Consider the following 114210-nt stretch of genomic DNA (forward strand, 5'->3'; position numbering starts at 1 on the left):
CAGCAGTTCTGGACCGCCAGTCTTAGAACTGGTTCGCCATGCTGAAGCGGAACTCCTGCACTTCGTCGAAGTCTTCCTTGGCAACCGGAACCGCGTAGTCGAGGCGCAGGGCACCGAAAGGCGAATTCCACAGGATACCCGCACCGACCGACGCACGGATCGTCAGATCCGTACCGACGACACCTGCACTGTTCGAGACGTCGTTACCGTAAAGGGTACCGGCATCTGCGAAGACTGCGCCGCGGAAGTTGAGATCCTGCGGGATGAGAGGCATCGGGAAGGTCGCTTCGGCGGATGCAGCGAAGTAAGTCGTGCCACCGATCGAGTCGCCACCGATGCGCGGACCGATACCATCGTTTTCGAAGCCACGGATTTCCTTGCCGCCGATCTTGAACTGATCGAAGACATTCAGATCGCCGTTGGTCGGCATGACGTGACCAGCAGATGCTGCGATCGAACCGACCAAGTCGTATTCATCCGACAGCGTGTGGTACATGCGGGCGCGGCCATAGAGCTTGTAGAAGTCGGAATCACCGCCCAGGCCTGCATATTCCTGCGTGACGCTGACAAAGAGGCCATCATGCGGGTTCTGCCTGTCGTCCACGGTGTTGTAGACGAACGTGTTGCCGAGGATCGACTGCTTCCACGGGCTGCCATCGATCAGATCGATATAAGGCGCAGCAAGCTGGTCATCGCCACCACCGGAGACACCATCGGCACCGTAAGCGCCATCATTGATGTACTCAAGCTCCTTGTAGGTGTAGCGGATCGTGGTCGCCAGATCTTCGGTGATCGGCGCGGTCACACGGATCGTGCCACCCTGCTCTTCGTAGTCGTAGTAGGAATTGCTGCTGGTCGAGCTCTTGAAGAGGTCGAAGCCGGCGGCAAGACGGTAACCGAGGAAATAAGGCTCGGTGAACGAGAAGTTGTAGGTCTGCGTATCGTCGAAGCCGCCACCGGCAGCCACGCGGATGAACTGGCCACGACCAAGGAAGTTCTTTTCTTCCACCGATGCTTCCAGAACCAGTCCACCATCGCCGACGGAATAACCGGCGCCAACACCGAACGAACCGGTCGGCTGATCCTGAACGTCGACAATCACGATGACGCGGTCAGATGCACTGCCGGCCTGGGTCGAGATGTTGACGGACGAGAAGAAACCGAGGGCTTCAAGACGACGCTTGGCACGCGAAATGGTTTCCTGGTTGAAGGCGTCGCCTTCGGAAATATCGAATTCGCGGCGAATGACGAAGTCACGGGTACGGGTGTTGCCACGAACCTCGATGCGCTCGACATAGGCGCGTTCACCCTGATCGACCAGATAGGTGACGCCGATGGTGTTGGTTTCAAAATTGCGGTCACCACGCGGAACAACGCGGGCGAACGGATAACCGGCAGCCGAGACACGGCGCGAGATGGCTTCCATCGACTTCTGTACGTCGCGAGCGCTGTAGGTGCTGCCCGGATTGGTTTCCAGCAGACCTTCAAGCTCCTTGCCATCGATGCCGTCAACGGTGGATTCCACCGCGACATTGCCGAACTTGTAGCGGGCACCTTCATCAACAGTGATATTGATGACATATTCGTTGCCAGCTTCATTCAGCGTCGCCTCAGACGAGATCACGCGGAAGTCGGCATAACCGTGGTTGTAGTAGAACTGGCGCAATACTTCTTCGTCCGCGCGCAGCTTGTCCTCGTTATAGACGTCTTTGCGAGTCAGGAAGGACAGCATGCCCGATTCCTTGGTGTTCAGCACGGAAGCCAGACGACCATCGGAATAGGCGTTGTTGCCAACAAAATTGATTTGGCTGATCTTGGTGCGCTCACCTTCGTTGATGACGAAAGCAAGATTGACGCGACCTTCAGTGACCGGGACCACCTGCGTGGTCACATCGACGTCACTGCGACCGATCGCAGCATAAGCTTCCTTGATGCGCTGAATGTCAGCCGCAATCAGGCTGTCGCTATACGGACCCATCGGCTGCGTCTGAACCAGACCGACCAGCTTGTCGTCCTTGATCTTGCGGTTACCGTTGAACACCACCTGATTGATCAGCTGATTTTCCACGACCGTCACGACGAGCGTGCCGCCGGACACTGAAATGCGCACATCCGAGAAAAAGCCGGTGGCATAAAGCTGCTTGACCGATTCATCGATGTCGGCGTTCGAGAAGCTCTCGCCCGTCTTGATCGACAGGTTGGAGCGAACAGCCTCGGCGCCAACTCGCTGGGCGCCACGCACATCGATACTGCGAACCACTGCGGCCTCGGCTGCTACAGCCGATACAAGTACGGCAACACCCGCTCCCGAAGACACGATACCAGCAGACAGCGCGACCGCCGATACTGCGTTCAAAAATCTTGAACCAGCCTTCATGTGTATACTTTACCTTCTTCAATTGTCCCGCAGCCGTACCCCGACTCCGGCCCGTGTGTGGTTTTAACGGGTTTTACCCTACAAGCAAGTGCGGACGTTAATTTCTGTTTACTTCATTTCAATCAGTGGCCTAATCGCCACTACGAGTTTGAAACAGCGTAAACAAATCCTTTCGCGCAATACAAGTCAGGCCCTATCCGATCAACCGGCTAATGTCATTCCAGGTCGCAAAAACCATCAGCGACAGGATCATTGCCAGTCCAATACGAAAGGCGATTTCCTGCGCACCGGGACCGACTGGTCTGCCTCGCACAGCTTCAATCGCGTAGAGAACCAGATGCCCGCCGTCAAGGACCGGAACTGGCATCAAATTCAAAAGCCCCAGGGAAACCGAAAGAACAGCAGCTAGATTTAACAGAGCGATAACGCCCAGCGTCGCCATTTCACCCGAGGCTTGAACGACGCGTACCGGACCGCCCAACTGGTCAGCATTCATACGGCCGGCAATCATGTTGCCGATGTAATCGAACGTGCCCGTGATGATGTGACCGGTCTGGCGAAAGCCCTCCCAGACGGCCTGGAGTGGCGACAGTTCGACGACGCGGAAGTTGCCGGAACTTTGATTGGTGATAATGCCGATCTGGCCAACTTCCATCTCGTTGCCGAAGCTGTCGGCGATCACCGCACGCCGGGGCACCATGTCGAAGTCGAGTTCGCTTTCGGCACGCCGGACGGTTACCTTGACCGGAAGCTCCGGACGCATGCTGATATAGCGCACGACCTCATCGAAGGTTTCAATGCGCCTTCCATCCAGGGCGACCAGAATATCGCCGGGCTTGATGCCGACCGCTTCCGCCACGCTGCCGGGCTTCAATTCGGCAACGACAGGATCTGCAACCGATTTCCCCATCGTCGCAAACATGACGGCGAAGATGAAGATCGCGAGGACGAAATTGGCGATCGGTCCTGCGGCAACAGTAACTGCACGCTTCCACAGCGCGGCACCGCCAAGCGTCTGCGCCTTCTCTTCATCGGTCAGTTGCGCCAGTTCCTCGCTGTCCGGCCGGCTTGCAGCATCTGCATCGCCGAAAAATCGAACATAGCCGCCAAGCGGAATAGCTGAGATTTTCCAGCGTGTTCCGTGCTTGTCGGTAAAGCCGACCAGTTCCGGACCGAAGCCGACGGAAAACGCCAGAACCCGAATGCCCGACCACCGACCCGCCAGATAGTGCCCAAGCTCGTGGATGAAGACGAGCAGCGACAGGATGACGATGTAGGGAAGAATGTAGCCGCCGAGAAAGCCGAAGACTGAGGTGATGTGATCCATGTTCCGTTTCCAAACGGCCTATGGCCGCGAAAGGTTAAACGTCAGCCCTGCCCCGATCAGCCATATTCAAAGGCCGAACAGGAAGGCTCCCAGAGAGACTACCGAGCCGCCGCCGCCTGCGGAGAAACCTATGGCAAGAAAGAATGCTGCAAAACAGGCAAATACAAGGCCGTCGACACGATCCATGACGCCGCCGTGCCCAGGAATCAGCTTGCTGGAGTCCTTCACACCAAATCGGCGCTTGATAAAGGATTCGAACAGGTCGCCAATCTGGCTCGAAACAGACAGCGCCAGAGCGACCGCCGGTATCCAGACACCCACATCCTGAAAATGCATCAGCGCGACGCCGATGCCGCCAGCTACACCAGCAACGGTCCCGCCAATCGCGCCGGACCATGTCTTGCCGGGCGAGATGCGGGGCGCAAGCTTCGGGCCGCCGATCGCGCGCCCGACGAAATAGGCGAGAATGTCGGTCGACCAGACGATGATGAACACGAACAGCATCGCGACCAGGCCGAGCGTATCTTCCCCGCGGATCGCGGACAAAGAAATCGCGCTCAAGCCGGAATAGAAAATGCCGCCGGCCTGCCACCAGCTCCAGCGTCCGAAGAGAGAAGGCAGCGCTGCGGTGACCACTAGCCCGGCAAACAGCGGCACATTGAGGTCCGCCGCGCCGAAAACAAGGTTCAGAGCAATCAGCACCATCGAAAACCAGCCGAACGCATGTCCGCGCATGTTGTGCTCGGCAAGGCGTGTCATTTTGGACCACTCGTAGTAGACGAGCAGGCCTATGACAGCCGCCAGGATGCGGAAGGCGACGCCGCCGAACCAGGTTGCAACCAGCACAACCAGGATCATGACGATGGCGGAATAGATGCGGAGCGTCAGTTCTCGGGACATCCTGGCCATCACGAGCCGGTCGCCATGGCGGGCGCAATGCCCCCGAAACGCCGGTCGCGTGCGGCATAACGTTCCAAAGCCGCATAGAAGATTTCCGGCGTGAAATCCGGCCAGTATTCCGGCACGAACATCAGTTCGGCATAGGCCGCCTGCCAGAGGAGGAAATTCGACAGCCTCTCCTCGCCACTGGTGCGGATGATCAGGTCCGGATCGGGAATGCCCGCCGTATCGAGACTGTCGTTCAGCTTCTGCGCATCAATTTCATCTGCTTTGAGCCGGCCGGCCTGGACTTCTGCAGCAAGGTGCGCCGCTGCGCGTGCAATCTCGTCCCGCGCGCCATAGTTGAATGCGATGACCAGTGTGAGGCCTGTGTTGGCGGTGGTGGCTTGTTCCGCTTCCAGCAGCAGGTCACGAATGTCGTCGCGCAGACGCACGCGATCACCGATGATGCGGATGCGAACATTGCCGCGGTTCAAATCCGCAAGGTCCCGACGGATGAAGGTCTTCAGCAGGCCGAAAAGTTCGTTGACCTCCGCTTCCGGCCGACGCCAGTTCTCGGAAGAAAAGGCAAACAATGTCAAGAAGCCGATGCCTGCCTCGCGTGCCGCGCGCACCGTCTCGCGCACCGCTTCGACGCCCTTGCGATGGCCAAGGGCCCTGGGCAGGCCACGGGCATTGGCCCAGCGGCCGTTGCCATCCATGATGATCGCAACATGCTCCGGAGCGGCGCGATTTTGTGCTGTCGACATGTGGTTCAGGTCCAAGCGGCAATACAGGTCCAGATGCGCAAATGCATCCTATACCTGCATGATTTCCTTTTCCTTGTCGGCGAGCAAGCGATCGACGTCAACAATCGTGTCGTCGGTCATCTTTTGCACCTTCTCGGACTTCGAACGGCTTTCGTCCTGGCCGATCGTGCCATCCTTCTCGGCCTTCTTCAGGCCTTCCATGCCGTCACGACGGACGTGGCGGATCGCAACCTTGGCCTTTTCGGCATAGTCATGCGCAACCTTGACAAGCGACTTGCGGCGCTCTTCGTTCAGTTCCGGCAAGGGAATGCGCAGGTTCTGGCCGTCCATGATCGGGTTCAGGCCGAGATTGGCTTCGCGGATCGCACGGTCGACGGCGCTGACCATCGACTTGTCCCAGACGGAGATGCCAAGCATGCGCGGCTCGGGAACGGTGACGTTGGCCACCTGGTTCAACGGTACGCGCGAACCGTAGGCGTCGACGGTGACCGGATCGAGAATATTGGCCGAGGCACGGCCGGTGCGCAGCGACGCGATATCGTGCTTGAAGGCATTGATGGCGCCGTCCATGCGACGCTTCAGATCGTTGAGATCAACCCCTGCAGTCATAATGGCTCTCCCATTGGTCTTGCGGCCGGCGGCTCCTCAGAGCGCGCCCTGGCCATTTCAATTGTCGGTGACGATGGTCATCAGACCACGACCCGAAAGGATCTCGCCGAAACCGCCCTTTTCATGGATGGAAAAGACGATAATCGGAATATGATTTTCGCGGGCCAGCGCAACCGCAGCCACATCCATGACGGCAAGCCCCTTCTGCAGGACTTCATCATGGGTCAGGCGATCGAAGCGGGTGGCCGCCGGGTCCTTCTTCGGATCGGCGGAATAGATGCCGTCGACCTGGGTGCCCTTGAAAATGGCCTGCGCACCCATTTCGGCAGCGCGCAGGGCGGCAGCGGAATCGGTGGTAAAGAACGGATTGCCGGTGCCGCCGGCGAAGATCACCACCCTGCCCTGGGACAGATGGTGGATCGCGACGCGCTGGGAAAAGCTCTCACAGATCTCCGGCATGGCAATCGCCGACAGGACGACCGTGTCGATGTCGAGCTTGCGCAGAGACGTCGCCAGCGCCAGCGCGTTGATGACCGTCGCCAGCATGCCCATGTGGTCGCCGGTGACCCGGTCGCCGCCCTTGGAGGCAACAGCCACGCCACGGAAAATGTTGCCGCCGCCGACAACGATACCCACTTCGACGCCCATGTTGCGGGCTTCGGCAATATCACCCGCGATGCGGTCGGCGACCGCAACATCGATCCCGAATCCCTGGCTGCCCATCAGGGCTTCGCCGGAGCACTTCAGGAGAACGCGTTTGAACAGTGGTTTGGCAGTCATGTAAGCTCCCGAATTCAACTCTCAGCCGGATACACGAAGGGCACCGCGTTGTCACGCGATGCCCGATGTTTTCCCTAAAGAAGGAGCGTGTTTGCAATCAGCCCTTGGCGACAGCGGCCACTTCGGCAGCGAAGTCGCTTTCTTCCTTCTCGACGCCTTCGCCGAGGAGAAGACGTGCCATGCCGGTGACTTCGATCGATGCGCCGGCTTCCTTTTCGGCAGCCTTGATCGCATCGCCGACCGTCAGGTCGGGGTTGATCACGAAAGCCTGCGACAGAAGGGCTACTTCTTCGAAGAACTTGCGCATGCGGCCTTCGACCATCTTTTCGATGATCGCTTCCGGCTTGCCGGATTCGCGTGCCTGCTCGATGAAGACGTTGCGTTCGCGCTCGGCGACAGTCGCATCAACTTCCTCGGCGCGGATGGCGAGCGGGTTGGTCGCCGCGATGTGCATGGCAACCTGGCGGCCGATGGAGGTCAGGACAGCCTTGTCGCCTTCCGACTTCAGGGCAACCAGAACGCCGAGCTTGCCGATGCCGTCGCCGGCAGCGTTGTGGATGTAGGTCGCAACGACGCCGTGCTCGACTTCGAGCTTGGCTGCACGACGCAGCGTCATGTTCTCGCCGATGGTCGCGATCGCGTCCTTGATGGTATCGACAACCGGCTTGCCGGAAGCCGGATAGGTTGCGGCCGAAATGGCTTCAACCGAACCGTCGGTGGACAGGGCAACATTGGCAATGCCGCGGACGAGTTCCTGGAAGGCATCGTTACGGGCAACGAAGTCGGTTTCCGAATTCAGCTCGACGATGACGGCCTTGTGACCGGCGCCGGCAATGGCGACCAGGCCTTCAGCGGCGGTGCGGCCAGACTTCTTGTCGGCCTTGGAGATGCCCTTGGCGCGCAGCCAGTCGATCGAGGCTTCGACGTCGCCGTTGTTCTCGATCAGAGCCTTCTTGCAATCCATCATGCCTGCGCCGGACTTTTCGCGCAGTTCCTTTACCAGTGCTGCAGTGATTTCAGCCATTGTGTGCCTCTTGTCTGTTCAGGCGGTGCACCAATCATCCGCGGGGATCATGGACTGCACCCTGTTTGGGGGACGAAATGTACCCGGAAGTGTGACAACGTGATGAAGCGGGTCACCACGGAAAAAATCAGCCGTCTTCGATGGCCTGCTCTCACGCAGAAAGCAAATGCCGGAAGAACGGAAGCCGCCCGTTGCTCAAGCGAGCTTGCGGGCGGCAGTTCCCTGTTCGGGAAGTCGCGGCGGACGCAAATCCGCCGCGTGAAGCATCAAGCTTCGGATTCAGCTTCCAGAGCCGGCTCGATCGGCGTTTCGGCAGATGCGCCGATATCACGACCGGAAGCGCCCTGCTGGCGAGCGATGCCGTCGATGGCAGCGCGTGCGATCAGGTCGCAGTACAGAGCGATGGCGCGCGAAGCGTCGTCGTTGCCCGGGATCGCGTAATCGATCAGGTCCGGATCGCAGTTCGAGTCGATGACGGCAACAACCGGGATGCCGAGGCGCTTGGCTTCGTCGATCGCGATCTTTTCCTTGTTGGTGTCAATGATGAACATCAGGTCCGGCGTGCCGCCCATGTCCTTGATACCGCCGAGGGCCTTGTCGAGCTTTTCGCGTTCGCGCTCGAGGTTCAGGCGTTCCTTCTTGGAATAGCCGGAAGCGTCCGAAGCGAGAATTTCGTCGAGCTTGCGCAGGCGAGCGATCGAGTTCGAAATGGTCTTCCAGTTGGTCATCATGCCGCCGAGCCAGCGGGAGTTGACGTAGTACTGGGCCGAACGCTTGGCGCTGTCAGCGATGATTTCCGACGCCTGGCGCTTGGTGCCGACGAACAGAACGCGACCGCCGCGAGCAACGGTGTCGGACACGACCTGCAGGGCGCGCGACAGCATCGGTACGGTCTGAGCCAGGTCGATGATGTGAATGTTGTTACGATCGCCGAAGATGTACGGCTTCATCTTCGGGTTCCAGCGGTGAGTCTGGTGGCCGAAGTGAATGCCAGCTTCGAGAAGCTGGCGCATAGAGAAATCGGGCAATGCCATGCCTAGTTATCCTTTTCCGGTTGAACCTCCGCAAGGCGAACAGCATCCTCTTCGAAGATGCCACCGGGCGGAACCATCCGGATTTCTCCCGGACAATCCCAAGCCTTACGTGTGGAATGAAGCCGCCCATACAGGGGCAGGCGGTGAAAATCAAGCACTATCGGCGGAAAACCTCAACAGCAACCCGGTTTCGCAACCTATTTGCAGTCGCCATCCGTCTTGCCGAGCAGTTCCAGCTTGGTCAGCTTTCCCGACAGAATGAAGTCGCCATAGTCCAGGGTCAGATCACGGGTGACGCCATTGTCGTAAAGCTTGAAGGACTGGCTGTAGATCGGCAACTGATCGCCCTTCGCCTTTTCGTCGAAATAGGCAATCGAGACCGGCCAGTAGTCGGCACCGGCCAAGGGCGCGACGGCCTTGACCTCGGGATCGGCACCGGTCGCCTTTTGCGCTGCGCCAACGACGGTGGTGGTCAGGAATGTCTGGTCGCCGTCTTCCGAACCATCGAAGATGCGCGATTCGAACACACGCTGGCCCTTGCGCGCCAGGGCGATCACTTCCAGCATATGTTCGGCGGGAAACCGGCTGTCTGCCAGTTCGACGGCACGCTTGTCGGGACCGGTCAGTTCGATCTTGACCTTGCCGTCGGTATCGGAAGCCGCACCGGTGACATCCTTGTCCAGCTGATCGTCGGTGAAGGACTTGTTGTCGAAACGGAACTTGCCGCCGGCGACATCCTCGAAGGTCGAGCTTCGCTGATCGGTCACCCGGACGCCGTCGCCGACATCGATGCGGGTGACGAAACGAAACTGGGTATTGTAGCCCTTGCAGGTCGAGCCGTTGAACTCGTAGACCATGCGACCGCGCACGCTTTCAATGCCGGAGCGGTCGGAGGCTTCCTTGAGAACGACGTCGTAGATGGCACGATGAGGTGCCAAACCGATCACGCCCGCAGCTTGCACGGGACCAAGCCCCATGCTTGACGCAAGGGTGGCTGTGGCGACAAGGGCCATGCGGGAACGAAACATCGATCACCTCCTGTTGGACTCGCCATCGATGTTATAAGAACACATTCGGCAAAAGCGAGACATGCTTTTGTCCGCGTTCTCTTTCGCACTGTTTATCAACAAGACCGGGAAATTCACATGTCCGATACCATCGACAGCCGCCTCCAGGCATTGGGAATCACCCTACCCGAAGCAGCAGCGCCAGCGGCCAACTATGTGCCTTATGTGATCAGCGGCAATCTGCTTTATCTGTCGGGCCAACTACCCATCGAAGGCGGCAAAATTGCGGTCACCGGCATTGTCGGTGCCGATGTCATGCTGGCCGATGCCCAGCGCGCGGCCGAACTCTGCGCCATCAACATCCTGGCCCAGGCAAGCGCTGCGCTTGCCGGAGACCTGTCGCGCATCACCCGTGTCATCAAGCTGAATGGCTTCGTCGCCTCGGCTCCGAGCTTTGTCGAACAGCATCTGGTGATCAACGGCGCATCCAACCTGATCGCCAAGGTTCTCGGCGAAGCCGGCAAACATGCGCGCGCCGCAGTCGGCATGGCCTCGCTGCCGCTCAATGCTGCCGTCGAGATCGACGCCATCCTGGAGATCAAGCTGTGAGCAGCACCGACTGGATCAAAAACGTTCCGGTCGCCCATCGCGGTTTCCACGACATGAACAAGGCCGTCTGGGAAAATACGCTTTCGGCGTTTTCACGGGCGATCGAGGCCGGCTTTGCCATCGAATGCGACATCCAGCTGTCGTCCGACAGCGTGCCGGTCGTGTTTCACGACCATGACCTGCAACGGCTGTGCAGCCTTGCGGGCGAGGTTCGCGAGCGTACCGCGGTAGAACTGGGCATGATGTCGATCGGCGGCACATCCGACCGGATCCCGACATTGAAGAAGATGCTGAACCTTGTGAACGGCCGCGTACCGCTGGTCATCGAACTCAAGGGCATCGACGCCGAGCAGGACGATGGCTTCGTTGAAAGCGTCCTTGAGGTCCTGGAGGGTTATCAGGGCAAGGTGGCGCTGATGAGCTTCGACTATCACCTGTTGCGTGCGTTGAAGGCCGTGGACTGCCCCTACCCGGTCGGTCTTACGGCCGAAGGGGCGCGGCCAGAGCAGTTCGAGGCGCATGAAGAGGCGATGGCGCTCGGGCTCGATTTTGTCTCCTACGCGGTCGCGCATCTGCCCAATAGCTTTATCACCGCCTTGCGTGAAAAAGGCACACCGGTCATTACCTGGACCGTCAGGGATGAAATCATGCGGGCGCAGACCTATACATATGCTGATCAGATGACATTCGAAGGCTTCGACCCGCGGACCTCGCCGGCGATTGCCTGACGGGAGATCCATGGCAGACGAGGTAACGATCCGCATAGTCCGTTCCTTTTCGGAAATCGATCCGGCGAAATGGGCCAGATTGTCCGGAGCTTCACGCTCCGGACCAAGCTACAATCCCTTCAGCTCGCATGCCTTCCTGTCGTCGCTGGAGGAGTCCGGCTCAGCCGTGGCGGAGACCGGCTGGCTTGGCCATCACCTGCTGCTCGAGGATGACGGCGAACTGATCGGGGCGATCCCCTGTTATCTGAAGAGCCACAGCCAGGGGGAATATGTCTTCGACCACAGCTGGGCCGATGCCTTCCAGCGCGCCGGGGGCAAATACTACCCCAAGCTACAGGCGTGCACGCCTTTTACACCTGCCACCGGCCCGCGACTTCTGGTGCGCGAGGGGGAGGAAATCGGCCGTGTCTCCAGCTTGCTGGCACAGGGGCTGCGCCAGGTGACGGCCGAGCTTGGACTGTCCTCGGCGCATGTGACTTTCATTCCGCAAGGCGAGCTTTCTTCCCTTACGGAATCCGGATTTCTGCATCGCATGGATCAGCAGTTCCACTTCCTCAACAAGGGTTACGCTGACCACGAGGCCTTCCTGGCCGAGCTATCGTCCTCCAAGCGCAAGAACCTGCGCAAGGAGCGTCGCAATGCGCTGGAGAACGGCATCACGATCGACTGGCTGACAGGCAAGGACCTGACCGAGGAGATCTGGGATCAGTTCTTCGCCTTCTACATGGATACCGGCAGCCGCAAATGGGGGCGCCCTTACCTCACCCGCGACTTCTACTCGCTGATCGGCGAACGCATGGCCGACGACGTGTTGCTGGTGATGGCCAGGCGCAATGGCCGTTATATCGCCGGCGCGATCAACTTCATCGGTTCAGATGCGCTTTACGGCCGGCACTGGGGCTGTATCGAAGACCATGCCTATCTGCATTTCGAGGTCTGCTATCATCAGGCGATCGATTTCGCCCTCGCCAAGGGCCTGGCGCGCGTCGAGGCCGGGGCGCAGGGAGAGCACAAGCTGGCGCGCGGCTACCAGCCGGTCGTCACCCATTCGGCCCATTTCATTGCCCATGCCGGCCTGAGGCGCGCCGTGGGCGACTATCTCGAACACGAGCGACGCGAGGTGGAACAGATGGGCGATTATCTCGACGAGCATACGCCATTTCGCAAGGGCGAACGGCAGGCCCGCGACGGGGAAGAATTTGACGTCTAGGCAAGTGTCGCCCGGCTTGATCCGGGGCACGGCTTGCCTTTAATGGCCTTCACAATCGAGGAGACAGACGATGAGCATTTCCGCCTACGACCCGAACAACATCTTCGCCAAGATCCTGAAAGGCGACATCCCTTCGGTGAAGCTTTACGAGGACGAAGACACACTTGCCTTCATGGATGTCATGCCGCAGGCGCCGGGGCATCTTCTGGTCATCCCGAAACAGGGTTCACGCAATCTTCTAGACGCCGATCCGGCCGTTCTGGTCACGCTGATGCCTGTGGTACAGAAACTTGCAAGCGCCGCCAAGGAAGCGTTTGACGCAGACGGAGTCTATGTCGCGCAGTTCAACGAGCCTGCCGCCGGCCAGACCGTCTTCCACCTGCATTTCCATGTCATTCCGCGCCATGACGGCCTGCCGTTGAAGCCGCATACCGGCGGCATGGAGGATATCGAGGTGCTGAAGGCGAATGCCGAGAAGATCAAGGCGGCTCTCTAGCCCATCCGGCCAGGACGGTACCGGAATGCCCGCGTCACCGGGGGCACTCCGTTTCTCGGATCCGATCGGGCGATGGCTACAGCCAGAGCAGCCCGGCCGCCAGGATTGCGAGCGGCACGAGCACACCGACGATGACGCGTTGGCCAAACAGCAGGAACGCTGCAAATCCGAGACCGGCTGCGGTCAGCCGCAGCCATAGGGGCGAGCTTTCAAGCGTTCCGGCCGGAAAGACGATCAGCTTGGCCGTGACCGCCATGACCAGTGCGGTTGCCACCGCCCTCACCCAAGCCAGCGCTTCCGACCCCTCCTGCAACCGATTGCCGGCGATCACGCCGAGCCAGCGCCACATGTCGGTCGCGAGCCACCCGGCAACGATGATCACAAGATACAAACCGTAATCCGCCATCATAGCACCTCATCCGTCTCGACAGCTGGCATCGGTTCGGGCTGCGCGCCGCGCACCAGATAGCGGTCGATCAGATAGGCCACCGTGCCGCCACCCAGCCCGGCGATCAGAATATCGAAGCCGGGCACCGCCAGCGCCAGCACAGGCCCGGAGACGACGCCGATGACGAAGGCAATCTTGACGACGGACTGATGGCCCGTCGCCCAGATCGACGCGATGAAATAGACGGGCGTCAGGAAAAACAGCACGGCTGCGACCACAGGCGGAAAGGCTGCGACCAGGCCATAGCAGACGCCAACGAGAGCTGTGTTGACGGTTACCAGCGTGATGCCGAAACCGGCAAAGAAGGCCACCCGCCCCTCACGCGGCACGTCCTTGAAACGGCCCATGGCAAAGACCCAGGCAGTAATCGCAACGAAATGCGACAGCAGCAGCAAGAGCCAGGTCGGCGTGCGCGAGGTTCGCATCTCCGGCACCAGCGAAGCGACCATCGGCATGAGACGGATCGAGGATAGCGAGACCGCAAGAAACACGGCCAGAAGATTGGCGCCACCGGTCATCGTGCCGATCAGGATCATCTTGGCCGGCAGCGCCCAGACCATCGCCGTCATGAACATCGCCTCGGAACGGCTGATGCCGGATTCGAGGGCGAAGGCGGAAAAGCCGACGAAGGAGACCATCAGGATGATGGCGGGGAGGCTGAAAAGACCGCGCATTCCGGCAAAAAACCAGCGGGTCTGGGATAGGTCAGAGGAAACCGAAGACATGCACTGTTCCGATGCGGCAAAAAGAAGTGCCGGGCATTGCCCGGCACCGGTTCGTCCAGCGTAGCGTGACGCTTATTTCTTCTTCGGCACCTTCGGCACGGCGCTGCGCTTGGCCGGCTTCGGTGCCTCGATCACGGCGGTATCCCCGTGATCCTCAGCAACGGCCGCCTTGGTAGCCGGCTTTTTCCTGCCCTTGGCCGACTTTTCAGCCACGACTTCGGCTTCCGGCTTCGGCTTGACAGGCGCCACTTCGGAAATGGCCTCCAGGTCGAGCATGTCCTCACCGGCGGGATCGGCCTTGACACCAACCTTGACCAGACCGCCCTTCTTCAGCTTGCCGAAGAGGATCTCGTTGGCCAGCGGCTTCTTGATATGCTCCTGGATGACACGACCGAGCGGACGGGCCCCCATCTTTTCATCATAGCCGCGCGTTGCCAGCCAGGCGATGGCGGCCTCGGACAGGTCGAAGGTCACGCCGCGCTCCGACAGCTGCGCTTCCAACTGCATGACGAACTTCTGCACGACCTTGTGAATGACCTCGCTCGGCAGCGACGCGAACGGGATGATCGCATCGAGACGGTTGCGGAACTCCGGCGTGAACAGGCGGTTGATCGCCTCTTCATCCTCGCCGGTGCGCTTGGACGAGCCAAAGCCGATGGCCGACTTCGCCATTTCGGACGCGCCGGCATTGGTCGTCATGATCAGGATGACGTTGCGGAAGTCGATCTTCTTGCCGTTGTGGTCAGTCAGCGAGCCATGGTCCATGACCTGCAGCAGGATATTGTAGATATCCGGATGCGCCTTCTCGATCTCGTCGAGCAGAACCACGCTGTGCGGATGCTGGTCGACGCCATCGGTCAGAAGACCGCCCTGGTCGAATCCGACATAGCCGGGAGGGGCACCGAGCAGGCGCGAAACCGTGTGCCGCTCCATGTATTCCGACATGTCGAAGCGCAACATCTCGACGCCGAGCGAGGCGGCCAGTTGCTTGGCGACTTCCGTCTTGCCGACGCCCGTCGGGCCGGAGAAGACATAGGAGCCGATCGGCTTGTTCGGTTCGCGCAGGCCGGCACGGGCCAGCTTGATCGCGGTCGACAGCGCCTCGATCGCGATATCCTGACCGTAGACGACGGAACGCAGTTCCTTCTCCAGATTGGCGAGAACCATCTCGTCATCCTTGGAGACCGTCTTCGGCGGAATGCGGGCCATCGTCGCGATGGTGACCTCGATTTCCTTCTCGGTGATCAGCTTGCGGCGCTTGGAGGCCGGCAGCAGCATCTGGGCCGCACCGGTCTCGTCGATCACGTCGATCGCCTTGTCCGGCAGCTTGCGGTCGGAAATGTAGCGGGCCGACAGTTCGACAGCCGACTTGATCGCCTCGTTGGTGTAACGCAGCTTGTGATAGTCCTCGAAATAGGGCTTGAGGCCCTTCATGATCTCGATCGCGTCGTCTATCGACGGCTCATTGACGTCGATCTTCTGGAAACGGCGCACCAGTGCCCGGTCCTTTTCGAAGAATTGGCGATATTCCTTGTAGGTGGTCGACCCGATGCAGCGGATCGCGCCCGACGACAGAGCCGGCTTCAACAGGTTCGAGGCATCCATCGCACCGCCCGACGTAGCACCGGCACCGATGACGGTGTGGATCTCGTCGATGAACAGCACGGCACCCGGATAATCCTCAAGTTCCTTGACGACCTGCTTCAAACGCTCCTCGAAGTCACCGCGATAGCGGGTACCGGCGAGCAAGGTGCCCATATCGAGCGAGAAGATCGTCGCGTCCGCCAACGCTTCCGGCACTTTGCCCTCGACGATACGCTTGGCAAGGCCTTCGGCGATCGCCGTCTTGCCGACGCCGGGATCACCGACATAAAGCGGATTGTTCTTCGAACGGCGGCAGAGCACCTGGATCGTCCGGTTGACCTCGGAATGGCGGCCGATCAGCGGATCGATCTTGCCGGTCTTGGCTTTTTCGTTGAGGTTGACGCAATAGGCTTTCAGGGCCTCCTGCTTGCCCTTGGCGGCGCCCTCTTCCTGCTCGCGACCGGGCTTGGCCTCGGCCTCGCCTTCTTCTGCGCCACGCGGGCTGCGAACCTGGGAAGCGCCCGGGCGCTTGCCTATGCCGTGGGAGATATAGTTGACGGCGTCATAGCGGGTCATTTCCTGTTCCTGCAGGAAATAGGCGGCGTGGCTCTCGCGCTCGGCGAAGATCGCCACGAGCACGTTTGCGCCGGTCACTTCTTCGCGACCTGAGGACTGGACATGGATCACAGCTCGCTGGATGACGCGCTGGAAGCCGGACGTGGGCTTGGAGTCCTCGTCATAGCCGGTGATCAGATTGGACAGATCGTTGTCGACATATTCGGAGACATTCTTGCGCAACGCGTCGAGGTTGACGTTGCACGCCCCCATCACCGCCGCTGCATCGGCATCGTCGATCAACGCCAGCAGCAGATGTTCGAGCGTCGCATATTCATGATGGCGCTCGTTGGCGTAGGTCAGTGCCTGATGCAGCGCTTTTTCGAGGCTGGGAGAAAATGTTGGCACGTCTGGTCCTCACTTTTTTTCCATGACACACTGAAGCGGATGCTCATGCTGCCTTGCGAAATCCATCACTTGGCTCACCTTGGTCTCGGCAACTTCGTAGGTAAAGACACCACACTCGCCCACACCGTGATTGTGGACCTGCAACATGACGCGAGTGGCGGCTTCCCTATCCTTCTGAAAAAAGCGCTCCAAAATATGGATGACAAATTCCATCGGGGTGTAGTCGTCGTTGAGAAGCAGGACGCGGTACAAGTTCGGCTTCTTTGTCTTCGGCTTGGTGCGCGTGATGACCGAGGTGCCGCGGTTGGCATTGTCCCCGTCGCGCTGGCTTTGCATGAAGACCGGCATAGCGATCATTTCAGTTCATTCTCCGTTGTCCGGCCTGTTTGCCGTTACGCAGCAAAGGCGGACGAACATTCAGCACAGTAAGGTAGTTCTTAATTCGGTGATTTTAAGCCCCCCGATCGATGTCGATGACAATTTGTCACGAGGGTCGGAAAGCCCAACAAAATGAAATTACAGGTTATACCAGAGACCACAAATGGCAAGACCGGCCGTGCTGGGCACGACCGGTCTCGCATGCTACGCGCAAGGTTCGATCAAGCGGCGGTGGAGAAAGGCACGATCGATTTACCCAGCGGCGCCTCATAGGGCTTGTAGACCGTCTTTGCGAGTTCGGAATACATCTCGCCCATCTTGGTCGCCTCAGCAATGAAGCCTTCGTAGGAGGATTTCATGAAGGTGGTCTGCAATTCGAAGGCAGCTTCCATGCTCTTCACGCCGGTCAGCGATTCCATGAAAGATGCGACGTCCTGAAACGACTTCTTGGAATAATCGGTCGCCTCGGCAGCGATTGCCTGGAAACCCTTCGTCACTTCCGAATAGTTCTTCAGCATGCCTTCCATGGCTTCCTTGCCCTTTTTGTTGGCGTCATCAAAATTGATCATTTGCGTCCTCCGTCAGCGCTTTATTTCAGAAGTCAGAAACATAGCAGCCGCACAAATGTCGTCAAGTAGAATTGTGCATCGCACAAATATCCATGGTTGTGTTTCGCCATAGAGAAAAGGGCCGCCCTCTTACGAGGCGGCCCCACATCATTGAATGACAAGATATATATTAGCTCGCCTTCAACCTAAGGCTTCAGCCGAAAATCACAGATCGACGTCGAGGATCGCCATCGAGAAATTGTAGGACAGATCGCCGTCTTCCTCGTCCTTGAAGACGACGCCGAGAAACTCGTCGCCGACATAGACCTCGGCCGAGTCATCCTTGCGCGGGCGGGCCTTGACGACCATGGAAGGGTTGAAAGTGCGCTTGAAATAGGCGTCGAGCTTCTTGATTTCGTCAGGTTTCACGCTGTCTCTCCATCGGCTGTCTTTGATTTGCGCCGCTTGTGGCATGGCCTTTCCGCCGATGTAAAGACGCAAAGGCAAGTTTGTCGCATCAATGCGCAATCGTGCACCGATGAGGCGGTCTCGGCTCAGTCGTCCGAAGCGATCATCTGGTCCATAGAGCGCGACGGTTCGGCGCAGCCGGCTTCACCGACGATGCGGGCGGGCACGCCGGCGACGGTGACGGCCGAAGGAACCGGCTTCAAGACGACGGATCCGGCTGCGATGCGCGAGCAGCAGCCGATCTCGATATTGCCGAGCACCTTGGCGCCCGCACCGATCATCACGCCGTCGCCGATCTTCGGATGGCGGTCGGCACCCTCCTTGCCGGTGCCGCCAAGGGTGACACCATGGAGGATGGAAACGTTGTCTCCGATCCGCGCCGTTTCGCCCACGACAAGGCCGGTGGCATGATCGAGGAAGATGCCCTTGCCGATCCGTGCCGCCGGATTGATGTCCGTCTGGAAGATGTTCGAGGACCGGCTCTGCAGATAAAGCGCGAAATCGCGGCGGCCGCGGTTCCACAGCCAATGGGCAAGGCGATGGGTCTGGATCGAATGGAAACCCTTGAAATAGAGAACCGGCTCGATAAAGCGGGTGCAGGCCGGATCGCGGTCGTAGACGGCCTGGATATCGACACGCAGGATCGAACCCCATTCAGGCCAGTCCGCCAGCATCTCATCGAACGCCTGGCGCAGAACGATTGCCGGCAGGTCGCTATGATCGAGGCGTTCACAGATGCGGTAGACGACGCAATCTTCCAGCGAGCGATGGCTCAGCACGGTCGAATGGAAAAAAGCAGCCAGCATGGAATCGCGATCGGCGGCCGTGCGGGCCTCATGCCGAAGGCTGTCCCAGATCGGGTCCATCGACTTGACCACATCCACCTTGAGGGCGTCGTTCTGTGCGACCATTTCCGGTCTCCTCGTTTGTCTCAGAGCGCAGTATATAATCCAACCCGCACCGAACTCAAATGGACTTCTAAAAATGAAACGCATCAGCGAGTTTGCCAATGGTCATATCAAGGCGTCCTGCGAGGGCGGAACCGGTTTCCTGATCCTCGACAATCCTGCCCGCAAGAACGCGATTTCCGAGTCCATGTGGCATGCGATACCAGAGGCTCTGCGCTGGCTGCACGGCAAGGCAGACGCTCGCGTGATCGTCATGCAGGGGGGCGGCAATCAGGATTTCAGCGCCGGTGCGGACATTTCGGAATTCGCCCTGGTTCGCAACGACAGCAAGACGGCGCGGATCTACGAGGCCGCCAACAGCCGCGCCTTTTCGGCAATCCGCGAGGCTCCGGTTCCGGTCATCGCGTCGATCCGTGGCATTTGCTACGGCGGCGGATTCGGGCTTGCTGCCGCCGCCGACCTTCGGCTGGCATCGTCCGATGCAAGCTTTGCCGTGCCGGCCGCCCGGCTTGGGCTCGCCTACCCCGCCGACGCCATCCAGGACTTTGTCCGGGGCCTCGGATCGCAGTTGGCCCGCAAGGCGCTGTTTACCGGAACAGGCTTCAGTGCCACGGACCTGATGCAATGCGGCTTCCTGGCGGAAATCACCGATGCCGACGCGCTCGAAGGCCAAGTCCTGACGCTTGCCCGGACGATCGCGGCCAATGCGCCGCTGTCGGTTCGTGCCTCCAAGCTCGCGCTGCGTGCCGTCGAACAGGCTGACGAGGATCTGCTGCGCGAGGCCGAGATCATCGGTGCACAGACCTTTGAAAGCGCCGACTATGCGGAAGGGCGCGCCGCCTTTGTCGAACGACGCCGGCCGCAGTTCCAGGGGCGATAGTCGGGGCCGAGATCAGAGAACCAGTGCCCGGCAATCAGATCAGGAAAGCGCCGCGTAGAACTCGAGGACGGCTTTCTTGAACACACGGTCGCCGACGGCCAGCATGTGGTCGCGGCCCGGGATATCCAGCGCAGTCGCATGCTGCATCAGTTGGGCCAGTTCCTGGGCAGAGCCCGCAATATCGTCCTTGGTACCGACCCCGATCAAGGTCGGCATGTCGACCTTGGCGATATCTCGGCGGCTGACGAGATCGCGTGATGTCATGATACAGGCGGCCAGCGCCAGCCGGTCGGATTTGGTCTGGTCGGCGAAGGCGCGAAACATGCGACCGCGCTCGTGGGTCACATCGTCCAGCGATGGTGCAAGCAGCGCGTCGGCAATCGGATCCCAATCGCCCACACCATCGCACATGCCGATGCCGAGACCGCCAAAGACCAGGGAGCGGACGCGTTCCGGATGCTCCACGGCGAGGAAAGCGGATATGCGCGCTCCCATGGAGTAGCCGAAGACATGCGCGGTATCGATGCCGAGATGGGTCAGCAGGGCCGCAGCATCCCCCGCCATCAGGCTTGGACGGTAGGCTTCCGGATCGTGCGGCTTGTCGGTCGCACCATGGCCACGATTGTCCAGCGCAATCACACGGTAGCCAGCTTCACCCAGTGTCTTCAGCCAGCCCGGATAAACCCAGTTGACGCTCGCCGACGACGCAAAGCCGTGGATCATCAGCACCGGCGCACCGCTCGGATCTCCCTCATCGAAAAAAGCGAATTCGAGACCGCCATGGCGAAAGCGGGAAAAAGCGGGGGCGTCGAGATTCATGGACAGTCCTTCGGGGATATTGGGGCCTTCGGGGTCTTGGGGCAGGTCGTCAGGCTCGCCACCATATTGATTGACGACCTGACATCAATTGCCGCAGGCCGATTTTCTGTGGGTTTGCACGTGCTTTGGCTCTACACTTTTCAACCGGACGGCGCTAAGGTCCGCGCCAAACAAACAGCATTTTCGGAGACTGACATGGCCGGCCACACGATTCCCCATTTCCAGAACGACGGCGGTCATCGCGTGATTGAAATCGGCGTGAAGGAATTCATGTGCACCGGCGCATCCTCACCGTTCGATCATCCGCATATCTTCATCGATCTCGGCCATGACACCGAGAAGGTCTGCTCCTATTGCTCGACACTCTATCGCTACAATCCGAGCCTGAAGGCCGAACAGACAAACCCGCCCGGCTGCGTCTACCACATCAAGGCGGCGTAAGACGCAGCGTCGCGATTGGCATTGCTCATGTCCATCACGCACGCTGCCATTGTCGGAGCCGGCATAGCCGGCCTTACTGCTGCCCTTTCGCTGGCGCAAAAAGGCATCTCATCCGACATCATCGAACAGGCGCCGCAGCTTGGCGAAGTTGGCGCAGGTCTGCAGCTTTCCCCCAATGCGACATCGGTGCTGGCGTCGCTCGGCGTGCTTGCCGAGATCGAGCGGCACTGGCTTGAGCCAACATCGATCCGGCTGGCATCAGGCAAGAGCCTTAAAGTGCTGGCCGAAGTTCCAGCTGGTGATTTTGCGCGGCGGCGCTGGGGCCAGCCTTACGGCGTTTTGCATCGCTCCACCCTGCAGCAGGCGCTGCTGCATGCGGTCCTATCCGAACCGCTGTGCAAGCTTCATCTCGGACGACGGGTTGCAGGCGTCGGAATTGATAGCCTCGCCTATCTCACCGGCAGCAAGCCGGATTTCGTGGTCGGGGCCGATGGCGTCTGGTCCGTGGCGCGAGAGGCCATACCGGACAGCCCGAGCGTCAGCTTTTCAGGCAACATCGCCTGGCGTTTCACCGTCGATGGCGACACTGCGCCAGGCTTCCTTTCCCGAGATGGCGTCGTCGCGCACCTCGGCAGCCGCAGCCATCTGATTTCCTATCCGCTGAAAGAAACGAACGGCTACAATCTCGTCGCCGTCGCCAGCGGTGCGGACGCTGATGAGCACTGGGCGATTGCGGCCGATGCTGCCCGATGCGCGATGCTGCTGGAACAGTTTTCCGGCTGGCACCTGTCGATCCGGGCGCTGCTCGCCGGGGCAAAAAATGCCAATTTCTGGCCGCTCTACCAGGCATCCGAGGGTCGCTGGCAAAACGGTCGCGACACCGTTCTGATCGGTGATGCGGCCCATGCGATGATGCCGTTTGCGGCACAGGGAGCTGCGATGGCGATCGAGGACGGTTTCGCGCTTGCGCAGTATGTGTCGGCAGCACCGCTGGCCGAGGCGCTTGCCACCTTTGAGACCGAGCGCAAGGCAAGGGCCGCCAAGGTCAAGGCGCGCGGCGATTTCAACCGCTTTGCCTACCATGCGCGCGGACCGGTACGCATTGCCCGGGATCTCGTCCTGTCAATACGGTCGCCGGAAAGCCTCGCCGCCGACCTCGACTGGCTCTATGGCCATCGCGCCGGCGGCTGAGACAGGCGTCGTGGCCGTCAGATTTCCGACGCCGCTTTGAATCCGGCTTCGAGATCGGCCATCAGGTCCTCGACGTTTTCCAGGCCGATCTGCAGGCGGATCAAGGCGCCCTCCTCCGGCGCCTTGCGGATCGTGCGATCATCGAGACTGACCATGATTGCCAGGCTCTCATAGCCGCCCCAGGACCAGCCCAGGCCGAAAATGTTCAGGCTGTCGAGGAAGGCGCGGGCCTTCGGCTTGGCCTTTTCCGGCGACCCCGCGGTCAGCACGAACGAGAAGATGCCGCTGGCGCCCTTGAAGTCGCGTTTCCAGATGTCGTGACCGGGGAAACTCGGCAGAGCCGGATGCAGTACGCGGGCGACATCGTCGCGCCCTTCCAGCCACTGTGCCATGCGCAGCGCGCTGCGGCCGTGATGCTCCAGGCGGATGCCCATCGTGCGCAGGCCGCGCAGGATCTGGTAGCTGTCGTCCGGAGCACCGCAAATGCCGAGCGTGATATTGGCCTCATGCAGCTGCGGCCAGTATTTGGCGTTGGCCGATACCGTGCCCATCAGGATATCGGAGTGACCGGACGGATATTTGGTCGCGGCATGGATGGAAATGTCGACGCCAAAATCCAGCGGCTTGAAATAGAGCGGTGTTGCCCAGGTGTTGTCCATGGTCACGACGCAGCCATGGCGATGGGCGATATCGGAAATGGCACGGATGTCCTGCATCTCGAATGTGTTGGAACCCGGCGCCTCCGTATGAACCAGCTTTGTGTTGGGCTGGATCAAGGCTTCGATCCCGGCACCGATCTCCGGATCATAATATTCGACCGTCACCCCCAGCCGCGCCAGCATCGTGTCGCAGAAATGGCGGCAGGGCGAATAGACCGAATCGACGATCAGCGCGTGATCGCCCGCCGACAGAAATGCCAGGAACGGCACGGTGATGGCGGCCAGCCCGGACGGTACCAGAATGGTTCCGGCAGACCCCTCGAGTTCATCGATCGCAAGGCAAAGCGCATCGGTCGTCGGCGTGCCCCGCGTTCCGTAGGTATAGGTCTGACTGCGTGTCTCCATCGCGCGGGCATTGGGAAACAGCACTGTCGATGCGTGCACCACCGGAGGATTGACGAACCCATGATAGGAACTGGGATCATGGCCGATATGGGCCAGCCGCGTATCTGTGCCGGCCGTGGCCAACCACTCTTTCTTTCCACTCATCAATAGACCTTCCTGCATGCATGAGAGCGCTAGTTCTTGCCGTCATCGGATTGAAGGTCAAGTCGTTGTTGCGCCATCCTCTGAGCGCGGATTGCCATGCACCACACGCAGGAAACACCTGCAAAAAGGCACAAATTTCATCACCAAAGCGCTAAAATCATACATATCTGCCTGTTTATCATGCGAAATGAGCAAAATGCCGCTTTTGTTCGCAAATCACGGCTTAAAGACTTGACCCTGCAGCCATTTCCGACTGTGATAGTCGTGCTTGCTCCGGGAGGCCGCAAGCCGATGAGCGCCGCCGAACTCGTTTGGCCGGGTGCCGTCGATGGGAAAAACAATAGAAATAAAGGTTGGGAAAATGAAAAAGACACTTTTGTCAGCAGCGATTGGCGTCGCAGCCGTTGGCTTTGGCGCGGTCGCCGCTCAGGCTGGCACTCTCGATGACGTCAAGGCCAAGGGCTTCGTTCAGTGCGGCGTCAACGGCTCCAATCTGGCCGGTTTCGGCGCCCAGGATTCGTCCGGCAACTGGACCGGCATCGACGTCGATCTGTGCCGTGCTGTTGCTGCCGCCGTTTTCGGCGACGCAACCAAGGTAAAGTTCACGCCCCTGTCTGCCAAGGACCGTTTCCCGGCCCTTCAGTCGGGTGAAGTCGACATGCTTGCCCGTAACACCACCTGGAGCGCCAGCCGCGATTCGCAGCTCGGCTTCGACTTCCGCGCCGTCAATTATTACGACGGTCAGGGCTTCATGGTCACCAAGGCTCTGAACGTCAAGTCGGCCCTCGAACTGTCTGGCGCTGCCGTCTGCGTCCAGTCGGGCACCACGACCGAACTCAACCTCGCCGACTACTTCAAGGCCAACGGCATGGAATACAAGCCGGTCGTCTTCGAAAAGCAGGAAGAAGTCGACGCCGCCTACCAGTCCGGCCGTTGCGACGTCTACACCACCGACCAGTCGGGCCTGTATTCGATCCGCCTGTCGCTCGCCAACCCGGCCGACCACGTCATCCTGCCGGAAATCATCTCGAAGGAGCCGCTTGGCCCCGCCGTTCGCCAGAACGATTCGAAGTGGTTCGACGTTGTTTCCTTCGCTCACTACGCCATGATCACCGGCGAAGACTTCGGCATCACCCAGGCCAACCTGGATGAGATGACCAAGTCCGAGAACCCGGACATCAAGCGCTTCCTCGGCGAAGAAAAGGACCAGACCATCGGCAAGGACTTCGGTCTCGACGAGAAGTGGGCCTACAACATCATCAAGCAGGTCGGCAATTACGGCGAATCCTTCGAGCGTAACGTCGGCCAGGGCAGCGCCCTGAAGATCGAACGCGGCCTCAATGCTCTGTGGTCAAAGGGCGGTCTGCAGTACGCACCGCCGATCCGCTAAGCCGGATTGCTGCATACGGGAAGGCGCCATGCGCCTTCCCACCCAATACGAATAAAAAACGCAAAGCCAAAAAAACAAGGCTGCGGTACAGGGGACAGATATATGGCAGTTGCAGCTGCAGACAGGGGCGGAGCTATGCGCTCCGGAACCTCGTTGCTTTATAATCCCGCATTACGTCAGTTCGTCTATCAGGCGCTGACAGTGGTCTTCGTTGTCTGGCTGTTCTGGTTTGCCGGGACAAATGCGGCCGACAACCTCGCGCGGGCGAATATGACCGCCGGCTTCGACTTCCTCGGCAGTCGCGCGGGCTTCGACATCGCCCAGACGCCGATCGCCTATACCAGTGATTCCAGCTACATGCGCGCGCTGATGCTTGGCCTGGTCAACACACTGATCGTCGCGTTCACCGGCATCATCACGGCCACCATCATCGGCCTCCTGGTCGGCATCGGCCGTCTTTCCAACAACTGGCTGATCGCGCGCCTTTCGACTGTCTATGTCGAGGTTTTCCGCAACATCCCGCCGCTGCTGGTCATCTTCTTCTGGTACAAGGGCGTGCTGTCGCTGCTGCCCGACGTCAAGCAATCGCTGAACCTGCCGCTGTCGGTTTTCGTCAGCAACCGCGGGATCTACATGCCGGCGCCGGTCTTCGGCGAAGGCATATCGCTTGTCGTGGTAACCTTCGTCGTCGCCGTTATCGGCGCAATCCTCTACAGTCGCTGGGCGACGAAAAAGCAACTCGCGACAGGCAAGCGCCCGCCCGTGCTTTACGTCAACCTGGGGCTGATCATCGGATTGCCGCTTCTCGCCTTCCTGCTGATCGGCGCGCCGGTCACCTTCGACATTCCGGAACTCGGCAAGTTCAACATGCGCGGCGGCACCGTGATCGGACCGGAATTCCTGTCGCTCTACATGGCGCTTTCCTTCTACACGGCCGCCTTCATCGCGGAAATCGTCCGCGCCGGCATCCGTGGCGTGTCGAAGGGCCAGTCGGAAGCGGCCAACGCGCTCGGCATCCGTTCTGGCCTCGCCACGCGCCTGGTGATCCTGCCGCAGGCTCTGCGCATCATCATCCCGCCACTGACGTCGCAGTTTTTGAATTTGACAAAGAACTCGTCGCTTGCTGTGGCCATCGGCTACGCCGATCTGGTCGCTGTCGGCGGCACCATTCTCAACCAGTCCGGTCACTCGATCGAGATCATTGCGATCTGGATGATGATCTATGTCTCGATCAGCCTGATGACATCGCTGTTCATGAACTGGTTCAATGCCAAAATGGCACTGGTGGAGCGCTGAGATGAGCAAAGACCCTTCCTATCTCCGCCAGGAATTCCTGCCCGGTCTGCCTGCGCCGTCATCTGACAAGTCGGTCGCTGGATGGATGCGGAAAAACCTGTTCGCCACACCGCTCGACAGCCTGATGAGCGTCGCCTTCGGCGCGGTGATCATCTGGTTCGTCACCTCTGTGTTCGACTGGCTGTTTATCTCGGCTGTCTGGTCGGGTGACGGCCGTGCGGCCTGCGCTACCCTGGTGCAGGGCGGCACCCAACCGGACGGCTGGAGCGGCGCTTGCTGGGCCTATGTCGGCGACTGGTTCACCCAGTTCATGGTTGGCTCCTACCCGCGCGACCAGCTGTGGCGGCCGATCCTGATCGCTGTGCTGTTCGTTGCGCTTTTGATCCCCTTCCTCATTCCCAAGGCACCGCGCAAGGGCCTCAACGCCCTGCTTCTGCTGATCGTGTTGCCGATCGTCGCCTATGTGCTGCTGCTCGGCGGCTCCTTCGGCCTGACCCATGTCGAGACATCGCAATGGGGCGGCCTGATGGTGACGCTGATCCTGTCGTTCATTGGTATCGTCGTCTCCCTGCCCTTCGGTATTCTGCTGGCCATGGGCCGGCGGTCGCAAATGCCGATCGTCAAGGCAGCCTCGGTCGGCTTCATCGAACTCGTGCGCGGCGTGCCGCTGATCACCGTGCTGTTCATGGCCAGCGTGCTTCTGCCGCTGTTCCTGCCGCCCGGCGACAATATCGACAAGTTCGTGCGTGCGCTGGTCGGCGTTTCGATCTTCGCATCGGCCTATATGGCGGAAGTCATTCGCGGTGGCCTGCAGGCCATTCCGAAGGGACAGTACGAAGGGGCGGATTCGCTCGGCCTGAACTACGGTCAGAAGATGTTCTTCATCGTCATGCCGCAAGCGATCAAGCTCGTCGTCCCCGGCATCGTGAACACGTTTATCGGCATGTTCAAGGACACGTCGCTGGTCTCGATCATCAACATGTACGACCTGCTCGGCATCGTGAAGGCAAGCTTCGGCGACGCCCGTTGGATCACACCCGTAACACCATTGACGGGCCTGATCTTTGCAGGTTTCATCTTCTGGATTTTCTGCTTCGGCATGTCGCGTTATTCGGCCTTCATCGAACGGCATCTCGACACCGGACACAAACGCTAAACAGGAACACTCTCATGGCTGAAGCTCAACTCAAGACCGCCACGGTTTCCGATACCGACGTCGCCGTCGAACTGATCAACATGAACAAGTGGTATGGCGACTTTCACGTTCTGCGCGATATCAACCTGAAGGTGATGAAGGGCGAGCGCATCGTCATCGCCGGTCCGTCTGGCTCGGGAAAGTCGACGATGATCCGTTGCATCAATCGTCTGGAAGAGCACCAGTCGGGCAATATCCTCGTCGACAACATCGAACTGACCAACGACCTGAAGAAGATCGACGAAGTGCGCCGCGAAGTCGGCATGGTGTTCCAGCACTTCAACCTCTTTCCGCACCTGACCATCCTGGAAAACTGCACGCTTGCGCCCATCTGGGTGCGCAAGATGCCGAAGAAGGAAGCGGAAGAAGTGGCGATGCACTTCCTCAAGCGCGTCAAGATCCCGGAACAGGCCCACAAGTATCCGGGCCAGCTTTCGGGTGGCCAGCAACAGCGTGTGGCGATTGCCCGGGCGCTATGCATGAAGCCGAAGATCATGCTGTTTGACGAACCGACCTCGGCGCTCGATCCGGAAATGGTCAAGGAAGTGCTCGACACCATGGTCGGCCTTGCCGAAGAGGGCATGACCATGCTCTGCGTCACCCATGAAATGGGCTTTGCCCGCCAGGTGGCCAACCGGGTCATCTTCATGGACCAGGGCCAGATCGTCGAGCAGAATTCACCTGCCGAATTCTTCGACAATCCGCAGCACGAGCGCACCAAGCTCTTTCTCAGCCAGATCCTGCATTAATCGGCTGAACCATTCGATAGCAGAAATGCCCGCCCGGGAGATGATCCAGAGCGGGCATTTTCATGTCAGCAATACTGTTTCGGCTCTCAGGGGCACCAGGACTGCCGGCGCCCCATGCGCGGCTGCGCCAGTCCTTCGGACACGAGGATGGAGCCCAGCGATCGTCCATTGCGGGTGACGACACGGCTGACCGGTCCGCGGTCCTGCCCGCCCTGCACCTTCAGGATCTCCAGATCGAACTTGCCGTCGTTGAGCAGATCGCGCAGCCGCACCTTTGCGGCAAAACCCCGGTCGCGCTCCTGCCGGCAGGCTGCATCCTCGGTGCCGGGAGCGACAATATCCGAGAGCACGATCTTGGTCTTGCGGTACCAGAATGTGTCACCACTGGCGATGCAGTTGTCCAGACCGGACGTGCCGCAATAGTAGAACTTGCCGGTGAAACTCTGCCCTGCAAGCGGCAGGTTGGCGGCAAGCTCGGTCGGCTTTGCATCCGGCACCGGCAGCTTGGCGACCTGACCGACCGCAACCGGCGGCACTGGCGAGACTGAAGACCGGGCAGGCTCTTGATTCCTGCGCGCGACGTTGGCGCTCTTTTTGTCCGGCCTTTCGGCTCGTGCATTCCCGCCACCGGATACCTGCCGTTCCGAAGGAAGATCTTCCAGATACGGAGAGACCTCTTTCATGATCGTGACGCGATTGTCGTAGGTGGCAATGCCACCGGCAACCACAGCCAGCAGAAGGAGCCACGACGTCAGGCCCTGGCCGGACGAAGCGCGGGTGGATTTGCGGCGCTTGCGCGGCGCGCGGCGATTGGCAGCGGATGTCGACATGGTTAACCTCTCGTGCACGCAGTATGGCGGTCAAGGGTTTCCGAAAGGTTGGCGACGGCAACAGAAAAACGCCATCCACACTTTTTGCTCAAAACAGCATTGGTCGAAATTTGTAGTTATATCTCAAACATTTGGCGACCCCTGCAGGAATCGAACCTGCGACAACCTGCTTAGAAGGCAGGTGCTCTATCCAGCTGAGCTAAGGGGCCGTCAGCCGGCGCGAAGGCCAGGCAAACCGCTTGCAGCCTCGCCGAACTCAGTGAGTCCAAGGCTGAAGGCGGCTGAAACGGAAATTATCAGTATAGGAAACAACCTGCCGCTTGGCTTCCTTCGGCAGGACCACACGGTATTCGATGCCTTCGCGCTGCGCATAGGCTTCGGCCTGATCAAGCGTCTCAAAAGTCAGCTTGACCTGCTGGCGGGTGTCTGCGGATGTTGTGTAACCCATGACAGGATCGATCTTGCGCGGGCTGGCCTGGTCGAATTCAAGAACCCAGAACTGGGTCTTTGCCTTGCCGGACTGCATGGCCGTCTTTGCCGGGCGGTAGATCTTCGCAGACATGGTCGCATCCATCTCCAGGACATATGCGGCGAGCCGTCCCGCCGCCTCGATCCAGCCGACCATCGATGATCGGCTTGTTATTGCTTGGTCGGAGTGGAGAGATTCGAACTCCCGACCCTCTGGTCCCAAACCAGATGCGCTACCAGGCTGCGCTACACTCCGTTCCAGCAATGTTTGCCGGAATACACGGTTCACCTGTGCGCCGCAACAGTAAAAAAGCGGTTTCCCAGCAGGTATTTGCACAAAATGAAAAACCTTACGGCTGCGGCTCGTTCGGAACCGCCAGCGGCAGGCTCAAACGGCCACCGGCGGTGATCCCGAGTTCGCCTGCCCGGCCGCCGCGAATCTCCAGGACATAACGCACCGCTTCGCCCGAACCGACGATGGCTTCGGAAAACGGCGTGGTGCGCTCGGCAACACGCACGATTCGGCCGGTCTCGTTGATGAACACCATGTCCAGAGACAGCGGCGTGTTGGCCATCCACATCGTTACCATGCGGCTTTCGCCGAAATCGAACAGCATCCCGGCGTCATCCGCGAGCTGTTCGCGCTGCATCAGCCCCCTCGCCCGCTGTTCCATGCTGATCGCCCATTCGACGTCGAATTCGCGCTTCTCGCCAGTCGCCGTCAGAAGGGTCAGCTTGCCGGTGGCAAACGTGACCTCCGCAAGGGATGGAAGGATAAAGCCAAGCAACAAAAAAAGCGCCAGAACGGCGCTTTTCAATTTCTGCACAGACGAGGCCATCGGATCAATGCGCCATTGTTGCAGGTGATGGATTGTCCGGATGGATTTCCGCCGCCATCAGACCCTTGTCGCCGGGGCCGAAACGCACCAGCACCGTCTGGCCGGGCCGCAGCTCGGTCAGGCCAAAGCGGCGCAGCGTTTCCATATGTACGAAAATGTCCTCCGTGCCTTCCCCGCGCGTCAGGAAGCCGAAGCCCTTGGTGCGATTGAACCACTTTACCAGCGCACGCTCCAGTCCGCTTGTCGCCGTGACCTGCACATGCGTGCGCACGGGCGGCAGCTGCGAAGGATGCACCGCCGTCGACTGGTCCATGGAGAGAATGCGGAAGACCTGGTAACCGCGGTCACGCTTCTGGATGAGCGCGACGATGCGCGTGCCTTCCAGAATGGTCTGATATCCGTCGCGACGCAGGCAGGTGACGTGCAAGAGCACATCCTGCATGCCGTTGTCCGGTATGATAAACCCGAACCCCTTGGCAACGTCGAACCATTTAACAACGCCGGTGATCTCTATGAGGTCAACAGCATCGCCAGACAGCTCCTCGAAACCAGCGAGCCCTTTCGATGATATCTTGTCCGCCATTTCCCCAAGCCCCTCGAAAACGCGTCACATTGTAGGGTTAACCGATTCTTGTCGATCAGATTAACATTCCGTTAACGGATCAGCGCAAGCCCTAGTTTGATATTTACCCAGAAGCTTTTGCAGACTTAGCCTTGCTCGAACCTGTCCACTGTTCCATATCACCTCAGTAATCAGGGAGAACGCTCATGCGCTATTTGCACACAATGGTCCGGGTCAAAGACCTGGATGCCTCACTCGACTTCTATTGTAACATTTTTGGCCTGAAAGAGATCCGTCGTTACGAAAACGACAAGGGACGGTTTACGCTGGTCTTTCTCGTGGCAGACGAGGATGTCGATCAGGCAAAAGCCCATTCCGCACCGTGCCTCGAACTGACCTATAACTGGGACACCGAGGACTATGCCGGCGGTCGCAATTTCGGCCATCTCGCCTATGAGGTCGATGACATCTATGCGATCTGCCAGAAACTGATGGATGCGGGCGTGACGATCAATCGCCCACCCCGTTGCGGCCACATGGCCTTTGTCCGCTCGCCTGACGGCATCTCCATCGAGATCCTGCAGAAGGGCGAAAGCCTGGCGCCGGCCGAACCGTGGCTGTCCATGCCGAACACCGGCGCCTGGTAAAGCCCGCCTCGCGCAAGTTTGCGCGCTTATTTGGGTTCTGACGGAGCGCGCCGTTCGCGGCGCCTCCAGCCCCTGACCGGGGCCTTCCGACAGGACAGAGGCCAAGATGAGCAGTTTCCTTCTTTCCCGCACGGCACCCTTGCGCACAGCTGCGATGCTGTCAGCACTGATGCTGGCCTCCTGTCAGACCAGTGCCGATGAGGTAATGTCTCAGGGCGACGCAACTCAACCGGTTGCTGCGAGCGGCAAGGCCACCGACAAGACAAAAAGCTATGTCGACCCGCTGGTGGTCGCGGCCGGCAGTGCTGGCACGAAGGCTGCAACGGCGTCCGGTAACGGCGAACTGCCGCTGTATGAACCGGGCCCAGGCATCAGCCCATCCAAATCCTCGACAATGGCTGCCGCCTATGCCGACATCGCCGAACCACCGCCCGAAGTCATGGCGGTCACGCAACAGCAGCAACCGGCCGATCTTAGCCAGGTCATCATGCAGCCTGCCCGAGTCAATGCCGGCAACAATAGCCTGTTCTCCGCTTCGGCCGGCGCTCCGGCCGTCGAGCCCACGGATACGGGCCCAACAGCCGGATCTCAGCCGACCGAAGTTGCCGGGTCTTCCAGCATCGTGCCCAGCGACATGCCGATCATGAAGATCAACGCGATGAGCAAGAGCCTGTTCAGCCCGTCGGCACAGCCGCAGCAGGGAATCGTCGATATTCCAGCCGATGCGTTGCCATTGACCGAGGCAGAAGCCGATGGACAGGTAAATGCACAGGCGAATGCAGAAACCGTTGCGGTCGCACCGATTGCCCAGGAAGACGGACCTCCGGTGCTCAAGCGCCTGTCCGATCCGCGACCGAAGCGCAAGATGCTGTCCTATGCCCCCGCTCCAATGCCCACGGCACAAGTGCAGGCAGGCGCACAGGCGGGAGGGGTCGATCCCGGCCAGGCCGCGATCCCGGTCGGTGCGGACGCCACCGAAGCCACACCGGCCGCGCAGCAGAAAAAGAACAAATTCATGTCGTCGCTGCGCCGGATGCTGACCGGCAAGAAAAATGTTGAGGCACCGAAGCTCTGAGACACTCGAAGACCATGCAGGCCGGAGGGCGGGAACGCCTCTTCGGTCAAGGCTTCTGAATCATTCAATTTTCAAGGTTTTCCACACCCCGGATGCGACTGTCATTTTTTTGAAAAAATCGAAAAATGACGCTTGCGGCTTTGCATGCCCCTGACTATAAGGGCGCCACGGAGCGCACGCGCCCTTCGTCTATCGGTTAGGACACCAGATTTTCATTCTGGGAAGAGGGGTTCGACTCCCCTAGGGCGTGCCACTCCATTTTCTTCCGGAAAATTGAACTTCCCCCCATGAATTGAACTCTGCGGAACCCGGAGATGTTGCGGGTTTTACTGCATTTCTCCCGGTCGGTCAGCGATCGAATTTTCTCATGAACAACGGCAAGTTTCCGCTTGCCGGATCAAATCGCCCTGACTATAAGGGCGCCACGAAGCGTATGCGCCCTTCGTCTATCGGTTAGGACACCAGATTTTCATTCTGGGAAGAGGGGTTCGACTCCCCTAGGGCGTGCCACTTCTTCTTCCTTCACAAGCTGTGCATAACTATGGGAATGCTTTCCGCTAACCCGTTCACTGCGCATTGTTTTTTCCAGTTCTGTATTTTCGCTGGAGGCTGTGGAAAAAACCACTGCCACGCAAAAAATAGGCTTGCAGGAATCACCTCGCCCGGCCATAAGGGCGCCACGAAGCGCAGGCGCCCTTCGTCTATCGGTTAGGACACCAGATTTTCATTCTGGGAAGAGGGGTTCGACTCCCCTAGGGCGTGCCACTTTCCCTTAAGATACCTTCTTTACGTTACGTAAGTTATGGCGCCTTTGCGGCGTCGAGCACGCGCAATTGAATGCGGCGGTTGCCCTGCCAATGATCGGCGCCCAGCGTGCCGGCCACGTGAACCTGGTTGCCGCGATTGTTCATCAGGAAATGGCCCAGTTCGGTTTCCGCTGCGCGGAAGGCGATGCCTTCGAGCTTGCTGCCATCCAGCGCCTCCAGCGTGATTTTCACATGGGTGGTGCCGACCGGGCGCACGTCGCGCAGCCGGTGCATCGGCACGGCGAAAATCGGCTGCGCGTGGCCGGAACCGTAAGGACCAGCGGCCTCGAGCTGGTCGATCAGCGCAAGCGTTGCCCCCGATGCGCCGATGGCACCGTCGATCTTCAGCGTCTGGTTGGCCGCAAGGCTTGCGACCTGGGTGGATGCCTGCTCGTCGAAGAACGCCCTGAGGCGACCGAGATTGCCGCGCTCGACCGTCAGGCCGGCCGCCATTGCGTGGCCTCCGCCCTTGACCAGCAGGCCGTTGTCGACGGCTGCCCGCACCATCTTGCCGATGTCGAACCCGTTGATCGAACGGCCGGAGCCTGCCCCCTTGCCCGACGGATCGAAGGCAATGGCAAAGGCCGGGCGCTTGAACCGTTCCTTCAACCGGGCGGCCAGCAGACCGACAATGCCGGGATGCCAGTTTTCCCGTGCCGTGACGATCACCGCGGCCGTCTCGCCCGTGCCGTATTCCGCCATGGCCTCAGCCTCGGCCTCGGCCAGCATGACCGCCTCCATGGCCTGGCGTTCGCGATTGAGTTCGTCCAGATGGGTGGCGATCTTGTCGGCTTCCGCAGGCTCGTCGATGGTCAGCAAGCGACTGCCCAGGGCGGCATCGCCGATGCGCCCCCCGGCATTGATTCTTGGTCCTACGAGAAATCCGAAATGGTAGGGCGTCACCGGGCCGCCAATGCCGGCAATGCGCAGCAGCGAGGCAAGTCCGGCATTTTGCTGGTGGCGCGCGGCAATCAGGCCCTTGGTAACATAGGCCCGGTTCAGTCCCTTCAACGGAACGACATCGCAGACGGTCGCCAGCGCGACCAGGTCAAGCCAGGCGAGTAGGTCGAGCGAGCGGGCATAGGCGTGCCCCTCTTCGCGCAAACGCCGCAGGCAGGCCACCAGCACCATGAATACGACACCGGCAGCGCAGAGATGGCCCTGCCCCGACAGATCGTCCTCGCGGTTGGGATTGACCAGCGCATGGCAGGCCGGCATCTCGTGTCCCATCTGGTGGTGGTCGATGACCACGACATCGATCTTGCGCCGCTCGGCGGCGGCGAGCGCCTCGATGCTGGTCGAGCCGCAGTCGACGGTGATGATCAACTGGGCGCCGCGATCGATCAACTGGTCGATGGCGGCAGGGTTCGGTCCATAGCCCTCGAAAATCCTGTCCGGGATATAGATTTCCGCATCGATGCCGAAATGGTGCAGGAAGCGAAACATCAAGGCGGATGAAGCCGCGCCATCGACGTCGTAGTCACCGAAGATGGCCACGCGCTCGCCACGATTGACGGCGGCACAGATGCGCTCGGCTGCCGTATCGCAATCGGTCAGCCGCGACGGGTCCGGCATCAGGTTGCGGATGGTCGGATCGAGAAAGGCGGGAGCCTCGTCTACGCCCACGCCCCTGCCCGCCAGCACACGCGCGACAAGCTCCGGAATGCCGTGGACCTGGCTCATCGCCAGCGCCCTGTTCTGCGCCGCCTGATCGGCGCGCGTCATCCAGCGCTGGCCACTGACGGATTGCTCGACACCAAGAAAAGCGCGCTGGACGGGATCTACCGGTTCGGACATGGGACTCGCTTTGAAACACGGTCTTGCGGAAACCTGACGATCACCGCATGGCCGCGACACTGGAAGGGACACGATGCCGGCAAAGGGCCGTCACCATCGTCCTTCCGCTGTTCTAGCGGTCCTGACAAAAATGAACAGAGGAAAGCCGACCTTCAACAAGGCCAGTGCGACATGCGCACCTGACTGCAGACATCTGGCGGCTTACGCCATTAGCCAGGCCACCAGCGCGAATGGCAGGACCATGGCAGACAAGAAGGCAAGGATCATTGCCCAGTCCGACATGCCATCGGCCGATGCCTCCCAGCTGTCAGCATCTGACGCGGAGTTCGCCCGCCGTTGGGCATCAGGCTGGTTGCGCTCGAATGATGCGTCGCATCCGGCAAAATCGGCCGGTGAAACCCATGTCTTTCCCACACTCATCGCTGAGGCTCCTCCCCAAGAACCTGACAGATGGCGACAATCTACCGCGCAGGCACAAGCATGGCGAGAGCGGGACCGTGATTTTATGTAGGTGGCGCGTCGTTTTCCGCCAATCGGACCAATTGCTTCGCAGATGCAGCAGCGAAATCGGGCGAATTACCCGAAAACGCTGCGCTGCAAAAGACTTAGGACTTCGGCCGTTCGATGCGAATCATCTGCGGTTCGCCGACGAGGTAACCTTCGTGCTTGATCGCATCGACGGCCTTGCGCACGGCGATCTCCATCGTGGCATGGGTGACCAGAATAATCGTCTGGGGCTTTCCCGCGACCATGGGCTGCTTCGAATGCTGGACAATGGATTCGAGCGAGATGTTGTTTTCGGCCATCTTGGTCGCGATGCTGGCGAACACGCCGGTGCGATCCTGCACCGTCAGGCGGATGAAGTAGCCACCTTCGTGGCTCTGCATCTCGGCCTGGCGATACGGTTCGAGCAGATGCGCCGGGCGACCGAGCACCGGCACGTCCTGCGCACCCGGGCGGCTCTTGGCAATGTCGGTGATATCGCCGAGCACGGCCGATGCCGTCGCATTGCCGCCGGCACCGGGGCCGACCATCAGCAGTTCGCCGAGAATATCAGATTCCAGCGCCACCGCGTTGGTCACACCATCGACCTGGGCGATCACCGAATCGAGCGGCACCATGGTCGGATGCACGCGCTGTTCGATCCCGCTGTCCGTCTTCTGGGCAACACCCAGCAGCTTGATGCGATAGCCGAGATCGGCGGCCGCATGGATATCCTCGATCGAGATATTGGTGATGCCTTCGAGATAGATCTTGTCGGCGGCAATTTCCGAACCGAAGGCCAGCGTGGTGAGGATCGACAGCTTGTGGGCCGTGTCATTGCCTTCGATGTCGAAGGCCGGGTCGGCTTCGGCGTAACCGAGACGCTGGGCTTCCTTCAGGCAATCGGCAAAGGAAAGACCTTCCTTCTCCATCTTGGTGAGGATGTAATTGCAGGTGCCGTTCATGATCCCGTAGATGCGGGAGAAATTATTGCCGGTCAGCGACTCGCGCAGGGTCTTGATGACAGGAATACCGCCGGCAACCGCCGCTTCGTAATTGAGCAGCAGGCCTTTTTCCTCGGCCAGTTTTGCGAGTTCGACGCCGCAACGGGCCAGTAGCGCCTTGTTGGCGGTCACGACATGCAGGCCGCGACCGAGTGCTGCACGCACCGAGAGATCCGCCGTTCCCTCGGAGCCGCCGACCAGTTCGACAAAAACGTCGATATCGGCATTCTCGGCCATATCCACCGGATCGGAAAACCATTGCATGCCGGATATATCGATGCCGCGGTCCTTCGCCTTGTCGCGTGCCGAGACAGCCTTGACGACAATCGCACGACCGCAGGCAAGGGTCAGCGCATTCGAACGCTGCTGGAGGATACGGACGAGCGCGGCACCAACGGTACCAAGACCCGCCACGCCAATTTTAAGGGCATCAGCCATGGATCAGTCCTGACATAATCAGATAATGGAAATCGGCGGCCGCAAGCGGGCCGCCCAAGAAACTCAACGATGGGCGCTCAACGATAACGCTCAGCGGTGGGCGTTGAGCGAAATGACGTTGTGCATCGTCTCGTCGGCCGTCGACAGGAACTTCTTGATACTGCGGGCCGCCTGGCGGATGCGGTGCTCGTTCTCGACCAGCGCAAGGCGGACATATTCATCGCCCATTTCGCCAAAGCCGATACCCGGAGCCACGGCGACATCGGCCTTTTCGACCAGCAGCTTGGAGAATTCCAGCGAACCGAGATGACGGAATTTTTCCGGGATCTTGGCCCAGGCGAACATGGTCGCTGCCGGCGGCGGCACTTCAAAACCAGCCTTGCCGAAGCTTTCGACCATGACGTCACGGCGACGCTTGTAGATCGAGCGGACTTCGGCAATGTCGGAACCGTCGCCGTTCAGGGCATGGGTCGCGGCAACCTGGATCGGCGTGAATGCACCGTAGTCGAGATAGGACTTGACCCGGGTCAGCGCGGAAATCAGCCGTTCATTGCCGACAGCAAAGCCCATGCGCCAGCCGGGCATGGAAAAAGTCTTCGACATAGAGGTGAACTCGACAGCGATATCCATTGCGCCCGGCACTTCCAGAACCGAAGGCGGCGGCGTGTCGTCGAAATAGATTTCCGAATAGGCAAGGTCGGAGAGCACGATGATGTCGTGCTTCTTCGCAAAGGCGATGACATCCTTGTAGAAATCAAGCGTCGCTACGCGCGCCGTCGGGTTCGACGGATAGTTGATGATCAGCGCCAGCGGCTTGGGAATCGAGTGGCGAACGGCGCGCTCGAGCGGCGGAAAAAACGTCTCGTCGGGCTCGACCGGGATCGAACGGATGACGCCGCCGGTCATCAGGAAGCCGAAGGCATGGATCGGATAGGTCGGGTTCGGGCACAGGATCACGTCGCCAGGCGCGGTAATCGCCTGCGCCATGTTGGCAAAGCCTTCCTTGGAGCCGAGCGTCGCGACCACCTGGGTGTCCGGGTTCAGCTTCACGCCGAATCGGCGCGCATAATAGGCAGCCTGGGCGCGGCGCAGGCCGGGAATACCCTTGGACGACGAATAGCGATGGGTGCGCGGGTCCTGGACCGCTTCGCAAAGCTTGTCGACGATTGCCTGCGGGGTCGGAAGGTCGGGATTGCCCATGCCAAGGTCGATGATGTCGGCGCCACCGGCTCGCGCGCTTGCCTTCAAACGATTGACCTGTTCGAAAACGTAGGGCGGCAAGCGCCGGACTTTGTGAAATTCTTCCATCTTCAACCCCTGAAACCGCGCGGGCCTTGTCCGCGGCAGGCGGGTTCGTTTGTCCCAGTGATCGCCAGCCCCGCAACGAACCGCAAAACCGGCGCTGGACGATAGTATCTCAACACGAGAGCTGGCAGCAAATTTTGTCGCAAATCCGACCCGCGCGACGAGTCACGCTGAAAAACCTGCCGAAAGCCCTTCGTTGATTTGCGGAAAATCCCGCCGAAAGGCAAGTGCTATTTGGCGATCAGCGCCTGCGTCTCTGGGCCATGCTGGGCCGCGAGCGTGCGCAGTTCGGCAAGCTTGCGCTGGTATTCGGCTTCGGTGATGGTTCCGGACTGGCGCGCGCTGGACAGTGCGGTGAGCTGCTGCTGCAGCGCTGCGGCCTCTTCATTGTTCATCTGAACATTGGCGGCATTCAACGAACCACCGAAATTCGGGAAGCCGTCCTTGGATGTCGGACGCTGCGCCGGCTGATCGGGCGCATCCGTATCATCAACAGTCACCTGCAAGGCCGAGGGCGTCGGGGTGACGGTTGCCGTTTCAGCGGATGACTGGCAGCCAGCTGCGGCAAGCATGCCGATGATGGCGGCCAGGAGTGCCGGCCGGGTGAGGCTTTCGAGGCTAAAGGTCGTCTGTGCCATGGTATCAACAATCCGCATGCCTGCTGGAAATCCAGCAAATTCAAAGGGTGCATTTTCCCGCTACCTGCGAAAGACTATGCGCCAATCGCTGGAACTTGTAGTCATTTTCATGCAGGATGCGCAAATACAAAAGACGCCAGATACAATCCTGGGGAGGATGCCTTGGACAACAAACGGGAAGAGACGGCACAGTCCGGTCCGGCATTCGATGCAAAGCTGATCGAACCCTATATCATCAAGGACCCGCAGGCTCTGGCCATCAATGCGGCAAAGGCGCTCGAGAACCTCGGAAAAGCGGCGTCCAGCTGGCTTGCGCCGCGTGAAAGGGGCGAGATTGTCGATCCCGTCGCCGAACCGGTGTCCGAGCTGATCAAGACGATGTCCAAGCTGGCCGAATACTGGATGTCTGACCCGAAGCGTACGTTGGAAGCGCAGACCCACCTGCTAAACGCCGTCTTCGGCATCTGGGCGCGCTCGCTGACCCGGCTCTCCACATCGCCGGACACGCCGGTCGACGATCCCCTGCCGAAGGACAAGCGATTCGCCGACGAAGACTGGCAGCGCAATCCGTTCTTCGATTTCCTCCGCCAGACCTATCTGGTCCTGTCCGATTGGGCCGACAAGATGGTCATTGACGCCGAAGGGCTCGACGAGCATACGCGCCACAAGGCGGCCTTCTACGTCCGCCAGATCACGGCGGCGCTGTCGCCGGCAAACTTCGTCGCCACCAATCCGCAGCTCTACCGGGAAACGGTGGCCAGCAGCGGCGCCAATCTGGTCAAGGGCATGCAGATGCTGGCCGAAGATATCGCCGCCGGCAAAGGCGAGCTGCGTATCCGCCAGACCGACACAAGCAAGTTCGCCGTCGGCGAAAACATGGCCATTACACCCGGCAAGGTCATCGCACAGAGCGATATCTGCGAAGTCATCCAGTATGAGCCCGCCACCGCAACCGTATTGAAGCGGCCGCTTTTGATCTGCCCGCCATGGATCAACAAGTTCTACATTCTCGACCTCAATCCGCAGAAGAGCTTCATCAAGTGGTGCGTCGAGCAGGGGCACACCGTCTTCGTCATCTCCTGGGTCAATCCCGACGAGCGTCATGCGAACAAGGATTGGGAATCCTATATCCGCGAGGGTATCGATTTCGCCCTCGACACGATCGAGAAGGCAACCGGCGAGAAAAAGGTCAATGCCATCGGCTACTGTGTCGGCGGCACGCTGCTTGCCGCAGCCCTTGCCCTGCATGCGCAGGAAAAGGACAGCCGCATCGCCAGCGCCACCCTGTTCACGACGCAGGTGGATTTCACCTATGCCGGCGACCTGAAGGTGTTTGTCGATGAAGAGCAGTTAAAGGGGGTCGAGGACCGCATGCGGGAAACCGGCTACCTCGACGGCTCGAAGATGGCCTCGGCATTCAGCATGCTGCGCGCCTCCGAGCTGATCTGGCCCTATTTCGTCAATAATTACCTGAAGGGTCAGGATCCGATGCCCTTCGACCTGCTTTACTGGAATTCCGATTCGACCCGGATGGCGGCGGCCAACCATTCCTTCTATCTGCGCAATTGCTATCTCAACAACACGCTGAGCCAGGGCAAGATGCAGCTCGCCGGCAAGACGCTGTCGCTGAAGAAGGTGAAGATCCCGATCTACAATCTTGCCACTCGCGAAGACCATATCGCGCCGGCAAAATCGGTCTACATCGGCAGCGCGCTGTTTGGCGGACCTGTCGAATTTGTCGTGACGGGATCTGGCCACATTGCCGGCGTGGTCAATCCGCCGGACAAGAAGAAATACCAGTACTGGACCCATGGAAAGGCCGGGGGCAGCTATGAGGATTGGCTTGCCAGCGCCGAAGAGACGGCAGGGTCCTGGTGGCCGCATTGGCAGGCGTGGATCGAAAAGCTTGACCACAAGCAGGTCCCGGCCCGCAAACCGGGTGGTGATGCGCTGAACGCAATTGCAGATGCGCCCGGCAGAAACGTGCTGGAACGCGTATGACCGCTTACTGCACGGTCAGGACCCGCCGTTGATCTTCGATCCGCCCTTGATCCCTGCCCGGTTGATCCGCCGCTACAAGCGCTTCCTGTTCGATGCCGTGCTGGACAGTGGCGACGAGATCACCGGATTTTGCCCGAATACCGGCTCGATGCGCGGACTGACGGACCCCGGCTCGCAGATCTGGCTCTCGGTCCACGATGCGCCGAAGCGCAAGTATCGCCATGCGATGGAACTGGTGGAAGCAGACGGAACGGTGGTCGGCGTCAACACCGCCCTGCCCAACCGTCTGGCCGAAGAAGCGATCCGCACGGGCCTGGTTCCGCCGCTTGACGGTTTTTCCACATTGAAACGCGAGCAGCGCTACGGTCGCAATTCGCGCATCGACATCCTGCTCGAGGACGCAGCCAAAGGCAGCGTGCATGTCGAGGTGAAGAATGTGCATTTCATCCGCGAGGCAGGCCTGGCGGAGTTTCCCGATAGCGTGACGACACGTGGCGCCAAACATCTGGAAGAAATGGGCAATCTGGTCGAGACCGGCAGGCGGGCGGCGATGCTGTTCCTGATCCAGCGAAGCGACTGCAGCCGCTTCCGCATCTGCGCCGATCTCGACCCCGCCTATGGCCGCGCCTTTGTCCGGGCAACCGCCCGCGGCGTCGAGGCCTATGCGCTCGCCTGCGACATCACGCCTGGCAAAATCGCCCCCGTGCGGCTGATCCCGATAGACTTGTCGGGCCCTGCTGCTTTATGAACGGGAAAACACTGTCATTCACAGGGATCCGGAAGCGGCTCAATGGTCACCTATATCGACGCGGCATCGGCACCGCTCAAGAATACCGGCGCAATCCGCCTCTATAGCGCGGAAGACTTCGACGGCATGCGCCGTGCCAGCCAGTTGACCGCCCGATGCCTTGATGCGCTCGTGCCGATGATCAATCCGGGCGTCACGACCAATGCGATCGATCGCTTCGTCTTCGAGTTCGGCATGGATAATGGCGCCCTGCCCGCGACGCTGAACTATCGCGGCTACAAATATTCCGTCTGCACTTCGATCAACCATGTGGTCTGTCACGGCATGCCCGACGACAAGCCGCTGCGCGAAGGCGATATCGTCAATATCGACGTCACCTATCTCCTGGACGGCTGGCATGGCGATTCCAGCCGGATGTATCCGGTCGGCCAGATCAAGCGGGCGGCGGAACGGCTGATGGAAGTGACCTATGAATGCCTGATGCGCGGCATTGCCGCCGTGCGTCCCGGTGCCCGCACCGGTGCGATCGGTGAGGCGATCCAGACCTATGCCGAAGCGGAACGCTGCACGGTGGTGCGCGATTTCTGCGGCCATGGCGTCGGCCGTCTGTTCCACGACAGCCCGAACATCCTGCATTACGGCCGCGCGGACGAAGGCCCGGAACTGCGTGAAGGCATGATCTTCACCATCGAGCCGATGATCAATCTCGGTAAGCCGCATGTGAAAGTCCTGTCCGATGGCTGGACTGCCGTAACGCGCGATCGCTCGCTGACTGCACAGTACGAACACGCCGTCGGCGTGACGGCGACCGGCTGCGAAATTTTCACGCTGTCGCCTGCCGGCCTCGATCGCCCCGGCCTCTCTTGATCGTCGCGCACAAGCCTGCAACCAATCGACGCAGAACTATGCGGTAGCATCTTGCGCGATACAGCAGGGATGTCACTATATCCCTGCGACGGTGATCAAGACTGCATGCTCGCCCTCGCCGCGTGACTATGATGGTCCATGCAAGGGTTTGACGATGGCGAAGCTCCCGCGTTCCGAAAACGGCTCCCTGTTCGGCGACACCGTTGTCGATCTGGGTCAGGATTTTTCCGAAAAATCTGACCACGACGAACGCCACTTCTTTGCCGAACAGACGCCCCGTGCCGACCGGCTGAAACCGTCACCCGCCGTGGACAACAGCCCGCAGGCCGCCGATGCGCACTATCATGGACACCGCGACCGGCTGCGGGCGCGGTTTCGCGAGGGTGGCGAAACCGCATTGGCCGACTACGAGATCCTTGAACTGCTGCTGTTCCGGCTGATCCCGCGCCGAGATACCAAGCCGATCGCTAAAGCGCTGATTGCGCGGTTCGGCACATTGGCGGGCGTGTTCGGCGCACCACCGGCCCTGCTGCAGGAGGTCAAGGGTGTCGGTGAGACGGTGGCGCTGGACCTCAAGCTGATCGCCAGCGTCGCGCAGCGCATGCTGAAAAGCGAATTGCGCGGCAAGCAGGTCCTGTCGTCCTGGTCGTCGGTGATCGACTACTGCCACGCCGCCATGGCCTATGAAACCACCGAACAGTTCCGTATCCTGTTCCTCGACAAGCGCAATGTGCTGATCGCCGACGAAATCCAGGGACGTGGAACTGTCGACCATACGCCGGTCTATCCGCGCGAAGTGGTCAAGCGCGCGCTTGAACTTTCGGCCACAGCGATTATTCTTGTCCATAACCATCCGAGCGGCGACCCAACCCCATCACGCGCCGATATCGACATGACACGCACGATCGTCGATACGGCCAAGCCGCTCGGCATCACCGTCCATGACCACATCATCATCGGCAAGGACGGCCATGCGAGCCTCAAGGGACTGCGCCTGATCTGACTGTGAACCGTTCCCAGCGGACGGCAGGCGATGCAAAACTGCCGCGCGCACGCAAATTTCCGTCGTCGACAGACACAAATCATTAGCGATAACGAAACGGTTAGATTGCCCTGCTAGTTTCACTATGGGACACATTGCAGTGCAATATCCCGACACGCGAATCAGGGACGAATATCATGAACCAATACGACTTTGTCGTCATCGGCAGCGGCCCGGCCGGGCGCCGCGCCGCCATCCAGGCAGCCAAGCTGGAGAAGAAGGTTCTGGTGATCGAAAAGGGAACCCGCGTCGGCGGCGTTTCCGTGCATACCGGTACCATTCCTTCAAAGACGCTGCGCGAAACCGCGCTGAACCTGACCGGCTGGCGCGAGCGCGGCTTCTATGGCCGCAGCTACCGGGTCAAGCAGGAGATCAATGCCGACGACCTTCGCCGCCGCCTGCTGATCACGCTGGACCACGAAGTCGAGGTGCTGGAGCACCAGTTCGCCCGCAACCGCGTGCAGCAGATGCGCGGCACGGCGACATTCGTCGATGCCCACACCATCGAGATTGCCAAGGAAGATGGCGAGATCCTGCGGGTGCAGACCAAATCCGTGCTGCTCGCCGTCGGCACAAGACCTTTCCGCCCCTCGCATGTGCCCTTCGATGACGTCAGCATTCTCGACAGCGACGATATCCTGGAAATCAAGGAACTGCCGCGCTCGATGGTGGTGATTGGCGCCGGTGTCATCGGCATCGAATATGCAACGATCTTCTCGGCGCTGGATACCGCCGTCACCGTGGTCGAGCCGCGCGACACCATGCTCGACTTCATCGACAAGGAAATCGTCGAGGACTTCACCTACCAGCTGCGCGACCGCAATATGAAGCTGATCTTCGGCCAGACGGTCGAGACGGTCGAAAAGATCGACGGCAAATGCCGTGTGACGCTGAAAAACGGCCGCGTGCTGATGGCCGAGATGGTGCTGTTTGCCGCAGGACGCGTTGGCGCCACCGACACACTGAACCTTGCGGCCTGCGGTCTCGAGGCCGACAATCGCGGCCGGTTGAAGGTCAATCCCGAAACCTTCCAGACCGCCGTTCCCAACATCTATGCCGCCGGCGACGTGGTCGGTTTCCCGAGCCTTGCCTCGACGTCGATGGAACAGGGCCGCATTGCCGCGCGCCATGCCGTCGGCGCGCCTTCGCACGAGCCGCCGCAGTTCTTCCCCTATGGCATCTATGCCGTGCCGGAAATTTCCACCTGCGGCCTGACCGAAGAGGAAGTGATCCAGCGCAACATTCCCTACGAATGCGGCATCGCCCATTTCCGCGAAACCTCGCGCGGCCACATCATGGGCCTCGACAGCGGCATGCTGAAGATGATCTTCTCGCTGAAGACCCGCCGTCTGCTCGGCGTGCATATCGTCGGCGAAGGTGCGACCGAACTGGTGCATATCGGCCAGGCCGTTCTCAACCTCAAAGGCACGGTCGAGTATTTCGTCGAGAATACATTCAACTACCCGACGCTCGCCGAAGCCTACAAGATCGCCGGCCTGGATGCCTGGAACCGCATGGGCGAACTGAAGGTGGAGAAGGTCGAGCGCAAGGCTGCCGAATAGGATTGACACGGCGCGGTGTGAAAAGCCCTGCGTCCGTGTCACGACCCCCCGCGACGGGCTGACGGCCGTTGCGACTCATGCGATGGTAGTGTTTCAAACACCCACATCTTGTGGGTGTTTCCGCCTTCATCAGCACAAAGCCAATTTCATGCCTTCATCCTTCGGCCAGATTGCCGGCCGCCCGCAATTGCTCGTCCTGTCCCTGATGATCTTCGCCCAGGGGTCTGCATTCGGGGCGACGATACCCTATCTTTCGGTGACCGCAATCGGCACGCTCGGCATGAGCAACCAGGCCTATTCGCTGCTGGTGTTCGTCTCCTCGATCTCGGCCGTCATCATCAGCGTCTCGCTTGGCATCCTGTCGGACATGCTGGGTGACCGGCGACACATGCTGATCGCTATGTCGGCCCTGGGCGTACTCGGCTATGGCGCCATTTATCTTTATCCATCGGCGCCCGTCTTCCTCGGCGCGACCTCGCTCGTCATCCCTTTCTTCTACGCCACCAGTTCCCTGCTATTTGCCTGCGCTCGGCTGGAGACGGGCGAGCTCGAACCGGTGGATGCCGCTTCGGTCAATGCGACCTTGCGCGCCGTCATCTCGGCTGCCTGGGTGGTGACGCCGGCCGGCCTGGGGCTGGCGCTTGGGGCATCCGGCAGCATGCTGGGTGCCTGGGGGCTTGCCTCGCTCTTCTGCCTGTTCATCCTCCTATGCGCGACCCTTGCCCTCAAGTCGCCACCATCCCGGCCTGTCCGCGACACCTCAGCGCCTGGCTTTTTCGGTGCGCTGCGCGAACTGGCAGCGCCAGACATGCTGATCCGGTTGATCTCGATCGCGTCAATCACGTCGACCCTGCGCCTGAGCGGAACCATCTGGCCGCTGATCCTCACCCTGCAGCTCGGCGGCAAGACCGCCGATGTCGGGCTGATTGCCGGCATGACGGCGCTGGTCGAGATCCCCTTCATGCTGATATGGGCAGGCTTGCTGAAACGCTACAGCATTATCGGCATCATCGTGACGGCGGCTCTCGCCTATGGCGGCTACATGGTGGCGTTGAGTTTCGCGACAGCGCCCTGGCACATCTATGTACTCGCTGTGCCGGGTGCTGCCTTTGCCGCCGCGCTGCTGGCCCTGCCACTCAACTATTTCCAGGATCTGTTTCCCGGACGCCCTGGTCTCGGCACCGCCTTCATGCCGATCAACTCCTTCCTCGGAAACGGCCTGAACGCCGCGGCCTTCGCCCTCGGCTCGCATTTCCTCGGCTATTCGGGAACAAGCCTGCTCGGTGTCGCGCTCGCCGCAGCCGGTGTGTCGATGCTGCTTTTCGTCGAGCGACGGCGAGGATGATAGACGGTTCCGGCGCGCTTGAAGTGCTGCAATGGTGCAACTATCCTGCCGGCAACGCCCCTTGGCCACGCTGCTGGATACAATGAAGATCGCTTCCCTCAATATCTGGGGCGGAATGCTCCATGAGCCGCTGATGCGCTATCTGGCGAACATCGACGCCGACGTTCTCTGCCTGCAGGAAGTCGCACGCGCACCTGGCGCGCGGAACGACTGGCTGACCTATCGTGACGGATCGGTCGAACTGCAACAGCGCGCGCATCTGTTTGACGAGATCGCTGCAGTTCTGCCGGCCCATGACGGGATCTTCTGCCCGACGGCCAGAGGCATGCTTGAGGATGGCGACGAACCTTGCTGGCAGGAATTCGGCATCGCGACCTTCGTGCGCAAGGATATTCCAATCATCGGCCAGGCGCTCGATTTCATTCACGGCAGCTTCTCAGCCAACGGCTTCGGCGCCCATCCGCGGCCGCGCAATGCGCATGGCATCAGGATCTTCGACCATCACACCGGCGCGCCGATTGCCGTCGTCCAACTGCACGGCCTGCGTGACCCCGCCGGCAAGCAAGACACGCCGGCGCGCGAGCGCCAGATCGAGGCACTGATTTGCCTGATCAAGCGTATCTGGCACACAGGTGAACCGCTGGTGGTCTGCGGTGATTTCAATGTGCTGCCCGACAGCGCGACCTTTGCAGCACTGGGCCAGCTCGGCCTCAGCGACCTGGTGACCGGTCGTGGGTTTTCCGACACACGCACATCGCACTACCGGAAAGACGGCCGCTTTGCCGATTACATGCTGGTCACGCCGAATGTTCGCGTGAACACATTCGAGGTCGTCGCAGAGCCGGAGGTCTCGGATCACCGCCCTCTCATCCTTGATATCGCCTGAATGCAGCGGAAGGCCGCCCTGTTTCTGGATCAGAAACAGTCTGTCACCGCGTTGCCCCTATGAGACGTGGCTGCTTGATGCCATCTAGGGTTCAATCGTCATCACGAAAGCATATCATCATGAAGAACATTGGTTTTCTCTCCTTCGGCCACTGGTCGCCTTCGCCGCAATCGGGCACGCGTTCGGCCCAGGACACGCTGCTGCAATCGATCGACCTTGCGGTCGCGGCAGAGGAACTGGGTGTCGACGGCGCCTATTTCCGCGTCCACCACTTCGCCCGCCAGCTTGCCTCGCCCTTCCCGCTGCTGGCCGCCGTCGGCGCGCGGACCTCGACGATCGAGATCGATACGGGCGTCATCGACATGCGCTATGAAAACCCGCTCTACATGGCGGAAGATGCCGGTTCCGCCGACCTGATCTCGCGTGGACGCCTGCAGCTCGGCATCAGCCGTGGCTCGCCGGAGCAGGTGATCGAGGGCTGGCGCTATTTCGGCTACCAGCCGGAAGAAGGCCAGAGCGATGCAGACATGGGTCGCCGCCATGCCGAGGTCTTCCTCGACGTGCTGAAGGGCGAAGGTTTTGCCAAGCCCAATCCGCGGCCGATGTTTGCCAATCCGCCGGGCCTGCTGCGACTGGAGCCGCATTCGGAAGGTTTGCGCAATCGCATCTGGTGGGGTGCCGGCTCGAATGCCACCGCCATCTGGGCCGCAAAGCTCGGCATGAACCTGCAAAGCTCGACACTGAAGGACGACGAAACGGGAGAGCCGTTCCATATCCAGCAGGCCAAGCAGATCCGCGCCTATCGCGAGGCCTGGAGGGAAGCCGGCCACACACGCACGCCGCGCGTTTCCGTCAGCCGTTCGATCTTCGCCATCGTCAATGACATGGACCGCGCCTATTTCGGCCAGAACAAGGACCAGGATTCGATCGGCTATATCGACGAGAACACCCGGGCGATCTTTGGCCGGTCCTATGCAGCGGAGCCGGACAAGTTGATCGAGGAACTGAAGAGAGACGAGGCGATTGCCGAAGCCGACACCCTGTTGCTGACCGTCCCGAACCAGCTCGGCGTCGACTACAACGCCCACGTTCTCCAGTCGATCCTCACCCATGTCGCGCCGGGCCTCGGCTGGCGCTGATAGGTCGACAATGAAAAGGCAGCGCGTTCGGTAACGCGCTGTCTATAATCCGCCAATAGCAGCATTTCTGCGCCGTGTGATCTGCACCGTCCGGACGATCGACAAACCATTTCCAGCGCGCATTCCCCCAGCACACGTTCCCACGTCGTTTTCCAATCCCAGACAAGCAAAAAGGCCGTCCTGACGGACGGCCTTTGCAATTTTCTTGAAAGGATGCCGAAGATTATTCGGCGTCGCCTTCAGCAGCCTTCTTCTTCGGGGCTGCCTTCTTCTTTGGAGCGGCTTCTTCGCCTTCGGCAGCGTCGTCAGCCTTGGCAGCAGCCTTTTTCTTGGCGGCGGTCTTCTTGGCCGGCTTGTCGCCGTCTTCAGTCTCGTCGTCAGCCATCAGCTCTTCCTTCGACACGGACTTGTCCGTGACGTTCACTTCGGCGAGCAGCTTGTCGATGACCTTCTCTTCGAAGATCGGCGCGCGCAGCGAAGCCGATGCGCCAGGCGTGTTGCGGAAGAAGTCGAGGATCTGCTTCTCCTGGCCCGGGAACTGCTGCAGCTGGGCAAACAGCGAACGCTGCATTTCCTCGTCGGTCACTTCGATGCCGGCCTTTTCGCCGATTTCGGAGAGAACGAGGCCGAGGCGAACGCGACGTTCGGCCAGCGCGCGATATTCGTCGCGGGCTGCTTCTTCGGTCGTGTCTTCGTCAGCAAAGGTCTTGCCCGACTGTGCGAGGTCGGTGTTGATCTGGCGCCAGATGTTGTCGAACTCGGCGTCGATCAGCTTCGACGGAGCGTCGAACTTGTAGAGCGCGTCGAGCTGGTCGAGGATCTGACGCTTGACCTTCTGGCGGGTGACGTTGCCGTACTGGCTTTCGATCTGGCCGCGAACGACTTCCTTCAGCTTGTCGACCGATTCGACGCCAAGCTTGGTGGCCAGTTCATCGTTGATTTCCAGAGCGGCCGGGCCTGCAACTTCCTTGACGGTGATGTCGAAGGTTGCGTCCTTGCCTGCCAGGTCAGCAGCCGGATATTCAGCCGGGAACGTGACGTTGATGACCTTCTCGTCGCCAGCCTTGAGGCCGACGAGCTGGGCTTCGAAGCCCGGGATGAAGCGGTTCGAACCGATGACCAGTTCTGCGTCTTCGTCCTTGCCGCCGTCGAAGGCAACGCCATCGACCTTGCCGAGATAGTCCATGGTGACGCGGTCGCCATCAGCGGCCTTGCCCTTCTTGGTCTCGAACGTGCGGGCGTTTTCAGCGATCTTGAGGATCTGCTCGTTGATCTCGTCTTCCGAGACTTCAACCACTTCGCGCACGATCTTGATACCGTCGACCGACTTCAGTTCAATCGGCGGGATGATTTCGTAGGAGAGCGTGAATTCGAGATCGGCCTGTGCGGACAGGATCTTCTCGGCTTCGGCTTCGTCCTCGGTCATGACGATTTCCGGCTGGGTCGCCGACTTTTCGCCGCGCTCCGACAGGATTGCGCTCGGACGGTCGCGGATGATCTCGTTGACGAGTTCAGCCATGATCGACTTGCCGTACATCTTCTTCAGATGCGCGGTCGGAACCTTGCCCGGACGGAAGCCGTTGATGCGAACCTTGCCCTTGGCATCAGCCAGGCGTTCGTTCATCTGCTGTTCCATATCCTTGGCCGGGATGATGACCTTGATTTCGCGCTTCAGCCCTTCAGCGAGCGTTTCGATAATCTGCATGTTCTTACCTTCATGTCGTGGCGGCCGTGCTCGGACAGCCGGTGGTTTCACTGAGCACGACGCCGGAATTTCTTTTCCCGGACGTGGCTGCGTCGCTAACGTCAAACATATGCCAAGCAAAACGGCGCCGGACAGACGGGATCAGCAAAGGCTGCCTCTCACATCAATCCCGCGCGGCTAAGCTGGTGCGGGTAGAGAGACTTGAACTCCCACGCCTTGCGGCACCAGAACCTAAATCTGGCGTGTCTACCAATTTCACCATACCCGCGTCCAAAAGCGCATGCTGCGTGAGCGCATGGCCCCTCCGGAGCGCGCGTCTCTATATCACCCGTTTTCCGCCACGCAAAGGAAAAATGACACCCGTCCCCGGCCAAACAATGCCAGCATTCCCGGCGTTGGCATCGGCCGGGTACCGGGTTTGGCGCAAAGCTTGATGGCAATCAGTAGAGCGGTTCCTGATAAAGCGGAGCACCATCGAGCATCAGGGCGCGAATCTGTGGCTGGCCGCTTTCGGAGACACGCACGGCGACGGTGACGCGACCGGTGTTGCGACCATCCTCGATCGGGCGCCCCTCGCCTTCCGGCACATAATAGCTCTCGATGCCGTAATTGACCCAGATGGTGCCATCGGTGCCGCTTGGCACATCATAGGCGCGCAGGGGCAAGGGATGCAGGATCACGCTACCGTCCATCGCCAGCAGTGGCTCGAAAGAGGCCTCCGCCACGGTCCAGAAACCGTCAGAGCCTGGCTTCAGCCGCACTTGCAGCGGCATCTTCTCATCGCCGACGGGCCTGTCGCCGGTGACAAGCGCCGTGGAAATCGTCGAGATATCGTAGCTGAGGATGACGTAGTCGCCGCGCAGCAGATCGCGCGGGTCGACGGGGGCCGTCTTCAACAGGATTTCTGTGCCATAACGCAGAATGCTGGCCCGGCTTTCGACCATGTAACCGAGGATCGCCGTCTGTCCGAGGCAGACGGCGAGTGCCGCAAGAGCGAAGCGTCTGGTTGCGATCATGGCTGCACCTCCGTCGAACGTCTTCCGAAATGTTTCTCAAGGCGGATGACGAGAAAGGCAAGCACGGCAACAACAAGACCGGCGAGCAGGAAGAAGGCCGAGGTTCCGAGAATGCTGTCGATCGTCTCATAGGACAGATAGAGGACCTCGAACGCAAAGACGATGTAGGCGAGGAAACGAACCGCGCCATTGTCCCGCCCTTCCAGCGCCAGCGCTGCCAGGCAAAGCGCGATTATCAGGACGCCGAGGATCACCATCGTCTGGCCATTGACGGCATTGCCATGCCAATAGGCGAGACCGATGAAGGCGAGCAGCAGCGGATAAAACGTGACGGAGGCGCCGAGCTTTGTCCGCAGACGCGACAAAGGCGATGCCGGCAGCGCAAAAGCAAAGAATACCACGCTCCCCACCCCGGTCATCAGCGTCGCCCAAAGCAGATCATCGCCGAGCACATAAAACCAGACGCACCAGCACAGCAGCAGCAGATAGGCAAAATGCTTGGCCGGATCGGTCCGGGTCCAGATCGTCAGCGCCGCCAGAACAGCGGCTGCGGCCGGGGGCCAGTACGAGGCCAGTTCATGCCAACGGAAGTCATAGTCGAATCGATCGATGATGACCGTCCAGAAGACAACAAAGGACAGGATGCCGGCCATCACCGTCAGCGCGCCTGAACGGAAGAGTGCCGCGGAGCCGGCGGTGACGACAAACCACAGCAGCATGGCGGAGAATGTGTCCCCCGACAGGTGGTAGAGTTGGCCGATCAGGGAGATCGCGCCGCCGAAACTGGCGGCCCCGAGCACAAGGCAGGCAGCGGCCAGTCTGTCGGCATCCCGCGACCGGGCAAACAGCGCCACCAGATGGAAGATCCAGATCAAGGCGACAATACCGATGACCTTGGTCAGGCGCGGGATCGCCTCCCAGTTGGACGCGACCAGCAACAGCACGGAAGCGGCGATCAGCACAGCCGCCAGCATGACCAGCACGGTGCCGACGCTGAAGGCCGAACGCCTGGCATCGACATCGGCGAGCAGGCGGCCGGCAGTCGCCTCGTCGATCAGCCCCTTGCGGGTCCATTCCTGCAAGTCCCGTTTCAAATGACCGCGATACATCCAACCCCCGCCTCAGATCCCGCCACCTCATAGAGGCAAAATTACAGGATTTGTCCGAAGTCTGGAACGGTCGGCCGCGAAACTCAATCGAAGATCGGCGACATTCGGTAAAAAGATAAAATCCCCTCAAATGCTTAGGGCTTTTCGGCGGGTCAAATACGGCACGGAATGCATGCGAAATGCGCATGGCTTCCATGATAATATTGCACTGCACAAAACGGCGAATCGGGCGTATCTTCAAAATCAACAAAGGGCAGGCGAAAACAGTTTTCACCAGCCCCGACTGACCGGAAACGGTCAAACCTGCTTCGGCCCCGCACTATCCTCCTCCCGATGCGGGATCGAATGACCCGCGACACTCCTCCTCCCAGTCGTTGGTCTGTCAAAATGACGCTCACCGGATCCTCCCCCGGTGAGCGTTATTCGTTTTGGCCATATCGTTCCCCCGCATTCCGCAAGCCAATGTCGCGCCGCGCACCCTGCCCGCAAGGCGGCAAATTTCGGTGCTGCCATGCCCGGCATTGCGGCAACGCATTCTGGGAGGCAACAGCCTCAAAAAGCATCAGTTTACAGTCGATTAACCGTGCTGTTATGCGATTTTCGCATGGGTGGTGTGAGGCTTTATGTCTTCAATCGTTTCGCAATGCAGCATATATTCCGGTCATCGAATTTGAACACGGCGCCGACAGTTGCGCCCAACCCATGAGGCAAGGCCATGAACATCGCTCGCTCGCTCAACAACTGGCGCAAGTATCGTCAGACCATCACCGAACTCGGCCGCATGTCGGACCGCGAACTGCGTGACCTCGGCATCGGCCGCGAAGACATCCGTCGCGTCGCCCGTCACGCCGTCAACAGCTAATTCCGTCACGGCGCCCAGGCGTCGGGCAATTTGATCGGTCACAAGGCCTCCCGCTTGCGGGAGGCCTTGTGCGTTTATGTCCTGCCCTATTTTCGCAATGAAATCATACGGCAAGACGGCGGAAATGCTTCTGCCTAATTTCTGCACTCTGCTGCTAATATCGTCATCATCATGCACAAATGCATAGCAGTCGCCTAGAATTTGCACTGCACAATCTTATTCTACGGGCGTATAAGACGGTCAATCGCTGAGGCGGAAACGAACCGCAAGATCAGCAACAAAGATCCCACAAGGAAAACGACCATGAACCCGCTTCGCATTGCAAAAAACTGGATGAGCTATCGCCGCACTCTCGCTGAACTCGGCAACCTGTCGAACCAGACCCTCAGCGACATCGGCATCACTCGCTACGAAATCCGCAATATCGCTTCGCGCTCCTTCCGTTAATCGGAAGCCCGCCTTATTAAGGCGGCAGCCAAAGCGACGACTGTCAGACGGCACCTTGGGTGCCGTTTTTGATTCCAGCCTGCCAGCGAGTCTGGTCGTGCATCCAGTGAGCACGCACGGTGATTCTCGCGCGTTTTGATCCCCGGATGTGTTGCAAAGCATGGACCTGCCAAGCCGCGCCATGATATGGAGCCGCCCATGACACACAGCACTCTCTCCCCAATCCACATCATCGGCGGCGGTCTTGCCGGCTCGGAAGCGGCCTGGCAGGCAGCGCAAGCCGGCGTTCCCGTCATCCTGCACGAAATGCGCGGCGTGCGCGGCACCGATGCGCACAAGACCGACAGCCTGGCCGAGCTGGTCTGCTCCAATTCGTTCCGCTCCGACGATGCGACGGCCAATGCCGTCGGCGTCATCCATGCCGAGATGCGGCTTGCCGGATCGCTGATCATGGCCTGCGCCGATCGCCATCAGGTGCCGGCCGGCGGTGCGCTTGCCGTCGACCGCGACGGATTTGCCGAAGCGGTGACCGCCGAGGTCGACCGGCATCCGCTGATCACCGTGGTTCGCGAGGAAATCGCCGGCCTGCCGCCGGAGGACTGGGACCAGGCGATCATCGCCACCGGCCCGCTCACCTCCCCGGACCTTGCAGAGGCGATCCGCGCCAAGACAGGCGAGGATGCGCTCGCCTTCTTCGACGCGATTGCGCCGATCGTGCATCGCGACAGCATCAACATGGATATCTGCTGGTATCAGTCCCGCTACGACAAGGTCGGACCGGGCGGCACGGGCAAAGACTATATCAACTGCCCGATGGACCAAGCGCAGTACAATGCCTTCCTCGATGCCCTGATTGCCGGCGATGCGGTCGGCTTCAAGGAATGGGAAGGCACGCCCTATTTCGACGGCTGCCTGCCGATCGAAGTGATGGCCGAGCGCGGCCGCGAGACGCTCAGGCATGGGCCGATGAAGCCGATGGGCCTGACCAACGAGCACAATCCGACCGTCAAGGCCTATGCCGTCGTGCAACTGCGCCAGGACAATGCACTGGGCACCCTCTACAATATGGTCGGTTTCCAGACGAAGCTGAAATACGGCGCTCAGGCGGAGATCTTCCGGATGATTCCGGGTCTGGAAAACGCCGAGTTTGCCCGCCTCGGTGGCTTGCACCGCAATACCTACATCCACTCCCCGACATTGCTCGATCCGACCTTGCAGCTGAGGAACCGTCCCGGCCTGCGTTTTGCCGGCCAGATCACCGGTTGCGAAGGCTATGTCGAGAGTGCATCGATCGGCCTTTTGGCCGGACGCTTCGCTGCAGCGGAACGCAAGGGCGAAGAAATCAGCCTGCCGCCAGCAACCACGGCGCTCGGCTCGCTGCTCAACCACATCACCGGTGGCCATCTCGTCTCGCATGACGAACCGGGCAAGCGGTCGTTCCAGCCGATGAACATCAATTTCGGTCTGTTTCCCGAACTGGAACCCGGCTCGATCGTCAAGCCGGAGGGCGTCAAGCGCTTTCGTGGCAAGGAGAAGACGGTGATGAAGCGGCAGCTAGTCGCTCTACGCGCACTTGCCGACTGCAAGGCCTGGCTCGGCCTCGCATAATCGGATCTGCTCGAATCGCGCGGCTGCCGATCAGACGGTCGGCAGCCCGTTCGGGGCCGGATCGAGATCGGCCGGCCCGACATAGTTTCCCAGCAGCCAAAGCGACACTTCCGCAGCATCGGCCGCTGAAGCGAAGGTGAACTCGCCGTTGTGGGCCGGCGAATCGAGAAACTCGACCGCAAAGCCCTTGCCATTGGCCAGATTTCGGACGCGCACGGTCCCAGGCTCGATGAGGTGGCAAGCATAGTGGTTGCGCAAGGTGCGCATGATACCGGCCTTGTTGTCATGCAGGCGGACAAACACGGCCTTGGCATCTGCCGTCGCATGAAGGCTGCGAATGGCTTCCTGCGGGAAGGCGCGGCCGAACTCGAGGATCGCCAGGCCGGTGTCCTGCAAGCCATCCTCTTCCTTATGCCTGGCCATACGGGTGGAATAGAATGCCAGAGCAACCACTATTCCCAACAGGACCGCCCAAGTTACCACGCTCACCTTAAGTCTCCCGTCGAGGCAAATGCATCATCATCGATGTTCTAGCAACCGAGCCTTGCGTGAACGTGACGCCTGCCGGCTGGCCGCGCCCGTCCACGGGACAGTTCACCTGAAAGATAGGTCAGATTCGCCCGGAGACCAGCGTCGCCATCATGCGCAACTGTCGGCGCCATTGCGGGGGGCGGATGTCGTGGTCGAGGATTGCCGCCCCCCTGCTTCGCGCCGACAGCAAGATCCGCTGTGCCAGTGTCATCGGTAGATAGGCCGGCAGAATTGAGCGAGGCGGCGTGCCGGAACGCCTGGCCTTTTGCAGATGATCGAGGCCAAGGCCGGCAAAGGCTTCGATCGCCGCCGACAGCCGCACCTTGTCAGAGCCCTTGAGCAGATCCGGACCTTCCAGGCCAACGGCGCGCAGAATTTCGAGCGGCAGATAGACCTGGCCGCGTGCCCGATGGATCGGCAGAAGCAAGAGGCAGCCGGCAACCGCCTGGGCAACGCCCGCATGGCCGGCCGTGTCTGCTGCGGATGCGGCTGCCGCCGGATCGAGAACCAGGCTGGCCAGCTGGATCAGGGATGCCGCCGTCTCGCCGGCATAACCCTCGAACATGGCAACCGATTCCATCGGATCGTCATAGAGGTCGAAGATTCGGGCATCGGCCATGGCGGCAAGCGGCCCGACCGGAAGATGATGATCCTGCATGGCCTTCAACAGTTCCGCAGCGACCGGATTGGCATCCGAAGCGCCATGGGCAACACCCTGCAGCAGATCGCGCCAGTATTGCAGCCGCACCTCGCCGGGAAGCGGTTCGCGAACGAGATCACGGACCCGCGCCAGTTCGGCATTGTAGGCATAAAGTGCCGCGACCGCTGCACGGCGGTCAGCCGGCGTCAGCAACGCTGCAAGATAGCGGTCCCGATCGAAATCGCGCAATGCTGCAAGGCACAGCGCCTCGTTGGCCGGTTTCGTCTCGCTCAAGGCGCACCTATCTCGGTTCAGACCGCAACCAGCGCGGCGGCAACCGGACGCTGCTCGGCCAGCATGATATTGTATGTGCGCACGGCGGCCCCGGTTCCCATCGGATCGGTGGCGATGCCGCGCTGCTTGAGCGCCGCGCGAACATCCGGATCCACCAGGCGCATCTGTTTGCCCGTGCCCAGCAGCAGAAACTCGATGCCGGTCTCTGCCAGCACACGCTCGAAGACAGCAAGCGTCAGTTCGTCGCCTTCATTGACATCCCAGCCATAGACGCCGGATGGCAGCAGCAGAAGCGATCCACGATGCGACATGTCGGCGAAGCGGAAACCGCCATTGCCATAGGCATCGATGGGCGCCCGGCCGGGGAAATGAGCCTCGCGGATGACGATGCCCTTGTCTCCAAAGCCGAACACCATTCGATCAGGCTCCCGCCTTGGCGGCTGTCTTCGCAGGTTTGTCGCTCTTGTCGTCGTCCTGCTGGAAGCTTTCCGGGCGCAGCTTGAACGCAATCAGCACCGGTGCCGCGATGTAGACGGACGAGAAGGTTCCGATCAGCACGCCGAACAGCATTGCCAGCGTGAAGGACGAGATGACCTCACCGCCGAACATATAAAGCGCAAGCAGTGCCAGCATCGTTGTCGAGCCGGTCAACACGGTACGCGACAGCGTCTGGTTGATCGAGATGTCGATCAACACATTGAGCGGCATCTTCTTGTAGCGCCGCAGGTTCTCGCGCATTCGGTCATAGACGACAACCGTATCATTGAGCGAGTAGCCGATGATCGTCAGGATCGCGGCAATGCTGGTCAGGTTGAATTCCAGCCCAAGGAAGACAAACAGACCGATCGTCAGGATCACGTCATGCATGGTCGCGATGATCGCGCCGACGGCGAACTGCCATTCGAAGCGGAACCAGATATAGATCAGGATGAAGAGCAGCGAGACGGCCACGCCAAGCGTGGCACTGAAGGTCAGGTCGCTCGACACGGAAGGACCAACGACTTCCACGCGCCGGAATTCATACTGTTCCTCCAGCTCGCCACGCACCTTGCTCAGAGCGGACTGTTCCGCGTTCTCGCCACCCTCTTGCGCCTGCAAGCGGATGAGCACACTCGACTCATCACCAAAGCCCTGAGCCTGCACCTCGCCAAGATTGAGCTGGCTCAGCCGTTCGCGGATATCGGAAATGTCGGCCGGGCCACTGCGGGCCTTCGCCTCGATGATCGAGCCACCCTTGAAATCGATGCCAAGGTTCATGCCAAGCGTTGCAAAACCGGCCAGGGATATGAACGCCATGGCACCAGCCAGAGCGAACGTGTAGTTGCGGGCCGCCATGAAGCGAATGTTCTGCGCGTCGAACATGCCGGTGCGCACCCCCTTCGGGATATGCTTCGGACGCTTCCAGCGGAACCACATGGCCATCAGCCACTGGGTCATGGTGAAGGCGGTAAAGACCGTGGTCACGATACCGACCGCAAGCGTCACGGCAAAACCGCGCACCGGACCGGATCCAAGGAAGAACAGAACCACGGCTGCAATCAACGTCGTCAGATTGGCGTCGACGATGGTGGCAAAGGCCTTGGTAAAGCCGGTGTCGATCGCCTGATGCAAGGGTCGGCCGGCCTTCGCCTCTTCGCGGATGCGTTCATAGACCAGAACGTTGGAATCGACCGCCATTCCCATGGTGAGCACGATACCGGCAATCCCCGGCAAGGTCAGCGTCGAACCGATCAGGCTGAGTACCGCCAGGATCATGGCCACGTTGGCGGCCAGGGCGATATTCGCCATGATACCCCAGGAGCCGTAGAAGGCGATCATGAAGAAGACGACGAAGAGTGCGCCGATGCCACTGGCGACGACGCCGGCGTTGATCGAGTCGGCGCCGAGACCCGGGCCGACCGTGCGCTCTTCGACCACCGTCAATGTGGCTGGCAACGCCCCGGCGCGCAGCAATACGGCAAGATCGTTTGCGCCTTCGACGGTGAAGTTGCCGGAGATCTGGCCGGAGCCGCCAAGGATCGGTTCGCGAATGACCGGCGCCGAAATCACCTGCTGGTCGAGCACGATCGCGAACGGACGGCCGACATTCTGCTGGGTTGCCTGGGCAAAACGCTGAGCACCGCGGCTGTCGAAGCGGAAGCTGACGACCGGTTCATTGCTACGCTGATCGAAAGACGCCTGGGAATCGACGAGGTTTTCGCCGGAAACCAAAGCACGCTTTTCGATCAGATACGGAACCGCCGGATCGTCGGTGGAATAGAGAATTTCAGACGACGGTGGCGGACGATTGTTCATCGCCTCAGTCACCGGCATCGAGGTATCGACCATGTGGAAGGACAGCTTGGCGGTCTGGTTGAGCAGCGACTTCAGGCGCTGCGGATCCGTCAGGCCGGGAACCTGGACGATGATGCGATCGTCACCCTGGCGCTGGATCAGCGGTTCGGTCGTGCCAAGCTCGTCGACACGGCGGCGAACCACTTCCATCGACTGGGTCAGCGCCGACGACACGCGGTAGTCGATACCGGCATCTGTCAGGTTCAGCCGCAAAAGGCCGCCATCCTGTTGCTCAAGCGTCACTTCGGTAATCGATCCGCCTGTCAGGCCACCGGCGCTGACAGGATCCGTCAGTGTGCGTAGCGCTTCCACGGCGGCCTCGACCTTGTCTGCATCCGTGATGCGGACCTGGACCTGCTGACCGACGCCGGAAAGGCCGGTGTAGCGAATGCTCGCGTCGCGCAATTGCGCGCGGATATCGCCGACCACAGTTTCCAGACGTTCCTTGACGATGTCCGCACGCTCAAGCTTGAGCATGATATGCGAACCGCCCTGAAGGTCGAGACCAAGGGTTACCTTGTTGGTCGGGAACCAGGAGGGGAAAGCCGACAATTCTTCATCGCTGAAGGCGTTGGGCAAAGCCAACAGTACGCTGACCAGAACGGTCAGCCAGATAAACACTGTCTTCCAGCGAGAAACGTATAGCATGGCACTCTCAGAAATGAGGCGTCGAACAAAACGCAAAGGCCGGCTCTAGGCCGGCCTGGCGATGATTAGGAGGCAGCGTCTGTCTTGACCGGCTCGCCCTTGACGCGGACTTCGGCCACGTAAGTGCGCACGGCACGAACCTTGACGCCGTCGGCGATTTCAACTTCGAGTTCCGTGTCGTCGATCACCTTGGTGACCTTGCCGACCAGACCGCCGCCGAGAACGACCTGATCGCCACGACGAATGGCCGACAGGGATTCCTGGCGCTTCTTCAACTGGGCGCGCTGCGGGCGAATCAGGAAGAAATACCAGACCACCATCAGCGGTGCGAACAGCAGCAGCATTTCGAACCCGGAACCCATCGCGCTCGGAGCTGCGGTCGTTCCCTGGGCAAAGGCCTGCGTGATAAACATGAAAAACTCCTATGAAGACAAGCGGCAGGCTTCACGGCCCCCGCGTTCAGGTCGCCGGAATATAGTGACCAAGCCTGCGAATGCAACAAAAACAGCGCGCCTGCGTACCATTTTCCCGGCTCTTACCCTTTCGGTGGAAAAATCGCCATGATACCCGGCAGACAAGCGGCCATCGAGGCCGGACGGATGCGTATTGCAGGGAGGTTGCGATGAGCGATGACACGACGCGGGCTTTGCTGGGTGAAGTCAAACGACTGGCAGATGCCATCGAGCGACTGGCAGGTCCTCCGCCCGTGGTCAACGACTGGAGCGCCGCCGACTGTTTTGTCTGGAATGCAGCGCGTCATCACCTCCAGCCTGTGGTTCGGCCCAACCGCGTCGAACTGCAACTGATCCGCGGCGTCGATCATGTGCGCGACATCCTGCATGACAACACCTTGCGCTTCGCCGAGGGTTTTCCGGCCAACAATGTCCTGCTCTGGGGTGCCCGCGGCATGGGCAAGTCATCGCTGGTCAAGGCCGTGCATGCCGATATCCGCAACACGAGCGGTGTTTCGCTGAAACTGGTCGAGGTGCATCGCGAGGATATTTCCAGCCTGCCCGGTCTACTGGATATTCTCAAAGTCGCCGAGCACCGGATCATCGTGTTCTGCGACGACCTGTCGTTCGACCATGACGACACCGCCTACAAGTCGCTGAAAGCGGCTCTCGATGGCGGCATCGAAGGCCGGCCGGACAATGTGCTGTTCTACGCGACCTCGAACCGACGCCACCTGTTGCCGCGCCATATGATGGAAAACGAGCAGTCGACGGCGATCAACCCTTCGGAAGCGGTCGAGGAAAAAGTCTCGTTGTCGGATCGGTTCGGTCTCTGGCTCGGCTTCCACAAATGCAGCCAGGACGACTATCTGACCATGATCGATGGCTATGCCGACTATTTCAAGCTGCCGCTCGAAAGGGAGGCACTGCATCACGAGGCGCTGGAATGGGCGACGACGCGCGGTGGCCGCTCCGGCCGCGTTGCCTGGCAATATATCCAGGATCTCGCCGGGCGGATGCGCATTTCGGTCGACCGTCCGCAGGCCTGAACGCAAAAAGGCCCGGGTTCCCCCGGGCCTTTCTCGCTACCTGGTACGCAAAACCTACTCCAGGAAAGTCATCGGATTGACCGGCGATGCGTTCTTGCGCACTTCGAAATGCAGCATCGGCCGCTTGACGTTGCCGCTCATGCCGGACGTGGCGATCGTCTGGCCGCGCTGAACCTTCTGGCCGCGCTGAACACTCAGGGCATCGGCATGGCCGTAGACGGTGACGGTACCGTCGTCGTGGCGGACGAGGACCGTATTGCCGAGTTCCTTCAGGCCGTTGCCGGCATAGATGACCACGCCATTTTCAGCCGCCTTGACCGGGGTACCCGTGGGGACAGAGATCGAGATGCCGTCGCTGCGCTTGCCATCGACATTGGCGCCGAAGCCGGCAATGACCGCACCGCGGGCGGGCCAGCGATATTTGCCGATGCCAGTTGCTTCCGGTGCTGCCGATTCGGTATCGACGGAGGCGACTTCGCTGACTGACTTGGTCGCGGTCGGCGCCTTGTAGCCTGCCGGTTGGTTTGCGGCAGGGACGGATGCCGTCTTGACCAGGTCGGTCGCCGGGGCCGCCTTGGCAATACCTGTGCCGTTTGCCGGTATCCTCAGTGTCTGGCCGATACGGATATTGGCGGTGGTCAGGCCGTTGGCCTTTTTCAGCTGTTCAACCGGCGTACCTGTCGCCTTGGCAATACGAGCCAGTGAATCGCCCGGCTTCACCACGTAGCTGCCGGGCGCATCGCCCTCGCCCGCACCGGAAAGAGACTTGCCATTGGCGCTGGCGGCAGCCGTCTGCTGCTTTTCACGCGAATTGAGCGAGGTCGGCAGTACGGCAACGTTCTGCTGCTGGTCGGGCAGGATCGGCTTCTTGCCATCGAGCGGAACCGCGGATGAATCCGAGGCTGCACGGGCTGCATTCGCGCCGCCGCCGAAGGTCGGGATGATGACCATCTGACCGCTTGCGGCATCGCTGGACTTCGACAGGCCGTTGACCTTGAGGATTTCCTTCTGCGGCACGCCGTAGCGATCGGAAAGCGTGGCAATGGTTTCGCCCGGTCTCAAGGTGACACGCGCACCATTGGTCGCACTCCAACCGGACGTCTTCGGCGTGGTGCCTGTTGTCGCCGGCTCTGCAAGGCTCCTCGCAGGGGCAGCCAGTGCCACGGTATCGTTGCCATTCTGCGCCGGAGCGCTCGGGAACGGCTGCGCCAGCGCTTCCGCACGGGCGGTGTTGCGTTCGTTTCCGGCAGACGCTGCGGCACCCGTCGGTGCGGCGAGTTCGGTCCGCTGGACGGCGACCGGCGTGCTGGCGGCGCGCGCCGAGGCCGGCTGATAAGTGCTGGCGGCCGGCATGGGCTGCGCCATCGCCTGCTGCTGGTTGTAATTGTAAGTCGGCTGCGATGCGACGGAGCCGCTGCCGATATTCTCGGCGGGCATCGGCGCCTGGCCGTTCATCCTGGCCTGCTGGCGCGGGATCGACGCAGTGGTGATATTGTCCGTAGAAAACAGCGAACTGAAACGGGTCGCATCGGAACTGCACCCTGCCGCGGTACTGGCCAGAAGAATGGCACCGCAGAGACGGGCGAAGGGCAATCCGGCTTTCGGCGATACACTTTTACGCATGACTCGACCCACATATGACGCAACGAACTATGGGTTTTATTAAAGCGCGTTAGTGTTACCGGCCGGTTAACCGCTCGGAATCGTTGTGAACTATTTCGACATTACGCATGTAACCGCTTGATCATCGGCATGCGGGAAAAAGCCTGCAGCCGTGCGAAACCCGCTGCCAGGCAGGCGATGCGGACCTCGGCCGGCGTCCATCGAACGTCAGATATGCAGGGCGATTTTTGGCTGCATCGGCAAGAAGGGCACTTCGAACAGGTCCTCCCGCTCGAAACGGCTGCCGGTCTTGGTCAGCCGAACCATGGTACAGCGCTCTTCGTCGACCATGATCGGCACCAGCAGCATGCCGCCGGATACCAGCTGCTCAGCGAAAAACCGTGGCATGGAAGGATAGGCGGACGTTGCGAAGATGCGGTCGAACGTGCCCTCGCCGGGCAGACCGTTGCTGCCGTCTGCCTGGCGCAGGATGACATTGCGCAAGCCAAGGCTGTCGAGCCGGCGCTGGGCGTTGCCGACAAGTGTGCGATACCGCTCGATCGAGATGACGCGCTCGGCCAGCCGCGCCAGAACGGCGGTGACAAATCCGCTACCGGTGCCGATTTCCAGCACCCTTTGGCCCGGCTTGACCTGCAGAAGCGACAGGAGGCGCACGGCCAGATCGGCCCCTTCCATGAACTGCCCGCATTCGATCGGGATCGACCGGCTGGAATAGGCGTTCTCGGCATAGTCGGGAGAGACAAACAGCGAGCGCGGTGTCTGCTCGACTGCGGTCAGCAGATCGATATTGCTCAAGCCTTCTGCCCGCAGACGCAGGACCAGCGCGGCAAACCCCTCCTTCTCGAGCAAAGCAGACTTCACACGTCGCTCCCGAAACCGAGAGCTGCTGCCACCCGATCCTGAACCGCATAGTCGGTCATATCGAGCTTGAGCGGTGTGACGGAGATCTTCTTTTCGCGCATCGCCTGGAGATCCGTGCCGGCGCGGAAATCACCCTTGCGATCGCCGAACTGCAGCCAGAAATAGGGAACCCCGCGATTGTCATGCCGCTCTTCGACACTGAGGCCGAAATCGAGCTTGCCCTGCCCCGTCACCTCGACACCCTGGACCTCGCTCGGCTTCGCGCACGGAAAGTTCAGGTTGAGAAAAGTGCCCGGCGGCAGGTCGACGGTAGACAGCTTGCGGATCAGGTCCGGCGCATGGGTTTCAGCCACATCCCACGGAACCGGCGTGCGGGCCACGTAGTCATAAACCTGGGAAAGTGCGAAGGAACGCACGCCATGCACGGTGCCCTCGATCGCGCCGGCCACAGTACCCGAATAGGTCACGTCATCGGCAATATTGCCGCCGGCATTGACGCCGGACAGGACCAGATCCGGCTTGCGATCGAGCACCTTGCGGATCGCCATGATGACGCAATCGGTTGGCGTGCCGCGCAGCGCGAAACGCTTTTCGCCGGTTTCGCGCAGGCGCAAAGGCTCCGACAGGGTCAGCGAATGGGCAAGCCCGCTCTGGTCGGTCTCCGGCGCGACGATCCAGACGTCGTCGGACAGCGTGCGGGCGATCCGCTCGAGAACCGCCAGGCCTTCGGCATGGATCCCGTCGTCATTGGTCAGCAGAATGCGCATCGCCCGGTCCCTCTTGCGGCTCAGTTGGCCTTTTCGATTTTCGTCAGACCGCCCATGTAGGGCAGCAGGACGTCGGGAACAGTGATCGAGCCATCTTCATTGAGATAGTTTTCCATGACCGCGATCAGGCAGCGGCCGACCGCCGTGCCCGAGCCGTTCAGCGTGTGCACGAAAGTCGTGCCCTTGCCGTCCTTGCCGCGATAGCGCGCATTCATGCGCCGCGCCTGGAAATCGCCGCAGACCGAGCAGGACGAGATCTCGCGGTAGGTGTTCTGGCCAGGCAGCCAGACTTCAAGGTCATAAGTCTTGCGCGAGCCGAAACCCATGTCGCCGGTGCACAGCGTCAACGTGCGGAAATGCAGGCCGAGGCGCTTCAAGACTTCTTCGGCGCAGGCCGTCATGCGCTCGTGCTCGGCAATCGAGCTTTCGGCATCGGTGATCGAGACGAGTTCACACTTCCAGAACTGGTGCTGGCGCAGCATGCCGCGGGTATCGCGACCGGCCGAGCCTGCTTCCGAGCGGAAAGACGGCGTGAGTGCCGTGAAACGCAGCGGCAGCTTTTCCTGATCGAGAATCTCACCGGCGACGAGGTTGGTCAGCGTCACTTCGGCGGTCGGGATCAGGTAGCGACCATCGGTGGTCTTGAACAGATCTTCCTCGAACTTCGGCAGATTGCCGGTGCCGTAGAGCGTTTCGGCCCGCACCATCAGCGGCGACGACACTTCCGTATAGCCGTGTTCGCTGGTGTGCAGGTCGATCATGAACTGGCCAAGGGCCCGTTCGAGCCTGGCCAGCGGCCCGGTGAGCACGGTGAAACGCGAACCCGACAGCTTGGTGGCGCGTTCGAAATCCATGTAGCCGAGCGCTTCGCCGATCTCGTAATGTTCCTTGGCCGGATGGTTCCAGCCCGGCTTCTGGCCGGTCATGCGGGTGACGACGTTGTCGTTTTCGTCGCGGCCGACCGGCACGTCGTCGTGCGGAATGTTGGGGATGCGCGACAGGGCATCCGAAAGCTCGGCGTTCAACCGGCGCTCGTCCTCTTCGGCTGCCGGCATCGTGTCCTTCAGGTGGGCCACTTCGGCCTTCAGCCTGTCGGCCAGCACCATGTCCTTCTGGGCCATGGCAGCACCGATCTCCTTGGAGGCGGCATTGCGGCGCGACTGCATGTCCTGCAGCGCCTGAACGACGGAGCGGCGCTTTTCATCCAAAGCGATCAGGCCGGCGGACAGCGGTTCTGCGCCGCGCTTGGCCAGCGCAGCATCGAGAGCCTCGGGATTGTCACGGATCCACTTGATATCGAGCATTGTCGTTCCAGGTCTTGATTTGGACCGGGATCGGATCTGGCCGGCGGCCTCGTCCGGCCCCATGTCGGCATGGGTTAAACCGGCGGCGGGAATGGCGGAGAACGCCTATTCCGTCTCGTTCAAGGCAGCCTCGACAGCGGTAGTCTTGGCCCGATTGCGCTCGACGATTCGCGCCGCATAGATGGAAATCTCGTAGAGAAGGATCGTTGGCAGCGCAAGACCGATCTGGGAGACCGGGTCCGGCGGCGTAAGGACCGCGGCCACAACAAAGGCGATGACGATGAAGTACTTGCGCTTGTCTGCCAGCCACTGGCTTTCGATGATGCCGACACGGGCGAGCAAGGTGGTGATCACCGGCAGCTGGAAAACCAGGCCGAAGGAAAACACCAATGTCATGATCAAGCTCAGATATTCGGACACCTTGGGCATCAGCGAAATCGCCACCTCGCCCTCACCCGGTGCCTGCTGCATGGCGAGGAAAAACCACATCACCATCGGCGTGAAGAAGAAATAGACCAGCGAGGCGCCCAGCAGGAACAACACGGGAGAGGCAACGAGGAATGGCAGGAAGGCCTGGCGCTCGTTCTTGTAGAGACCCGGTGCGACAAACTTGTAGACCTGCGAGGCGATCACCGGGAAGGCAATGACCATGGCACCGAAGGCAGCGACCTTGACCTGGGTGAAGAAGAACTCCTGCGGCGCCGTGTAGATCAGTTCCGCCTTGGACAGATCGAGGCCAGCCCAGAGAACAGCCCATTTGTAGGGAATGACCAGCAGGTTGAAGAGCTGCTTGGCGAAGAAGAAGCAGACGATGAAGGCGAGGAAAAACGCGCCGATCGCCCAGATGAGCCGGGACCGCAACTCGATCAGGTGTTCGATCAATGGCTGCGGCTTGTCTTCGGTTTCGCCGCTCATGCACGGTCCTCACTCTTGGTCTTGCGTGGCTTGCGCGGCGCAGCAGGCGCTGCAACCGTTCCGGCTTGCGTAACGACAGCGACGGGCTCTGCCGTCTTTGGTTCGGCGATCTCGGGTGAGAGCGCCTTGGTTGCCGCCTTCGACGCAACCTTGGGGGTCGCCGTCGCGGCGGATGGCGAAGCAGCCGTTGCAGTGCGCTTTACCTTAGGGGACTTGGCGACTGTTACGGAAGCCTCGGTCACGTCGGTCGTTGCCGGCGCTTTCTTCCGGCTCGCCGTCTTCTTCACCGGCTGGTCGAGGCCGGCCGGAGATGATGTAGCCGGCGCGGTGGCGGTGGCGGCAACCGGCGGCGTCGAAACGAGGTCGGCAGGCGGCGCCGTCGGCGCGACCAGATCGGGCAGGATCGAATGTTCGGCAACGGGCGTGCCGGCCACATCACTTGCGGTCGCAGGTTTCTGCGAGACGGCGGCGGGTGCATCGACGCGGCTCGCCTTCTGCAGGTCGGATTTGATCTCCTGGCCCATCTGGCGCAGCGGATTGATCGCATCGCGCAACGAATTGGTCGGATTGAGCGACCGGATATCATTGACCGATTGCTTCAAATCGTCGAGTTCAGCCTCGCGCAGAGCTTCGTCGAACTGCGAGCGAAATTCGCCCGCCGTCTTGCGAAGACGCTTGGTCATCTTGCCAAATGCGCGGATCATCGGCGGCAGGTCCTTGGGACCAACCACGACAATCAGGATCACCGCGATGACGAGCAACTCGGTCCAGCCAATATCCAGCATTCAACGGCTCCTGATGCCATAGTCCGGCGGCGCGACGATATAGCGCCATTCAATCCCGCATCCATGCGTTAGCGCAGTCCCGGCGGCATGGGCCGCCGGATCCGGACACGGGGTAAGGGTTGTTACTTGGTCTCGTCGGCCTTGTGGTCGACAGTCTTCGCGGTGGTTGCACCTGGCGTGGTCGAGGATGCCGTATCCTGCTCGTCCTCGTCGCTGATGCCCTTCTTGAAGCTCTTGATGCCCTTGGCAACGTCACCCATGAGTTCCGGAATCTTGCCACGACCGAACAGCAGAAGGACAATCGCCAGGACGATGATCCAGTGCCACAAGCTGAAAGAACCCATTACCTGCCACTCCTTAGATTTGCGTTTCCCCGATGTAGGGGTTTTCCGTCGACTTTTCAAACACCAAAATGTCTCGGGGATCGACTGCGATACTCACATCCCTGATAGCTGGGGATAACAGATCGGCGCGGATGCGGGCGCGCACGGGACGCTCGGTGCCCGGTATGGCAAGGTCGAGAAGTTCGACCACGCCGAGGAAGCGGCGGGCGAGGATGCGGGCCGGGATCGAGCCGCCTGTTTCACGCACCGAAAGACCGGAAAGCCTGACGGCGATCGAAACCTCGCTGCCCTCCCCGAACCCGGCGGCAGAAGCAGCACCCAGCGGCGTCTCCACCCTGCCGCCCGCAACCGTTCCGGAGAACTCGTTGATTTCCGAAAAGAATGCCGCGGCAAACAGATCGCGCGGTCGCCGATAGAGATCGTCGGACGTGCCGACCTGCACAAGTTGGCCGTCGCGCAGAAGCGCGATCCGGTCGGCCATGCGCATGGCTTCCTCGGCATCATGGGTGACGACGACGGCGGTTGCCCGACTTTCGCGCAGGATATCCAGCGTGTCGGCCCGAATTGTGTCCTTCAGCCGCGAATCGAGACCGGAAAAAGGCTCGTCCATCAGCAGCACGCTCGGACGCGGGGCCAGCGCCCGGGCCAGTGCCACACGCTGCTGCTCGCCGCCCGACAGCGCATGCGGATACTTGTCGGCATAATGCGACAGCCCTACCCGCTCCAGCGCGAGCATCGCCTCGGACACCGCGTTCTTCGATGGCATCGCCGTCAGACCGAAGCGGACATTGTCCAGCACGCTCATATGGGGAAACAGGGCAAAATCCTGAAACATCAGCCCGATGCCGCGCTTTTCCGGTGGCAGGAAGCCGGACGGACCGGCCACTTCGCTGTCGTTGATCAACAGCCGGCCGCTGGTCTGCACCTCGATACCGGCGGCAATGCGCAGCAGCGTCGTCTTGCCTGATCCGGAGGGTCCGAGCAGACACAGAACCTCACCCGGCTCCGCCGTCAGCGTGACGCCGCGGATCGTGTCCTTGCCGTGATAGCGGTGGCGGATATCCTCAAAGGTCAGGCGCGCGGCAAAGGTCACGCCGGCCGTGCGCTGTCCGTCTCCATGCTGGCTTCTCGCTGGGTTCATTCCGTCGTCCGCGCGGCCTCTTGCCCGCAGGATGCACCGCCGGGACTGAGTTCCCACCGGGCATCCGGGGGAACTGCCGGTTACCATTCAAAAGCTGACCCTATTCCTCTGCTTCACCGCCCGGAGTCAAGAGGCCGAGTTCCTCGAGATCGAGCTGCGTGATCGGATCCTCGTCTTCTGTCAGGTCATCGCTGCCGAAGGGGAGCGGAATATTGAAATTCGACGGAATGCGCCCGGACAGCAGTCCAGCGCCCTTGAGTTCCTCGAGACCCGGCAGATCGCGCAGTTCCTCCAGACCGAAATGATCGAGAAAATCGCGCGTCGTGCCCAGTGTCACCGGGCGCCCCGGCGAGCGGCGGCGACCGCGAAACCGTACCCAGCCCGCCTCCATCAGCACGTCCAGCGTGCCCCTGGATGTCTGGACGCCACGGATATCCTCGATTTCCGCCCGCGTCACCGGTTGGTGATAGGCGATGATCGACAGCACTTCCAATGCCGCTCGCGACAATTTCTTGACCTCTGTCTCTTCGTTGCGAATGGCAAAAGAGAGGTCGGCTGCCGTGCGGAAAGCCCAATAGTCGTCGACCTGAACCAGGTTGACGCCGCGACTGGCATAGTCGTCCTTCAGACGATGGAGGATCTTGCCTGCGTCGATATCGCGCGGCAGGCGTTCTGCGACGAAATGGGTCGACACCGGTTCGGCAGAGGCAAACACCAATGCCTCGGCAATGCGCAGTGCCTCGCGCTCGTCGAAAGCCCGCTGCGGATCGGCCAGCGTCTCGCCGGTCTCCAAATCCTGGTCATCGATGAAGTCGCTCTGGTCACTGCCGGTCATACACGCCTCATTCCACCGATTTCAGGGCTTGGGCCTTGGGTCCGCTGCGCATGAAGATCGGCTGGAATGCGCCTTCCTGGCGGATCTCCAGCCGTCCCTCGCGAACCAGTTCCAGCGAGGCGGCAAACGAGCTGGCAATTGCCGTCACGCGCTCGTCCTCGCTTGGCAAATAGCGCAGGAGATAGTGTTCCAGCGCGGTCCAGTCGTCGATCTCGCCGATCATGCGGGTCAGCATGCCGCGCGCATCGACGAGCGACCACACCTTGCGGCGCTCGATCGTCACCTGCGTCACCGCCTGACGCTGGCGCAGGGATGCGTAGGCGGTCAGCAGATCATACAGCGTCGCCTCATAGGCGCTCTCTGTCCGACGCGGCACATGTTCCGGTGCGCCGCGGGCGAACACATCTCGCCCCAGCCGATTGCGGTTGATCAGGCGCGTGGCTGCATCGCGCATCGCCTCCAGCCGCTTCAGCCGGAAGGCCAGCGTCGCGGCCATCTCTTCGCCCGATGGTCCGTCGTCCTTGGCCTGTTGCGGGATCAGCAGCCGCGACTTCAGATAGGCAAGCCACGCCGCCATAACCAGGTAGTCGGCCGCCAGTTCAAGCCGGATGCGCCGCGCGCTTTCGACGAATTGCAGATACTGTTCGGCCAGCGCCAGCACGGAAATCCGCGACAGGTCGACCTTCTGGTTGCGCGCAAGGAACAGCAGCAGGTCGAGCGGCCCTTCAAAGCCGGCGACATCGATCAGCAGGGCGGGATCGGTGACGGCACGGTCCTCGGCATTGTCCTGCCACAGACTGTCCATCGGCATCGGTGCCGGGGTCTCGGCATTCGACGGACGGTGAATGATCGTCGGCTGAACCGGGCCGCGCACCATCAGGCAAGGGCCAGAAGCGAAGCGAACTCGTCGCGCAAGGCCTGCTCGTCGCTGTCATCCGGCAGCCCGAATGCCGCCTCGACCGCGTCGGCCCGCCGCCTTGCGGCGCCCGACAGTTCGGATGCAGCGGCAGCAACCGCCTGCATTTCGTCCATATGACCATGGCAATGCAGGATGACGTCGAGCACGCCGGCAATGCGCTCGGCCCGCTCGCCGATCGTGCCCTTCAGGGCGTTCATCGAGATATCGTCCGACATCAGCAGCCCTTCAAAACCGATAGACCCGCGAATGATCTCGTCGGTGACGATCCGCGACGTCGATGCCGGATGCTCCGGATCGATATCGGAATATACCACATGGCAGCTCATGGCCATCAGCTCGTTGCGCAGGGCCCTGAACGGCAGGAAATCATGCGCTTCGAGATCAGCGCGTGGCACGGTGACGACCGGCAAGTGATGATGGCTGTCGGCCATGCCGCGTCCGTGGCCCGGGATATGTTTCATCACCGGCAGCACGCCGCCGGCCTTCAGGCCATCGGCCGCCGCCTGCCCGATGGCGGCAACGATCTGCGGGTCGGTTGCATAGGCGCGGTCGCCGATCACATTACTGGCACCCTCGACCGGCACATCAAGAACCGGCAGGCAATCGACATTGATGCCGAGACGGAAAAGGTCGAAGGCATGAAGACGCGACAGCAGCCAGGCGGCCCGAAGACCCTTTTCCACATCGGCGCGATACAATTCACCGATCATTGCGCCGGACGGGTAACGCGGCGCGATCGGGTCACGAATGCGCTGCACGCGTCCCCCCTCCTGGTCGATCAGCACCGGCGCGTTGCGCCCGCCGACCGTCTCGCGCATCTCGGCAACGAGGTCCTTGATCTGCGCTGCCTCGCCGATATTGCGGCCGAACAGGATGAAGCCCCACGGCTGTTCGTCTCGGTAGAACGCCTTTTCATCTGCCGTCAGGCTTTGGCCGAGGCAGCCGAGGATCATCGATTTGGAAGAGGCGTTTGTCTGGGTCATGGCCTGAATCATAATTCCGGAGGGACGAAAGCCGAAGCGGAGGATCTTGCGAGGACTGGCCTCATACACAGAAAAAGAGGCGGAACCGTCGGTCCCGCCCCCTGAATCATGCAATCTGAGATGCAAGGGTCATTTCGAGACCAGGCAACTGCCGCCGGCTGCACGATATTTTTCGCACAGCGCCACGGCTTCGGCCTTGCTGCCGGCACCGACGCGGACGCGGTAGAACGTGCCCTTGCCTGGAATATCGGCTTTGCGAATCTCGAACGGCTGACCGCCGAGCACGCTGGCAAACTTACCGGACAGGTTTCGATAGCTCTTCTGCGCATCGGCCTCAGACGGCAGCGAGGCAATCTGGATGGCATAGCTGCCGGACGCGGCAGAAGCCGCCGGTGCTGTCGCTGCCGGTGTCGCGGGTGCGACAGCAGCCGTTTCGGTCGGGGCAGTCGGTGCCTGGGTCGCAGCCGGTGCCGGTGCTGGTGTCGGTGTCGGGCGCACATTGCCCTGATCCGTGACCGTGCTGACGACATTGACCGGCTGCTGGGCCGGGCGGCTTGTCGGAATGGGGGCCTTCGGATCCGGCGTACCGGTCATTTCCGCAGCCGGTGCCTCGACAGGAGCAACAGCCGCTGTCTCGACAGGGGCGGACGCAGCCGGCGTTGCGACCGGCGGAACGACACTGGTCTCGATCGGCTTGACCACATCCGTCGTGTTGGTGGACGCAAGGCTCGGCGCCGCCAGAACCGGTGTCGCGGTCTGCTGGCCAGCCTGCGATGCGGCAGCGGTCTGCGTTTGGGTCGCGACTTCCGGAACGTCCTGGGCAACCAGGGTGCCATCCGGCCGAACGATCATCGTACGCACCTTGCGCGGCGTAATCGTGCCCGGATCTTCGGCGGCGGCAGTGGCCGCTTCCTGTGGCTGGCCATCCGGCAGCAGACGCGGATCTTCCGTATCGCCAACCGGCGTCGCAATCACGCCATCCTGGCTCTCACCTTCCATCGGCAGGTTTTCAGGAATGAGGGTCCGCTGAACCACGTCCATCGGCTCTTCTTCAGACGAAATCAGGCTGGTCTGCTTGGGATCTTCCACACCATTGCCGGCAACGCGGTCATAGACTGCCTTGTCCTGGTTCGGCACGGATTTGCCACCCGGATTTTCCGGCACGATCTTCACCGGATCCTTGTCGGCTGCGATTACCTGCGGCTCGCCGCTCGTCAATGTGCCGACCGAGCCGGTGCCGAGCCATGCATAGAGACCACCAGCACCGAGCAGCAGGACCACAGCGGCAGTTCCCGCCATGAGATAAGGCTTGATCCGGCGGAAGCCCTTGGCCTCACCGGCGATGGTGATGTGACCGCGCGTTTCGCGTTCAAAGGTCTGGGTCGAATTCAGCGACGTGCGGAAGTCTTCCTCGAGCGCGCGCTCGAACGCCTCGAACTCATCCAGCGGAGGCTGGGCCGCGGCGGGCTTGACCGGGGTTTCAACGGCAACGCGACCGACGTTGGGCAGCGGCGTCGCGGGCGGCGGGTTCGCCGCCGGTTCGTCGAACAGCGTGGCCAGTTCGGAATCGATATCGAAATCGTAGTCGGCCTGAGGTGCTGCCTGCGGACGCGCTTCAGCAACCGGCACTTCCGGCACGTCCATGCCGGAGAAGCTTTCGATCTGCTCGTCCTGCTCGGCAATCTCGGCTGGATCAAAACCAAGGCTGTCCTCGTAGTCCGGCACGGCGCGGGCCGCCGGTTCAGATTGCACAGGCTCGGACCGGACAGACGCCGAGATGGTCGGCTGCGGCTGGTATTGCGGCTGCGGCGGAGCCGCCGGCGCAAAGCTCACATTCGTCTGCGGCACGCTCTGCACCACGGGCTGTGTCACGGTGACCACGGGCGCTGCCGGCTCGATCCGCGCCGCACTGACACTGCCTGAAGTGACGTTGCCTGGACTGGCGTTGCCTGAACTGACGTTGACAGCCGACACGAAAGCCTGGGCGGACGCGATAGGTGCAACATAGGGCGCAGCGACAGGGCGCGCGGCCACCGGCTCGATCTCGGAAAGATCAAGGTCGAGTTCGTCCAATTGCAGGTCGAAATCATGGTCTGCGAAGGGGTCGAACTCCTCGTCGGCAGCCAGCGGCGGACGCTGCGATGCTTCAGAAGATGCAGCCGGCGAAATTTCTGCCGCTGCCATTGCTGCCGGTGTCATTGCTGCCGGTGTCATTGCGACTGGCGCAACCGGTTCGATCTTGTCGACCGGACCGCGAATCATATCGTCGGAAAAACTGAAGCCGAAATCCGGTTCACGGTGACCGTCGTTGCGGGTGGCGGCTCCGGAAACCGGCTCGACGTCATCCGAATGTTCGGAGAAATCGAAGGCGAAATCGCCGAGTTCAGGCACGACGACGTCTTCGGCCTTTACGGCAGGCTCGACTGCCACGGATGACCAATCGAAAGCCGGCTTGTCAAAGGAGACCTGCACGGTCGCTTGCCGCGACGACGTGGGATCGACCACATCCGGGTAGACAACGGGGGATACAGGAACCGAAACGGCCTGCGGAGGCGCGGCGGGCTGCACGACTTGTTGCAAGACCGGCTCCACGCGTGGCGCCGGCGCAAAATTGGCCAACGGGAGACGCAGGCGCGGCACTTCCTCGAAACGCTGCGGCGCGCGCGATACCTCGACTTCGGCGACGGCCATTTCAAGCTCGTCAGCAAGATCCAACGAGAAGGACGGATCTTCGCGGGAGTCCTGCACGGTCGCGGCGAAAGACGCCTCCGGCTCGACATCAAAGGAGGCATCCGCGAACGCGTCGTCCTGATGAAAATCCGGCTCGGCGCGCGGCGCCTCATATGCCTGCGGCGCCTCGTATGGCTGCGATTCCGGCACGTATGATTGCGGTTCTGGCTCGTATGACTGCGGTTCTGGCTCGTAGCGTGGTGCAACGGGTTCCGGCGCCCGGAACGACCATTCATCCTCAGCCTGAGGCGAAGCCGGAGCTTCATAGACCGAGAATTCACGCAAGAGTTCGTCTTCGAGATTGAAATCAGCCTCCGGCGATACCGGCACCTGCGGCAGCGACAAAACCGGCTCCCGCTTCAAGGGCTGGTCAAAACCGACAATGCGGGCAAGCTCCGCCAACGGATCATCATCCGCGAAGCTATCGCCCTGCGATCGTATGCTGTTTGCGGCCTGCTTCTGTACCATTACCTAATTCCACTCATTCACGCGACAATACGCTTGCCAGTGCAATGCGGGGAAATGGTGACGATACTATCGCATTTCTAGCGGAGCTTCGGTGCCAGTAATGGCAAGTCCCGACTTCAACACGGAGGCGACAGCATGCACCAGCCCAAGCCTGGCGATGGTTAATTCTCTATGTTTATCGTTAACAAAGCGTAATTCCGGAGAATCCTTGCCCTTGTTCCAATGAGCGTGGAAGGAGCTTGCCAGATCATATAGGTAAAATGCAAGCCGATGCGGCTCCTGCGACTGTGCCGCAGCCTCCACAATTCTCGGGTATTCGGCCATTTTTCCAATCAATTGCAGCTCGGTCGGATCGGCGATCCGGCCAGCGACTGCGGCAGACAGGTCGAGGCCGGCAATATCGAGATCCGGGAAGGCTTCCTTCGCCTGGCGGAAGACAGACATGCAGCGGGCATGCGCGTATTGCACGTAGAAGACCGGATTGTCCTTCGACTGTTCGGTGACCTTGGCAAAGTCGAAATCGAGCGGCTCGGAGCTCTTTCTGTAGAGCATCATGAAACGCACCGAATCGCGACCGACTTCCTCGACCACTTCGCGCAGCGTGACAAAGTCGCCCGAACGCTTGGACATCTTCACCGGCTCGCCATCGCGGAACAGCTTGACCAGCTGGCAGAGCAGCACGGTAAGCTTGCTCTTGCCTTCGGAGACGGCACGGTTGACCGCCTCAAGCCGCTTGACATAGCCGCCGTGGTCGGCGCCGAGCACATAGATCATCTCGGAAAAACCGCGGTCGAACTTGTCCTTCAAGTAGGCGACGTCAGCCGCAAAATAGGTATAGGACCCGTCCGACTTGACCAGCGGGCGGTCGATATCGTCGCCCACTTCGGTCGAGCGGAACAGCGTCTGCTCGCGATCCTCCCAGTCTTCCGGCAACTGCCCCTTCGGCGGAGGCAGAGAGCCGCGATAGACATGGCCCTTGAAAGTCAGGTCATTGATTGCCGTGCGAATGCGGGCCGCGCCATTGGCATGCAGCGAGCGCTCGGAGAAAAAGACGTCGTGATGGACGTTGAGTTGGGCCAGATCGGCGCGGATCATCACCATCATCGCATCGATGGCGCGTTCCTTGACGATCGCCATCCAGTCCTCTTCCGGCATCTGGTGCAGCTTGACGCCAAACTCCTCGGCCAGCGCCTGACCGACGGGCACGAGATAGTCGCCCGGATAGAGGCCGGCCGGGATTTCGCCGATATTTTCACCCAGCGCTTCGCGGTAGCGCAGGAACACCGAACGGGCGAGCACATCGATCTGTGCGCCGGCATCGTTGATGTAATATTCCTTGGTCACGTCATAGCCGGCAAAGGCGAGCAGATTGGCCAGCGCGTCGCCGACCACGGCGCCACGGCAATGGCCGACATGCATCGGGCCGGTCGGATTGGCCGACACATATTCGACATTGACCTTGTGGCCCTGACCGAGCGCCGAACGGCCAAAATCCGTTCCTTCGCTGATGATGGTCGCCAGAAGGCGCTGCCAATACTCGGTCGACAGGCGGATGTTGATGAAGCCCGGACCGGCGACGCCAACTTCGGCGATATCCGGATCCTGCTTCAGCTTCTCGCCGATGATGTCGGCCAGCGCGCGCGGATTGGTGCCAAGCCCCTTGGCGAGTACCATGGCGGCATTGGTCGCGGCATCGCCATGGCTCGGATCGCGCGGCGGCTCGACAACGATGCGGCTGAAATCGAGGCTTTCGCGCTTGTCGCGAATGCTGTCGATCTGCTCCAGCGCGGCCTTAATTCTGGTTTCGAAATCGGCGAATAGGTTCATGACTTCTACCTGCGCACAAGCCGATTGCGGCTGTGTCTCTCAATGAAATTTGAGCGCTGCCTATCGCAATTCGGGAGTCCGGTCAAACAGCTCCCGGTGAACGCGCACAGCATAGGTGTCGGTCATGCCGGCCAGGTAGTCGCCGACATGGCGGGCCTTGGCGCCGTCGTTGAGGCCGGAAATGTGGTTGACCCAGAAGTGGCTCTTCATCAGCGTCGGATCGGCCATATAGGCGTTGAACAGATCGGTCACGATCTCGGCTGCGGCAGCGCGAATGCGCATGATGTCCGGATGACGGTAGATGCGGCTGAACAGCAGCTTCTTGATCTGCTTGTCAGTCTCGGCCATGGCGTCGGAGAAGGTGGCGATGGTCATCGACGCGGCCCGCACATCCTCGACACTTTGCGGCTGAACCTTGTTCAACCGATCCTGCGCGACGCCGATCACGTCCTCGACCATGCGGGTAATCTGGCGCCGCATGATTTCGTGGGTAAAGCGGTCATCGTCGAGATGCGGATAGCGATCGCGCACCTCCTTCATCAGACCGGCAAGGAAGGGCACTTCCTCCAGCATGGCGAAGGTCAGGTAGCCGGAACGCAGTCCGTCGTCGATATCATGGGTATTGTAGGCGATGTCATCGGCGATCGCCGATACCTGCGCCTCAAGACCGGCATAACTTGCCAGTTCCAGATCATGGATCTCGCAGTAGTCGAGGATCGGTTGCGGAACCGGTCCACGCGTGCCCTCGCCGCTCTTGGTCAACAAAGGGCCATTGTGCTTGACCAGGCCTTCCAGCGCCTCCCATGTCAGGTTCAACCCGTCGAAATCGGCGTAGCGACGCTCCAGCTTGGTGACGATGCGCAGCGACTGCGCATTGTGGTCGAAGCCGCCATAAGGTTTCAGCACCTCATGCAGGGCATCCTCACCGGTATGGCCGAACGGCGTATGGCCAAAATCGTGGACAAGCGCCACGCCTTCGGCGAGGTCTTCGTCGAGCTTGAGCGCACGCGCCAGTGCCCGACCGATCTGCGCCACCTCGATCGTATGGGTCAGCCGGGTGCGGTAGTGATCGCCATCGGGTCCGATGAAGACCTGGGTCTTGTGCTTCAGCCGGCGAAACGCGGTCGTGTGCACGATGCGGTCGCGGTCGCGCTGGAAATCCGAACGCGTCAGGCTGCCGTCTTCGGCAAACAGCCGTCCACGGCTTTTCCACGGATTGGTGGCATAAACCGCCCTGTCGCCAGACCCGAAACCCAGTGCAGATTTGTCAATCGTCATTCGCCTGCTGTCCGCTCCCCATTGACGCGCTACCTCAGCCTTCATACCTATAGCGGACGAAGCCGCAAGGCTGTTGGCCTTGATCAAGGTCTATCATGCAGGTCTAGCCGATGCGAAGCTTGCGGCATTTCGTGACATTTCGCGACAAGGGGCTATCCTTGCCGATAATTCCGGTTTTCCACGGGCCTTGAACCCGTCAGGAGGCAACATGACGACGCAAAACGTGACACTTTCCCAGGCCGCAGCGAAACGAATCGCGGCGATTGTCGCAGCCGATACCGACAAGAACGCCTTGCGCGTTGCCGTCGAAGGCGGCGGCTGTTCGGGCTTTTCCTACAAATTCGACCTCGACAAAGATCAGATGGACGACGACATCGTGATTACCCGCGACGGCGCGACCGTGCTGATCGACCCGGTTTCGCTGATCTACATGGCGGGATCCGAGATCGACTTCGTCGACAATCTGCTCGGCCAGTCCTTCCAGATCAAGAATCCGAATGCGGTTGCCAGTTGCGGCTGCGGCACCAGCTTCTCCGTGTGAGTGAATGATGAAAATAGCCACCTGGAACATCAACGGCGTCAAGGCGCGCATCGAGAGCCTGTGCCAGTGGCTGCAAGACTCACAGCCCGACATCGTCTGCCTGCAGGAGATCAAGTCGGTCGACGAGGGTTTTCCACGGCTTGAGATCGAAGCGCTCGGCTACCATGTCGAAACGCATGGCCAAAAAGGCTTCAACGGCGTGGCGCTGCTGTCGAAGATGAAGCCGGATGAGGTCAATCGCGGCCTGCCGGGCGACGACACGGACGAACAGGCCCGCTTCATTGAAGGGGTATTTTCGGTGGAAGGCGGCGTGCTGCGCGTCTGCTCGCTCTATCTGCCGAACGGCAACCCTTCCGATGACCCGGTCAAATATCCCTACAAGCTGCGCTGGATGGCTCGGCTGGAGGCGTTTGCCCGCGACCGCATGGCGCTGGAGGAACCGCTGATTCTGGCGGGTGACTACAATGTCATCCCGGAACCGTTCGACTGCCGCGATCCGAAGCAGTGGGAAAACGACGCCCTCTTCCTGCCGCAGACCCGCGCGGCGTTCCGTCGACTGGAAAATCTCGGCTTCATCGATGCGGTGCGCGCGACCACCGATGACGCAAAGCTCTACTCCTTCTGGGACTATCAGGCCGGCGCCTGGCAGAAGAACAACGGCATCCGCATCGACCACCTGATGCTGTCGCCGGAAGCCTCCGACCGACTGCGCTCGACCTCGATCGAAAAACACGTGCGCGCCTGGGAAAAGCCATCCGACCACGTTCCGGTGACCGGCATCTTCGGCTTTTAAGCCGGAGCAGCCTCTCAACCAATCCGCATCCATTCGCACCCATTCGCGCCAGCCCCGGACAAGGGCGGCACGGTAGAGCTATGTGCAGGTTTTCAGGCGGGTTCGGGAGCCATTTTCGGCCGCATTCATTTGCGGACCCCCGCACCAGCATTGCCGGGCAATAGTACGGGAGCGCAATATTTAAAATGGTTTCATCGATCAATTCCGCAAGCCAGAGCATCACGCAGATCTTTCTGAAAGTGCAGAAAGAAAACCAGCAGGCCAGCGACAGCGAGACCAGCAGCAACGACGACTATTACAATTCGTCGCTTGCCAACCTGATGCGGACCTATGGTCAGGAAGACGACAGCACCGACGATACCTACAGCACCGGGCTGCTACAGGCACTGAATGCAACCGACAGCGAAGACGACGGGCTCACCGCGCTCACGAAGACGTCGGATGACATCCAGACCGCCACGTTCATGGACAACCTGAAAACGAAGCTCACGGAACTGTCGCAGTCGGGAGACGGAGCTCTGAAGGCGAAGGAAATGCTGGCCGCGCTGGATGCCGGGACCCTGACTGTCACCGATGCGGAAAAAGGCAGGCAGATCACGGCTTGGGATAGCAGCGCAGTTGACGGCGACAAGACCGCAACTTCCGTCGCAACACGCGACTGGTCGAGCTTTCTCCGGTCGGAGTTGAAACGGGAGGGCACGGGCGGCTGCGAACTGACCGAGAGCGGCGCCCATATCGACAAGACTACAGGCAACAGCGCCAGCTTCGTGCTCGTCGAAGACACCTATGTCTACCTGACATGGAGCACGGCAGCCAAGACCGCGTGATCATCACAGACCAGGCGCCACGGCGCGGTTACTGTTCCTGATAAACTTCCGGGGCAAGCGCCACGGCAACGCGGCGGTCATCTTCGCTCGCCATGGAAAAGGCCCGCTCCTGCAACTCCTGCATCCACGGACAATCCTTGGCATTGCAGCGGTCGAGGGCTGCCGTCAGGAAAGCGAGCCCGCGAACGGTCTGGCCTTCCTCGAACAGGACATTGCCAAACACCGACATGGCGCCTGCATGGCCGCTCTTGCGGGCAAGATTGAGCCACTTCTTCGCCTGCTGCACATTGGCGCTGCCGCCCTCGCCGGCCAGGATCATCTGGGCCAGACGGAACTGCGCTTCGGGAATGCCAAACGTCGACGCTGCCTGGAAATACAGCTGGCGGGCCTGCGAGAGGTCCGTATTCACGGGACTGCCGGGAATGCCCTGACGATAGTAACGGGCCAGCGACAGAAGCGCGTTGACGAAGAAACCGGTGTCGTCCGAGCCCGGCTCGACGCCCTGGCTTGCGATCTCGGAATAGATCTTGAAAGCCTCGAAATCATTGCGCACCACGCCGTCGCCGGCGGCATACATGTTGGCCAGCGCCCAGCGCGAACCGGTATGGCCTTTTTCAGCGGCATAACGATAGGCTTCGACGGCTTCCTCTTTCTGGCCCTTCTTGTAGGCATTGAAGCCGAACTTGAAGAGATCGAACGGACCGGATTCCTTGCTGACGCTGCCATTGATGTCAAAGGCATAGGCCGCTGGACTCGATGAGAACAGCAGCGCCGTCGACAGCAGCAGAATAGCCGAGGATTTCCAATCGCGAACTTGCATGGCTGCGTAATTCTTCCAGGACAAAACAGACATCAGCGCACCCATCCCGTCACCATGACGAGTCCAGCTGCGTCTGATCTTTTGATACACAATGACCGATGAACATCTGGTTCACGGACTGATACTGCAACGGCGCCATTTCTACGCCGGACGCTTGCACTTGTTCTCATGAGCCGAAGGTTAGGACAGCTTTCCGGCAAGACTGGGACCGAGATCATCTGTGATCCTTGCTGACCAAAAAATCGGGCATTGCGCCGACCACCTTTGGCCAAAAAGTCTTGAATTCGAAAGCGATCTGCGACCGAAAGGCCCATGTAAAAACTCACGCACCACACACTCGAAACGGCACCTGCACGTTTCCGGAAAGCATCGGTGCTCCCCGTTTGTGGCGGGATGTGGACAAATTTGGCCGTTGCGTGGCCGCGATTGAAGGATAAACGAAATGTTGCATAAACGTCACATTTTGGAGCAGCGCCGCGCTGCCATCCGCCATAAAAGAAGCCCGGACAAGCCGGGCTTCTTTGGTTCATTCAGGCATTAGGCTTAGAACGCAATCTTGTAGGATGCGGTCAGGGTGTAAGCCCAGTCACCATCGGCCGTCGCGTTGAAGTCGGCGCCATCGGCGACGGTCTGATCGCCGGACGTGAGGTAGGACACTGCGCCACCGAGACGCAGAAGGCCAGGACCTGCCTTGATCTGCGTGCCGGCACCCACTGTCCAGGTATCGGTGACGATATCGGCGCCCGTGCCGACGCCGCTGTCCCAGGTCAAGCTGAGCGCGCCGGAAACGGTGTCGGTAAAGGTATGGCCAACACCACCGGTAATCGTCCAGCCGTCCTTCCAGAAGAAGTTCTTCTGCAGATCCCCAAGGCTCGTGATGTTATAGTTCAGAGTCTGGAGTACACTCCAGTCGGTCCACTTGACCGTACCGAAAGCGAGCCAACCGGGCGCGATGCCGCTCTGCAGGTTCAGTTCCAGCGACTGAGGCAGAGATCCATAACCAGTTGCGGACAATTTCGAACCTGTCGGAATGCCAGCCAACGAAAGCGGAGAATTGGATGTGAACGTGCCATCCGCTTCATGATCCACCTGCGAGCGGTACATCAACTCAGCTCGAAGTGCGTATTCGGTAATCTCGTAGGCCGCGCCGATCCGGTAACCGAAGGCGCTGGAATCTTCCATTTCCAACGTGCCGAATGTCTTGCTTTCTGAGTAATCGAAAGACTGCGAGAAGACGCCACCGATGAAATGGATGTTGCCCGGACCTGCCGCAAAATTGACGGCGCAGGTGCCGCCATATTCATTGGTGTCGAAACTCGCTTCCTTCACGGCATTGCCGCCCAGCGCACCCGTCGTGCCACCGGCGGCGACATCCGCAGCACGGTCGGCGGCTTGCGCCTGCGTGCCATAGGTGGAAGAAGCGCCGAATGGCTGCGTATAGCTCAGCGCACAGGAGAAATTCTCCGAAATGCGGAACTTTGCGGCGAAGGACGGAACGCCGTAGCTGTCGGTGAATGCGTCATCGGTGCCGGCGGCGCCATTGACGGTATCATACGCCCGATCCGGCATCACATAGGTATAGCCGCCCCGGAAAACAGCCGTGCCATCTTCATAAAGGATATCTGTATCGGCATCGCCGCGAGCAAAACCGCCAGCGTGTGCGGCACCGGCAAACGCGCAAGCGCTCAACAAAGCCAGGCTCAGTTTCTTGGTCAAATGTATCGCCATATCTCTCCCCAATTTTGGCAAAACTGTGAGTTGGGATCTTAGTCACGTCCGTGTGAATAACAATCGCACGCAAAAGGTGGACAATTTGTTCCAACCGAGAAATTTTTACGTAATTAATTTGACGTGCACGTAAATGACAACTTAATTTGGACAAATATTGCTCAAACCGACACTCGGCCGCGCCTTGTTAGAATTATTTACCAAAGCCGCAGCAAGCTGTGTCGCCAGCGTCACAGCAGCGTCATACGTAAACGACCGGGGAAAACATCGCGCATTTCGTTCCCGTTGCTGTATTGCAGCATAAGATCCCCGTCTTGAGGGTGATTCTGCATGCAATGCAGCAATAACGAGCAATAGGCCGGCAGAAGCCAGAATCACAAACGCCGGGCTTGTCGACCCGGCGTTTGGAAAATCATTCTTTCTTACAACAAATATCAGCCGGCCTCGAGAACCCGCTTCAACGCCGTTTCCAGGCTCGCCTTTTGCACTTCGAGTTCCTGGAACCGCTCGCGTTCGGCCGCCACGACCTCAGGATTGGCGTTGGCGACGAACTTCTCGTTGTTCAGCTTGCCGGAAATGCGGGCCATTTCCTGATCGACCTTGGCGATCGCCTTTTCCAGCCGTGACTTTTCAGCCGACAGGTCGACCAGCGTGCCAAGCGGCAGGCAGACCGTGGCCTCACCGACAATGATCTGGGCGGCTCCCTTGGGTGCGACGCTGGCAAACGTAATGGCCTCGACGCGGGCCAGGCGCTTGATCGATGCTTCGTGGCGGGCAAAACGCTCCTGCGTGACGCCATTGGCACCCACTGCGACCAGCGGTGCGATCGCACCCGGCGGCACATTCATCTCGGCGCGAACCGAGCGGATGCCGGTGACCAGATCGATCAGCCAGTTGATGTCGGCAGCGGCCGCCTCGTCGGCAAACTCCGGTGCCGGCCAGTCGGCATGGCAAAGCAGTGTGTCGCGCGACAGGCCTTCGCCGGCCGTATGCGCCCACAGCTCTTCCGTCATGAAGGGCATGAACGGATGCAGAAGCTTGTAGGTCTGCTCCAGCACATAGGCGGCGCAAGCCTGCGCTTCGGCCTTGGCGATCGCGTCCTCGCCGGCGAAGACCGGCTTCAGCAGTTCGAGATACCAGTCGCAGAAGTTGTTCCAGACGAAGCGATAGAGCGAGCCTGCCGCATCGTTGAAGCGGAAGCCGGCAATCGCCTCGGTGACTTCGTTTTCGGTGCGCGCCAGTTCCGTCAGGATCCAGCGATTGATGGCAAGCGTCGTCGTTTCGGGCAGGAATTTCGGATCCGCCTTGACGCCGTTCATCTCGGCGAAACGGGTCGCGTTCCACAGCTTCGTGCCGAAGTTGCGATAGCCGGCGATGCGGGCGGGATCGAGCTTCACGTCGCGACCTTGTGCGGCCATGATCGCCAGGGTGAAACGCAGCGCGTCGGCACCGTATTCGTCGATCAGCTCCAGCGGGTCGATGACATTGCCCTTGGACTTCGACATCTTCTGGCCGTTCTTGTCGCGGACCAGCGCATGCACATAGACGGTGTGGAAGGGCTCGACCGGATTACCGTCCTCGTCCTTCATGAAGTGCAGACCCATCATCATCATCCGGGCGACCCAGAAGAAGATGATGTCGAAGCCGGTGACCAGCACGTCGGTCTGGTAATACTTGTCGAGTTCCGGCGTCTGATCGGGCCAGCCGAGCGTCGAGAACGGCCAGAGCGCCGAGGAGAACCATGTGTCGAGCACGTCCTCATCGCGGGTGAGGATCTCGCCGGGCTGGAAGTTTTCGAGCTTCTCCTCGACCCAGGCCTTCCACGGGCCTTCATGAGCAATGTAATGCTGGATGGCGGCGTGCAGCGCCTCCTCCTCGGTCTTTTCGACAAAAACCTGGCCGTCCGGACCATACCAGGCCGGGATCTGGTGGCCCCACCAGAGCTGGCGCGAGATGCACCAGGGCTGGATGTTCTCCATCCATTCATAATAGGTCTTGTCCCAGTTCTTCGGGACAAACTGGGTGCGGCCCTCGCGGACGGAAGCGATGGCAGGCTCGGCCAGCGTCTTGGCGTCGACAAACCACTGGTCGGTCAGCATCGGCTCGATGACGACATTGGAACGGTCACCGAAGGGCTGCATGATCTTCTTCGACTCGACATAGGGAATGTCGTTGCCTTCGGCATCCTTGACTGTGACAGCAAGGCCTTCGGCATTGATCGCATCGACGATCAGCTTGCGAGCGGCATAACGATCGAGGCCACGATATTCGTCGGGAACGAGGTTGATGCCGTCGACTTCCTCTTCGCTCGGAACATGGCCGGACTTGGCGATTTCAAGCGCCTGGGCGGCATAGTCAGCATAGATCTCGCCGTCGTCGCGCATCGAGGCAGTGCCGTCCATCAGGCGATAGAGCGGAATGTTGTTGCGGCGGGCGACCTGATAGTCGTTGAAATCATGGGCGCCGGTGATCTTGACCGCGCCGGAACCGAATGTCGGGTCGGGATATTCGTCGGTGATGATCGGGATCAGGCGGCGATGTGCCTTCGGTCCGACCGGGATTTCGCAGAGCTTGCCAACGATCGAGGCATAGCGCGCGTCGGACGGATGAACGGCGACCGCACCATCGCCCAGCATCGTCTCGGGACGAGTTGTGGCGATCGCGATATAGTTGCGCTCTTCAGACAGGACGACGTTGCCGTCTGCGTCCTTCTCGACATAGGTATAGGTCTCGCCACCGGCGAGCGGATACTTGAAGTGCCACATATGGCCTTCGACTTCGCGGTTTTCGACCTCGATGTCGGAGATTGCGGTTTCGAACTTCGGATCCCAGTTGACCAGCCGCTTGCCGCGGTAGATCAGGCCTTCCTTGTAAAGCGAGACGAAGACTTCCAGAACGGCGGCCGACAGGCCCTCGTCCATGGTGAAGCGCTCGCGCGACCAATCACAGGAGGCGCCAAGGCGCTTGAGCTGGTTGAAGATCAGACCGCCGGATTCGTCCTTCCACTCCCAGACCTTCTCGATGAAGGCGTCGCGGCCCATGGCGCGGCGGCCCGGCAGCTGCTGTTCCATCAGCTTGCGCTCGACAACCATCTGGGTGGCGATGCCGGCATGGTCCATGCCCGGCTGCCACAGCACGTCCTTGCCGCGCATGCGCTCGAAGCGGATCATGATGTCCTGCAGCGTGTTGTTCAGCGCATGGCCCATATGCAGCGAGCCCGTCACGTTCGGCGGCGGGATGACGATGGTGAATGTGTCCTCGCCCGGCTTCGCATTGGCGCCGGCGCGGAAGGCATCCGCATCTTCCCAGGCTTTCGCGATCTTCGGTTCGACGGCGGCTGAATCGTATGTCTTTTCGAGCATTTTCCGACCAGATTTTGGAGTTCTTGTTGTGGGATTGGTAAACAGGACTGGCAAATCCAAGTCAATAAAAAAGCCGCCCCGGACACCGGAGCGGCCTAAACCCGGAATTTGTCTTATTTAGCGACGCGGACCGCGTGCGACGCGCTCGATCTCTTCGCGCACCAGGCGTTCCACCAGTGTCGGCAGGTTGTCGTCGAGCCAGTCGCGCAGCATCGGGCGCAGCATGTCTTCGGCCATTTCGTCCAGCGAACGGCGCTGCTGGCCGTCGATGGCGGCTGCCAGTTCACCGAAAGAGCGCGACACCTGCTCGACGGTCGCGGCCGAGACCAGCGCATTGAGGCTCTGGCCTGCGCCTTGGCTGGTGCTTTCGCCCAAGCCCTGATGCGCGTTGATATCCGTGCTCGGATCTGCCGGGATGTCCATCTCGACGACCGACACATCCTCTTCGATCATCTCGACCTCCTGCATCGGCAATGCAGCCGGCTGATCGAAGGAAAGGTGCGGTTCGCGGCGCATCTGGACTTCGACAGAATCGATCGTCTGGTGGCTGCGCTCTTCAACGGCTTGCACAACCGGTTCCGGCTGTCGCACCTGCGGCGCGCGCAGTTCTGCAAGGCGGCTGGTCATCAGCGGGCTCTCGCCGCGCGTCGCCGGCTCGGAAGGGGCCGGCTGCACCATGTAGCGGTCGGCACGCTCCGAGGCGGAGCGTACCCGCGCGGCCAGATCGGCCAGCGACATGCTCTTGGGCGCTTCCGGCTGTTCGTGCCGCGTCTCGGGCTGTACTTCACCGCTATAGCTGCCGCTCACGCCATGGTCGACACGGGTGGGGCCTTGATCATTGGCGGGCGTGAATTCCACCGCCTCATAGCCGCGATCGTCATCGGCGCCATCCATGCCGGCTTCAATGTCGCCATGTTCGTCATCATACATGGACGGCGTGTCATCGGACATATCCTTGGCGCTGCCGGGATCATTGCTTTCAATGATCCGGCGAATCGATGCCAGGATTTCTTCCATGGACGGTTCACGTGCTACGCTTGGCTGAGCCATACTAATCCCCGTTGTCCCTAGAATGTTCGGCCATCACGTCGCATCTCGGCCGATTCGATTCACCCTAGGATACGCCTTCACAGAAAAAAATCACGCCGGGGCGACGAACTGGCTTGATGCACAGCTTTGTTGCCCTGCGGCAAACAAAAAGGGCCCGCGCGAGGCAGGCCCTGTCGATGATCGCCGATTGCCGGGATCAGAAAACGAATTCGGCAACCTTGCGGAAACCCGGCAGCGGCTTCACCGATGCGTTGAAATAGTCCGTGTAGGAGGTCACGCCGTCGGCCTTGAGATAAAGACGCGCGCGCGCGGCATTGCCGTAGCCGACGACCGCCACCAGACGGCCACCCTCGCGAAGCTGCAGGAGCAACGCCTCGGGCAACAGCTCGATCGAGCCATTGACGAATATCACATCATAAGGCGCTTCGGCAGCATAGCCCTGCTCCAGCGGGCCGGTGACGACGGCGACATTGTCATAGCCAAGGCTCGACAGGGTGTGCGTGGCCGTGTTGGCCAGCGCCTCGTCCTGTTCGATGGCGACGACCGAGCCGGCCAGCGACGACAGCAGCGCCGATACATAGCCGGTCGCGCAGCCGATCTCGAGAACCAGATCGTCCCTCGTGATGGCGGCAAGCTGCAGCAGCTTGGCGAGCGGCGACGCCTCCATGATGTAGCGGCCGGGCATGCCCGCGGCGGCCGGGGCCACTTGGCTGTCCTCGTCGATATAGGCGAGCGCCTTCAGATGTGGCGGCACAAACGCTTCGCGCGGCACGGTCAGACATGCGGCCAGCACGGAATGGGACGTGACGTCCGTCGTGCGAATCTGATTGTCGACCATCTTGGTGCGTGCTGCTGTGTAGTCCATCATTTCCTGTCGCCCCATATCGGCCGGTGTCATGACCCAGTGTCTTAATTGCAGGCCGTCCGGCTTTCAAGACGCACAGGACGGATAGCAGCAGAATATCGCAGGCGACAGCCAGGCAGTTTGCCGGTTAATTTTCGGGAGGCTTCTGATGAGTGTAGAGAGCCGGAACACGCAGAAGGCGCGGATCGACACGTCATCGACAACGGCCAAGGTTCAGCGCATAGACATGGTGAAGAAAGAGTTGGAGGCCTCGCCCGGAATCGAACCGGGGTGCAAGGATTTGCAGTCCTCTGCGTAACCACTCCGCCACGAGGCCGTCCGATGCAAAAGTGCGTGTGGTGGCGGGGATTTAGACGCGATCTAAAAAAACCGCAAGTGGATTTTCTGAAAATGGCCCTTTTAATTTTCTGAAAGGCTATCTCCATTCGGCTGTGGCGTGGCGCCGAATTGGAAATCTCAGACCGCTCGGCGCAAACCCTGGATGTGGACCACCCCGGCCATCGTTCCCGCGGCATCGGCCAATTTCTCCGGATCGACCAAACCGGCTGCGTAGAGCTTCAGGACAACCCTGCCCAAGGTCTCGACGTCATCGATGGTGCGAAGAGTATCGCCAGAATCGCACGCCATGAACATGGCATGCTGCATGACACGAAGATCGACGGGCGACATGATTCCCGACATCATGTCCGACACCGACTGTTGAGCTGAAACGTTCATCGCACCTCCCATCCTGACCTCGGACCGGTCGTCCGTTTATCGCCAGGTTTGTGTCGTGATGACATGGTCGAATCTAGCAACTCAGCGACGGAAGCGCATTTGCATTTGACATAGCGGCCTGACGAAGCCTGATCTCGACAAAGCCTGCCGGCAAGAGCCGTCGTCCAGCGAAGATCACCAGCTCAGGCCTGACGGTTTACGGGCAGGACAAGACCGATCGGTCGAGATCTCGCTCGCGAGACCTCACTTCGTCCCGGCCCGCTTGACCTCGGGATGTCGCTTGCGCCACCAGATGGCGATGCGCCGGCGGCGGCGGCGGACAAAGGACAGGTCATGCGAGAGCACGAGAACGCCAAGCGGAACCATCCAGAAGCCGAGGATCGGCAGAAAACCGAGAAAACCGCCGCCGATCAGAGCCGATCCTGCCGCGATGCGACCGCCGCGCGACCGGGGAAAGGGAATTTCGAAGCCTGGAAGAACAAGTCGCCCGCGTTCGGCATCTATCCTGTATCTACGCTCTGCCAATCGCCAAACTCCCTGCATTTCCGGCATTATTCGCTGTTTTCGCCGCCTTCAACAGATGGGTAGCCCACAGAATAAAACAAGCCGAATGCATTTTTTTTGAAAAACCGCTTGGCAAATCGAACCAGCATTTGTATTAGCCCACTCACACCGCGGCAAGCGGCTGTTCCCTGGTAGCTCAGCGGTAGAGCATTCGACTGTTAATCGACAGGTCGCCGGTTCGAATCCGGCCCGGGGAGCCATTCCATTCTAAAGGCCTGCGCTGAACAAGCGCAGGCCTTTTCTCTTTCGGGATCCTGCGTCCGCGCGCTTCACGCCAGCCCTCTTTCCACCTTAGCCACTCGTCTTTCGACGGTGCGGCAACTCCGTCTTCATCTTTGCTTGCTATCCGTCGGTGATTGACAAATGGCATTTAGGAGAATTGCAGATGTGGATCCAGCTTCATGACGGGGACGGCTTCCCCCTCTTCGTGAACATGGACAATGTGGTGGACTTCCGCTGGTTCGATCGGGAGAAGTATACCTGCCTGCTGACAAACGCGCCGGTCGCGGAAAAGCTTCATCGCCTCTATGTGCGCGAAAATGCGACGGAAATCATGGCGTTGATCCATGCCGAGCAACGTCACCGGTCACCCGCCGTACTGACCGCTGCCTGAGTGGCGCAATTTTGATCCTCTTCCCGGTTAATTCCCACTCCGGCATGATCCTTCCGCGCTGATCCTTCGTATGTGGAGGTTAAACAGCAGATGAGTATCCGGAATGCCTTCGACCAAACCCCTGATTTTGTGGTTCCGCAAGGATCTGCGTCTCGATGACCATGCGGCGCTGGCAACGGCAGCCGATGAGGGGCGGAGGGTCATTCCCGTTTATATCCGCGAGCCAGCAGAGGCCGGCACCGGACCGCTGGGGGCCGCCCAGGCATGGTGGCTGCATCACTCCCTCGCCGCCCTTGCCCGGTCGCTCGAGGCGATCGGTAGCCGGCTGACCTTGCGCAGCGGTCCGGCCGGACGGGTGCTGGACCAGCTTATCGACGAGACGGGTGCAGCCAGCGTCTACTGGAACCGCCGCTATGATCCGCCGGGCATTGCCATCGACAAGGCGATCAAGGCGCGACTGACCGAGGACGGCCTTGTCATTCGCACCTTTGCCGGCCAGATCCTGCATGAACCAACCCGCCTGACAACCGGCGCCGGCACCAATTTCAGGGTCTACACACCATTCTGGAAGGCGCTCGAAAGCTCTGGCGAACCGCGCGAGCCCGCCCCTGCGCCGACCTCGCTCATCTCACCGCCGTTCTGGCCAGACAGCGAACCGCTCGACAGCTGGGCCCTGCTTCCGACCAAACCCAACTGGGCGGCGGAATTTTCCGAGATATGGCAACCGGGCGAAGCCGGCGCGCTCGAGCGGCTCGATACGTTTATCGAAAACGGCCTTACCGGCTACCGGAGCCTGCGCGACTTCCCTGCCCGGCCGAACACGTCGATGCTCTCCCCCCATCTGGCGCTCGGCGAGATCTCGCCGGCCCGGATCTGGCATGCAACACGCGGCCTTGCCGGGCGTTTCGCCTCCGAAGACATTATCCATTTCCGCAAGGAAGTGGTCTGGCGCGACTTCTCCTACCACCTGCTGTTTCATTTCCCCGACCTGAAATCAAAGAACTGGAATTCGAAATTCGACGCCTTCCCGTGGCGTTCGGCGCCGGATCTCTTGAAAAAATGGCAGCGCGGCGAGACCGGTTACCCGATCGTCGATGCCGGCATGCGCCAGCTCTGGCGCCACGGCTATATGCACAACCGGGTGCGGATGATCGCCGCCTCGTTCCTGATCAAGGACCTGATGATCGACTGGCGCGAGGGCGAGCGCTGGTTCCGCGACACGCTGGTCGATGCCGATCCGGCCTCGAACGCCGCCAGCTGGCAATGGGTCGCCGGATCCGGCGCCGACGCATCGCCCTTCTTCCGCATCTTCAATCCGATCACCCAGGGCGAAAAATTCGACGTCGAAGGTCACTATATACGGACCTTCGTGCCGGAACTGAAGGATATGCCCGACGCCTTTATCCACCGGCCGTTCGAGGCGCCGCTTCTGGTGTTGAAAGAGGCCGGCGTGATCCTGGGCGAGACCTATCCCAACCCGATCGTCGACCACAAACGGGCGCGCGACGAGGCGCTGGCGGCCTTGCAGGGGCTGAAGGGGGAGTGAGGGGGGCGATCCTGTGTCCAGTTCACTGCATCCATCGAGAGCGGATATGTAAACCGACGCTGACCTCCGAGTGGGCCTGAACGCGACAACACTTGCCTCCTGTACTCAATCAGGTACAATACACCCATGAAAACCACATCCTACAGCGACCTTCGCAAGAACCTGGCCTCCCTACTCGACAGTGTGACGGAGGACCGGACGCCCGTCCTGATTACCCGTGATCGCGGCAAGCCTGCCGCCGTTCTGATGTCGGTGGAGGATTTCGCGTCCTATGAGGAAACGCAGCATCTGTTGAAGAGCCCCCGCAACGCGGAACGCCTGCTCGAAGCGGTGCGCGAACTTGATGAAGGTCAGGGCGAAGCGCGCGAGCTTTCGGAGTGAAGCTCGTTTTTCATGCGCGGGCCTGGGAGGACTACCTGAATTGGCAGTCCACCGATGCGAAAATGCTGGCGCGCGTCAATCAACTGATCAAGGAAGCCTGCCGATCACCATTTCAGGGCATCGGCAAACCGGAACCGCTGCGGGGCGAACTGCGCGGCTGGTGGTCGCGGCGGATCGACCAGGAGCATCGGCTCGTCTATCGCCCGACGGAAGACGGGCTCCTGATCGCGCAATGCCGGCATCATTACTGAACCACTTTGCGACGAAGAAAAGTAGTCGGTTCGACCGCCCTGCGAACTCAACCCCAGAACGTATATTCCCCTCCTCCTGCCCTAGCGCGAAAAGCCATTCCTTGCCTTTGTCTGCCCCCGGGCGGAAAACACCGGTTCAATCCCGCGCAGACCGCTTCGCCCACACAATCTTGTCCAGAAGGACAAAATCGCATGGGCGTGCGCTTTCCATTCTGCCGCAATTGGTTCTAGTGTCCGGACAAAGAGAAGGCAGATATTCATGGCATTTCATCCCTCCGTCCTCGAAGCGATCGGCAATACGCCGCTGATCCGGCTGAAGGGTGCCTCGCAGGCGACCGGCTGCACCATTCTCGGCAAGGCCGAGTTCCTGAACCCCGGCCAGTCGGTCAAGGATCGCGCCGCCCTGTTCATCATTCGCGACGCTGAAAAGCGTGGCCTGCTGCGGCCCGGCGGCGTGATCGTCGAGGGCACCGCCGGCAATACCGGCATCGGCCTGACCCTGGTTGCCAAGGCGCTCGGCTACCGCACCGTGATCGTCATCCCGGAAACCCAGAGCCAGGAAAAGAAGGACGCGCTCAGGCTGCTCGGTGCCGAGCTGGTCGAGGTGCCCGCGGTTCCCTACAAGAACCCGAACAACTACGTGAAGATTTCCGGCCGGCTGGCAGCCCAGCTTGCCAAGAGCGAGCCGAATGGCGCGATCTGGGCCAACCAGTTCGACAACACGGTCAATCGCGATGCCCATATCGCCACCACGGCGCGGGAAATCTTCGAGCAGACCGGTGGCGCCGTCGATGGCTTCATCTGCGCCGTCGGTTCGGGCGGTACGCTGGCCGGAACCGGGATCGGCCTGCGCAATCTCAAGCCCGAAGTGAAGATCGGCCTTGCCGATCCGCTCGGTGCGGCACTCTACGAATTCTACAAGAACGGAGAGCTGAAATCGTCTGGCTCCTCGATCACCGAAGGCATCGGCCAGGGCCGGATCACCGCCAATCTCGAAGGCTTCACGCCGGATCATGCCTATCAGATCCCGGATTCCCAGGCGCTCGACATCGTCTTCGATCTGGTCGAAAACGAAGGCCTGTGCCTGGGCGGTTCGTCGGGCATCAATATTGCCGGCGCCATGCGGCTTGCGAAAGATCTCGGCCCCGGCCATACGATCGTGACAATCCTGTGCGACTATGGCAACCGCTACCAGTCGAAGCTGTTCAATCCGGACTTCCTGCGCTCCAAGGCGCTGCCGGTGCCGGGCTGGATGGAAACGCGTGCCGATTTCGACCTGCCTTTTGAAACTGCCTGAGGACTAGCATGCCGACCACCGCTCTTTATCGCGACGATTTCTATCTCTCGACATGCGAAGCGGTGGTGACGGCTATCCACGACGATGGCGGCATCGAACTCGACCAGACCTGTTTTTATGCCACCTCCGGCGGCCAGCCCGGGGATCTGGGCTTTCTGGAACGGCAGGACGGCAGCCGCATCGATATTGCACTGACGCGCCATGGCGAGACCAAGGACGTCATCCTGCACCAGCCGGCCGAGGGCCAGCCGTCACCAGCACTCGGCGAAACCCTGGTCCTGCATATCGACTGGCCGCGACGCTACAAGCTGATGCGCATGCACACCGCCTGCCATCTGCTTTCCGTCGTCTGTCCGTTTCCGATCACCGGTGCTGCCGTCGGCGAAGAGGAAAGCCGCGTCGATTTCGACATGTCGGAGACGATCGACAAGGATCAGGTCACAGCCGAGCTGATGAAGCTGGTCGCGGAAAACCACCCGGTTTATCTGCAATGGATCACCGACGCCGAGCTGATCGCCAATCCCGGAATCGTCAAGTCGAAGAATGTCCGCCCGCCTGTCGGGCTCGGCCGGGTCAGCCTCGTCGCGATCGGCGAGAACTCCGCCGTTGACAGCCAGCCCTGCGGCGGCACACATGTTTCGGAGACCCAGGAGGTCGGCGCGATTCATATCGCCAAAATCGAGAAAAAGGGCAAGGAGAACCGCCGGTTCCGCATCCGCTTTGGTGTTCCGGAGGTCTCCGCCTGAAACAAGGTACGGGAGAACAGCATGTCCGGGGAAAGAAGCCGTTTCGTCGTCTCAGCAGACTGGGTCGAAAAGCATCTCGGGGCTCCCGAATTCAAGCTTGTCGACGCATCCTGGTATCTGCCGGCCCATAATCGCAATGGCGCTGCCGAATATGCGAGCGGTCATATTCCCGGCGCCGTGTTCTTCGATCAGGACGTGATCGCCGACAAAAGCACCAGTCTTCCGCATTCCCTGCCCTCGCCGGCCTTCTTTGCCGATGCCGTCGGCCAGCTCGGGATTGCCGCAACCGACACCATTGTCGTCTATGACGGGCCGGGCTTTTTCTCGGCGCCGCGCGTCTGGTGGATGTTCCGCGTCATGGGCGCACAGCGCGTCTATGTGCTCGACGGCGGGCTCGACGGCTGGAAAGCCGACGGCCGCAAGCTGGAAATCGACCTGCCCGAGCCGGAGCCTGTGACGTTTGACACCCATTTCGACCGCGCCCGGATCACCTCGTTCGACCAGATGTCGGCCATCGCCGACAATGGCGACCGGCAGATTGCCGATGCGCGCCCGGCCGGCCGCTTTACCGGCGAGGAGCCGGAGCCACGCGAGGGCATGCGCTCAGGCCATATGCCGGGTGCGCGCAGCGTGCCGGCATCGATGCTGGCTGAAAACGGCCGCCTGAAGGATCTCGCCACCCTGCGCTCGATCTTCACCAATGCCGGGATCGACCTGTCCCAGCCGGTTGTGACCAGCTGTGGATCCGGCGTGACGGCTGCGGTCGTCACGCTTGCCCTGGAATCGCTCGGCCATACCGACAATTCGCTCTATGACGGTTCCTGGTCGGAATGGGGCTCCAAGACCGACACACCGGTGACGACGGGTGCAGCCGAACCCCTGACGTCAAGGACCGAAGGGCCGCTGACCGCCCATGTCACCCGTCTCGAAATGACGGCACCGCCGAAGTCCAGTCTGCCGGTGCCGGTCAATATCCAGACGGCGATCATGCGTACCCAGGAAATCCCGCTCGCCTTCTACCGCTTCCTGCATCGCCAGGTCGGTGCGCGCTGGCACTGGTACGAGCGCCTGCGCATGACCGACGACGCGCTGAAGGCGATCATCCACGATCCGAAGGTCTCGATCTCGGTTCTCTACGTGAACGGCGCGCCGGCCGGCTTCTATGAACTGTCGCAAGAAAACGAAAAGCTGGTCGAATTGTCCTATTTCGGCCTGTTCGAATACGGCCTGGGTCTCGGCATCGGCAAGTGGTTCCTGCTGCAGGCGCTCTATGCCGCCTGGACGAGCAATCCGGACAAGGTGACGGTCACGACCAATTCGCTCGACCATCCGCGCGCGTTGCAGCTCTACCAGCAGTTCGGCTTTTCACCGGTCGAGACATTCAACGCGCTGGTCGAGCCGATGACCGAGCAGGAATTGCTGCAATTGATGAAGCGCGACGGCGCGACGTTCTGACATGTGCGGCAGCACCCGCTTCGTCGCGACCGGCGAAGCGGGTGCTGCCGTTACTGATCGGATGCCGCCGCCTTGAGTGCGGACACCATGCCACCCTTTACGTCAGCGGGCGCCTGCGCCTGCGGCTCGCCGTCCGGTGAAGACGACGCGCGGTTTTCCTCGAAATACTGGCTGACCAGATCGGCGTGATGCGCGGCGAACTCGTAGCAGAACGTGATCTCGCGGGCCGCAGGATCCCAGAATGCATTGATCACCCCGCAGGTCTTGGCCGTCACCTTGATGCCATCGGGAATGTTGTATCCCTCGCCAAAGGTCGCCGAGATCGCTTCGAGTACCTGGCCCTCTTTCAGCATGTCTTCGATATATTGCAGATCGTCGCCGGCCGGCTCGTAGGTGACGGTAAAATTCGAGGTCTTGCTGTCGTCGACATAAGGATCGAGCACGCCCCACCAACTGTCGCGCGTCTGCGCGTATTCGTCGACGCACTCCTCCCGGCGATCCTGCGGAAATTCGAGAGAATCGATGAACGCCTTGAAATATTCGGGATCCTTGCCCGACATCATGCAGACCAGCGCATAGGCGCGCTGCTTGTTCAGGCCGTGCGTGCCCTGGAAATCCGCCTCTTCGAGCCCTTGCGCATTCGCCGCATCGATCAGGAACCAGCCATCGGCCGCGTCCTGCATCGCCGCCCGCAACTCCTCGTCCTCGCTCTCCAGCAGCATCACCGAGGACAAGCCGTCGACGGCATCCTCTTCGCGGCCGAGAACCGGCAAGCCGAGTTCCGAGACCAGCATGTGGCCCCCTTCATGGAAGAGGACGAAGATCGCGTTGTTGACCACGTATTTGCGGCCCTCAGTGATCTCCTCCTGGGTCAGATCCGCCTTTGCCGAACCCGCCGGCATGGCGAAGAATGCGGCGCAAGCGCCGCCGAGCGCGATCAGCGCAGTGGTAAAATGTCTCATGGAATGCCCCGACCCCGTTCAGCTGGCCCCTCTTGCTGGCTCGACGCTAGCCGAAACAGCATAGCCAAGAGAATCTCCATTTTTGGTGAATGTCGCATCGACTCGCAAGAAACGGGTGGAACGGGCCGGCGGCACTTCGCATGATGCGCGCACATATCCGCAAAACCATCAGCGAGAGACAACCATGACCCTGCGCTTCACCGCCATTCCCACCGATGAACTGATGGCATATCAGGCCGGCGCGCCGGATGCCTATGGTCTTGTTCCCGAAACGCGGCAATCGCCGGGCGGCAGCTATCCGTGTCGCCATTGCCTCGGCTTGATCGAGGAAGGCGAGCCCTATCTGACACTTGCCTATCGCCCGTTTCCGAGCCTGCAGCCCTATGCCGAGACCGGACCGATCTTCCTGCATGCAGCCCCCTGCACACGCTATGCCGCGAGCGAGATCCTGCCACCGATGCTGGAAAGCCCGGACTATATCGTGCGCGGCTACGGTGCCGACGATCGCATTGTCTATGGAACGGGTGCCGTAACGCCAACGATCGCGATGGCCGACCGTGCCCGGGAATTGCTTGCCGATCCGGCGATTGCCTATGTGCATGTGCGCTCGGCACGCAACAATTGCTATCAGTGCCGGATCGAGCGCAGCTGACAGGACCGGCGGCAGCGGCCCCATAGAAAAGGCCGGCCGATGATACGGCCGGCCCAATTGGCCGCGTTCAATCAAACGCTGCGGACGTCACGCAAGGTAAGGTGACTGGAGAGATCCTAGCCCTTACGCAACGTTAAGCAGCGATTCTGCGGCGAATGCCGGATATCCGAGCGCCTCAGCCACCGGCTTGTTGGTAATGCGACCCTTGTGCACATTCAGGCCATTGCGCAGATGGCGATCCTCGGCAATCGCCCGCATTCCATGATCGGCCAGCGCCAGACCATGGACCAGCGTCGCATTGTTCAGCGCATGAGCAGAGGTGACCGGAACAGCACCCGGCATGTTGGCCACACAGTAATGCACGACCCCGTCGACCTCATAGGTCGGGTCGGAATGGGTCGTGGCATGCGAGGTCTCGAAGCAGCCGCCTTGGTCGATGGCGACATCGACAATGACTGCGCCCTTCTTCATGCCTGTCAGCATTTCCCGCGTCACCAGCTTGGGCGCTGCCGCGCCCGGGATCAACACCGCGCCGATGACGAGATCGGCGGAAAAGACTTCCTGCTCGAGCGCATCGATCGTCGAATAGACGGTATGGATCCGGCCGGCAAAAAGGTCGTCAAGCTGGCGCAGCCGCGGCAAGGAACGGTCGAGAATGGTCACATCGGCACCAAGTCCGACAGCCATGCGGGCGGCATGCAGGCCGACGACGCCGCCACCGATGACGGTGACCTTGGCCGGCAAGACGCCCGGCACGCCACCAAGCAGGATGCCGCGGCCGCCATTGGCCTTTTGCAGCGCGGTAGCGCCCGCCTGGATCGCCAAGCGCCCGGCGACTTCCGACATCGGCGCCAGCAAAGGCAGGCCGCCACGCTCATCGGTCACGGTCTCATAGGCAACCGCGGTGACACCCGATTCGAGCAGGCCCTTGGTCTGTTCCGGATCCGGCGCCAGATGCAGATAGGTATAGAGAATTTGTCCGTCGCGCAGCTGCACCCATTCGGATGGCTGCGGTTCCTTGACCTTGACGATCATGTCGGACTTTTCGAACACGTCCTTGGCAGAGGCGGCAATCCTTGCGCCGGCCGCGATATAGGCATGATCGTCTGCGCCAATGCCGGCGCCGGCACCCGTTTCAATCAGAACGTCGTGACCATGCGCCACGTATTCGCGCACCGCTCCAGGCGTCAGCCCAACACGATATTCATGGTTTTTGATTTCCTTCGGGCAACCGACACGCATTCAGCGTTCCTCTCCATTTCGGCGGCAAAGCCGCTATTCAACACGGCTTGAATTGAACCATTCTTGCTTGCGAATGTCCTTGCAAAATGGGTTTGCCAGCCATGCAACTTTCGCAGATAATTGCGTCATATTGATATATCTTGAGGAATTATTCGAATGTCTGCACTCGACAGCATCGATCTTGCCATCCTGAAGGCTCTGCAGGAAAACGGGCGGATGACCAATGCCGAGTTGGCCGAAAAAGTCGGCCTGTCGGCATCCGCCTGTTCGCGGCGCCACGACATGCTGGAGAAATCCGGCGTGATCAGCGGCTATCATGCGCGCCTGTCGCACAAGGCGATCGAGTACAAGATGATGGTCATCGTGCATATCTCGCTGTCGGGCCAGTTCGCCAAGACGCTGACGGAATTCGAGGCGGCGGTGAAGCGCTGCCCGAACGTTCTGGTCTGCTATCTGATGTCGGGAGAATACGACTATATCCTGCGCGTCGCGGCCAAGGATCTCGAAGACTATGAACACATCCACAGGGACTGGTTGTCCGCCCTTCCCCATGTCGTGAAGATCAATTCGAGCTTTGCCCTGCGCGAAATCATCGATCGTCCCAATGTGGGGCTATAAAACCGACGATTGCAGAAAATCCTAACGATTGAATTCAACCGGTTCTTACGTTTCGTCTCTACCGTGGTCCTGTCTCAATGGCTGGAACAATCAAATGAGCAATAATCTCACCATGGACGTGCGCACATCGCCGAGAAGCCGTTGCCGTGTCGACAGTCGTGTGCGCCACCTCAAGCAGGAGGCCGATGCCCGCGTGATCAACATTTCGCGCACGGGTCTCGCCCTTGAACTGTACAGCCAGCTTCATGCCGCCGCCGGCAGCTCTGTTATCATCGAGAACGATGATATCGGCCTGATCGAAGGCACCGTGCGCTGGAACCGCAGCGGACGGCTGGGCATCCAGATCAAGCAGAACAGCAATTCGCTCGCCAAACTGGCGGCTTATTTCCGCAACTTCCACAAGGAAGTCCGTCCGGTCCTGACGCGTTAGGCGTCCGACACCCATCCTCTGTCCGCATCGAAAAAATGGACGCTTCGGCGTCTGTTTTTGTTGGTGCCGGGACAAAACCCCCACCTATTTACGGTAAAATGGCTCACTTGAGGGCAGAATACCCTATTTCTTCTAGGTGAAAATCCGGCATTTTAACGAGATCGGCGAGGTCCTGTTCATTCCCATGGCGAAACTTGGCGGCATTTCTTTCATTCCTTTTCACGGAGCGATTAGTCATGCTTGCTGCCACACGTCAGGAAAGCGTCAACAATAGTCAGGACGGTCGTCAAACCCAGCGCATTCGCTGTCGCTTCAAGGGGACGCTGGACTACCTCAGCCAACAGATCGACATCCGCGTCATCGACATTTCCCGCACCGGCATGGCGCTGCATCTGGAGGGCTGGATCGAGGCCAAGCGCGGCAGCACGGTCACCGTCAGGACAACGGAACTGGGCCTGATCGAAGGCACTGTGCGCTGGTACCGCGCCGGCAAGATGGGTCTGGAATTCGGACAGACCAGCAATACCCTGGCGCAGATCTCCGCCTATTTCCGCCATTTCCATCGTGACCCGGGAAACATCCACGGCCGCTAGCTGCGCGAAAAAAGCCGATACTGCGGATCATATGCCTGTCATTTACACGCCTGTCATTTTCGGGGTGCAACTGCCTTGAAAGCGACCTAAACTCCTCAACTTTAAAGACGGTATTTCCTGAAGGAGCCCCCATGCCCCGCATGCCATTGTCGATCGATCTGCATCCGATCTCACGCCGCTCATTGCTCGGCGGCCTTGCCGCCACGGCCGCCCTCGTCACCCTGCATCCCTTTGCTGCCCGGGCCAACGGCAGCCAGGCGCATCTGCGCCTGATGGAAACCACCGACATCCATGTCAACGTGATGCCCTATGACTATTATGCCGACAAGCCGAACGACACGATGGGTCTGGCACGCACCGCCTCTATCATCGATTCGATTCGGGCCGAGGCCGGAAACTCGCTGCTGATCGACAATGGCGACCTGCTGCAGGGCAATCCGATGGGCGACTACATGGCCTACAAGAAGGGCATGAAGGCCGGCGACCTGCATCCGGTGATCAAGGCGATGAACGTGCTGGGCTATGATTGCGGCACGCTCGGCAATCACGAATTCAACTACGGCCTCGACTTCATGTTCAACACGCTCGGCGGGGCCAATTTCCCGATCGTCTGCGCCAACCTGACCAAAGGCACGCTGGCGGCCGATCCCAAGCTGGATGAGTTGCATTTCAAGCCCTATGTCATTCTGGACAAGATGATCCGCGACGGATCCGGCGCGGAGAGCCCGATCAAGATCGGCTTCATCGGCTTAGTGCCGCCGCAGGTCATGGTCTGGGACGCGAAGAACCTGGAGGGCAATGCCCAGACACGCGACATCGTCGAGACTGCACGCGCCTGGGTGCCGCGCATGAAGGAAGAAGGCGCCGATATCGTGATTGCGCTGTCGCATTCCGGCATCGACGGCCACGGTCAGACAGAGCGGATGGAAAACGCCTCGCTTTATCTCGCCGGCGTCGAAGGCATCGATGCGATCTTCACCGGCCACCAGCATCTGGTCTTCCCCGGCCCGAAGGATTTCGTCGATGTGCCCGGTGCCGATCCGGTCAAGGGCACGCTGCTCGGCAAGCCCGCCGTCATGGCCGGCTTCTGGGGCTCGCATATGGGCCTGATCGATCTGTTGCTGGAAAAGGACGGCAAGAGCTGGAAGATCGTCGACTTCACCTGCGAAGCCCGGCCGATTTCGCATCGCGACGAAAACAAGAAGGTGGTCGCTGACGTCAAGGACAAGCCGGAAGTGGTGGCCGCGGTCGCCGCCGAACATCAGGCGACGCTCGACTATGTCCGCACCCCGGTCGGCAAGACATCGGCGCCGCTCTATTCCTATTTCGCCCTGGTCGCCGATGATCCGTCGGTGCAGATCGTCTCGATTGCTCAGACCGCCTATATCAAGGACATGCTGAAGGATGGCGACCTGAAGGATCTGCCGGTCCTGTCGGCCGCAGCCCCCTTCAAGGTCGGCGGACGCGGTGGTGCCGACTATTTCACCGACGTTCCGGCCGGCGACATCGCCATCCGCAATGTCGCGGATCTCTACCTCTATCCGAACACGATCCAGGCCGTCGCGATCACCGGCGAACAGGTGAAGAACTGGCTGGAAATGTCGGCCGGCATCTTCAACCAGATCACTCCCGGTTCCAAGGACACAAGCCTGATCAATCCGGATTTCCCATCCTACAACTACGACATCATCGACGGCGTCACCTACCAGATCGACCTCACCAAGCCGCCGCGCTTCGACAAGGACGGCAAGGCGATCCATCCGGAATCAAGCCGCATCGTCAACCTGCAGTTTGCCGGTCACCCCATCGATCCCGGCCAGCGCTTCGTCGTGGCGACCAACAACTACCGCGCCGGTGGCGGTGGCAAGTTCCCGGAAATCGCCGGTGACAAGGTCGTCTTTGTCGGCCCCGACACCAATCGCGACATCATCGTGCGCCACATCGTCGAACAGGGCACGATCGACCCGCAGGCCGACGGCAACTGGTCGTTCGCACCGCTTGCCGACACCACAGTCACCTTCGAAACCGGCCCCAAGGCGCGCGACTATCTCGCCGCCATCAAGGGGGTCAAGATCGAGGATGCCGGCGAAGGCACAGACGGTTTTGCCAAGTTCCGCCTGACACTCTGACCGCGTCGAACGACAACAGATCAAGGCCCGCGTTCTTCGAGATCGCGGGCTTTTTTTGTTGTGCGGATCAGGCACGGTTACCGAGTCAATTCAGGCTGATACAGCCAAGGGTTCGTGTCGCACATCCGGTAGAATTCCGGTCAGGTCGGACGGGCAGTTGGACAGCCGCTCGCGAAACGCGTCGATCATCCAACTTGCGGCCGGACCCGGCGGATTGGCGGTCTTGCGGATCGCATAGAGATTGTAGGAGCCCTGCTCGTAGGCATCCAGATCGAGCTGCACCAGCCGACCGCTCATCAGATCCTCGCGGATCACCGAGGCCGGCAACCCGCCCCAGCCGAGCCCGCGACGCAGTAATTGGTATTTCGTCGCGATGTCACTTACCCGCCAGGTCTTGTAGGACAGGACGTTGAAGTCGCGACCGACAGTCAGCTCGGAGGCGTCGCTGACCACCAGTTGCACCTCTTCGCGCACATCGACCAGCGTCAATGGCCGGTGCAACAATGCCAGGGGATGGTCGGCTGCGGCGACCGGCAGCAGGTAATTGTGTCCAATGCGCTCGACAAGAAGCGAATCGTCCTGCCGGAGCAGTGCGCCGCCGATACCGATTGTCGATCGGCCGTTCATCACCAGTTCCATGATCCGGCCGAGTTCGCCGACTTCCAGCCGCAGCGACACCGATGGAAACGTGTCGCGAAACGCCTTCAGCACTCCAACCATGACCTCCGTCGGCACCATCACGCTAATCGCCACGGACACCTCCGCCTCGAGGCCCTGTTTCATGCTGGTTGCGCGGGCCCGCATGACCTGCAGGTCGCTGACGATCCGGCGGGCATCGGCGAGCATTGCCGTGCCCGCCTCCGTCAACCGCGGCTGACGGGCTCCGTTGCGCTCGAACAGGCTGACGCCGAGCTGCGTCTCGAGATTGCCGATCGTGTAGCTGATCACCGACTGTGCGCGGTTGAGCTGTCGTGCGGCGGCGGAAAAGCTGCCGGCATCGGCAACCGCGAGAAAGACCTGCAACTGGTCGAGGGTGGGGTTTGCGTCCATGGGAGGCATCCAATTATTCGATACTATCGATCTACATTATCACAGTTTTATCGATGGCCCAATCATCCTATCTCGGGGCTACGGCGGCGTTACCTCCAGTCGCTGCCACGCAACGATCAAGGAAATTCCCATGTCTTCCATTCTTCTCGTCACATCCAGCCCGCGCGGCGCGGAATCGCTTTCGAACTCGGTTGCCACCGACCTTGCGGCAAAGCTGAGCGCCCAGACCGGTGCCGTTGTCGTCAAGCGTGACCTGGCCGCTGACGCGCTTGACCATGTCGACGGCACCTTCACCGCTGCGATCCGCAAGCCGGCCGCGGACCGCAATGCCGCCGAGGCAGAGGCCGCAGCCGTATCCGACGCACTGGTCCAGGAACTGCTCGCCGCCGACACGATCGTCATCGGCACCGGCCTGATCAACTTCAACATCTACTCGTCGCTGAAGACCTGGATCGACCACGTCGCGCGCGCCGGCCTGACATTCACCTACACGGAAAAAGGCCCGGTCGGCCTTGCCACCGGCAAGAAGGCCTATCTGGTTCTCGCCGCCGGCGGCGTCTACTCGTCCGGCCCTGGCGCACCGATGAACCATGCCGAACCCTACCTGAAGACCGTTCTCGGCTTCATGGGCATCGAACTGGTCGAAACGATCTATGTCGAAGGCCTGGCCTATGGTCCGGAAGCGGCAGAAAAGGCTGTTGCCGCAGCCCATGCCAAGGCTGCCGAGCTGGCACTGGCTGCCTGATACACTGCCTCGCGGTTAAAGCCTCCAAATCCGGCGACACGTTCGCCGGATTTTTTATGCCATCTGGCGTCCGATGACACGATTGCGGCCGTCGCTCTTGGCCCTGTACAGCCTGACATCGGCAACGGACAGCACCGCATGCAGACTGGTCCCGTCGACCGGCGCGCTTGCGACACCCATGCTGATCGTCACCGGCTCGCCGTCCGGATTGCGGATGTCGGCGGCGACACGCTCACGCAGCCGCCCGGCGATGCGCAGGGCATCCTCATGTGCCAGATCCGGCAGCACCAGAACAAATTCCTCCCCGCCATAGCGGAAGACGAAGTCCTGCGGCCGAACGGCTTTGCTCATGGTCTCGGTGATCTCTTTCAGCAGCTCGTCGCCGACAAGATGACCAAAACGGTCGTTGATCTGCTTGAAGTGATCGATATCGATGATCACGATGCTGGCAGGTTTGTCCTGGCTGAGGGCCAGTGCCAAAAGCCGCGGTGCATCGATTTCCATGCGGCTGCGATCCAACAGGCCGGTCAGTCCATCCCGACCCGTGCGCGCCAGCAGATCCTCATAGCGTTCGCGGAAGGTCAGGTCGTGGAAGACATCGCGGACCTTGCGCTGGCGACCGACCATGCGCCCCTCGCTGAGATAGACCTGATAGAGGGCGAACAGCGCGGTATAGATCAGTACCGCAACCATCTTTGCCTTCAGTCCACCCCAGAACACGTCAGCTGGTGCGCCATAAAGCAGGTTCAGCATGATGAAGAAGCCGATCTGGTCGAAGACCAGGATCACCGCACCGCAAATTGCAAAGCGCAGCACCGTGCGGCGCGGCAGCCAGCGGCCGAGCCGTTCATAGAGCAGGATGATGCCGATCGAATCCAGATAGAGCAGGGTCGTTCCCCAGAGCATCAGGGCACCCATGTCCTGCAGGAATGTGAAATCGGCTCTCTGGTTTGCCGTCGGCTCGACGCTGTAGTGCAGCAGGAGCAACTGGGCGATGGCCAAGGTCACCAGATTGCCGAGAAAGAGACCATAGATCGGCTGGCGGACAGTTGACGCATCCTCCTTGATATAGAGCATCAGGATCATCATCAGCTTGCCGGCAAAGAAGATCGAGGATCCGGGCGACACGATACCGAATGGCAGCGTGACGTAGAAGACTGCGGCCAGATAGGTCTCGACGAAGTGCATGACGCCAAGAGCGGTCAGGAAGACGCCGAGCCCGATATAGGTGCGCAGGTGCAGCAGCGTCGTCATCAGGGCGAAATACAGCACCGCCTCGGAGACAAAAAGAACCAGATTCCACATTTCCATGGCAATGCCCTGCGTCACGCTTTGAAGCCGAACCCGGCTTCCTATGTCATTCCCGGATCGCTGCTCAGACCGAAGCAGCGATGCCGTCATTCAAGCCCCGAGAGACACAGGTCGCGGCAGATCTGTCACTGTGCGCCCAGTGCCGAATTCCCGCTCCGTGCCCGTACGCATAACGAAGCTTGCGACTTTTTGCAGTTCGTTCGCGATCATCGGCGACACTATTTTTGGTGCTTCGGCAACTGGCACCGGCCGCCCGAGCAGATAGCCCTGCAATTCCTCGCAACCGGCAGCGGCAAGGTAGAGCGCCTGATCCAGTGTCTCGACGCCCTCCGCCACCACACTCATCCCCAGGCCGCGCCCCAGGTCGATGATCGACCGCACGATGGCATTGGCGGTTTCTTCCGTGCCAAGGGCGGCCACGAAACTGCGGTCGATCTTGATCACGTCGAAGGGATAGCGGCTGAGATAGCTGAGCGAGGAATATCCCGTGCCGAAATCATCGAGCGCAATGCGGAAACCGAGATGCTTCAGATGCGTCAGGATGTTGAGCGCGCGGTCGTCATCATCAATCAGAACGCTTTCGGTGATCTCCAGTTCCAGCATCTGCGGCCTCACGCCGGTCGAAGCCACGCAATGGCTCAAATCGGCAAGGAAATCCGGATGGCGGAACTGCACCGGCGAAACGTTGACGCTGAGATGCATATCCTTGGGCATTGCGGCCAGCAGTCGGCAGGCGTCGGCCAGGACCCAGGCGCCAAGTGCAACGATCTTGCCCGACACCTCGGCCACCGGAATGAAATCGTTCGGCTGCACCATGCCGCGCTCCGGATGGTTCCAGCGCACGAGCGCCTCATAGCCGGAGATCTCGGCGGTGGCAGCCTTTACCCGCGGCTGCAGAAACAGCTCGAATTCGCCGTCGGCAAGCCCGCGCTCGATATCGGCTTCCAGTGCACGGCGCTTTTCGATCAGCTCGTCCATACCGTCGCGGAAGATCTTGAACGTGCTGCGGCCGGATTTCTTCGCGTGATACAGCGCAACGTCGGCGCGACCGATCAGTTCGTCCAGCGTCGAGGCGTGTTCTGGGCACAAGGCACCACCAACGCTGACGCTGCATTTGATGAATTCGCCGTGGCCGGTATCGAAGGGTTGCCGGAACGCGTCGACCAGTCGCCGACCGAAATCCTCGATCTGTGTCTTGAAATGTGTATTGGCGAGGATGATGGCAAATTCGTCGCCGCCCAGGCGAGCAGCCAGATCGCGTGGCCCCAGCGTCCGGCTCAAACGCCGCGCCGTTTCGCGGATAACTTCGTCACCGGCCGGATGGCCATGAAGATCGTTGACGTCCTTGAAGTGGTCGAGATCGACAAGGATCACGGCGCATCCCCAGTTGGAGTTAGCGCGTTCGACATGCATGGACAGCGTCTCGGTGAACAGGGTGCGATTGGCCAGTCCCGTCAGCGGATCGTGCTGGGCCAGATGCCGCATGCGTTGTTCGACCGCCTTGCGTTCCCTGAGGTCGACAAGGCAGCTGATGCGGATCTTGCGTCCACGGTATTCGATATTGCGGCCGCGCGCCTCGATCGGGATCTGCTGGCCGTCGGCTCGCACGACGTTGAATTCGCGCAGCATATCATCGTCGGGATCAGGCTCCTCCGTCAGGCGCTGCCGCCCCTCTTCATCGACCAGATCGCCGATCGGACGACCGATCAGCTGCTCCAGCGGCAGGCCCACCAGAAGTCCGAGCTGCTGGTTTCCGTCGATGATCAGGCCATTCTCGTGCATGACAATCGCCTCGAACGTGGCATTGGCCAGCGCAGCAACACGGTCGGATTCCTCTTGGTCCCGGATCATCGACTGCAGCTCGCTGCGCCCGCGCTCTTCCTGTTGGATCGTGTCCATCAGGCTGTTGAACAGCCGCGTCAGCTTTTCGGCCTCGTCGCCGGGATCGACCGTGAGACGGTGGCTGAGATCGGCCGTGCCACCGACCAGCTCGGACAGGGCATCCTCGACATGGCCAACACCCAGCCGCGTTCCATGTTCGGCAATGTTGAGGCCAATCTCCTCGACGGGCGCCGACACGCGGATCTGGATCAGCCGATCGAGCGCATAGAAGAACACATAGCCCAGACCGAAGGACCAGTAGAAATTCAGCGCCGAGCCGAAGACCTGCACATAGAGCTGGCCCAAACGGCTACCGGCAGGCAGATGCTCGACGGGTGCAAGAAGGGCCAGTGCCAAAGTGCCGGCGACACCGGCAAACGCATGCACGCCAATGGCCCCGACGGCATCGTCAACCTTCATGTATTCTTCGACGAACTGATTGCCGTAGACGGCGACAGCCGCACCCAGCGCACCGACCAGCAGCGCCCCGCCCGGCTCCAGCACATGACATCCAGCCGTCACGGCAACCAGCGCGCCCAGCATGCCGGCAAGCGATTTTTCGGGCAGCACCACGCCGTCCTGTTTGAAACCAAGCAGGTAGCCGACGCATGTTCCCATGCCGCCGGCCAGAACCGTATTCATGATAATGGGCGCCACATCGAGCGAGGCCTTGAGGGTGGAACCGCCATTGAAGCCGATCCAACCGAAGAACAGGATCAGTGCGCCGCTGGTGGACAGGACGGGATTGTGCCCGGCAATGCGCACCGGCCGGCCATTGACATCAAAACGACCGAGCCGTGGCCCGAGCACCATGCAGGCGGCAAGAGCGATCCAGCCGCCGGTGGCATGGACCACGGTCGAGCCGGCAAAATCGACGAAGCCGAGATTGGCGAGAAACGCGCCGGAATTGGGGCCCAGCGCCGTGCCCCAGGCCCAGTGGACAAAGATCGGATAGATCAGCGCCGACAGGACGATCGAACCAAAGACATAGGCGACGAGCTTCATGCGTTCGGCCACGGCGCCGGAAACGATCGTCGCGGCGGTGCCGCAGAACATCACCTGGAAAACGAAGAAGCCGGCGACCCAGCTGTCGGTTTTCTGCAGGAAAAACAGGTCACCATCGACGCCGAATGGCAGCCAGCCGGTCTTGCCGAAGGCCAGCATGAAACCGACAGCGGCGAAGGCCACCACGCCAAAGACAAAATCGAGCAGGTTCTTCTGGGCGACGTTGATCGAGTTCTTCGAGCGGACCATGCCCGCTTCCAGCAGCAGGAAGCCGACCTGCATCATCATGACCATGCCGGAGGCCGCCATCAGCCAGGCAAGATCAGCCGGATTGTAGACAGTGGCCACCTGGTCGTCGGCCGCAAATGACGGTGTTGCGACAAGAGCTGTGAGAACAGCTCCGAGGCAAGACGGCAAAATGGTCGATCTGACAATCGAAAAATTGGAAAACACTTACGGAACCCGGAAAATTGAGCCGGGTTCATTTGATGGCAGAGGATTTAACAATGCGTGTGTGTGGGTAAGCCTTTTTTCACCAAAAGAAGGATTTTTTCCTCAGGCGCTACGCTTTTCCTCGCCATCGGAGAAAAGCGACGGGCCATTCTGATCGACGATCTGCTGCGCCTTGCGGAACGTGCATTCGAGCGCGTCATCGAGCGAGGAGAAAATGTCGGCCCGAATAAACGTGCGCTCGAGCGTGCGTCCCGAAACGTCCTTCACGATACGCCCGGCCAGACGATACTGGCCACCCTCGCGGATCGGCTCGGCATGGATAAGGCAATCCTTGTAGACCTGCGGCTCGGCAACGGGTGCCTGGGCCGCTTCGGATGAGGAGCTGCCGGTGAAGATCGAAAGGATGCGCGCGATAATCGATGTCATGTCCGCTCGATAGCACAGCTCGCGCCGATGAGAAAGCCGATGCGGTGAATTGGGTAACGCCTGGGCGACGATCCGCAGCGATCATATGCCAATCCGGTTTAAACCCCGCTAGACTTCCGCCCCGGCATGGGAGAGGCTGGTGCGGAGGACACTATCGATGAGAATGTTCATGGGTTTTCTGGCTGGCATCCTTGTCATCGTCGCCATCCTTGCCATCCTTGCCATCGTCTACCGCCTGCCGCCACGGCTTGATCTCGAACGCGAGGCGGCCTTTGCCGCCGGCCAAGGCCTCAATGACCGAGGCCTTGATGAGGTCGACGCCTATCTGACTGCGGCCGAATCGGGGTTTCCCCGTCTTCGCAAGGGCCTCGGCAAACAGGTGATCTGGGCCGATCCGGCGAACAAGGTAAAAACACCGGTGTCGGTGATCTATATCCATGGCTTTTCCGCCTCGTCCGGCGAGCTTCGCCCCCTGCCCGATCTGGTCGCCAGGGCGCTCGGCGCCAATCTCTACTATACCCGCCTTGCCGGCCACGGACTTGACGATCCGGATGGCCTGGGACAGGCGACACTGAATGACTGGACCGCCGACATGGCCGAGGCTCTGGCGATCGGTCGCGTCCTGGGCGACAAGGTTGTGGTAATCTCGACCTCGACCGGAAGCTCGCTGGTGACCTGGGCTCTGGCCCGCCCTGCCCTTGGCCGGGATGTCGCGGCGACGGTGTTTATCTCGCCCAATTACGGCCTGCGTGCCTTCGGCAGTTTCCTGCCCACCGGTCCCTTCGCGGGGCCGCTTGCGCATCTGCTGATCGGTGCAAGGCGCGGTTTCGAGCCGGTCAACGCGCAGAACGCTTTCAACTGGACGACCGATTATCCGGTCGAGGCGCTGATCCCGATGGCGCAGGCAGTCAGGCTGGCGCAGCATACGAAGGTCGAGGCCATCACGCTGCCGGCCCTGTTCATCTATTCGGCCAAGGACAAGGTGGTCAGCGCGCAAGCCACGGCAGCGGTTGCCGCGCGATGGGGCGGACCGCATGCCACGTTCGACCCAGGGCCGAACGGCGACGCAAACAGCCATGTGATCGCCGGCGACAGCTATTCGCAGCAAACCACCCAGCCGGTCGCCGACCATATCCTCGCCTGGCTGACAACCCTGCCGGGCGTCAGATGATCAGGTTCGCCAGGATCTCGTTTTCGGTGATGTCCTCGAAGCCGAGACCGGCCTGATCGAAGCGGGCGAAGAGATCGGCGAAATTCTCGCGCTTGCCGGTTTCGATGCCGATCAGGATCGAGCCGAAATTGCGGGCCGACTTCTTCAGATATTCGAAGCGGGCGATATCGTCCTCGGGGCCGAGCAGATTGAGGACGTCGCGCAGGGCGCCGGGGCGCTGCGGCAGGCGCAAGATGAAGTATTTCTTCAGCCCGGCATGGCGCATGGCGCGTTCCTTGACATCCGGCAGACGATCGAAGTCGAAATTGCCGCCCGAGACAACGGCGACCACGGTCTTGCCGGCAAGGCGTTCGGGCGGCAGCAGATCGAGGGCTGCGATCGACAGTGCGCCGGCCGGTTCGAGCACCACACCTTCGACATTGAGCATCTCGGTCATGGTCACGCAGATGGCGTTTTCCGGGACGATCACCACCTGCTCGGCGGCAAAATGCCTGAGGGCTGCGAAATTATGATCACCAATGCGCGCGACGGCGGCCCCATCGACGAAATTGTCGACCTTGGGCAGTGTCACCACGGCACCTGCTTCGAGGCTGCGGCGCAGGCTGGGCGCGCCGGCCGGTTCGCAAAAGACCATGCTGCCCGCCGCGACGCGACCGGCCAGATAGCCGGTCATGCCCGAGGACAATCCGCCACCGCCTACCGGCATGACAACCAGATCCGGTGTCACGCCTTCGGGCAATTGCTGGACCATCTCGGCCGCCACGGTCGCCTGCCCCTCGATGATGTCTGGGTGGTCGAAGGGCGGCACCATATAGCCGCCGATCGCCTCGACATGCTCGCGGGCCGCCGCATAGCACTGGTCGAAAATATCGCCGAACAGGCGGATGGTGATGAATTCGCCGCCAAAGGTGCGGGTCTTGTCGATCTTCTGCTGCGGCGTGGTCACCGGCATGAAGACGACGCCCTGCACGCCGAAATGACGGCAGACGAAGGCGAAGCCCTGGGCATGGTTGCCGGCGGAGGCGCAGACAAAGGTCGTGCTGGCCGGGCTGTCGCCGACGATCTTGCGCAGGAAATTGAACGCGCCGCGAATCTTGTAGGAGCGAACCGGGGTCAGGTCTTCGCGCTTGAGATAGATATTGGCCCCATAGCGGGCGCTCAAATGATCATTGAGCTGCAGGGGTGTTTCGGGGAAAAGGCCACGCATGGCTTCCAGCGCGGTCTCGACTTCCTGTGGCGTCACGACGTCCATCCGTTGAATTTTGATCTGCCTCCCGCTATGGCATAGACATCAGGCACTGACAAAGCTTCTTTGCAGTGCAACCAAACGGAAGAAATTCCTTGAACACCAATCTCCTGCGCACCCTGGTCTACATCGCCGCGCTCTGCGGTCTCTATCTTTCGACCGCGATGCTGGTCCCGGCGATGGTCGATCTCTACTATCGCGACGACAACTGGTCGGTGTTCACCGTCTCGGCCGCCATGGTCGGCGGCATTTCGCTGACGGCGGCGATGGCGACGCGCGGCCCGCCGCCTGCGTTTTCCAAGCGCATGGGCTTCCTGCTGGTCAATGTGCTCTGGGCCGTGTTTTCCGTGGTCGGTGCAATCCCGCTCTATTTCGCCGACCTCGACCTGACGTTCGCGCAGGCGCTGTTCGAATCGATCTCCGGCATCACCACGACGGGATCAACAGTGATCAGCGGTCTCGACAACATTGCTCCGGGCATCTTGATGTGGCGCTCGCTGCTTGCCTGGCTCGGCGGTATCGGGATCGTCGCGCTCGGTCTCTTCGTCCTGCCGTTTTTGCGCGTCGGCGGCATGTCCTTCTTCAAGATGGAATCGTCGGATACCGGCGACAAGCCCTTCGCCCGGCTCGCCACCTTCACCCGCGCCTTCATGGCGGTCTATGTCGGCATCACGCTCGTCTGCACCATTGCCTATGACTTCGCCGGCATGAGCCATTTCGATGCGATCAATCATGCCTTTACGACCGTGGCGACGGCTGGCTTCTCGACCCATGACATGTCGTTCGCCTTTTTTGACAGCTATACGATCCTGTGGATTTCGACCTTCTTCATGACGGTCTGCAGCTTGCCTTTTTCGATCCTGATCGTCTTCGTCATCCGCGGACGGCTCGATGCGTTGCGCGATCCGCAGATCATTATTTTCCTTGCCTATCTTGTCGCCTTTGCGCTGGCCGGCGGGATCTACAACCATCTGCAAAACGGCATTCCGCTGCCGATCTCGCTGACCCATTCCTTCTTCAACTATACCTCGATCCTGTCGACCACCGGATTCGCCAGCCAAGACTATACGCTGTGGGGGCCGTTCGCCGTCACCGCCGCCTTCTTCGCCACCTTCATGGGCGGCTGCTCGGGCTCGACGGCCGGCGGCATCAAGGCCTATCGCTTCGTCATCCTGTTCAACCTGATCGTCACCGGCATGAAAAAGCTGATCTATCCGAATGCCATCTATTCGGTGCGCTACGGCAACCAGACCGTCGATGCGGAAACCCAACGCGCGGTCTTCCTGTTCTTTGCCGCCTATATGTTCATCTGGGTGATCGGCAGTATGGCCATGTCGCTGCTCGGCTACGACTTTGCCACCTCGACCTCGGCCGTGATCACCGCCCTGTCGAATGTCGGCCCCGGCATCGGACCGCTGATCGGACCGGTCGGCAATTTTGCCATGATGAACGACCCGGAACTCTACGTCCTGTCGCTGGCCATGCTGCTTGGCCGCCTCGAAGTCCTGACCATGCTTGTGCTGCTCGTGCCGATCTTCTGGCGTTCCTGACCCGCTGCCTTGGTGTCGGCCAACTTGAAGTTACATTGGCCGGTCCGACGGCGGCAAAACTGCGATCAAGCGTGCCACTAAACTTGCCGCCAATGTTGCCGCCAATCTTGACTGCCGAGCCCGGATCTTTCCAAACTCGGCCGATCCGCCGGATGCAGGAGAATCACATGACCGCCTTGAAACTGGCCCGTCTATCCCAAGTGACGGCCGCGCCGATCATCGCCCTGATGCTGGCAGTCACAGCCGAAGCCGGTCCGCTGCTTGACGGCGCGAGCGAGGCCGAGCGCAAGGCGGCTGCGGGTGATGCGCGCGGTGCCTTTATCGGCCTGCATCAAAGCGTGGCAAAGTTTTCGGCGAGCCTGCCGCTCACCGTACCGCGTGCGCTGTTCGTCAGTGAAAAGCCGACCGGCTACGGCGCCTATACGCCGAAGAAGGAACCCATCTTCGACAGCGGCGAACCTCTGATCACCTATCTCGAAGTGGCTGGCCTCAGATGGCGCACGCTCGAAGATGGCCGCAAACAGTCGAATTTCAGCGTCGACCTGGAACTGAGCGACGACAAGGGCAAGACGCTGGCGCTGAAAAAGGATTTCGGCAGCTTCACCTTCACCGGCCATGTCGAGGCGCAGGAGATCTATACCCACCTGACGCTCGACGTCGCGGGTGCCGCTCCCGGCGCATATATCCTGCGCTACACCGTCAACGACATCATCGCCGAGCGTTCGACGCCGTTCGAGCAGCACTTCACCGTCAGCGACAAGAAGTAGCGCGGAAACCTTCCGCGCCACCGGGCTCTTTCCCGGGTCCCGCGCACCAGCCGCTCAGTTCGCCATGGTCGAGCGATGCGCCCATCCGGTCATGCGGCGCTCGATCCAGGCCATCAGCGCATACATGGCGATGCCCTCGATCGCCAGCATCATCAGGCCGGCAAACACCAGCGGCACGTTGAACTGGCTCTGGGCCGAACTCATCATGTTGCCGAGACCGTAATTCGAGGCGACGGTTTCCGAGACCACCGAGCCGACAAAGGCAAGCGTCACGGCAATCTTCAGCGAGCCGAAGAAATAGGGCATCGAGCGCGGAATGCCGACCTTCAGCATGATGTCGATCTTCCTGGCGCCCAGCGCGCGAAGCACGTCTTCCGTCTCCGGCTCGATCGTGGCAAGGCCGGTGGCGACGTTGACGACGATCG

The 114210-nt window shown here is 60.6% G+C and carries 108 protein-coding genes, 8 tRNA genes and 1 pseudogene (1 of these 117 running past the window's edge); 49 read left to right on the top strand and 68 right to left on the bottom strand.

Annotation, left to right across the window (positions count from 1 at the left end):
• Positions 1–22: 22 nt before the first annotated feature.
• The 9 genes from bamA to GVK95_RS15575 form a co-directional block, all read right to left on the bottom strand.
• The gene (gene bamA, locus GVK95_RS15535) at positions 23–2377 is read right to left on the bottom strand and encodes an outer membrane protein assembly factor BamA (RefSeq protein ID WP_159951229.1); all 2355 of its coding nucleotides are present in this window, start codon (positions 2375–2377) and stop codon (positions 23–25) included.
• A 193-nt stretch (positions 2378–2570) separates the two neighbouring features.
• Positions 2571–3704: an RIP metalloprotease RseP gene (rseP, locus tag GVK95_RS15540; protein WP_159951231.1), complete on the bottom strand. Its 1134-nt coding sequence runs from the start codon at positions 3702–3704 to the stop codon at positions 2571–2573.
• A gap of 66 nt (positions 3705–3770) precedes the next feature.
• Positions 3771–4604 (bottom strand): phosphatidate cytidylyltransferase, encoded by an 834-nt coding sequence (locus GVK95_RS15545; protein ID WP_200844307.1) that lies wholly within the window; start codon positions 4602–4604, stop codon positions 3771–3773.
• Positions 4605–4612: 8 nt separating this feature from the next.
• Entirely contained in the window at positions 4613–5353 is a 741-nt protein-coding gene (locus tag GVK95_RS15550; RefSeq protein WP_159951235.1) for an isoprenyl transferase, read from the bottom strand.
• Positions 5354–5401: 48 nt separating this feature from the next.
• Entirely contained in the window at positions 5402–5962 is a 561-nt protein-coding gene (gene frr / locus GVK95_RS15555; RefSeq protein ID WP_159951237.1) for a ribosome recycling factor, read from the bottom strand.
• 57 nt (positions 5963–6019) lie between these two features.
• Positions 6020–6742, bottom strand: a complete 723-nt coding sequence (gene pyrH / locus GVK95_RS15560; protein WP_159951239.1) for a UMP kinase — start codon at positions 6740–6742, stop codon at positions 6020–6022.
• 97 nt (positions 6743–6839) lie between these two features.
• Positions 6840–7766, bottom strand: a complete 927-nt coding sequence (gene tsf / locus GVK95_RS15565) for a translation elongation factor Ts (protein WP_159951241.1) — start codon at positions 7764–7766, stop codon at positions 6840–6842.
• Between the two features lie 266 nt (positions 7767–8032).
• Complete coding sequence (gene rpsB, locus GVK95_RS15570; protein WP_007603793.1) at positions 8033–8800, bottom strand: 30S ribosomal protein S2; 768 nt, start codon at positions 8798–8800, stop codon at positions 8033–8035.
• A gap of 197 nt (positions 8801–8997) precedes the next feature.
• Positions 8998–9828, bottom strand: a complete 831-nt coding sequence (locus tag GVK95_RS15575; RefSeq protein WP_159951243.1) for a cell envelope integrity EipB family protein — start codon at positions 9826–9828, stop codon at positions 8998–9000.
• Between the two features lie 117 nt (positions 9829–9945).
• On the opposite strand from GVK95_RS15575, the gene GVK95_RS15580 reads away from it, so the two are divergent.
• The 4 genes from GVK95_RS15580 (at position 9946) to GVK95_RS15595 (ending at position 12850) form a co-directional block, all read left to right on the top strand.
• On the top strand, positions 9946–10416 hold the full coding sequence (locus GVK95_RS15580; protein ID WP_159951245.1) for a RidA family protein: 471 nt from the start codon (positions 9946–9948) through the stop codon (positions 10414–10416).
• Positions 10413–11144 carry a glycerophosphodiester phosphodiesterase gene (locus GVK95_RS15585; protein ID WP_159951247.1) on the top strand — a complete coding sequence of 244 codons (732 nt, stop codon included), beginning with the start codon at positions 10413–10415 and terminating at the stop codon, positions 11142–11144. The genes GVK95_RS15580 and GVK95_RS15585 overlap by 4 nt, the downstream gene beginning before the upstream one ends.
• A 10-nt stretch (positions 11145–11154) precedes the next feature.
• Positions 11155–12354, top strand: coding sequence for a GNAT family N-acetyltransferase (locus tag GVK95_RS15590; RefSeq protein WP_159951249.1), 1200 nt, complete (start codon positions 11155–11157; stop codon positions 12352–12354).
• Between the two features lie 70 nt (positions 12355–12424).
• Positions 12425–12850, top strand: a complete 426-nt coding sequence (locus tag GVK95_RS15595; RefSeq protein WP_159951251.1) for an HIT family protein — start codon at positions 12425–12427, stop codon at positions 12848–12850.
• Positions 12851–12926: 76 nt separating this feature from the next.
• Here the strand turns inward: GVK95_RS15595 and GVK95_RS15600 are convergent, their stop codons facing one another.
• The 7 genes from GVK95_RS15600 to cysE form a co-directional block, all read right to left on the bottom strand.
• Complete coding sequence (locus tag GVK95_RS15600) at positions 12927–13256, bottom strand: AzlD domain-containing protein (protein ID WP_200844301.1); 330 nt, start codon at positions 13254–13256, stop codon at positions 12927–12929.
• Positions 13256–14023 (bottom strand): AzlC family ABC transporter permease, encoded by a 768-nt coding sequence (locus tag GVK95_RS15605; RefSeq protein WP_159951255.1) that lies wholly within the window; start codon positions 14021–14023, stop codon positions 13256–13258. The genes GVK95_RS15600 and GVK95_RS15605 overlap by 1 nt, the downstream gene beginning before the upstream one ends.
• A gap of 72 nt (positions 14024–14095) precedes the next feature.
• Positions 14096–16570 carry an ATP-dependent Clp protease ATP-binding subunit ClpA gene (gene clpA / locus GVK95_RS15610; RefSeq protein WP_159951257.1) on the bottom strand — a complete coding sequence of 825 codons (2475 nt, stop codon included), beginning with the start codon at positions 16568–16570 and terminating at the stop codon, positions 14096–14098.
• Between the two features lie 9 nt (positions 16571–16579).
• On the bottom strand, positions 16580–16927 hold the full coding sequence (gene clpS, locus GVK95_RS15615; protein ID WP_159951259.1) for an ATP-dependent Clp protease adapter ClpS: 348 nt from the start codon (positions 16925–16927) through the stop codon (positions 16580–16582).
• Between the two features lie 242 nt (positions 16928–17169).
• Complete coding sequence (locus GVK95_RS15620; RefSeq protein WP_159951261.1) at positions 17170–17517, bottom strand: phasin family protein; 348 nt, start codon at positions 17515–17517, stop codon at positions 17170–17172.
• A 204-nt stretch (positions 17518–17721) separates the two neighbouring features.
• Positions 17722–17925: a DUF3126 family protein gene (locus GVK95_RS15625; RefSeq protein WP_037074398.1), complete on the bottom strand. Its 204-nt coding sequence runs from the start codon at positions 17923–17925 to the stop codon at positions 17722–17724.
• A gap of 125 nt (positions 17926–18050) precedes the next feature.
• On the bottom strand, positions 18051–18875 hold the full coding sequence (cysE, locus tag GVK95_RS15630; RefSeq protein ID WP_007603780.1) for a serine O-acetyltransferase: 825 nt from the start codon (positions 18873–18875) through the stop codon (positions 18051–18053).
• A 73-nt stretch (positions 18876–18948) separates the two neighbouring features.
• On the opposite strand from cysE, the gene GVK95_RS15635 reads away from it, so the two are divergent.
• The gene (locus GVK95_RS15635; RefSeq protein ID WP_159951263.1) at positions 18949–19752 is read left to right on the top strand and encodes an enoyl-CoA hydratase-related protein; all 804 of its coding nucleotides are present in this window, start codon (positions 18949–18951) and stop codon (positions 19750–19752) included.
• 39 nt (positions 19753–19791) lie between these two features.
• Here the strand turns inward: GVK95_RS15635 and GVK95_RS15640 are convergent, their stop codons facing one another.
• Positions 19792–20571 (bottom strand): alpha/beta hydrolase, encoded by a 780-nt coding sequence (locus GVK95_RS15640; protein WP_159951265.1) that lies wholly within the window; start codon positions 20569–20571, stop codon positions 19792–19794.
• Between the two features lie 195 nt (positions 20572–20766).
• On the opposite strand from GVK95_RS15640, the gene GVK95_RS15645 reads away from it, so the two are divergent.
• Both GVK95_RS15645 and GVK95_RS15650 read left to right on the top strand, forming a co-directional pair.
• Positions 20767–21012, top strand: a complete 246-nt coding sequence (locus GVK95_RS15645) for a zinc-finger domain-containing protein (RefSeq protein ID WP_007603777.1) — start codon at positions 20767–20769, stop codon at positions 21010–21012.
• A gap of 27 nt (positions 21013–21039) precedes the next feature.
• Positions 21040–22203 (top strand): FAD-dependent monooxygenase, encoded by a 1164-nt coding sequence (locus tag GVK95_RS15650; protein WP_159951267.1) that lies wholly within the window; start codon positions 21040–21042, stop codon positions 22201–22203.
• Between the two features lie 17 nt (positions 22204–22220).
• On the opposite strand, the gene GVK95_RS15655 is transcribed toward GVK95_RS15650, so the two are convergent.
• Positions 22221–23411 (bottom strand): cystathionine beta-lyase, encoded by a 1191-nt coding sequence (locus GVK95_RS15655; protein ID WP_159951269.1) that lies wholly within the window; start codon positions 23409–23411, stop codon positions 22221–22223.
• A gap of 96 nt (positions 23412–23507) precedes the next feature.
• Between GVK95_RS15655 and GVK95_RS15660 the strand changes: the two genes are divergently transcribed.
• The 5 genes from GVK95_RS15660 to GVK95_RS15680 all read left to right on the top strand — a co-directional run bounded on the left by GVK95_RS15660 (position 23508) and on the right by GVK95_RS15680 (position 28041).
• Positions 23508–23858 (top strand): hypothetical protein, encoded by a 351-nt coding sequence (locus GVK95_RS15660; RefSeq protein WP_159951271.1) that lies wholly within the window; start codon positions 23508–23510, stop codon positions 23856–23858.
• Positions 23773–24801, top strand: coding sequence for an amino acid ABC transporter substrate-binding protein (locus GVK95_RS15665; RefSeq protein WP_159951273.1), 1029 nt, complete (start codon positions 23773–23775; stop codon positions 24799–24801). The genes GVK95_RS15660 and GVK95_RS15665 overlap by 86 nt, the downstream gene beginning before the upstream one ends.
• Before the next feature lie 102 nt (positions 24802–24903).
• Complete coding sequence (locus tag GVK95_RS15670) at positions 24904–26097, top strand: amino acid ABC transporter permease (RefSeq protein ID WP_159951275.1); 1194 nt, start codon at positions 24904–24906, stop codon at positions 26095–26097.
• Between the two features lies 1 nt (position 26098).
• On the top strand, positions 26099–27253 hold the full coding sequence (locus tag GVK95_RS15675) for an amino acid ABC transporter permease (RefSeq protein WP_159951277.1): 1155 nt from the start codon (positions 26099–26101) through the stop codon (positions 27251–27253).
• Positions 27254–27267: 14 nt separating this feature from the next.
• A complete protein-coding gene (locus GVK95_RS15680) occupies positions 27268–28041 on the top strand; it encodes an amino acid ABC transporter ATP-binding protein (RefSeq protein WP_113141237.1) in 774 nt (257 codons plus the stop codon).
• An 86-nt stretch (positions 28042–28127) separates the two neighbouring features.
• On the opposite strand, the gene GVK95_RS15685 is transcribed toward GVK95_RS15680, so the two are convergent.
• The 6 genes from GVK95_RS15685 to GVK95_RS15710 form a co-directional block, all read right to left on the bottom strand.
• Entirely contained in the window at positions 28128–28871 is a 744-nt protein-coding gene (locus GVK95_RS15685) for a nuclease (protein ID WP_159951279.1), read from the bottom strand.
• A gap of 132 nt (positions 28872–29003) precedes the next feature.
• Positions 29004–29080: transfer RNA gene (locus GVK95_RS15690), tRNA-Arg, on the bottom strand.
• A 47-nt stretch (positions 29081–29127) separates the two neighbouring features.
• Positions 29128–29496 (bottom strand): ETC complex I subunit, encoded by a 369-nt coding sequence (locus GVK95_RS15695; protein WP_210252960.1) that lies wholly within the window; start codon positions 29494–29496, stop codon positions 29128–29130.
• 22 nt (positions 29497–29518) lie between these two features.
• Positions 29519–29595: transfer RNA gene (locus GVK95_RS15700), tRNA-Pro, on the bottom strand.
• Positions 29596–29689: 94 nt separating this feature from the next.
• Positions 29690–30166: a DUF192 domain-containing protein gene (locus GVK95_RS15705; protein ID WP_244618780.1), complete on the bottom strand. Its 477-nt coding sequence runs from the start codon at positions 30164–30166 to the stop codon at positions 29690–29692.
• A 16-nt stretch (positions 30167–30182) separates the two neighbouring features.
• The gene (locus GVK95_RS15710; RefSeq protein ID WP_159951285.1) at positions 30183–30761 is read right to left on the bottom strand and encodes a cold-shock protein; all 579 of its coding nucleotides are present in this window, start codon (positions 30759–30761) and stop codon (positions 30183–30185) included.
• A 185-nt stretch (positions 30762–30946) separates the two neighbouring features.
• On the opposite strand from GVK95_RS15710, the gene gloA reads away from it, so the two are divergent.
• The 5 genes from gloA (at position 30947) to GVK95_RS15735 (ending at position 33227) form a co-directional block, all read left to right on the top strand.
• Complete coding sequence (gloA, locus tag GVK95_RS15715) at positions 30947–31387, top strand: lactoylglutathione lyase (RefSeq protein WP_007606975.1); 441 nt, start codon at positions 30947–30949, stop codon at positions 31385–31387.
• A gap of 106 nt (positions 31388–31493) precedes the next feature.
• Entirely contained in the window at positions 31494–32462 is a 969-nt protein-coding gene (locus tag GVK95_RS15720; protein ID WP_159951287.1) for a hypothetical protein, read from the top strand.
• Between the two features lie 178 nt (positions 32463–32640).
• A tRNA-Glu gene (locus tag GVK95_RS15725) sits at positions 32641–32715 on the top strand.
• Between the two features lie 182 nt (positions 32716–32897).
• Positions 32898–32972: transfer RNA gene (locus GVK95_RS15730), tRNA-Glu, on the top strand.
• 180 nt (positions 32973–33152) lie between these two features.
• Positions 33153–33227, top strand: a tRNA-Glu gene (locus GVK95_RS15735).
• Positions 33228–33262: 35 nt separating this feature from the next.
• Here the strand turns inward: GVK95_RS15735 and recJ are convergent.
• From recJ to GVK95_RS15760, 5 genes are all read right to left on the bottom strand, one after another.
• Entirely contained in the window at positions 33263–35065 is a 1803-nt protein-coding gene (recJ, locus tag GVK95_RS15740; RefSeq protein ID WP_159951289.1) for a single-stranded-DNA-specific exonuclease RecJ, read from the bottom strand.
• Positions 35066–35266: 201 nt separating this feature from the next.
• On the bottom strand, positions 35267–35485 hold the full coding sequence (locus GVK95_RS15745; protein ID WP_159951291.1) for a hypothetical protein: 219 nt from the start codon (positions 35483–35485) through the stop codon (positions 35267–35269).
• A 185-nt stretch (positions 35486–35670) separates the two neighbouring features.
• Positions 35671–36990, bottom strand: coding sequence for a homoserine dehydrogenase (locus tag GVK95_RS15750; RefSeq protein WP_159951293.1), 1320 nt, complete (start codon positions 36988–36990; stop codon positions 35671–35673).
• Positions 36991–37080: 90 nt separating this feature from the next.
• Complete coding sequence (locus GVK95_RS15755; protein ID WP_159951295.1) at positions 37081–38298, bottom strand: LL-diaminopimelate aminotransferase; 1218 nt, start codon at positions 38296–38298, stop codon at positions 37081–37083.
• A 227-nt stretch (positions 38299–38525) separates the two neighbouring features.
• On the bottom strand, positions 38526–38933 hold the full coding sequence (locus GVK95_RS15760) for an SHOCT domain-containing protein (RefSeq protein ID WP_244618781.1): 408 nt from the start codon (positions 38931–38933) through the stop codon (positions 38526–38528).
• A 162-nt stretch (positions 38934–39095) separates the two neighbouring features.
• Here GVK95_RS15760 and phaC point away from each other — a divergent pair, with 162 nt between their 5' ends.
• The 8 genes and pseudogenes from phaC to GVK95_RS15800 all read left to right on the top strand — a co-directional run bounded on the left by phaC (position 39096) and on the right by GVK95_RS15800 (position 48523).
• Entirely contained in the window at positions 39096–40934 is a 1839-nt protein-coding gene (gene phaC / locus GVK95_RS15765) for a class I poly(R)-hydroxyalkanoic acid synthase (protein ID WP_159951299.1), read from the top strand.
• Between the two features lie 28 nt (positions 40935–40962).
• A complete protein-coding gene (gene sfsA, locus GVK95_RS15770; RefSeq protein ID WP_159951301.1) occupies positions 40963–41682 on the top strand; it encodes a DNA/RNA nuclease SfsA in 720 nt (239 codons plus the stop codon).
• Positions 41683–41724: 42 nt separating this feature from the next.
• Positions 41725–42549, top strand: a complete 825-nt coding sequence (gene map, locus GVK95_RS15775; RefSeq protein WP_159951303.1) for a type I methionyl aminopeptidase — start codon at positions 41725–41727, stop codon at positions 42547–42549.
• 244 nt (positions 42550–42793) lie between these two features.
• A pseudogene (gene radC / locus GVK95_RS15780) lies at positions 42794–43552 on the top strand (DNA repair protein RadC); the annotation flags it as partial.
• A gap of 176 nt (positions 43553–43728) precedes the next feature.
• Positions 43729–45153, top strand: a complete 1425-nt coding sequence (gene sthA / locus GVK95_RS15785) for a Si-specific NAD(P)(+) transhydrogenase (RefSeq protein ID WP_159951305.1) — start codon at positions 43729–43731, stop codon at positions 45151–45153.
• A gap of 148 nt (positions 45154–45301) precedes the next feature.
• Positions 45302–46498 carry an MFS transporter gene (locus GVK95_RS15790; protein WP_159951307.1) on the top strand — a complete coding sequence of 399 codons (1197 nt, stop codon included), beginning with the start codon at positions 45302–45304 and terminating at the stop codon, positions 46496–46498.
• A gap of 82 nt (positions 46499–46580) precedes the next feature.
• Positions 46581–47384, top strand: a complete 804-nt coding sequence (locus tag GVK95_RS15795) for an endonuclease/exonuclease/phosphatase family protein (RefSeq protein WP_159951309.1) — start codon at positions 46581–46583, stop codon at positions 47382–47384.
• Positions 47385–47503: 119 nt separating this feature from the next.
• A complete protein-coding gene (locus GVK95_RS15800) occupies positions 47504–48523 on the top strand; it encodes an LLM class flavin-dependent oxidoreductase (RefSeq protein ID WP_159951311.1) in 1020 nt (339 codons plus the stop codon).
• Positions 48524–48746: 223 nt separating this feature from the next.
• Here the strand turns inward: GVK95_RS15800 and tig are convergent, their stop codons facing one another.
• The 4 genes from tig to GVK95_RS15820 all read right to left on the bottom strand — a co-directional run bounded on the left by tig (position 48747) and on the right by GVK95_RS15820 (position 52353).
• On the bottom strand, positions 48747–50228 hold the full coding sequence (tig, locus tag GVK95_RS15805; protein WP_159951313.1) for a trigger factor: 1482 nt from the start codon (positions 50226–50228) through the stop codon (positions 48747–48749).
• Between the two features lie 183 nt (positions 50229–50411).
• Positions 50412–50496 (bottom strand) — tRNA-Leu (locus GVK95_RS15810).
• Between the two features lie 172 nt (positions 50497–50668).
• Entirely contained in the window at positions 50669–51244 is a 576-nt protein-coding gene (locus GVK95_RS15815; protein WP_159951315.1) for a GDYXXLXY domain-containing protein, read from the bottom strand.
• Positions 51241–52353 (bottom strand): DUF2157 domain-containing protein, encoded by a 1113-nt coding sequence (locus tag GVK95_RS15820; RefSeq protein ID WP_159951317.1) that lies wholly within the window; start codon positions 52351–52353, stop codon positions 51241–51243. Before GVK95_RS15820 ends, GVK95_RS15815 begins: the two co-directional genes overlap by 4 nt.
• Before the next feature lie 715 nt (positions 52354–53068).
• Between GVK95_RS15820 and GVK95_RS15825 the strand changes: the two genes are divergently transcribed.
• The 3 genes from GVK95_RS15825 (at position 53069) to trmFO (ending at position 55270) form a co-directional block, all read left to right on the top strand.
• Positions 53069–53215: a DUF1127 domain-containing protein gene (locus tag GVK95_RS15825; protein ID WP_007606945.1), complete on the top strand. Its 147-nt coding sequence runs from the start codon at positions 53069–53071 to the stop codon at positions 53213–53215.
• A gap of 303 nt (positions 53216–53518) precedes the next feature.
• Positions 53519–53662, top strand: a complete 144-nt coding sequence (locus tag GVK95_RS15830) for a DUF1127 domain-containing protein (protein WP_007606944.1) — start codon at positions 53519–53521, stop codon at positions 53660–53662.
• Between the two features lie 198 nt (positions 53663–53860).
• The gene (gene trmFO, locus GVK95_RS15835; RefSeq protein ID WP_159951319.1) at positions 53861–55270 is read left to right on the top strand and encodes a methylenetetrahydrofolate--tRNA-(uracil(54)-C(5))-methyltransferase (FADH(2)-oxidizing) TrmFO; all 1410 of its coding nucleotides are present in this window, start codon (positions 53861–53863) and stop codon (positions 55268–55270) included.
• 30 nt (positions 55271–55300) lie between these two features.
• Here the strand turns inward: trmFO and GVK95_RS15840 are convergent, their stop codons facing one another.
• The 5 genes from GVK95_RS15840 to yajC all read right to left on the bottom strand — a co-directional run bounded on the left by GVK95_RS15840 (position 55301) and on the right by yajC (position 60130).
• Positions 55301–55759, bottom strand: coding sequence for a hypothetical protein (locus GVK95_RS15840; protein ID WP_159951321.1), 459 nt, complete (start codon positions 55757–55759; stop codon positions 55301–55303).
• A gap of 121 nt (positions 55760–55880) precedes the next feature.
• A complete protein-coding gene (locus GVK95_RS15845) occupies positions 55881–56735 on the bottom strand; it encodes a phytoene/squalene synthase family protein (RefSeq protein ID WP_159951323.1) in 855 nt (284 codons plus the stop codon).
• A 17-nt stretch (positions 56736–56752) separates the two neighbouring features.
• A complete protein-coding gene (locus GVK95_RS15850) occupies positions 56753–57151 on the bottom strand; it encodes an Mth938-like domain-containing protein (protein WP_159951325.1) in 399 nt (132 codons plus the stop codon).
• A gap of 4 nt (positions 57152–57155) precedes the next feature.
• Complete coding sequence (secDF, locus tag GVK95_RS15855) at positions 57156–59717, bottom strand: protein translocase subunit SecDF (RefSeq protein WP_159951327.1); 2562 nt, start codon at positions 59715–59717, stop codon at positions 57156–57158.
• Positions 59718–59782: 65 nt separating this feature from the next.
• A complete protein-coding gene (gene yajC / locus GVK95_RS15860; protein ID WP_159951329.1) occupies positions 59783–60130 on the bottom strand; it encodes a preprotein translocase subunit YajC in 348 nt (115 codons plus the stop codon).
• A gap of 209 nt (positions 60131–60339) precedes the next feature.
• Here yajC and GVK95_RS15865 point away from each other — a divergent pair, with 209 nt between their 5' ends.
• On the top strand, positions 60340–61218 hold the full coding sequence (locus GVK95_RS15865; protein ID WP_159951331.1) for an ATP-binding protein: 879 nt from the start codon (positions 60340–60342) through the stop codon (positions 61216–61218).
• 54 nt (positions 61219–61272) lie between these two features.
• On the opposite strand, the gene GVK95_RS15870 is transcribed toward GVK95_RS15865, so the two are convergent.
• The 14 genes from GVK95_RS15870 to GVK95_RS15935 form a co-directional block, all read right to left on the bottom strand.
• Entirely contained in the window at positions 61273–62841 is a 1569-nt protein-coding gene (locus GVK95_RS15870) for a LysM peptidoglycan-binding domain-containing M23 family metallopeptidase (protein ID WP_159951333.1), read from the bottom strand.
• Positions 62842–63048: 207 nt separating this feature from the next.
• The gene (locus GVK95_RS15875) at positions 63049–63702 is read right to left on the bottom strand and encodes a protein-L-isoaspartate(D-aspartate) O-methyltransferase (RefSeq protein ID WP_159951335.1); all 654 of its coding nucleotides are present in this window, start codon (positions 63700–63702) and stop codon (positions 63049–63051) included.
• Positions 63699–64469, bottom strand: a complete 771-nt coding sequence (surE, locus tag GVK95_RS15880) for a 5'/3'-nucleotidase SurE (protein WP_159951337.1) — start codon at positions 64467–64469, stop codon at positions 63699–63701. Before surE ends, GVK95_RS15875 begins: the two co-directional genes overlap by 4 nt.
• 20 nt (positions 64470–64489) lie before the next feature.
• Positions 64490–65773: a serine--tRNA ligase gene (gene serS / locus GVK95_RS15885; RefSeq protein ID WP_159951339.1), complete on the bottom strand. Its 1284-nt coding sequence runs from the start codon at positions 65771–65773 to the stop codon at positions 64490–64492.
• Positions 65774–65878: 105 nt separating this feature from the next.
• On the bottom strand, positions 65879–66688 hold the full coding sequence (tatC, locus tag GVK95_RS15890; protein ID WP_159951341.1) for a twin-arginine translocase subunit TatC: 810 nt from the start codon (positions 66686–66688) through the stop codon (positions 65879–65881).
• Entirely contained in the window at positions 66685–67473 is a 789-nt protein-coding gene (gene tatB / locus GVK95_RS15895; protein WP_159951343.1) for a Sec-independent protein translocase protein TatB, read from the bottom strand. The genes tatC and tatB overlap by 4 nt, the downstream gene beginning before the upstream one ends.
• A 122-nt stretch (positions 67474–67595) precedes the next feature.
• The gene (locus GVK95_RS15900; protein WP_159951345.1) at positions 67596–67817 is read right to left on the bottom strand and encodes a twin-arginine translocase TatA/TatE family subunit; all 222 of its coding nucleotides are present in this window, start codon (positions 67815–67817) and stop codon (positions 67596–67598) included.
• Positions 67818–67830: 13 nt separating this feature from the next.
• A complete protein-coding gene (locus GVK95_RS15905; RefSeq protein ID WP_159951347.1) occupies positions 67831–68958 on the bottom strand; it encodes an ABC transporter ATP-binding protein in 1128 nt (375 codons plus the stop codon).
• A 100-nt stretch (positions 68959–69058) separates the two neighbouring features.
• Positions 69059–69793: an SMC-Scp complex subunit ScpB gene (scpB, locus tag GVK95_RS15910; RefSeq protein WP_159951349.1), complete on the bottom strand. Its 735-nt coding sequence runs from the start codon at positions 69791–69793 to the stop codon at positions 69059–69061.
• A gap of 7 nt (positions 69794–69800) precedes the next feature.
• Complete coding sequence (locus tag GVK95_RS15915; protein WP_159951578.1) at positions 69801–70598, bottom strand: ScpA family protein; 798 nt, start codon at positions 70596–70598, stop codon at positions 69801–69803.
• Between the two features lie 71 nt (positions 70599–70669).
• Complete coding sequence (gene nagZ / locus GVK95_RS15920; protein WP_159951352.1) at positions 70670–71695, bottom strand: beta-N-acetylhexosaminidase; 1026 nt, start codon at positions 71693–71695, stop codon at positions 70670–70672.
• A gap of 129 nt (positions 71696–71824) precedes the next feature.
• Entirely contained in the window at positions 71825–74893 is a 3069-nt protein-coding gene (locus tag GVK95_RS15925; protein WP_159951354.1) for an SPOR domain-containing protein, read from the bottom strand.
• Between the two features lie 66 nt (positions 74894–74959).
• A complete protein-coding gene (argS, locus tag GVK95_RS15930) occupies positions 74960–76720 on the bottom strand; it encodes an arginine--tRNA ligase (RefSeq protein ID WP_159951356.1) in 1761 nt (586 codons plus the stop codon).
• Between the two features lie 60 nt (positions 76721–76780).
• A complete protein-coding gene (locus GVK95_RS15935) occupies positions 76781–77998 on the bottom strand; it encodes a deoxyguanosinetriphosphate triphosphohydrolase (protein ID WP_159951358.1) in 1218 nt (405 codons plus the stop codon).
• A gap of 208 nt (positions 77999–78206) precedes the next feature.
• Between GVK95_RS15935 and erpA the strand changes: the two genes are divergently transcribed.
• The 3 genes from erpA to GVK95_RS15950 all read left to right on the top strand — a co-directional run bounded on the left by erpA (position 78207) and on the right by GVK95_RS15950 (position 80159).
• On the top strand, positions 78207–78539 hold the full coding sequence (gene erpA / locus GVK95_RS15940; RefSeq protein ID WP_159951360.1) for an iron-sulfur cluster insertion protein ErpA: 333 nt from the start codon (positions 78207–78209) through the stop codon (positions 78537–78539).
• 7 nt (positions 78540–78546) lie between these two features.
• The gene (gene xth, locus GVK95_RS15945) at positions 78547–79332 is read left to right on the top strand and encodes an exodeoxyribonuclease III (RefSeq protein ID WP_159951362.1); all 786 of its coding nucleotides are present in this window, start codon (positions 78547–78549) and stop codon (positions 79330–79332) included.
• 185 nt (positions 79333–79517) lie between these two features.
• Entirely contained in the window at positions 79518–80159 is a 642-nt protein-coding gene (locus tag GVK95_RS15950) for a hypothetical protein (RefSeq protein ID WP_159951364.1), read from the top strand.
• 28 nt (positions 80160–80187) lie between these two features.
• Here GVK95_RS15950 and exoR read toward each other — a convergent pair whose 3' ends face one another.
• From exoR to GVK95_RS15990, 8 genes are all read right to left on the bottom strand, one after another.
• Positions 80188–80979 carry an exopolysaccharide production regulator ExoR gene (gene exoR, locus GVK95_RS15955; protein WP_159951366.1) on the bottom strand — a complete coding sequence of 264 codons (792 nt, stop codon included), beginning with the start codon at positions 80977–80979 and terminating at the stop codon, positions 80188–80190.
• Between the two features lie 543 nt (positions 80980–81522).
• Entirely contained in the window at positions 81523–82695 is a 1173-nt protein-coding gene (locus GVK95_RS15960) for an outer membrane protein transport protein (protein WP_244618783.1), read from the bottom strand.
• Between the two features lie 446 nt (positions 82696–83141).
• The gene (locus GVK95_RS15965) at positions 83142–86069 is read right to left on the bottom strand and encodes a valine--tRNA ligase (RefSeq protein WP_159951379.1); all 2928 of its coding nucleotides are present in this window, start codon (positions 86067–86069) and stop codon (positions 83142–83144) included.
• A gap of 117 nt (positions 86070–86186) precedes the next feature.
• Complete coding sequence (locus GVK95_RS15970; RefSeq protein ID WP_159951381.1) at positions 86187–87119, bottom strand: DUF2497 domain-containing protein; 933 nt, start codon at positions 87117–87119, stop codon at positions 86187–86189.
• Positions 87120–87315: 196 nt separating this feature from the next.
• On the bottom strand, positions 87316–87987 hold the full coding sequence (locus GVK95_RS15975; protein WP_159951580.1) for a protein-L-isoaspartate O-methyltransferase: 672 nt from the start codon (positions 87985–87987) through the stop codon (positions 87316–87318).
• Positions 87988–88226: 239 nt separating this feature from the next.
• Positions 88227–88300, bottom strand: a tRNA-Cys gene (locus GVK95_RS15980).
• Between the two features lie 140 nt (positions 88301–88440).
• Positions 88441–88701: a hypothetical protein gene (locus tag GVK95_RS15985; RefSeq protein ID WP_159951383.1), complete on the bottom strand. Its 261-nt coding sequence runs from the start codon at positions 88699–88701 to the stop codon at positions 88441–88443.
• Between the two features lie 243 nt (positions 88702–88944).
• A complete protein-coding gene (locus tag GVK95_RS15990) occupies positions 88945–89226 on the bottom strand; it encodes a hypothetical protein (protein WP_244618784.1) in 282 nt (93 codons plus the stop codon).
• Between the two features lie 164 nt (positions 89227–89390).
• On the opposite strand from GVK95_RS15990, the gene GVK95_RS15995 reads away from it, so the two are divergent.
• The 8 genes from GVK95_RS15995 to sseA all read left to right on the top strand — a co-directional run bounded on the left by GVK95_RS15995 (position 89391) and on the right by sseA (position 95554).
• Positions 89391–89465, top strand: a tRNA-Asn gene (locus tag GVK95_RS15995).
• Positions 89466–89650: 185 nt separating this feature from the next.
• Positions 89651–89878 carry a hypothetical protein gene (locus GVK95_RS16000; protein WP_007606528.1) on the top strand — a complete coding sequence of 76 codons (228 nt, stop codon included), beginning with the start codon at positions 89651–89653 and terminating at the stop codon, positions 89876–89878.
• A gap of 103 nt (positions 89879–89981) precedes the next feature.
• On the top strand, positions 89982–91424 hold the full coding sequence (locus tag GVK95_RS16005) for a deoxyribodipyrimidine photo-lyase (protein WP_159951387.1): 1443 nt from the start codon (positions 89982–89984) through the stop codon (positions 91422–91424).
• Positions 91425–91550: 126 nt separating this feature from the next.
• Positions 91551–91805 (top strand): type II toxin-antitoxin system prevent-host-death family antitoxin, encoded by a 255-nt coding sequence (locus tag GVK95_RS16010; protein WP_159951389.1) that lies wholly within the window; start codon positions 91551–91553, stop codon positions 91803–91805.
• Positions 91802–92056 (top strand): Txe/YoeB family addiction module toxin, encoded by a 255-nt coding sequence (locus GVK95_RS16015; protein WP_159951391.1) that lies wholly within the window; start codon positions 91802–91804, stop codon positions 92054–92056. Before GVK95_RS16010 ends, GVK95_RS16015 begins: the two co-directional genes overlap by 4 nt.
• 259 nt (positions 92057–92315) lie before the next feature.
• Positions 92316–93353: a cysteine synthase A gene (locus GVK95_RS16020; RefSeq protein ID WP_159951393.1), complete on the top strand. Its 1038-nt coding sequence runs from the start codon at positions 92316–92318 to the stop codon at positions 93351–93353.
• A gap of 8 nt (positions 93354–93361) precedes the next feature.
• Positions 93362–94099 carry an alanyl-tRNA editing protein gene (locus GVK95_RS16025; protein WP_159951395.1) on the top strand — a complete coding sequence of 246 codons (738 nt, stop codon included), beginning with the start codon at positions 93362–93364 and terminating at the stop codon, positions 94097–94099.
• A gap of 21 nt (positions 94100–94120) precedes the next feature.
• Positions 94121–95554 (top strand): 3-mercaptopyruvate sulfurtransferase, encoded by a 1434-nt coding sequence (sseA, locus tag GVK95_RS16030; RefSeq protein ID WP_159951397.1) that lies wholly within the window; start codon positions 94121–94123, stop codon positions 95552–95554.
• A gap of 50 nt (positions 95555–95604) precedes the next feature.
• Here the strand turns inward: sseA and GVK95_RS16035 are convergent, their stop codons facing one another.
• Entirely contained in the window at positions 95605–96516 is a 912-nt protein-coding gene (locus tag GVK95_RS16035; RefSeq protein WP_159951399.1) for a DUF4344 domain-containing metallopeptidase, read from the bottom strand.
• Positions 96517–96700: 184 nt separating this feature from the next.
• On the opposite strand from GVK95_RS16035, the gene GVK95_RS16040 reads away from it, so the two are divergent.
• A complete protein-coding gene (locus GVK95_RS16040; protein ID WP_159951401.1) occupies positions 96701–97168 on the top strand; it encodes a DUF1203 domain-containing protein in 468 nt (155 codons plus the stop codon).
• Between the two features lie 123 nt (positions 97169–97291).
• Here GVK95_RS16040 and ald read toward each other — a convergent pair whose 3' ends face one another.
• Positions 97292–98410, bottom strand: a complete 1119-nt coding sequence (gene ald, locus GVK95_RS16045) for an alanine dehydrogenase (protein ID WP_159951403.1) — start codon at positions 98408–98410, stop codon at positions 97292–97294.
• Positions 98411–98566: 156 nt separating this feature from the next.
• On the opposite strand from ald, the gene GVK95_RS16050 reads away from it, so the two are divergent.
• The 4 genes from GVK95_RS16050 to GVK95_RS16065 all read left to right on the top strand — a co-directional run bounded on the left by GVK95_RS16050 (position 98567) and on the right by GVK95_RS16065 (position 102180).
• Positions 98567–99028, top strand: coding sequence for an Lrp/AsnC family transcriptional regulator (locus GVK95_RS16050; protein ID WP_159951405.1), 462 nt, complete (start codon positions 98567–98569; stop codon positions 99026–99028).
• Positions 99029–99122: 94 nt separating this feature from the next.
• Positions 99123–99458, top strand: coding sequence for a PilZ domain-containing protein (locus tag GVK95_RS16055; RefSeq protein ID WP_159951407.1), 336 nt, complete (start codon positions 99123–99125; stop codon positions 99456–99458).
• Positions 99459–99694: 236 nt separating this feature from the next.
• On the top strand, positions 99695–100051 hold the full coding sequence (locus tag GVK95_RS16060; protein ID WP_159951409.1) for a PilZ domain-containing protein: 357 nt from the start codon (positions 99695–99697) through the stop codon (positions 100049–100051).
• Between the two features lie 140 nt (positions 100052–100191).
• Positions 100192–102180 carry a bifunctional 2',3'-cyclic-nucleotide 2'-phosphodiesterase/3'-nucleotidase gene (locus GVK95_RS16065; RefSeq protein ID WP_159951582.1) on the top strand — a complete coding sequence of 663 codons (1989 nt, stop codon included), beginning with the start codon at positions 100192–100194 and terminating at the stop codon, positions 102178–102180.
• Positions 102181–102270: 90 nt separating this feature from the next.
• Here GVK95_RS16065 and GVK95_RS16070 read toward each other — a convergent pair whose 3' ends face one another.
• Positions 102271–103230 (bottom strand): LysR family transcriptional regulator, encoded by a 960-nt coding sequence (locus tag GVK95_RS16070; RefSeq protein WP_159951411.1) that lies wholly within the window; start codon positions 103228–103230, stop codon positions 102271–102273.
• Between the two features lie 130 nt (positions 103231–103360).
• On the opposite strand from GVK95_RS16070, the gene GVK95_RS16075 reads away from it, so the two are divergent.
• Entirely contained in the window at positions 103361–103975 is a 615-nt protein-coding gene (locus GVK95_RS16075) for an NAD(P)H-dependent oxidoreductase (RefSeq protein WP_159951413.1), read from the top strand.
• Positions 103976–104029: 54 nt separating this feature from the next.
• Here the strand turns inward: GVK95_RS16075 and GVK95_RS16080 are convergent, their stop codons facing one another.
• The 3 genes from GVK95_RS16080 to GVK95_RS16090 form a co-directional block, all read right to left on the bottom strand.
• On the bottom strand, positions 104030–105286 hold the full coding sequence (locus GVK95_RS16080) for a GGDEF domain-containing protein (RefSeq protein ID WP_159951415.1): 1257 nt from the start codon (positions 105284–105286) through the stop codon (positions 104030–104032).
• A 90-nt stretch (positions 105287–105376) separates the two neighbouring features.
• Entirely contained in the window at positions 105377–108520 is a 3144-nt protein-coding gene (gene amt, locus GVK95_RS16085) for an ammonium transporter (RefSeq protein WP_244618785.1), read from the bottom strand.
• Positions 108521–108727: 207 nt separating this feature from the next.
• Positions 108728–109051: an HlyU family transcriptional regulator gene (locus GVK95_RS16090; RefSeq protein ID WP_159951417.1), complete on the bottom strand. Its 324-nt coding sequence runs from the start codon at positions 109049–109051 to the stop codon at positions 108728–108730.
• 169 nt (positions 109052–109220) lie between these two features.
• On the opposite strand from GVK95_RS16090, the gene GVK95_RS16095 reads away from it, so the two are divergent.
• Positions 109221–110222, top strand: coding sequence for an alpha/beta hydrolase (locus tag GVK95_RS16095; RefSeq protein ID WP_244618786.1), 1002 nt, complete (start codon positions 109221–109223; stop codon positions 110220–110222).
• Here GVK95_RS16095 and ilvA read toward each other — a convergent pair.
• Entirely contained in the window at positions 110215–111465 is a 1251-nt protein-coding gene (gene ilvA, locus GVK95_RS16100; RefSeq protein ID WP_200844302.1) for a threonine ammonia-lyase, read from the bottom strand. The genes GVK95_RS16095 and ilvA overlap by 8 nt on opposite strands.
• A gap of 98 nt (positions 111466–111563) precedes the next feature.
• Here ilvA and GVK95_RS16105 point away from each other — a divergent pair, with 98 nt between their 5' ends.
• On the top strand, positions 111564–113018 hold the full coding sequence (locus GVK95_RS16105; protein WP_159951423.1) for a TrkH family potassium uptake protein: 1455 nt from the start codon (positions 111564–111566) through the stop codon (positions 113016–113018).
• 167 nt (positions 113019–113185) lie between these two features.
• Positions 113186–113785: a hypothetical protein gene (locus GVK95_RS16110; RefSeq protein ID WP_159951425.1), complete on the top strand. Its 600-nt coding sequence runs from the start codon at positions 113186–113188 to the stop codon at positions 113783–113785.
• A 54-nt stretch (positions 113786–113839) separates the two neighbouring features.
• Here GVK95_RS16110 and GVK95_RS16115 read toward each other — a convergent pair whose 3' ends face one another.
• Positions 113840–114210, bottom strand: the end of a protein-coding gene (locus GVK95_RS16115) for an ABC transporter permease (RefSeq protein WP_159951427.1). Its footprint extends 448 nt past the window's final position; the window shows 371 of its 819 coding nt (coding positions 449–819); its start codon lies off the right edge, out of view; it ends in the stop codon at positions 113840–113842.

Origin of the sequence: Rhizobium sp. 18065 (assembly GCF_902706095.1) — a bacterium.
In the GTDB taxonomy this organism is placed as follows: Bacteria; Pseudomonadota; Alphaproteobacteria; order Rhizobiales; family Rhizobiaceae; genus Allorhizobium.

What these genes read in the sequence shown, in the direction of transcription:
- bamA (WP_159951229.1), bottom strand. Translation starts at nt 2,377, where the DNA reads ATGAAGGCTGGTTCAAGATTTTTGAACGCAGTATCGGCGGTCGCGCTG.
- rseP (WP_159951231.1), bottom strand. Translation starts at nt 3,704, where the DNA reads ATGGATCACATCACCTCAGTCTTCGGCTTTCTCGGCGGCTACATTCTT.
- GVK95_RS15545 (WP_200844307.1), bottom strand. Translation starts at nt 4,604, where the DNA reads ATGTCCCGAGAACTGACGCTCCGCATCTATTCCGCCATCGTCATGATC.
- GVK95_RS15550 (WP_159951235.1), bottom strand. Translation starts at nt 5,353, where the DNA reads ATGTCGACAGCACAAAATCGCGCCGCTCCGGAGCATGTTGCGATCATC.
- frr (WP_159951237.1), bottom strand. Translation starts at nt 5,962, where the DNA reads ATGACTGCAGGGGTTGATCTCAACGATCTGAAGCGTCGCATGGACGGC.
- pyrH (WP_159951239.1), bottom strand. Translation starts at nt 6,742, where the DNA reads ATGACTGCCAAACCACTGTTCAAACGCGTTCTCCTGAAGTGCTCCGGC.
- tsf (WP_159951241.1), bottom strand. Translation starts at nt 7,766, where the DNA reads ATGGCTGAAATCACTGCAGCACTGGTAAAGGAACTGCGCGAAAAGTCC.
- rpsB (WP_007603793.1), bottom strand. Translation starts at nt 8,800, where the DNA reads ATGGCATTGCCCGATTTCTCTATGCGCCAGCTTCTCGAAGCTGGCATT.
- GVK95_RS15575 (WP_159951243.1), bottom strand. Translation starts at nt 9,828, where the DNA reads ATGTTTCGTTCCCGCATGGCCCTTGTCGCCACAGCCACCCTTGCGTCA.
- GVK95_RS15580 (WP_159951245.1), top strand. Translation starts at nt 9,946, where the DNA reads ATGTCCGATACCATCGACAGCCGCCTCCAGGCATTGGGAATCACCCTA.
- GVK95_RS15590 (WP_159951249.1), top strand. Translation starts at nt 11,155, where the DNA reads ATGGCAGACGAGGTAACGATCCGCATAGTCCGTTCCTTTTCGGAAATC.
- GVK95_RS15595 (WP_159951251.1), top strand. Translation starts at nt 12,425, where the DNA reads ATGAGCATTTCCGCCTACGACCCGAACAACATCTTCGCCAAGATCCTG.
- GVK95_RS15600 (WP_200844301.1), bottom strand. Translation starts at nt 13,256, where the DNA reads ATGGCGGATTACGGTTTGTATCTTGTGATCATCGTTGCCGGGTGGCTC.
- GVK95_RS15605 (WP_159951255.1), bottom strand. Translation starts at nt 14,023, where the DNA reads ATGTCTTCGGTTTCCTCTGACCTATCCCAGACCCGCTGGTTTTTTGCC.
- clpS (WP_159951259.1), bottom strand. Translation starts at nt 16,927, where the DNA reads ATGATCGCTATGCCGGTCTTCATGCAAAGCCAGCGCGACGGGGACAAT.
- GVK95_RS15620 (WP_159951261.1), bottom strand. Translation starts at nt 17,517, where the DNA reads ATGATCAATTTTGATGACGCCAACAAAAAGGGCAAGGAAGCCATGGAA.
- cysE (WP_007603780.1), bottom strand. Translation starts at nt 18,875, where the DNA reads ATGGTCGCACAGAACGACGCCCTCAAGGTGGATGTGGTCAAGTCGATG.
- GVK95_RS15635 (WP_159951263.1), top strand. Translation starts at nt 18,949, where the DNA reads ATGAAACGCATCAGCGAGTTTGCCAATGGTCATATCAAGGCGTCCTGC.
- GVK95_RS15640 (WP_159951265.1), bottom strand. Translation starts at nt 20,571, where the DNA reads ATGAATCTCGACGCCCCCGCTTTTTCCCGCTTTCGCCATGGCGGTCTC.
- GVK95_RS15645 (WP_007603777.1), top strand. Translation starts at nt 20,767, where the DNA reads ATGGCCGGCCACACGATTCCCCATTTCCAGAACGACGGCGGTCATCGC.
- GVK95_RS15650 (WP_159951267.1), top strand. Translation starts at nt 21,040, where the DNA reads ATGTCCATCACGCACGCTGCCATTGTCGGAGCCGGCATAGCCGGCCTT.
- GVK95_RS15655 (WP_159951269.1), bottom strand. Translation starts at nt 23,411, where the DNA reads ATGAGTGGAAAGAAAGAGTGGTTGGCCACGGCCGGCACAGATACGCGG.
- GVK95_RS15660 (WP_159951271.1), top strand. Translation starts at nt 23,508, where the DNA reads ATGCACCACACGCAGGAAACACCTGCAAAAAGGCACAAATTTCATCAC.
- GVK95_RS15665 (WP_159951273.1), top strand. Translation starts at nt 23,773, where the DNA reads ATGAAAAAGACACTTTTGTCAGCAGCGATTGGCGTCGCAGCCGTTGGC.
- GVK95_RS15670 (WP_159951275.1), top strand. Translation starts at nt 24,904, where the DNA reads ATGGCAGTTGCAGCTGCAGACAGGGGCGGAGCTATGCGCTCCGGAACC.
- GVK95_RS15675 (WP_159951277.1), top strand. Translation starts at nt 26,099, where the DNA reads ATGAGCAAAGACCCTTCCTATCTCCGCCAGGAATTCCTGCCCGGTCTG.
- GVK95_RS15680 (WP_113141237.1), top strand. Translation starts at nt 27,268, where the DNA reads ATGGCTGAAGCTCAACTCAAGACCGCCACGGTTTCCGATACCGACGTC.
- GVK95_RS15685 (WP_159951279.1), bottom strand. Translation starts at nt 28,871, where the DNA reads ATGTCGACATCCGCTGCCAATCGCCGCGCGCCGCGCAAGCGCCGCAAA.
- GVK95_RS15695 (WP_210252960.1), bottom strand. Translation starts at nt 29,496, where the DNA reads ATGGTCGGCTGGATCGAGGCGGCGGGACGGCTCGCCGCATATGTCCTG.
- GVK95_RS15710 (WP_159951285.1), bottom strand. Translation starts at nt 30,761, where the DNA reads ATGGCGGACAAGATATCATCGAAAGGGCTCGCTGGTTTCGAGGAGCTG.
- gloA (WP_007606975.1), top strand. Translation starts at nt 30,947, where the DNA reads ATGCGCTATTTGCACACAATGGTCCGGGTCAAAGACCTGGATGCCTCA.
- GVK95_RS15720 (WP_159951287.1), top strand. Translation starts at nt 31,494, where the DNA reads ATGAGCAGTTTCCTTCTTTCCCGCACGGCACCCTTGCGCACAGCTGCG.
- recJ (WP_159951289.1), bottom strand. Translation starts at nt 35,065, where the DNA reads ATGTCCGAACCGGTAGATCCCGTCCAGCGCGCTTTTCTTGGTGTCGAG.
- GVK95_RS15745 (WP_159951291.1), bottom strand. Translation starts at nt 35,485, where the DNA reads ATGAGTGTGGGAAAGACATGGGTTTCACCGGCCGATTTTGCCGGATGC.
- GVK95_RS15750 (WP_159951293.1), bottom strand. Translation starts at nt 36,990, where the DNA reads ATGGCTGATGCCCTTAAAATTGGCGTGGCGGGTCTTGGTACCGTTGGT.
- GVK95_RS15755 (WP_159951295.1), bottom strand. Translation starts at nt 38,298, where the DNA reads ATGGAAGAATTTCACAAAGTCCGGCGCTTGCCGCCCTACGTTTTCGAA.
- GVK95_RS15760 (WP_244618781.1), bottom strand. Translation starts at nt 38,933, where the DNA reads ATGGCACAGACGACCTTTAGCCTCGAAAGCCTCACCCGGCCGGCACTC.
- map (WP_159951303.1), top strand. Translation starts at nt 41,725, where the DNA reads ATGGTCACCTATATCGACGCGGCATCGGCACCGCTCAAGAATACCGGC.
- sthA (WP_159951305.1), top strand. Translation starts at nt 43,729, where the DNA reads ATGAACCAATACGACTTTGTCGTCATCGGCAGCGGCCCGGCCGGGCGC.
- GVK95_RS15790 (WP_159951307.1), top strand. Translation starts at nt 45,302, where the DNA reads ATGCCTTCATCCTTCGGCCAGATTGCCGGCCGCCCGCAATTGCTCGTC.
- GVK95_RS15795 (WP_159951309.1), top strand. Translation starts at nt 46,581, where the DNA reads ATGAAGATCGCTTCCCTCAATATCTGGGGCGGAATGCTCCATGAGCCG.
- GVK95_RS15800 (WP_159951311.1), top strand. Translation starts at nt 47,504, where the DNA reads ATGAAGAACATTGGTTTTCTCTCCTTCGGCCACTGGTCGCCTTCGCCG.
- tig (WP_159951313.1), bottom strand. Translation starts at nt 50,228, where the DNA reads ATGCAGATTATCGAAACGCTCGCTGAAGGGCTGAAGCGCGAAATCAAG.
- GVK95_RS15815 (WP_159951315.1), bottom strand. Translation starts at nt 51,244, where the DNA reads ATGATCGCAACCAGACGCTTCGCTCTTGCGGCACTCGCCGTCTGCCTC.
- GVK95_RS15820 (WP_159951317.1), bottom strand. Translation starts at nt 52,353, where the DNA reads ATGTATCGCGGTCATTTGAAACGGGACTTGCAGGAATGGACCCGCAAG.
- GVK95_RS15825 (WP_007606945.1), top strand. Translation starts at nt 53,069, where the DNA reads ATGAACATCGCTCGCTCGCTCAACAACTGGCGCAAGTATCGTCAGACC.
- GVK95_RS15830 (WP_007606944.1), top strand. Translation starts at nt 53,519, where the DNA reads ATGAACCCGCTTCGCATTGCAAAAAACTGGATGAGCTATCGCCGCACT.
- trmFO (WP_159951319.1), top strand. Translation starts at nt 53,861, where the DNA reads ATGACACACAGCACTCTCTCCCCAATCCACATCATCGGCGGCGGTCTT.
- GVK95_RS15850 (WP_159951325.1), bottom strand. Translation starts at nt 57,151, where the DNA reads ATGGTGTTCGGCTTTGGAGACAAGGGCATCGTCATCCGCGAGGCTCAT.
- secDF (WP_159951327.1), bottom strand. Translation starts at nt 59,717, where the DNA reads ATGCTATACGTTTCTCGCTGGAAGACAGTGTTTATCTGGCTGACCGTT.
- yajC (WP_159951329.1), bottom strand. Translation starts at nt 60,130, where the DNA reads ATGTTTATCACGCAGGCCTTTGCCCAGGGAACGACCGCAGCTCCGAGC.
- GVK95_RS15865 (WP_159951331.1), top strand. Translation starts at nt 60,340, where the DNA reads ATGAGCGATGACACGACGCGGGCTTTGCTGGGTGAAGTCAAACGACTG.
- GVK95_RS15870 (WP_159951333.1), bottom strand. Translation starts at nt 62,841, where the DNA reads ATGCGTAAAAGTGTATCGCCGAAAGCCGGATTGCCCTTCGCCCGTCTC.
- surE (WP_159951337.1), bottom strand. Translation starts at nt 64,469, where the DNA reads ATGCGCATTCTGCTGACCAATGACGACGGGATCCATGCCGAAGGCCTG.
- serS (WP_159951339.1), bottom strand. Translation starts at nt 65,773, where the DNA reads ATGCTCGATATCAAGTGGATCCGTGACAATCCCGAGGCTCTCGATGCT.
- tatC (WP_159951341.1), bottom strand. Translation starts at nt 66,688, where the DNA reads ATGAGCGGCGAAACCGAAGACAAGCCGCAGCCATTGATCGAACACCTG.
- tatB (WP_159951343.1), bottom strand. Translation starts at nt 67,473, where the DNA reads ATGCTGGATATTGGCTGGACCGAGTTGCTCGTCATCGCGGTGATCCTG.
- GVK95_RS15900 (WP_159951345.1), bottom strand. Translation starts at nt 67,817, where the DNA reads ATGGGTTCTTTCAGCTTGTGGCACTGGATCATCGTCCTGGCGATTGTC.
- GVK95_RS15905 (WP_159951347.1), bottom strand. Translation starts at nt 68,958, where the DNA reads ATGAACCCAGCGAGAAGCCAGCATGGAGACGGACAGCGCACGGCCGGC.
- scpB (WP_159951349.1), bottom strand. Translation starts at nt 69,793, where the DNA reads ATGACCGGCAGTGACCAGAGCGACTTCATCGATGACCAGGATTTGGAG.
- GVK95_RS15915 (WP_159951578.1), bottom strand. Translation starts at nt 70,598, where the DNA reads ATGGACAGTCTGTGGCAGGACAATGCCGAGGACCGTGCCGTCACCGAT.
- nagZ (WP_159951352.1), bottom strand. Translation starts at nt 71,695, where the DNA reads ATGACCCAGACAAACGCCTCTTCCAAATCGATGATCCTCGGCTGCCTC.
- GVK95_RS15925 (WP_159951354.1), bottom strand. Translation starts at nt 74,893, where the DNA reads ATGGTACAGAAGCAGGCCGCAAACAGCATACGATCGCAGGGCGATAGC.
- argS (WP_159951356.1), bottom strand. Translation starts at nt 76,720, where the DNA reads ATGAACCTATTCGCCGATTTCGAAACCAGAATTAAGGCCGCGCTGGAG.
- GVK95_RS15935 (WP_159951358.1), bottom strand. Translation starts at nt 77,998, where the DNA reads ATGACGATTGACAAATCTGCACTGGGTTTCGGGTCTGGCGACAGGGCG.
- erpA (WP_159951360.1), top strand. Translation starts at nt 78,207, where the DNA reads ATGACGACGCAAAACGTGACACTTTCCCAGGCCGCAGCGAAACGAATC.
- xth (WP_159951362.1), top strand. Translation starts at nt 78,547, where the DNA reads ATGAAAATAGCCACCTGGAACATCAACGGCGTCAAGGCGCGCATCGAG.
- GVK95_RS15950 (WP_159951364.1), top strand. Translation starts at nt 79,518, where the DNA reads ATGGTTTCATCGATCAATTCCGCAAGCCAGAGCATCACGCAGATCTTT.
- exoR (WP_159951366.1), bottom strand. Translation starts at nt 80,979, where the DNA reads ATGCAAGTTCGCGATTGGAAATCCTCGGCTATTCTGCTGCTGTCGACG.
- GVK95_RS15965 (WP_159951379.1), bottom strand. Translation starts at nt 86,069, where the DNA reads ATGCTCGAAAAGACATACGATTCAGCCGCCGTCGAACCGAAGATCGCG.
- GVK95_RS15970 (WP_159951381.1), bottom strand. Translation starts at nt 87,119, where the DNA reads ATGGCTCAGCCAAGCGTAGCACGTGAACCGTCCATGGAAGAAATCCTG.
- GVK95_RS15975 (WP_159951580.1), bottom strand. Translation starts at nt 87,987, where the DNA reads ATGATGGACTACACAGCAGCACGCACCAAGATGGTCGACAATCAGATT.
- GVK95_RS15985 (WP_159951383.1), bottom strand. Translation starts at nt 88,701, where the DNA reads ATGAACGTTTCAGCTCAACAGTCGGTGTCGGACATGATGTCGGGAATC.
- GVK95_RS16000 (WP_007606528.1), top strand. Translation starts at nt 89,651, where the DNA reads ATGTGGATCCAGCTTCATGACGGGGACGGCTTCCCCCTCTTCGTGAAC.
- GVK95_RS16005 (WP_159951387.1), top strand. Translation starts at nt 89,982, where the DNA reads ATGCCTTCGACCAAACCCCTGATTTTGTGGTTCCGCAAGGATCTGCGT.
- GVK95_RS16010 (WP_159951389.1), top strand. Translation starts at nt 91,551, where the DNA reads ATGAAAACCACATCCTACAGCGACCTTCGCAAGAACCTGGCCTCCCTA.
- GVK95_RS16020 (WP_159951393.1), top strand. Translation starts at nt 92,316, where the DNA reads ATGGCATTTCATCCCTCCGTCCTCGAAGCGATCGGCAATACGCCGCTG.
- GVK95_RS16025 (WP_159951395.1), top strand. Translation starts at nt 93,362, where the DNA reads ATGCCGACCACCGCTCTTTATCGCGACGATTTCTATCTCTCGACATGC.
- sseA (WP_159951397.1), top strand. Translation starts at nt 94,121, where the DNA reads ATGTCCGGGGAAAGAAGCCGTTTCGTCGTCTCAGCAGACTGGGTCGAA.
- GVK95_RS16035 (WP_159951399.1), bottom strand. Translation starts at nt 96,516, where the DNA reads ATGAGACATTTTACCACTGCGCTGATCGCGCTCGGCGGCGCTTGCGCC.
- GVK95_RS16040 (WP_159951401.1), top strand. Translation starts at nt 96,701, where the DNA reads ATGACCCTGCGCTTCACCGCCATTCCCACCGATGAACTGATGGCATAT.
- ald (WP_159951403.1), bottom strand. Translation starts at nt 98,410, where the DNA reads ATGCGTGTCGGTTGCCCGAAGGAAATCAAAAACCATGAATATCGTGTT.
- GVK95_RS16050 (WP_159951405.1), top strand. Translation starts at nt 98,567, where the DNA reads ATGTCTGCACTCGACAGCATCGATCTTGCCATCCTGAAGGCTCTGCAG.
- GVK95_RS16055 (WP_159951407.1), top strand. Translation starts at nt 99,123, where the DNA reads ATGAGCAATAATCTCACCATGGACGTGCGCACATCGCCGAGAAGCCGT.
- GVK95_RS16060 (WP_159951409.1), top strand. Translation starts at nt 99,695, where the DNA reads ATGCTTGCTGCCACACGTCAGGAAAGCGTCAACAATAGTCAGGACGGT.
- GVK95_RS16065 (WP_159951582.1), top strand. Translation starts at nt 100,192, where the DNA reads ATGCCATTGTCGATCGATCTGCATCCGATCTCACGCCGCTCATTGCTC.
- GVK95_RS16070 (WP_159951411.1), bottom strand. Translation starts at nt 103,230, where the DNA reads ATGGACGCAAACCCCACCCTCGACCAGTTGCAGGTCTTTCTCGCGGTT.
- GVK95_RS16075 (WP_159951413.1), top strand. Translation starts at nt 103,361, where the DNA reads ATGTCTTCCATTCTTCTCGTCACATCCAGCCCGCGCGGCGCGGAATCG.
- GVK95_RS16080 (WP_159951415.1), bottom strand. Translation starts at nt 105,286, where the DNA reads ATGGAAATGTGGAATCTGGTTCTTTTTGTCTCCGAGGCGGTGCTGTAT.
- GVK95_RS16090 (WP_159951417.1), bottom strand. Translation starts at nt 109,051, where the DNA reads ATGACATCGATTATCGCGCGCATCCTTTCGATCTTCACCGGCAGCTCC.
- GVK95_RS16095 (WP_244618786.1), top strand. Translation starts at nt 109,221, where the DNA reads ATGGGTTTTCTGGCTGGCATCCTTGTCATCGTCGCCATCCTTGCCATC.
- GVK95_RS16110 (WP_159951425.1), top strand. Translation starts at nt 113,186, where the DNA reads ATGACCGCCTTGAAACTGGCCCGTCTATCCCAAGTGACGGCCGCGCCG.